The sequence below is a fragment of the Arthrobacter sp. 2RAF6 genome, from assembly GCF_052115205.1.
Classification (GTDB): domain Bacteria; phylum Actinomycetota; class Actinomycetes; order Actinomycetales; family Micrococcaceae; genus Arthrobacter.
This window is the reverse complement of sequence record NZ_JBFRGF010000007.1, coordinates 55,954-149,904: the sequence shown is the minus strand read 5'-3', so window position 1 is coordinate 149,904 and position 93,951 is coordinate 55,954. Positions and strand designations below refer to the sequence as shown.

The window sequence follows — 93,951 nt, the reverse complement described above, 5'->3', positions numbered from 1 at the left end:
GCCTCATAGATCACGGACCGGTGGTACGGGATCCGCGGGAGGTGGTCACCGTCCCAGTCGAAGAACGGGTTGATGACCACACCCATCATCATGTGGGGCGCGGAATCCTTGTCGTTGCGGGAGTCCGGATCCCCCATGTTGTACGAGAACAGCGCCGGGTCCCAATCGATCTGCCGGTGGATGGCCTTCGCGTAAGGGTCCAGGAGGAGCTTGTTCGGATTGAAGCGCTGGCCCGCGGCAGGGTCATACGGACCGTGCACCCGGTAACCATACTTCTGGCCCGGCTGCACATGCGGCAGGTAGCAATGCCAAACATAACCATCGACTTCCACGACATCGACTTTGGTTTCGGAGCCGTCCTCCTGAAACAGGCAAAGCTCGACTTTTTCAGCCCTCTCGCTGAACAATGCGAAGTTGGTTCCGGTTCCGTCGAAGGTGGCGCCAAGGGGATACGCCGATCCGGGCCAGATTTCCATTCGTGCTCCTATTATGATGTCCAAGCAAATCCCGGCAAGTACTAAGCTTGCTGACTATATACCGGATCGCTCCACTACGAGATCCATTTCACCGGACGGGCTTTGTTCATCCCAGGGTGGAGAGAGCCGCCGGGGCGCACTCGATCCTGACTGGCATGTTCGCGTCGACGGATTTCACTTCACCGTCGACCTGGTAGCTCAGGGGCTTGATGGTGGTGAACGAGTAGCTGCTCACGCTGGGCTGATCCCCCAGACCCTTCGTAGCTGCCCGCAACGCCGTCAAGAGGACCCGCCACTTTGGCATGTGGGCAAAGACGATCACTTCGAACTTTCCGTCAGAGAGCTTGTCGTCCGCGTCGCTAAGCGTGGCGTACTTCGCCATCTCTGGAATGTTGGCGAGCACGAGGCTGTCCAGGCTGCGGCGCGCGCCGTCGGCCTGGCGTATTTCGAAGGGCTCAAACTTCGAGAAGCTCCGGAGCACCGAGGCCATTTCCTTCAGGGCTCCCTTGCCGCCCTTTTCCAGGTCCATCGCCACCACCGGGGTCAGCCCGAAGCCGACATAGGAGTGCGCGTACTCCCCGCGCGAGTCCGCTCCCTTGCCCGTGTGGACGCGCAGCAAGTCGATGCTCCGCACCCTGCCCCCGGCGATTGCTTCCCCCAGCGGCTGGGTGCCGGTACTCCGCCGGTGATCATTGGCATTGCCCGCCCCCAGAACCGCGCACACGGCCCTGGGATTGCCGCCTTGCATCACACCGTTGACAACTTCGTTGTAGCCCCCGTCACCACTGACGGAAATCACCAACACTTCTCCGCCACCGCGGACTGCGTCGCGGGCCAGCTCGACGGCATGTCCGGCGTGGCTCGTCGGCTGGAGCCTGATGTCCACTGGGTAGCTGAGGAGATCTGCCAGCTCGCCGTGGAGACTCTCAGCCAGTCTGCGTGCGTCCCCGGTGCTGTTGGGATTGAAAATGATGACGATCGATTCAAAGGTCCGTGCAGAAGTCATTGCCGCTCCGATATTTGCTCGTGATGACTTCAGTAAGTGTACTTACAATCTGCCGCCGCACCCTGAGGGATGGGGACCTGGACTACTTGGCTGAACGGAACAACCAGCAAGGCCCGGTAGACTCTCGTGCCATCCTCTACCCCTTCCAGGGGTAACCGCGCGGCACGAGAAGCGAAGGCAGACCGATGGACATTCCAACACCACCGACCTCGCCGCGGCGTCCGCAACCAGGGAGCCCTCCTTCAGGGGCCCGCCCCGATCTGGCCCGGGCCAAAGTCATCAGCTACCCGGAGCCAGACCCTTTGGAGCCACAGGGGCCTGTACAAGACCGGGTGAAACGGTCCGCGACGAAGCCGGATCGGGCCCCGGTGCCGGCTCCCAAAGGCGGCAAGAAGGCTAAGCGATCCAAACGGAAGTGGCGCCGCAAGGTCCTCCTGGCGCTGATCGCCCCACTCGTTCTTGTCCAGATCATCGCCTTCATGTTCAGCGTGGGCGTGACCCCGCCACGCACCGCCTACATGCTGGAGGCGGGTGAGCCCAACGTCTACCAGTTCGTCTCGCTCAACCATATGAGCCGGCACTTGCTGGCCGCGACCATCGCCCATGAAGACGAACAGCTCGGCACACGCAGCGGGGCCTTCGACGTCGGAGACCTCCAGTCGAGGGCACAAGCGTATTTCCAGGGAAAGCCCGACCCCAGCGGCTCCACCATCCCCCAGCAGTTGGTCAAGAACATTTTCCTCTGGGACGACCAAAATGCCGTCCGCAAGGGGATTGAAGCCGTCCTGGCAACCCAGTTCAGCTACACGTTGAGCCCCCAACGCACCTTGGAGCTCTACCTGAACTATGCCCAGTTCGGCCCCCATCTGTACGGGGTCTGCGCGGCCAGCTGGTACTACTTCGGAACGCCGCCGTGGAACATGACCGACTATCAGTCCGCGCAGCTGATGGGCGTCCTTCCACTGCCGGATCTGGTCAAACGGGACCCCACCGGAGGCATCTACCTGGGCGCAGGCGTCAACCCCGCTGTGTGGAACCTTGTGAACGGAGCGGCAAACGTCTGGGTCCCCCGGCAGCTCGTTGGGCTAGGCGGATGGCAAGCGGCGGTCGCGACGGTCGGCATCACGGACACCGCCGACAGCCATGCCGACCAGCGCTCCGACAACGACGCATGCTCGACCATGCCCCAAAGCGTCAAGGACCGCATCCAAAGCGAAGCCGGCTAGGACCATCGGGAACGAGTCCGGCAACGTGGCAGCGGACGCCGGACTCCGGGCTCAGCTGCGCGGCGCCGGCAAGTCCAGGTTCCAGTGGCGCGAGACCATCAACAGCCAGTCGGCGTCGTCGTCGTGGCCGGCGTCCGCGGGTCCCGGGCTGATGAAGAAGCGGGAGACAACGCGCTGCGAGCCTTCGGCGTCTCCGTAGAGCACGTCGACGGTGAAGCCGTCGCCGGCCGCTCCCGCGGCTGCGTTGCGGAAGTCGGCCGACTCCGGGTCCCGGATTGCGACCTGGCAGAATCCGGCGTCGTTGGCCGGCACGTAGATGTCCCTGGTCAGCCGGTGGAACTCCTCCACTGGCGAAAGCGGAGCCCTGGCGTCAGGTGGCAGGTGCCAGCCGTGCAGGACCGCGACTCCTGCACCCGCGTTGCGCACAGACATCAACAGGTACACAGCATTGTCGCTGATCTCCAGGGTGGCATGGCCGCCGCGCACCACCATCCACTTGCCTTCCATGAACCGCACCTTCTGCGGGGCGTCGGACCAGTTGGAGGGCAGCAAGATGGGGCGCAATCCATTCAGCAGGGCGCGCTCGGCCAGGCGCGCCGATCGGTTGGCCGATCTCGTCGAAATGAACGTCGCGACGGCCAGAACAGTCGTACCGAGCGCGGTGCCGAGGTTGGAGAGTAGAACCCAGTCGACCATAAGCCACATTCAACGCCTGTCCTGCCTCGCGGGCAATGGACCCCTATCTGCCGCCCTCGATCTTCCGGCTGCGTTGGTTCTGGGCCATCGGGCCGTACGGATAGACGCCGACGCGCGGTTGGCTGGCCTGGGTGAGCCGGCCGGTTTCCCCGGGGCTGAGTTCCAGGTCTGCAGCAGCCAGGTTGTCCGCCAGCTGTTCCGTTGTGCGGGCGCCGAGGATCACGGAGGTCACCGCAGGCCGGTCCGCCAACCAGGCCAGTGCCACCTGGGAGGCACTCACGCCATGATCCGCTGCGATCTTTTCCACTGTTCCGATGACGTCCCACGTGCGGGGATCCTCGTTGCGGGCCCCCCACGCCTCCATGCCGCGTTCCGGGTTTTCACCCAGGCGCGTGGCGCCGGTGGGCGGCACGTCGCGCCTGTACTTACCCGAGAGCCAACCCCCGCCCAAGGGAGACCACGGCAGCAGCCCGATTCCAGCATCCAGCGAGGCCGGAACGATCTCCGATTCGATCTCACGGACCAGCAGGCTGTACTGCGGCTGCAAGGTCACCGGTGCGCTCCAGCCAAAGGCCTTAGCCACGTGGACGGCCTTGGTCAATTGCCACCCTAGGAAGTTGGAAAAACCGTAGTAGGCGATCTTGCCGCTGCTGACGGAGTCGTGCAGGAAGCGCAGCGTCTCCTCCAAAGGAGTAATGGGGTCCCAGGCGTGCATTTGGTACAGGTCGATTTGCTCCACGCCCAACCGGCGAAGCGAGTCGTCCAACGCCCGCGTGAGGTGGCGTCGGGAGGTGCCGACGTCGTTCGGCGCCGTCCCCATGGGGAAGCGGCCCTTGGTGGCCAACACCACCTGGTCCCGCGCATCGGGCCGTTCGGCCAGCCAGCGGCCGATGATTTCCTCCGACACCCCGGCGCTGTAAACATCGGCGGTGTCAATGAAGTTGCCACCGGCCGCGACGTAGCTGTCCAGGATCTCGCGGGACGTTTCCTCGGTGGCCTCGGCCCCGAAGGTCATGGTTCCCAGCGCGTAGTTCGAAACCACGGCGCCACTGTTGCCCAAAGTGCGGTATTGCATCATGATCCTCAATCCTCGACGGGAGTAGTGCGGTTCGAATGGTAGGTGCGCCAAGTGTGTTCGGGCTCGAAACCCAGCAGTCGCCTGGCCTTATCGATAGAGAGCATGGTCTCGTGCTCGCCCAATTTCTTGATCACCTTGACGTCGGGGAACACCTCCGCAGCCAGGCTGGCACTGGACCGGCTCATGACCGTATCCGCGTTCGCGATGATGAATGCTTCGAACCCGGGCTTGCCGTTTTCGAGGGCCCGCGCCACAGCCTGCGCACCGTCCCGGCCATCGATGTAACCCCAAAGGTTCCACTTCCGCAGCCTGGCATCGGAGTCGAAGGATGGAAACCGTTCGTAATCTTCCACGTCCATGACATTGGAGAACCGCAGCCCCACGATGCTCAGCTCGGGGTCCCAGCGCGTCAACTCGATCGCCATCTGCTCTTCCAGATGCTTCACCAGCGAATAGGTGCTCTCCGGCCGTGCCGGGTATTCCTCATCCACCGGGATATAGGGAGGGTCGACGTCGAACGGCAGGCCCAGCACCGTCTCACTTGAGGCGTAGACAACCTTCTTGATGCCGGCCCGGCGGGCCGCCTGGAACACGTTGTACGTCGAAAGCATGTTGTTCTCGAACGTCGCAACATCCGGGACGATGCCAGGTGCCGGAATAGCCCCCAGATGCACGACGGCATCGAAGCCGCTGTGCCGGTCGTCCAGCCCCAGAAACACATCCAGCACCTGGCCGAAGTCACGCAAGTCGACAATCGCCAAACCGGGGCTCCGCTCGCCCGCCCGGTCCAGGTTCAAGACCTGGTGCCCGTCCCCGCTGAGCCGGCGCACTACGTGCCGGCCCAGTTTTCCGCTTCCACCCGTCACTGCAATTCTCATCGGTGCTCCCTCGATATAGCTCGGCGGTCTCAAACCGACACTAGGGCACAAACCCGCTCCGGCGCGTGGCCCTCCCGGTCCTAGGACAGCCAGACACCCGCTCCCGCGTAATAGCATCCCGGATGCTAGGACCGCTGTATTTCTCCGACACAGTCAACTTTTTCGGCATTTCAACTTGCGCCCGAGCCCCCGATCGTCCACACTGGCTACAGATCCGCAGGAAAATGTTCCGCCGATCAAGCCCGCCGGACTCTACGGCCAGCAACCGCCCCATCACAGAATGCCGGGCAACCCCTCTCGAACCACCGCTTTCCGCCTCCCCGGGTTCGCCCGGCCCCGGAAGCCCGTGACCCCTGAGAGCCCCGGCGCTTCCCGCCGAGAAAGAGACCACGATGATCAAACGCCATTCGGACGTCGTCCTGGAAATCACCGCCCACGACTCCGACACTATCGAAAACGACCTGAACACAGCCGTCGAAATCGCCCGCGAACACGCCGTCAAGGAGCGCCGTCACGGCATCCTCGTTACCCAGCACGGATACACCAGGTACACCGTCGCCATCAGCCGCGACGTCCCCTATGGGCAGACACTCGAACGGCGCGAATTGCCGGCGAACTCACAGACGGAGACCGAACCAGGCTGCTGAGTTGGCCACCATGACGCGAATCAAAGCAAGTGGGAGGATGGGCGCATGGAACTGCACATTACTGGCGACCCCGCCGCCGACCAGCTGCTCAGCGATGACGCGTTCGCACTTCTCATCGGCATGCTGCTAGACCAACAGGTGACCATGGAGTCCGCGTTTGCGGGACCCGAAAAGATCCGGACTCGCATCGGATCCATGTCCCCTGCCGCAATCGCCGAATATGACCCGGCAGGCTTCGTCGAGGTCTTCAAGGAGCGTCCGTCCGTCCATCGTTTCCCCGGCTCGATGGCCGGCCGCGTCCAGGATCTCGCCGCGACCGTTCAGCGCGATTGGAATGGAGACGCAACCGCCATCTGGACCCAGGACAACCCAGACGGCCAGGAGGTGCTCCGCAGGTTGAAGGAATTGCCCGGCTTCGGAGAGCAAAAGGCAAAAATCTTCCTGGCACTGCTCGGCAAGCAACGCGGACTCCAGGCACCGGGTTGGCGTGAGGCTGCCGGCGCCTATGGCCAGGAGAGCGCATTTCTTTCTGTCGCCGACATCGTGGATCCGGAGTCGCTGAGAAAAGTTCGCGCCAACAAGCAGGCTGCCAAGGCCGCCATCAAAGCGGCGAAGGCCTCCGGAAGCTGAGAAGCACGCGACGGGCTTTGTTCCCGCCGATATCGTGAAACGCTTGCAGCATGGATCTCGAAGTGTCGCCTGCGCTCACGATTCCGACGTCGGAACTCGGCTGGCGGTTCTCCCGCTCGTCAGGGCCGGGCGGTCAACACGTCAACACCTCGGACAGCCGCGTTGAACTGTCATGGAATGTCGCCGACTCCGCAGCGCTTTCCGATGACCAACGGCTTCTGCTGGTCACGCGTCTCGGACCACGTCTCATCGCCGGGGTGATCACCGTGACCGCGTCCGAGCAGCGGTCCCAGTTGCGTAACCGGGAGATCGCCTTGGCCAAGCTCTCCCGCCTCGTGGCGGAGGGTCTTGCTCCCGAAGCCGCTGCCCGCCGGGCGAGCAAACCCACCCGGAGCTCCAAGCGCCGGCACCGGGCCGCAAAGGAACACCGGGCGGCGACGAAACAACAACGAAAACGACCGTCCGCCGAGTAGCTCGCTTATCGAATCCCGCTGTCAACAACCAACGTGATGTGAACGGGGGTCTCCGAGATGACCGCCGGCTCGGTCGCCGTCGAGACGTAACCTCCAACATTGCTTGCTTTAATTACGTAACGACCGTCAGGCAGCGTGAGACGGAAGGCCCCGATTCCATCGGTCAGTGTTGAGCCCCGGACAGCTTCACCGTCCAAGGCGACAACCGCGGCACCTGGGACGGGTCGCGGCGGACACTCCTGACCGACACGTTCGACGGGACATGTCGGGGCGGTCAGGACAACGCCGGTGACAACCCCGGTATGCCCCGGGTCCGGACCTCCTGGACCGGCGCATCCGCCCAACCACAGGACCGCGGCCAGCAGGGCCAAGAGGAATCGCTTCACTTCACTCACCAACGTGTGTCGATTCAGGGCGCCGGATGAATGGGATCGATCAGCGCCCCTGGGACAATGATAGATGCGTCAGGCAATGACCGCCGTTGGACGGCCCGTCCACCCTTGGCGCCTTTCGCTCAAGCCTCAGGAGCAGGTTCTCAGGAAGCCCGTGACTGCCGGTTCTGATGCGGCCTTTCAGAGGTAGCTGCAGATCCGCTCGGCGTCACACGCCTCCGGGTCCGCGGCAGCCGCGACGGCGTGGTAGCCGGCGACGGTGGCGCGGAGCGCGACGAGTTCGGCGATCTGCGCGTCGAGGCCGGCCAACTGACTGGCCAGAAGGTCGCGCACATGGGTGCACGGCGCGCGGCCCGCGTCACGCAGAAGCAGGATTTCGCGGATCTGCGCCAGCGCCAGTCCCGCAGCCCGCCCGCGGCGAATGAAGTCGAGCCGGTGAACGGTTTCGCCTGTGTAATCGCGATATCCGTTCGCGGTGCGCTTCGCGGCTGGCAGCAGCCCGTGCTCTTCATAGAACCTCAAGGCCTTGCTCGTCATACCCGCCGCTTGGGCCGCTTCACCGATTCGCACCGTGCACCTCGTCTTCCCCCATTGAACTCCCACTGTAGGGGAAGGGGCTCATGGGGTGAAGCAGTGCTAGCCCAAGTAGTCAGCGAATTCCATTTCGAAGTACCGCTTCGCCCCGACGCCGATCACGGAGATTCTTCGTTCGCCGTCCTTGAACAAGAACACCGACGGGACCGAGCTAATCCGTAAGGCACTCGCGGTTTCGGGATTCTCATCGACATTGACTTTTACGACGTCGATTTTGTCGGCGTATTCGACCGCGAGCTGTTCCAGGACCGGGTTAAGCCTGGCGCAAGGTCCGGACCAATCCGCCCAGAATTCCACGACGACGGGTTTAGCTGACTTCAGCACTTCGGCGTCGAAGGACGCGTCGGTGACCTCTCTGGTTCTTGGCATGCTTTTTCCTCTTCTTGAATGCACTCCACTTTTGCACCCTCCCCTAAGGGAAAAGTCAAGGGGGAGAATCTGGTGATGGAGCACGGCGTACGGACTGGCGACTTCCGCGAAAAGCCATCAAGCTAGGTAAGGGGAAAGAGGGAACGAACACTCCCTCCGCACAGGAAGGCCCCGCAATTCCCAGCCCAAAACGACCACTCACTCCATGGATCCGCACATACCTCAAGGGCAGCGACGCAGGCCGCGCAGATGCCAAAAGCCTCGGCGCCCTCAGACCTGTCGAGCCGGCCGCTCGACGGGAGGGTAAGCCCCTCCTCGGCGAAGATCAGGTCTACGTGATGAAGAACGGAAAGGAGTACCATCCGGCGTGGTGCCGCATTGTTGCCGACAGATGGAGCAGCGCCCCTAGAGGGCTGCTTGTGACCCTTCTGGCCGACGTCGGGACGCGGGCCAGGTGCCGGGAATGCGATCGATCGTTGAGATCAGTCACGGAATCCTTAACCAGGGAACACGAAAGGCACCCCAGGCCCACCCCGCGGCCTGACACGGTAGTCCCTTTGCGAGTCGTCGGGTTCTCCCATGGTGTCCTGTTCTTGGCGGCGGGGCCGAAATATCAGGAACTACTCAAACAAACCGCAGTCGAGCCAGCGACCCCGCTGCTCGTCGACGGTCGTCGGCACGGAATGCTGCTGCGGGTGGACGCGTCCCGCCAAGAGCCACTCCTGGTTATCCAGATGGATCCCCGCGCCAAGTTCCGGAACGGCGCTTATCAGGCGCGCTTGCGTCTTCCGCTGCGGCGCTCGGCTACCAAACCCTATGCTGTGGACTCCGTTGAGCCGGCGGCGCGGGCCAGGCACGCTGCTCAGCACCCACCGGTCGTTGACGATTTGGGCTGAGCCGGAACCGGCGGCGTCACCTCCGGCCGTCACCGGGCACCCGCTCGGTGAGGAACTCCTCCCAGGTCTTACGCCCGACGGCCCTGTCCTCGGACAGGTTGGCGCCTTCCCGGATTGCCTTGGCGGCCTTCCCCGGCATGTGAACGGGGACGAGAAGTCGTCGCTGACCGGATGCGGCGAGATAGGAGCGGATAAGGTCACCCATCGGGTAGCAGGCCGGGCCGGCGAGATCGGGTACGAGGCCGGCAGGCTGTCCGAGAGCGAGCTCGACGAGCCGGTCCGCGACTTCGCCAGCGTCCACCGGCTGGAACCGGAAGCCTCTCGGCACTGGAACGACCGGAAGCTTGGCCATGGCCCGCGAGGTGAGCAGCGTCAACTCGAAGAACTGGGTCGCGCGGAGGGTACTGAACGGGATCCCTGAACCGGCCACAACCTGCTCAGCGTCCCGCTTGGACGCAAAGTAGCCGAAAGCCGCACGGTCGAAGCCGCCCATGACCGGGATCGTGTCCGCCCCCACGACTGAGATGAACACAAGGTGCGTCACACCCGCGCGGGAAGCTGCCGCGACAAGGCGGCGAGCCTTGTCGCCGTCGCCTTTCTGTGCGCCGGCGCAATGCACCACGGTCCTGACACCGCGCAACGCGGCTTCTACTCCGTCGCCAGTGTCCAGGTCACACTGCGCGAATTCGATGCCTAGCTCAGGTGGAGGGGCATGACGGCCTGCCACGCGCACCAAGTGGCCCCCGTCCCGCAGGCGCGAGGCCACTAGCCGCCCGAGCGTGCCGGTTCCGCCCGTCACCAAAATCGGCGAGTTCATGACCATTTCCCTTCGGATTGGCTCAAGCCGGACCGCTGCCCGGCGGACCACTGAGCACGGTAGGGACATACTCCAGCAGCTGGATCCGACCGTCGAAGGTCCTGCTCTCCACCATCTCGAGCGAGACGTCGGGATAGCCGTCGTAAATCCGCTCCCGTCCGGTGCTGCCCGTGATCACCGGGAAAACGACCACCCGGAACCTGTCCACGAGTCCAGCGGTCAGCAACGACCGGCACAGGCTCAGGCTCCCGAGAGTGCTCAAGGGCCCGGTCCCGGTCCGTTTCATCTCCGCCACGACCTGGACGGCGTCTCCGGTGACCAGCTCCGAGTTCGGCCATGTCAGGGGAGCCTGCAGCGTCGAGGAGAAGACGACCTTCGGCACCGCAGCAAGGCCGGTCAAGGAGGCCCCCTCATCCTCGGAGAATCCCGAGCCTTCGGCTGCCGCCTCCTCTGACATCCCGGACATCAGCCGGTAGGTGTTCGCGCCAAGGAGGAAGGTGTACCCCTTCTCACCCTCCTGAGCAAGCCAAGCCAGGTATTCCGGCCCCTCCAGGCCCCACCAGCCAGGCCATCCCACGGCCGAAGCATACCCGTCCAAGGATATGATCAGGTCGACCATCAGCTCCGCTGATGACGCCTCCGCCGCTGTCTCGCCCATGACCGTCTCCTCGAATTTGATCGACATCGGTGACCGCCGGGCCCTCGGCCAAGGACAGCCGGGTCCCGTGGCGGCAATGCTAGCCCTGGAGCGATCAGACGTTCAAGGGGCCGCGGGCGCGAACAAACCGGATGGACGCTGCCAGGCAGCTGGCCGCATGCGGGAATCATGCCGGGTTCCCGTCCGTTCTCTCCGTTGACGACCTGCTTTCGTAAGCGGGAACGGACACGACAGGAAGTTTGGGGACAGATCATGACGTTGAACGAAACAATTGCCCGTCTCCGGGCCGGACACCTCATGGTCCGCGACGCCCGGGAGTGGGACGAACTATCGACAGGCCTCGGGCGCGCTTACGACAGCAACGACGATGAACTCATTGAACAGCTGCAGCCACAGTTCCTCCAGTCCTGGAGGACGGTCACAAGATACGTCCTCCGCGACACCTTCGACGCAGCGGGCATCGCAGTCACCGACCCCAGCCATCCCTGGGGAATCGCAACGCTCACCGCGAAGGGAACCAGTTGCGAGCCACTCCTCTGCCACGCCGGGGAAGCCAGCACCGAAAGGGTAGGTACCGCCATCGGCGGCGGTCTCCAACTGCTCAATTTCGCGGACACCATGACCAACTACACCGACTGCCTGACTCGCCTGTTCGATGGGCTGGACTGAGCAACGATTTCCAACTCGAAGCGCCAAGCACGAGCTAATCCACTGAATTCATAGCTTTCGTGCAAGCTCTTGCCTTCCCGCAGCGAGCGCCGAAAAATGGGGCATGTGGGAATCATCGTAGTCGACTTGTTCAGTACCCTTGACGGGGTCTACCAGGCGCCCGGCGGGCCCGATGAAGATCGGGAGGGCGGCTTCGAATTCGGCGGCTGGCAGGCACCGTACTTCGACAAGGAGTCCGGCGAGGCAATAGGGGCTGGCATCGATCGCCTCGACGCGCTTCTCCTGGGGCGGAAGACGTACGACATCTTCGCTGGTTTCTGGCCCACCGCATCGGCGGACGACCCGATCGCGGCCCGGTTCAACTCCGTGCCGAAATATGTCGCGTCACACACACTGGCCGACCCCGCTTGGTCCGGGACGACAGTGCTTACCGACGTCGCATCCGAGGCCCGCGAGATCCGCGAGCGCCACGACGAGACCCACGTCATCGGCAGCGGCGACCTCCTTCAGACCCTCCTCACCGAGGGCCTCGTCGACCGGCTGAATCTTTGGCTGTACCCGGTGACTTTCGGCACAGGCAAGCGGATCTTCCGGGACGGGACAGTTCCAGCCGCCTTCGCGGTCGCCCAGCCACCTCGGGCCTTCCCGAAGGGCGCGATCTGGCTCGTCTACGAGCGCGCGGGCGATGTGGTCACGGGCGTCGACATCGAGGCGGAACGCGCGGAGACATGACAGCTGGTGGCGTGAGCGGAATCCCGTGGGTGCTCCACGTTGATCTCGACCAGTTCATCGCGGCGGTCGAAGTGCTCCGACGGCCGGAGCTTGCCGGCAAGCCGATCATTGTCGGGGGCCGGGGGGACCCCACGGAAAGGGCCGTGGTGTCGACCGCGTCCTACGAAGCCAGGGTTTTCGGTGTGGGTTCCGGAATGCCCTTACGTATTGCGGCCCGGAAAGTGCCTGACGCCGTGATCCTGCCCGTCGATCAGGAGGCTTACCTCGCGGCGTCCGAAACGGTGATGGCTGCCCTGCGCGCGCAGCCCGGCGCCACAGTGCAGGTGCTGGGTTGGGATGAAGCCTTCGTAGGCGTCGAGACGGAGGATCCGGAAGCCTACGCCCGCCAGGTGCAGGCCGCCGTCCTCGCGCGAACGCGGCTGCATTGCAGCGTGGGCATCGGCGACACCCTGGTCCGGGCCAAGGTCGCCACCGGGTTCGGCAAACCGGCCGGCGTCTTCCGCCTCACCGCCGGGAACTGGCTCGACATCATGGGCAGCCGGCCCACCAAGGACCTGTGGGGTGTCGGAAGCAGGGTGTCGGCCCGCCTGGCCAAACTCGGCATCAACACAGTGGCCGAACTCGCCGCGTCCGACCCCCAGGAGCTGGTCCCGGAGTTCGGCCCCAGGATGGGTCCTTGGTACGCGCAGCTCGGACGAGGCGACGGCACCAGCGTTGTGGACGACACCCCATGGGTTGCCCGCGGGCACAGCCGGGAGACCACATTCCAGCAGGACCTGACAGATCCGGCCCAGGTGGAGGACGCCGTGAGGGAGCTGGCGGCACATGTCCTTGAGGATGTTGTGGCCGAGGGAAGGCCCGTCGTCGGGCTGACCCTGAAGGTCCGCTACGCGCCGTTCTTGACCACGACCCAGGGGAGCAAGATTCCGGAGACCTTCGACCGGAACGAAATCCTCGCGCGGGCGTTGGACCTCGCGGCCGGAATCGAGGCAGGCCGCCCGATCCGGCTCCTGGGCCTGCGTGCCGAAATGGCAATGCCCGAAGATGCCCGAAAGGGACATACGCCCACGCACGGCGGTTGGTAACGCCGTCGTTCCCTTCCTTACCAGCGTGGAGTGGTGTTCATTTGGCCCCCAATCCCTAGTGTCTGGACCGCGCCCGGCCGTTGCCTTATCGTTGGGGAACCGAGCACAGTCGGCTTGGCTCTCCGCATCGGAGGTACATGGTGGGCATCATCTCGTCTGGATTTCATGGGAGACGGCAGAGCGGCAATCCAGCGTTGCCACCGGGACAATACGAGACCGGCAGCTTCCCGGTCCTTACCGCCGGCCCCGCTCCCCGGATCCCCACTGGCGACTGGGAATTCTTCATCGCCACTGAGGCCGGACAGCGTCATGCGTGGTCCTGGGACGCATTCATGGCATTGCCCCAAATGGACATCCCTACGGATATCCATTGTGTGACCAGCTGGTCCAAGTTGGGTACCACGTGGCGCGGAGTGTCCCTGGATACTCTTTTTGAGAACGTGGAAACAGACTGCAGGTTCACCATGGCCCACTCTTACGGCGGATACACGACCAACGTGCCGCTCCCGGACCTTCTTGGCGACCGGGCGTGGGTGGCCTGGGAATTCGACGGCGAGCCGCTTGAACGCGCCCACGGCGGACCTGCCCGGCTCCTCGTGCCGCATTTGTACTTTTGGAAGAGCGCAAAGTGGATCAACGGCATCGAGTTGACGCAGGATGACGTTCCTGGTTTCTGGGAATCCAACGGCTACCACCTCCACGGCGACCCCTGGCGGGAGGAGCGCTACTCATGAGGTGCGCCGGATGAGCACGCTATGGCGCGTGGCCGACGTCGTCAGCAGCATGACCGAAACGGAAACCGCCAGAACCATAGGGCTGCGGGTAAACGGCCTGAACGGCAACCTCGCCGGACAGCACATCGACATCCGCCTCACTGCCGACGACGGTTACATGGCCGTGCGCTCATACTCCGTGGCGAGGGCAGGCATGGACGAAACCTTGGAGATCACCGTTGACGAATTGGCCAACGGAGAGGTCTCCCCGTATCTGGTCCGGGAACTGGCGGTCGGGGACCAGTTGGAGATCCGCGGGCCTGTGGGTGGCTGGTTCGTCTGGAAACCGACAGACACGAACCCCGTTCAGCTGATTGCCGGAGGATCCGGCATCGTGCCGCTCATGTCCATGATCCGCGCACACCACGCCTCGGAAAATCCGGCGCACTTCCGGCTGCTCTATTCGCTCAAGTCACCCGAAGCAGGGTTCTATCGGGAAGAACTCCAAACCTTAGGCCAGGAGTCCCGCAAGCTGGTCATCGACTACGTCTACACACGCAAGGCGCCAGAGGGTTGGCGGATTGCTCCGCAACGGCTCACGGCGGAAACCCTGCTGGCCAACATCTTGCCGAAGGACCCCCTCCCGGACACCTTCATCTGTGGCCAGACTGTCTTTGTGGAAACGGTCGCGGAATGGCTCGTGCGGGCCGGATATCCCGCCGCTTCGATCAAGACCGAGCGCTTCGGCGGAACAGGAGGAACGCGGTGAGTGGCAACAACGGCTCCGATTCTCCGGGCGCTGAGGATCCGGGCCTTGAGGATCAGGACATCGCTGGAATCGCAGGCAATGCGATATCCCATCTGGACGGAAACGCGGTGGCCGGACCCCTGTGGGAACTGTTCCGCTTCGATATCGTCGCCGCGATCGGACGGTGCAAGCACTGCGGCGCGGTCCGCGTCTTCGGGGAGACGATGGTGTACGTTGACGCCCCGGGAATCGTTGTGCGCTGCGCTTCCTGCGAGGGCGTGCTGCTGCGCCTCGTGGAGACGCCCACACGGTACTGGCTCGATGTGAGCGGACTCAGCTATTTGCAAATCGAGCGGGAGGGCTAAGGAAATGCGATCCGCCTGTCCCGGCGCCCGCGTTCGGGACACGTAAGGATTCACCCGCGACGGCGAGGTCCGGCGTTGGGATGATGAGGTCATGTCATTGCTCCCCGACCCCCTCCCCGAACCCCTCGCACGGATTGGAATCATCGGCGGCACCGGCCTGTACAAGCTGCCGGGGGCCGTCGTGCTCGACACGCTGGACATCCCGACCCCGTTCGGGCCTCCCTCCAGTCCCGTCACGGTCGCCCAGCTGGCCGCACCGAACAGCGGCGACGGCGACGGCGGCCCGGTCGTCGCATTCCTGAGCCGGCACGGCCGCGGCCACGGCGTTGCCCCGCAGCAGATCAACTACCGCGCCAACCTGTGGGCCCTCAAGAGCCTGGGCGTCGAAGCCGTTATCTCCTCCGCGGCCGTAGGCGGACTGGTTTCCAGCCACGGAACCGGTACTTTTGCCGTACCCGATCAGGTCCTGGACAAGACCTGGGACCGCGCGGACACCTTCTACGACGGCTCGTTACCCACCGGCGTGCAGCACCTGCCCGCCGCCGAGCCCTACAGCGCCCCATTGCGCGCGGCCCTCGTCGCCGCCCTTGAGCGCCAAAGTGAAGACTTCGCCGGGTCGGGCACCGTGGCCGTCATCAACGGTCCGCGCTTCTCCACCAAGGCCGAGTCCGCGGCCCTGGTTCAGTCCGGCGCGCATCTGATCAGCATGACCCAGTACCCGGAGCCGGCGCTCGCGGCGGAGTTGAACATGCATTTCGCAGCGCTGGCATTCATTACGGATGCCGATACGGGGCACGACGGCTCCGAACCCGTGACGGCGGAACTGGTGCTGGGCCGCCTGGCGGCCGCGCAGCCGCGGATCCTCGCGGTGTTGTCCGACGCTGTGCGGACTGTGTCCGCCGGGCTGGCGGGCGCTGACTCAGCGGACGGCGGCGGGACATGGCTGATGGCGCTCATGCCGGCCAATGCGGTGTCCACCGTGATGGGCACCGCGGGCCCCGCCCGCCCCGGCACGGGACGAACAGGGCCGTGAGGACTCTGGTCACCGGCGGGGCCGGTTTCATCGGCAGCCACGTCGTCGATGCTGCCGTGGCACGCGGCTGGGAGGTCCGGATCCTGGATTCATTGGATCCGGCAGTTCACCCGGATCGACCGCCGGGAATTCCGGGCGTGCCCCTGCGGGTGGGCGACGTCGGAGATCCAGCTGCCGTGGCAGAGGCGCTCGCGGGAGTCGACGCCGTCGTCCACCAGAGCGCCAAGGTGGGCCTCGGCGTGGACTTCTTCGACGCGCCGGACTACATCCGTAACAATGACCTCGCCACAGCTGTGCTCCTGGCAGGCATGGCCGCCTCAGGCATCGACAAGCTTGTCCTGGCCTCCTCCATGGTGGTCTATGGTGAGGGGGCCTACACCGATTCAGCCGGCAGACCGGTACGCCCGGGTCCGCGCCGGGAGGAGGATCTGGAGCACGGAATCTTCGACCCCCGCGACCCTGCCACCGGCGAGCTGTTGCTGCCGGCGCTGGTCAGGGAAGACGCGGCCATGGATCCGCGGAACGTCTATGCTGCCTCCAAATTGGCCCAGGAAAACCTGGCTTCCGCGTGGGCGCGCTCAACAGGAGGCACCGCCGTCGCCCTCCGGTACCACAACGTCTACGGCCCGAGGATGCCCAAAAACACGCCCTACGCGGGCGTGGCCAGCCTGTTCCGCTCTGCACTGGCACGTGGAGAGGCCGTGCGGGTGTTCGAGGACGGCGGCCAGCGGCGCAGTTTCGTCCATGTCGGGGACGTTGCGGAGGCGAATCTGTTGTCCATTGATGCGTTGGTGGCCGGCCGGATTACGTCGGGCAGCCTGAGGGCATACAACATCGGCGCCTCGGAGGTCCACACCGTTGGACAGATGGCGGCCATCTTGAGTTCTTTTGCCGGGGCGCCCGCCCCTCTCGTCACAGGCGAATTCCGGCTAGGCGACGTCCGGCACATCACCGCCAGCTCGGCCCGGGCCAACGCCGAGCTGGGTTGGATCCCCAAGCACGGTTTCGAGGACGGCATGCACGAGTTCGCCACTTCACCGTTGCGCGGGGATCAAAGCTAGAAGGCCGGTCCCGGATTCAGAGCCGACATTGGTTCGGGCCCGCGGCAGTCGCCTGTTCGGGACCGTCGGAGGGCAAACGTCCCGGTTCCGTAAGGATTTCCGCCTGTCGCGCCGGGCCTGCGGATTCTACGGTCAAAGGGTGGAGAAAGAGCAAAGCGGTTCACCCGGTTCACACGATGGAATCGGCATGGCCGGCATCCAGAGCGGACCAGTTGGCGACGACGGCGGTCTGCCCGCCGCGCTGGTAGACGTGGTGTTGCCGTGCCTCAACGAGCGTTCGGCTCTTCCCAAGGTGCTCGGGGCCATGCCACCCGGATACCGCGCGATCGTCGTAGACAACGGGTCAACCGACGGCTCCGGTGCCCTGGCCGCCCGCCTGGGGGCCACCGTCGTCGACGAACCGAGGCGCGGCTTTGGCGCGGCGGCCCATGCCGGACTGCTGGCGGCAACGGCGGAGTTTGTGGCTTTTTGCGATTGCGATGGTTCATTGGACCCCTCCCAACTGGCCCCGATGCTGGAGCTCGTCCGCGCCGGTCGTGCTGATCTGGTGTTGGGCGCCCGGCGTCCTGCCCGCGGTGCCTGGCCGATCCACGCCCGCTTGGCCAACATGGCCGTGAGCCGGCGGTTGCGCCGGCTCACGGGGGTTCCTCTCACGGATCTTGGCCCCCTTCGCCTAGCCCGGCGCAGTGCTCTCCTGGGACTGGACCTCAGGGACCGACGCAGCGGCTACCCGCTTGAGATGTTTCTCAAGGCCCACCGCGACGGCTGGCGAGTAGTCGAGATCCCGGTTGACTATGCGCCCCGCTTGGGGAAGTCCAAGGTCACGGGGACACTCCGCGGAACCGTCACGGCCCTCAAAGACATGGCGGCGCAACTGGCCGCCGCTTCGCTGCGGCCTCCGGGGACGAAGAGCGGAAGACGAGCCGATGCACCACCCGCCGATGCACAAGGAGCGAGCCCGTGAATCTCACCATCGCCGTCATTGCCAAAGAATGCATCCCCGGCAAGGTCAAGACGCGCCTCACTCCCCCACTCACCCCGGAGCAGGCCGCAACCTTGGCCCAGACCAGCCTGAGCCAGACACTGGAAACAGTGCGATCCCTTCCCGCAGCCAGGCGATTGCTGGTGTTTGACGGCACGCCGCAGCATGAGGACGCTGCCGGATTTGAAGTATTCGCCCAGGTCACCGGCGGCCTGGACGAACGGCTGGCAGCCATCTGTTCACTCACGGACGGACCCCTGCTGATCCTGGGCATGGACACGCCCCAGCTATGCCGGGACCAGTTGGCGCCGCTGCTGGCGGACTGGGCAACCCCCGCTCCGGTAGCGCTTCGCCGCGCATGGCTCGGCCCGGCGTCGGACGGCGGCTTCTGGGCGTTGGGCCTGCACCGGCCCGATGGCGGTCTGCTCCGCGGCGTGGAAATGTCCACCCCGCAGACCGGGGCGCAGCAATTGGACCGGCTGGCCGGCGCCGGACACGACGTGGGACTGTTGCCCGTCTTGACGGATGTGGACCACTTTGCCGACGCCCTGGCTGCCGCGCAACAATGCAGCGGAACCCCCTTTGCGCGCACAGTGGACCGCCTGGGCTGGGGACTGCAGGCGGCCGGGACGCCCGTTACCGTGCCGTCCGACGCCACACCCACCCTATGGGCTGCCCCGCGATGAGCATACAGGCAGCCCCCAGAGGGACCGACGCCCGCGACATCGACGCTTTTGCAGCGGACACAGGCCCGCTTGCCCTGTTTGGACAAGCTCGGTTTGGACAGGCTCTATTTGGACAGGGCGGCCACGAACCGTATGCCCGTAGCCTGCCCCTCGGTCTGGGGCGCCTGACGTTGCGTCCGGAGTCTGCCTGGCGCGAAGCCATCGGCCCGGTCCACTTCAACATGCTCGGGTGGTCCGCCCCGGCCACGGCAGGCGAACGCGAACTGCTGCGTACCCTCCGCGGGCCAGTCCTCGATGTCGGCTGCGGCCCGGGCCGGATGCTGGAGGCCGCCCGGGAACAGGGGCTGGCTTCCCTGGGTGTCGATTCGAGCCCAACCGCGGTGCGGCTCGCCACAGACCGCGGCGGCGCTGCCATCCTTGGCTCCATCTTTGACCCCGTCCCGCACGAGCGAGGTTGGGGTTCGGCCCTGTTGTTGGATGGCAACATCGGCATCGGCGGAAACATCCGAGTGCTGCTGGAGCGCGTTGGCTCACTACTGGCGCCGGGCGGGCAGGTGCTGGCAGAGGCCGAAGCCCCGGATTTCCTGGATGTGGCCTATCTGGCGGTGCTGGAGGATTCAGACGGACGCGCCAGCGCCGCCTTTCCCTGGGCCCGCGCCGGCGCGAAGGCGCTCGCTCTCCACGCGGCCCGGGCGGGGCTGGACACCGCTGTCACCCGGACGGTTCAGGACCGGGTCTTTCTGACCTTGGAACGGCGGCCGTAGAGTCCGACGGCGGCCACAACGGCAGCCGCGGCCACCACCAGGACCACCCAGAAAACTCCCAAGCCGAGCGCATAGTCCCCCTGCAGGACAGTCCCGTTGGCGCCGCTGCCCGGACCCCTTGGCTGGAGCACCTGCTGGGCACGGATCAGCGGGGCTGCGAGCAAGGTCACCACCGCCCCCACAAACAGAGCGCCGCGCACGATCCCCTGTTGGACAGGACTCAGCCCATACGACAGCCGCTTCAATCCGCCGCCGGCCAACGTTGTCAACGGGACAAGCACGCCGTCGTGCAGCAACAACGCCACGGCAAGCCACGCCGCAACGCCGGTCAATTGGGCAGGTGGTACATTCGCCAGGAATCCGAAGAGCGCATAACCGAGGGCCGCCACGCCCAGGGCGCCCAGTGCCGCCCGCACCCACCAGACGGTCCTGTGTCCTGCAGGCGTCGACGGACGCATCAAGGGTAGCCGCATCAGATCACCTCCACTTTATGTACCCATTTGGTCTGGAGGACCCCCGGACGGCCGGGTGCGATGATCCGTGCCGGATAGCCGTGGTCGAGGTCCAGGGGTTCACCGTTGAGCTCGAGCGCGAGCAATGTCTGCTCATCCTGGCTGTATGCGGCGGGCATGAACGAGCGCCCGTAGACGCCGCCCTTCTCCATGCTGGAAATCTGCAACTCGGCATCCGCCGGCGCCCACCGTTGCCATAAGGTCCCGGATCCGGACACCTCGCCATTGGGCCCCTTGGCTCCAGCCTTCCACGCAGGCGATGGGCAATCCGTAGCTGTACTGCGGCAAGGCCGCCAGTTGTGCCAGCGTGAACGTCTTCCGCACCGATCCCGAGGACACGGTCAGCACCCAGTCGGGGGCCAGCGCAGCGTCCGCCACACCGGCCTGGGCTGCGGTCCTGTTGATGGGTACTGCCTGCGGGCCCGTATCCATTCGGCGCGGCGCGAAGAGGTTCAGGCCCGACAGCCATGCGAAGGACTGGCCCGCCGTCGTCAAGACGACGACGCCGGTGCCTGCGGTGATTGCCGCTGCGTCAGATCGACGGCTCCAGTGGGCCAGGATGAGCGGCATCTTGACAGCGATATGAAGCGCTAAAGATCCGATGATGACCCATCCCAGCCAATAGTGGACATCCCTGAAGGGAAACGGCCAGGGGTACCACTGGAAAGTGTTGAGCAATCCGATGGTGACTTCTACCAGTGAAGAAGCCACAAAGAGCGCAATCGATGCCCGTTCGAGTGCGTGGACCACGGATTTCAACGGTGGCCAGCGCAACAGTTCGGGAAACACGGACCATAGCTTGGCCGCAAGCAGCGGGATGGAAGCTATCCCGGTGGTGACGTGGATGCCCTGCGTAGCCACGTACAGCCATGCGGGACGGGTAAGGAAAAACATCCACGCTGGCGGATCCTGCAGAAGGTGGCTGAACAGCCCGGTCAAGAAGCACACAGTGAAGGCAAGGCCGAGCCAACGGCCCAGCACCACCGTCAGCCGCCTGCTTCGCAAGGGCGAGGAAAACCGTCCGTTCACCGCTTCCATCCGCTGTTGGAGGAAAGTGGTCAATCTGTCCATACCTTGATCAGACCACCACGACCTGCCCGTCGTCCCGGGCCAGACCTTACGAAAGGCAAACGGTCCCTTGGATTCATGGCCGACCTGCCTGTAAGTGATGCAGGATCGAAGGGTGAGCGAATCAACGCCCCGGCGCGCATCTGGCATTTCGGCTGCGGTGGTGGCGCTGGCCCTGGTGGCTTTGCTCGCCGTCGTCGTCTGGTGGACGGTCACGAGCGATCCGTCCGCGGAGTGGGTGTCCCCCCTTGGCACGCTGGCGGCCTGGACCGTCTTCGTCCCGGCGGCACTGATGGCGCGCCGGATCCCGGTGCGCCACGCGGCCGCCGTCGTGCTCACGGGCTCCCTATTGGTGGGAGCTGCGGCCATCGCCGCACCGCCGGCCGCGAGCAACGACTCCGCGCGCTATGCGTGGGACGGCATCGTCCAGAAGGCCGGAATCTCCCCCTACGCCCACGTTCCGGCAGACGAGGCGCTGCGGCCGCTGCGGCCGGCCTGGCTGTTCCAGGACGCAGGACCGGACGGAAGCTGCCATAGCAATCCCTTCCCCACGGGTACCGAGACCACCACCAACATTCCCGGCGGCAGCACCCTGTGCACGGCCATCAACAGGCCTGCCGTGCCCACCGTCTATCCCGCGGCGGCAGAGTTGTATTTTCTGGCCGTGCGGTTAGTCCCCGGTTCCGAGGTGGGATTCATCGCCTTCCAGCTGGCCGGGCTGCTGCTCAGCCTCGCCATCACGGTGGCGCTTCTGGCGTTCCTGCGCCGCACCGGAAGACCCCCACACCAAGCTGTGTGGTGGGCATGGTCTCCCCTGGTGGCCTTTGAAGCCATCAACGGTGCACACGTGGATGCCTTGGGTGCCGCTCTGGCCTTGGCGGCAGCGCTGCTGCTGGTGGGCGGGCGCACACTGGGTTCCGGAGTGGCCTTTGGCGCGGCCGTAGCCACCAAGCTCATTCCAGCTATCAGCGCCCCGTCGCTGCTCTACCGTCGGCCGATCCGCTTCGTCGCCGCGGCCGTTGCCACATTTGCCGTGGCGTACGTACCGTATGTCCTCGCCAACGGCTGGGCAGTACTGGGCTATCTGCCCGAATATCTTCGATCGGAGGGATACGACGGGCAGGACGGCGCGCGCTTCACCCTGTTGAAGCTGGTGCTGCCGGCCAGCTGGGCTGGGCCGACCGCACTGGTGCTGCTGCTCGGCCTGGCCTTTTACGTGTGGCGGACCACCGACATCGCCCGGCCTTGGAACGGGCAGGTCTTGATGGTCGGAGGAACGCTGCTGATCGTCTCGCCCAGCTACCCCTGGTACGCGCTGCTGCTCCTGCCGTTCGTCGTGTTGAGCCGTCGCTACGAGTTCACCGCCATCGCTCCCGTGCTGGCCCTAATGTATTTCACCGGGGCCGAACCCTACGGCCAGTTGGCGGCGCGATGGGGACTGGGCGCCGTCGTCATGATCCTGGTGGTTGCCACGGTAGTGAGGCGACGGCGGCATCAGGCAATCGGGTAGTCGCAAGCTCGTCATTCCAGGCATGCTCGACCAATCGCGCTGCAGTTGAGAGCAACCGTGGTGTCGTCCAGTCGTTTAAGTCCGGCATACTCCCACCATAGTAAGCCTGCTTCCTATGTGCGGGTTGCCTGTGGGGATGGGTGGACCCAGGGGCATGGTTGGTGTGGTCGATTGCACGGTCTTCGGATCAAGATCCGCCGCTGGAATTCAGGGAAACCACCTGGCACATTATGCTCGGCATATGTCGCCGGATCGCTACCTTACTGAACTGGCCAGCAGCCTTGACCGCTTGAGCGTCCTGGCACGCCAGCCCGAGGACATTCTGACTCGTCCCGTGCCGGCCTGTCCTGGCTGGACGCTCAAGGATCTCTTCGGGCATCTTGGGTCAATCGAACGTTGGGCAGCCGAAATAGTCCTTTCGGGAAAGTTCATCGAGGAACCGGCTCCTCCGGCCAACGGCGCCGTGGCCTGGTTCCTCGAAGGCGCGGACGCCTTTCTCGGGACAATGTCGGCGCTCGATCCCGAAAAGCCGTGCTGGAACTTTGGCCCACCCCCGCGCAAGGCCGGGTTCTGGCGGCGGCGCCAGGCACATGAACACGCCGTCCACCTCATCGACGCCTGCCAAGCATCAGGGTTGGCGGTCCCCTTTTTCGCAGCAGATTTCATGCTTGACGGAATCGACGAAATCCTGAAAATGTTCACCCCGCGACAACTTCGGCTGGGACGGATGCCACAACCGGAAGGGGTAGTGACCTTCCAGGTACCCGGGGCCCGCAGCTGGAAGGTCGGACGAGGGGCCGTCGAGGCCTCGCTTACCGCCCCGCCGCAAGGGATGTACCTGGGTCTCTGGGGCCGGTCCAGTCTCTTGGAAACAGCGATCATCGAAGGCGACAAAGATCTCGCGGTCCGCGTTCTGCATGGCCCCCTCACCCCCTGACGGCCCCGTTCTCCTGTGGCTGTCCTGAGCCGCCAAGTTGGTCCGATTCCTGAAGGGACCGCTGATGATGCGTTGTCAGGTGCCACCCATGCTCAGGTACCAGTAGACGGTGGCACGGCTGGCCTCGATGATCTTTCCGATGTCGGCAGGCTTGAGGCCCTGGGCCTTCAGCTCGTGGGCGCGTTTGACCTTGCCGTGGTCGGCGGTTACCTCACGTCGTCCTGCCTTGCGGCCGTTGGCGGCGGCTATGGCCATCCCTGCCCTGGTCCGTTCGGAGAGCTGGTCACGTTCCAGTTGGGCGAAGGCGGAGATGATGGTGACCGTGGCCTGGGCGACGGCCCCGCCGAGTTCGGTGTCCGGGTCCGTGGCGATGCCGTCGCGCAGCGAGCGGAACTTGATGCCGCCGGCCTTGAATCCATCGAGCAGCTCCAGCAGGTGGCGCGTGCTGCGCTCGAGCCTGTCCAGCTTCCACACAACGACCTCGTCCCCCCGACTGAGGCGATCGAGCATCTTGTCCAGTTCGGGGCGGCTGCTTCGGGTGCCACTGATTCCGTGGTCTCGGTAGATGCGTTCGCATCTTGCGGCCTCCAGGTCCTGGATCTGCAGGGCAGTGTCCTCTAAGCGATGGCAGGATCGAGGCGATCTGGTTGGCGACGTCCTGTCAAAGGATCCTTTTTGAGATCGAGCCGTGAAGCTGCAGCACTAGAAAAGATGACGGATTTGTTGACAGGGTGTGGGGCAGGCCAGAGCAACCGTATCGCCGGCTCGCGCAAGATCAACGGGGCGATAAGCCTGATGACTCGCTACTCTGGCTTCGGTATTGGCACCCAACTTTCGACACGTACCATTGGCCCTCCGAGCCCTTGCGATCACACATCCAAGGACTGTTGTCATCTCTTCGTCGAACCACATATAGACCATAGTTCCGCCAACCGAGATCGCGGCAGCAACGCCGTGCACCAGCTCAAAGCCGCCGCCGGCGCGCCCGCCCCGCAGACCGCGGACCCGGAACAGGAACCGAAAAGCTCCATCGAAATAAAGCCAGCAGCCCGGAACGACGCTCCCGCAACGGAAGCCACCTCAGAGCCCTTGGAAGCCAACCCGTCAACCGTGCACTCCCACGCACAACAAACAACCTAGCAAGCCAGCCAGCTACTCCAGCAGATCCATGAGCTCACGAACATCCAGGAACAGGAAAACCCCGTACCCGAGCCATTGCCCTCCTCGCCGCTGCCCGTGCAACGCCCGACCTTCGGGCCCGCCCGACGAACCGGGAACAACACCGGCAGACACAACCGGTCCAGGGCCGATCACGCGGCGCTCCCCATCAGGTGCTCGACGTGCCCTTTAGCGCATCCAAAGCGAGCAGCGCGGTGCGGTGCGCCAGTTGGTCATCAAGCGCTCCGGAGATAGGCAGCAAGGCTCGCGTAAGAATGGGGCTGAGCAGCAGATCGCAAACCCATCCGAAATCGAATCCGGATCCAGAGATCTCACCACGCTTGATAGCAGCCTCTACAACTCGCAGTACTGCTCCTCTTCGTGGTTTTACGAACTGCTCGAGGTAGAGATCCCTAATATCGGAGTCGGTTCGTACCGATTCAAGGAGCCCTGGAAGGTTATTCCGCAGCAAGGGCTCAGAGAACATCGCGACTTCATCGCGCTGTAGTTGCAGAAGGTCCTCAGCCAAGGACCCCGTGTCTACGTCTGTACCGGTTCCGAAGCGGTGGACTATGACGTCAAAGGCCAGATGCGCCACATTCCGGTATCGACGATAAAAGGTCGGGCGAGTTGTGCCAGCTTCGCTGACAAGACCATCGACGGTGAGACCCGAGAAGCCTTCTTCGATCATGACGTGTTCGGCTGCCAGACGTAACGCATGTCCGATTTCCTGATCATAGGGACGCCCACGCTTCACTAACATCCCTCGAGCCTATCAATGCCAACCGCGGCGGGAGCTCAGAACAGGAAGGGATAAACTATAGGAATCAGATTGTAAAGTAATTGACCGCTGTCGATAATCTTGGGGAGGAAGCAGCGTGGGAGTTACAAGAGATTGGATTACCTTGGAGGCGGCCCTGGGGCCGGCCGAGGGGCGGTACTTCGGGGCCGGCTACAAGAAGGTTCGGCACTTCCTGGAGCCTCTGCCAGAAGCGGTACCAGAACCAGGAGCCCGGTACCATGGACTCGTCCAATACCCACAAGGCTGGTCACTGAACCCTGATGGCAGCAACCGTAAACCACACCTGAGCTCAGTAGATGCCATAGTTCTACCTTTGCTTGTGTGCGAGCATCTGGATCCCGCTCCCGACGCTTCAGACCTGACGTCGTGGCGCGTCCATAGCCTTGGACTAAGAGCCGGAAACACCCCCTGGACTGACTTGGACCATGTGCCAATCGATTTGACGCAGCCCCCGGACCTGGGCGGACATAGTAGTGCTGAAATCAGTGCAACAGTCGGCAATATCCGTGTTCGCATAGCGCTGGAACCGGCGAATGGCATTGATCTCCGACACTCCACGACCACGCGTCTGTCTTCCAAGACCATAGAAGGGGCTCAAACAGTGGCTGCAGCCGGGCCTTGTCGTGTTCGATATGTCAAAGCCGGAGTTCCCGTATTGGAGTCAGAGCATGAAGGGTGCTCACAGGATGCCGGCTGCACTAAGGAAGATAACGGTGCAGGATCACAAGCGAATTCGACGCCGATTGAGTACTTGGTACTGATGGGTCAACTCACCCAAGCTTTGATTTACGAGGCGCATGCAACTAACAGGGCAGGCATCGGAAACCTCTGGATGCGTGCGATCCACATGTCCATTCCGGCTTCCTCCTCGACCGGTTCCCGATTTCAGGCGCAAACCACAATCATTCAGGACCACTCGCTTGAGATTGACCACCGGACCATTCGCAGCCTCAAAATCCGCTCGCAAACCTCACACGGAGTGTGGGCGGAAGCCCTGGTCGCCTTCCACTTCGACCTTGTCGTAGCCAAATGAGCCAGTCAAATGAGCCTCGGAGCGATGGCTCTGGCGGACTACCGAAAACAAAACAACATCCTGGCTCTGCCTTTGTCCAGGCGGTAGAGGTGCACGAAGAGCCGCTGGAACATCGGCTCATCCTTGAAGCGGCCTCGCAGATTCTGGCCGCCAGACCATACACGGAAGTGACGCTTGAACGCATCGCCGACCTGGCCGGCGTGACCACTGGCATCGTAGAAACAACCTTCGGAGACGTACAGGGGATTGCAACTGCCGTTCTTGACGCCGAAAGCGCCAGTATGCGGCACGCTCAGCAAGCTGCGCTGGAGGAAACCGGACATCCGATTGACGTTCTGCGCCGAACGTTTCGGTACGTTGGCCTAAATATTGCTACCAAGCCGATTGTTAGGGCCGGGATACGGATCGCTGCAGAATCTCGAGAATATTTCCCGGAGCGCGCCATCGATCCTTTCCAAACTTGGCAAAAATTCATTCACTCTCAACTTTCTCTGGCCAAGAGGCGAGATCTACTCAGGCCCGAAATCGATATTGACGCGGTTACATGGCTCCTGGTTTCCGCTGGGTTGGGCACGAAAGAGCTCGCTCGTCTCCACAACGATTGGGACCAGTTCGGGCATCGTTTGGAGGCGGTTCTGGGTGTGGTCCTGGACCTCATCGTCCAGCAGGATCTGCCCATGACCATCAAGCCACGTCCGATCAACTAGAAGCAGGCCGGTACAAGTCCAACCAGCCTGAAAAACTCGATGCAAGATCATCGCCTATGAAGCGGCTCTCCCATGCTGCTGTCTTCCGAGTCCGGGCCGTGCTGGGCTTCGTCTCCGGGGTCACTGACGAGAGAGGGCGCTCTCTCCCCGGCGAGGTTCCTGCTGCAACACCCTGGCTCTGAGCGTCCCACTCGGGTGTGATGGTTGCGGCTCCAATTAATTTACACACCAGCTTGTAAAGCATGAATACTGAGAATACTCTGTGAGTGTTCATCGAGTCTTCCGCGCCTCACCGCCGTGAACCCGTGGTCCTCGCACATCGAAGGTGGAGCAGATGCAGACAATGATCAAGAAAATAGCTCTTGGGGGCGCTATGGCTATCGGTATCGGGCTGGCAGGACTTGGCGCCGCCGCCCCCGCCCAAGCTGGAACCCAATACCCGGGCGGAGGTACTTGGAACTACGGCAATTCCTGGGGCTGGAACTATTCAGACTTCCTCATCGGATACAACCATTCGTCGACGGTTATCTGCGGTTCGAACTCGGACAGGAAGACCGCCGGACCGGGAGCCTGGTCCAACGCGGGCCTCTGGGCCGCCAGCGGTTGTAGTTACTACTACAACTTCTGATTCCAATATCCATCGGCCCTAGCTTCCTGCAACTGCCGGTCCGTCCAATAGACAGGCAGCAATCGGCTGAGGGGCATGCGCGACCGGGCAGCCGATTGCAGTGATTGATCAGGCTCCAGCCCTTCCGAACGGGAATCATGTGTTCATCAAAATTGCCCATCCAGTACTGAGAATCAGCACTCTCTGTGCAGTGTTCTTCGTCCTCATAGTTACCTTCCTGTCCTATCAGACGAAAGATGCCACCATCCCGCCCGGTACTCAGGGGCAATTCGTCGTCACTAGAACTGCGCTGACCCAGGATGACGGCCTGAAACTGATCGAGGCGCAGGCAAAAGACCTGCACGTCAATATCTACAAGCGCGGCTATAACCCCGACGACGAGACTGCACCGGGGTGGTACTTCTCCTTCATCGGCAACAAGGAAGACCATGCCGTCAACATGGGCGAGGGACGCTATCCTGCGTTTGACCCAAAGCGCACTCCCGCTATTTACTCCGGCGGCGAGGTGGGAAAACAAGGTCTCATAGGTACATACAGCACGACAGCTACCCCCGAGGAAACACGCATACTGTTGTCCAAGTTGCTGCAGGGGGGAATCCAGACGGAAGCCATTACCGAATCAGAGCTCCAGATGTTCCTCGGCGGAGTCCTGACTACTTCCAGCGGTCCCATACTTATCGCACTAGTGCTGGCGCTGACTCTGAGCGTCTTCTACACCGCAACGTACAATCTCAAAGCCAACGGCATCAAGTACCTCCACGGTTACAGCGCGACACGCACTGCAGCATCGGAACTCTTTCAATTTGCGCGTTTCTACGCTGTCAGCTCACTGATTTCCCTAACTGCCGCGATAGCAACACTCTTCATCTATAACGGTCTGAATCAGTTCGTACCGTTCATGCGGTGGGTGGTTCCGGCACTCGTCATCCTTTTTGTATTCATGCTGCTGACTTATATAACGGCACTGGCAGTGTTGCCCCGCCCGGACCCGATTCGGCTGCTGAAAGGCAAGAAACCGCTCCTGCCATTAGCCTTCGCGGCAGGATTTACACAGGTGGTGGGACTCATGCTGATCTACGCTGTCGCAACGACATCGTGGACCACCAACGCGGCACTTCTTGCCGACGAGCAAAGCTACGGTAAATGGGCTCCCGAAGCGCATTCTGTCACTCTGCAGATCAATATGCGCACGCTCGACGACCGCGACTCACAGAACATCGCCCCAGAGGCGCGGCAGGTATTTAGGGACTTTCTGCCTACATACGAGAACCTCAATGCACAGGGAACGGCCGTCCTAAGCATCCACCCTCGACAAAATCCAAGCCAAACAGAAACGCGGGGTTTAAGTCGGTACAACCCCGACAGCGGTAACAGCCTCATTGTCAACAACCAGTTCCTGAAAAGAAACCCCATTCTCGATGAATCCGGCGAACGCATCCTCGCCTTCCCCGAGCGCCAGAACCACATACACCTGCTGATACCCTCAAGTGCAAAAGAAGAGACTTCCCGGATCGTCGACGAATACAAAAATCTGAACTGGCGCCGATGGGAACTGGGTACGTCCATGCCTCAGCTTCAACCGCTGGACGTTTCCGTTACCTATACCCAGGTTAACCAGGAAGTATTCAACTACGGCGATTCCGGCGAGATGAAGGTCTGGACGCAGAAAGATCCGGTCATTGCGGTGGTCACCCGAGCCGCTGATGTATTCAGCGGATGGTATCTGCTGACCGTGGCCGCCAACAGCGGGCACGTAACCTTCACGGACTCGAACGCGATTGACGCCTCGGCAAAAGCTTCGGGCTTGGACAAACACTTGGTAGCTTTGAGCTCCTCCAGTGTGAAAGCGCTCGAACAGCTTGAGAGCCGCAAGGCCGAGGCAACAATGCATGCCACGAACATTGTGGTGTCGTCCCTTGTCCTGATGCTTTCGGTCGCAATCATGGCGGCAATCTACATCGACAGAAACAAGCTCGCAGTCTTCCTTAAACACGTACATGGCTGGAGCTTCATCAAGACCCACGGCTATTACATCCTGATAAGTACGATGGCCGGAGCACTCGCACTCCTCCTTATTACCAATCTCATTAGCGAAGTAGCACGCACCGAAAAAGCCACCGCACTGGCTATCGGCACCTTCGTACTCGCGGCATCCGCAACGGGGATCATTGCAGCCGTTCGGGCCGATGAAAAACGAACCCGCGGCGACTTCGTCAAACGCTCCTGAACACAGAAACCAGAAGGGAGAACAACAACTTGGAACAAGCAACCCCGCTGCTCACCGAGGCATCGATCACCGCCAACGGAATAGGAAAGAGGTTCGGCACCAGGAGACTGTGGACCGGTCTCTCCTTCGTCGCCCACCCTGGCGAAATGGTCGCACTGTCCGGACCCAGCGGCTCCGGGAAGACAACCCTGCTGAACTGCATAGGTCTTCTTGACACACTCACGGAAGGAACCCTTCACCTCGGCAGACAAGATATCTCACGTCTCAATCAAAGACAGAAACGGCGGATATTCCGGCATCAAACGGGGTTCCTCTTCCAAAACTACGGCTTGGTCGATTCTTGGACGGTCGATCAAAATTTGGACATTGCCCTTGCTTACTCGCAATTGCGGGGGCGGGAGAAGACAAACAAGAAACTGGCCGCTCTCGACCGTGTTGGCTTGGGCAGTCGTCGGAACGAGAGAGTTTTCACCCTTAGCGGCGGAGAACAGCAACGAACGGCCCTGGCCAGGCTTCTGCTGAAACAGCCAAAACTGATTTTGGCGGATGAGCCCACCGGATCACTGGACAGAGATAATGCAGACACCGTAATAGGGATCCTCAGCGAGTGCGCGGAGGCAGGTGCCCTCGTGCTTATTTCGACTCACGACCCTCGAGTGGTAGAACAATGCGATCGCACAATATTCCTCGGCTGATGTGGGGGTTGGACTGCTCAACCGTGACCCGATGCGACCGCTGCCGGCGACAAACACCACCAGAAGGCCAAGATCCTCACCCCGTTCGCGGGCACCAGCCTCTACCGACGGCGGGTCGATCTCCGGGTGGAGGCGCGCCCTGAAGAGGAATAGCACCTTATTTACGGCAGTCCCACCCACCCCGCGCGGGTTTTGTTCAGTACGCCGTGCAACTATATGGCAACCGGGCTCCAGTATCTGACTGGGTCTGTCATCGACGCCGGCAGTGTGTACGTTCGGTCATGGGAAGGAACCTCATTTGTCGTTGTGGGAGCAGTGGGAGAGCATTTCGGGCCCGATGGCGGGCTTGTTGGCCGTTTTCGGCCTCCTATGTCTGGCGGATTTGGTCAGCAAACGATTTGCATCCCGGAGGGCTAGAAAGGACGACGTTCCGGAAGTCCTCATCTCCAATCAGCTCGATGACCGATTCTCCCGCAGGGCCCTAGCCGTAATCGTGGCGTTGCTGGTGGGCCTTTTGTTGCTCGGTGGGGCCGGGCAAGGATTCCACTGGTGGCCTAGCGCCATATTCCTTTCCTGGCAGCGGGGGCCCTCCGATTGGATCGTCACCGTCCAGCTTTTGGCCATTGTCGTGGTGGCTCTGGCCGCTCTGGCCTTCTTCCCGGACATTCGAATCGGGGAGAGGTTCCGGCAATGGCGACTGGAACGCCGGGAAGAGAAGGCAAAGGCTCGACTTCGCTTGGCCGCATTGCTCGACGAAACCGAGCTGGAAAAGCATCCCGCTGCGCGTCTCTTGCGTCGTAGGGGAGCTATGAACCTCATGTCGTCCATGGAGCTGTACCGAATGATGGTTGATCAAGGTCCGCCGGTTGAGAGTTTGCCGTGGAAAGGAACCAAAGCGATGCTGACACGCGCCCGGAAACTCTCCGCCGGCGCGGCAGTCCCGCCTGTGTTCCAGCGAGACTCATGGGAGAACACGGTCCGTCACGAAGCCGGTCATGCTGTTGCCCGCGCCGCGTTCGGCAGTGATTCGTACTATTTGGAGATCGATCGGAGGAACCAAAATCGGGGACACGAAGGCCGGGTCCTGGGCCGCGACTTCGAGGCCGATGGCTATTCCCCGGATCTGTGGGCACAGCAACGATGGGTCGACACGGTTTGTCTGCTGGCAGGGGAGCTTGCCGAACGGAACGCCGACCCCCATCGCAGCCCTACAGGATCCACGAGTGACTGGTTCAAGAGCGTCCAAGGCCCGCTCGTCCTATCGACGAGGAGCGCACGTTTGGATGGCAAGCCGTTAGCCAATGTTCTTGAATGGCTTCAGGCCGCGCACCACGAAGCCAGCCAAATCATCGAAGAGAACTCTCCGTCCATCACCCGGATCATCAGCCGGGCAAAGGAAGTAAGGTCCGATGGGGGCCAAGTGTTCCTTAGCATGGTGGAGCTGCGGCGGCTGCTGGACACAGTGCCGAAGCGGGACGCCGGACGGGTCACCGGTTTCTACGGCCACGCCGCTTACCGATTCGAAGAGGAGCCTGGGGACATTGTCAGGTAGGAACGTGTAAAGACTTTGGTTTCCATGCCGTATCGATTCATCAGCGCCCTGGGAGCGGGGCGTGTGTCTGGAGCTGAAACAAGAGAGGTGGTCGATCCGCGCCTCATCGTTGATGCGGGGATGGGCAACGGCCTGTGGGGAACCATCGACAATAGACCCGCCGTCTTCGCCTTCATACTCGAACGACGTTCTCCAGCTGAAGCGTGCCAAGGTCCTCAACCGTGGGATCGTTGTAAATGGCGAGTTCATGCGCCGGAGTTCGTACGGTGACGTTCCCGACTGAATTATCGCGGGTCAGCCGCAGGCCCTTGGCTCCAGAGACGAGCTCGCCGCCGCGCAGTGCCACCCCGGGCGGCGGGGTCACCGAGGGCATCCCCTTCAATGTTCCGGATACCTCGATTTCTTTGGCCCCTCCGCCAGCACCTCGTTGAGCTGCGCCACATTTGATACCTGTGTCCAGAACACGACATCACCACCGTTCGTCGGATCGGAAAGTTTCAGCTCCCGGAGCTTCGACGGGGAAGAGAGCCATCGGAACCGCGAATTCCTTCACTTTTGACCCGAATTGAATCCGTTGTGCAGGACTAGCCGGCTTTCGACTTCAGAAGGTGCACGACCGTCGTTTCAGTGTCGGCCGGATCTGGCGTCGGATCTCCATAGATCTCCCAGGAGTGCCCGGCGGACTCCCTATCATTCGCCGCCATCCACTCCTCGATCGCGTTGTATGCCTCGTGCATGCGGTGGTACGGCCCATGGTGGACCGCTACGGCAGCCTCGCCCCCGGGGGTTTCGGTCGCATATACCTCGCCCGCCGTTTCAAAGGTGCGTGTGACTTCGACGCCGAAGTCGCACAGAAGGGGCGCGTCAGGCTGGTTCGGGTGGTGGTAGACGAAGATGTTGTGGCCGTCCGTCCACAGACCCGGCTGACTGCGAATGAAGCCCCACACCTTGCCCACCGCAGGCCCCCATGCCGAGCCGACTTCGTCCGGCGCGATCTCGCGCCGGACGGCGGCCAGCATGCGCGGACGAACAGTCTGTACGTTGACAGGAACCGACATACCCGGATCGGCTCGGATCTTCAGCTAGTACTTGTCCGCAGAGTCGACGGATTCCCCCACCGTGATTTCAGGGGCCACATTGGGATCGCCGCCGACCGAGCCGATGAACGCCTGGATCTCGGGATCACCGAAGAATTTCTGGAAAGCCTCTGTCGATTCCCATTCATCGACCACGAGGACAAACCCGTCCCCGACCGCGAACTGATGGTGGATAGCGCCGGCCGCCCGGCCGCGCTCCGCCCACTGGCGGTACTCGTCCGCGCGCTCCTCGAGCGACTTGGCGAAAACGCTCGTGTCACCGGAAATCTTGCTTGTAGTTATGACGGACATGATTTGACCTCCTATGGCCTGAACTCAGCTCGTGGCAGCCAGCCCCACGACGATGCGCTTGAGCGGTCTGACACGTGGAAGAGCGTACTCACTCCGCGTCGTAACCGCCCGAGTGGCCACTACTTGTCATTCGACGCGAGCTGTCCAGAGGTTCGCTAATTACTGGACCCGGATAGGATCTCCGGGTACCCAGATTCCCGAAGAGTCCTGAAAGATTCGCACCGCATGCCGCAAATTGACCCCGCCCTCCCGCTCCACACCTTGCCGCAGATGCTCCTGGACGTTGCCGCCGTCGAGCGCAATATCGGCATCAAAGAAGCCTGGACACGGGAGCACGGCATGGTGCTGGCCCCGCACATCAAGACCACCATGACGGGCCAGATCGTCCGCCGGCAGTTGCCCGGCTCCTGGGGCGTGACCGTGGCAACCACCGCCCAGGCCGCCCATGCCATCGAGTGGGGCGCCACCCGGATCCTCATCGCGAACGAGATGCTGTTCCGCGCCCACCTCGAGCAACTGCGTACCTGGCTGGCGGCCTCGCCCGAACTGGAGATCTACTGCCTGGCCGATTCCTCGTCCGGCGTCCGAGCCATGGCCGAGGTGTTCGAAGACTCGCCCCGGCCGTTGAACGTCCTGATCGATGTCGGAACCCCCGGCGGCCGCACCGGGATCCGCAGCGGCGCCGAAGCCGGGCCCCTGGCCGAGCAGATCCGTACCGCCACCGGCCTGCTGTTGGCCGGCGTCAGCGCCTACGAGGGTGTGGCACCGAACACCCGCACGGATGAAAACCTGGCCGGGATCGATTCACACTGCCGCCTGGCCCGCGACATTTTCGATGAACTGCACCCCACTTTCGAGATGGAGCTGCCGGTCTTCAGCAACGGCGGCTCAGCATTCCAGGACCGCGCGGCCGCTTTCCTGCCCCACAATGCCTCCGTCAATGTGCTCCGTTCAGGCTGCTACGTCGTGCACGACCACGGCACCTACCAGAACGTCTCCCCGGTCCCCGGCCTCACCGCCGCGGCCGTGGTGAGGGCGCTGGTCATCTCCGCCCCGGAAGCCGGACGCGTGGTCCTGAACGCGGGCAAGCGCGAGTTGGCGTACGACGCCGGCCTGCCGGTCATCGTCTCCCGGTACCGCAACGGGGCCCTCCTGCCCGACGGCGCAAGCGCCACCCTGACCCGCCTCTTCGACCACCACGCCATCGTCGACGACGCCGAAGGCCTTCAGGTCGGCGACATCGTGGACCTGGGCATCTCCCACCCCTGCTCGCTGTTCGACCGCTGGCGCGAGATCGTCGCGGTCAGCGATGACGCCGTCGAAACCTGGCGGCCCGTGTTCTAGACGGTCTTACTCTTTGGTTTCCCAAGGAAAGGATGCAACGCGCTTCAGCGCCTGCTGAATTTCATTGGCGTGCGATTCAAGCCCGAGATCCACAAGATGTTCCAAGCCGTAGCTGAGCCACTTCCGCCCGAATTCTCTCTGCTTCGGGGACAGGACGGGCTCCCTTGAAAGATCCAGGGCCCTTAAGACACGCTGGCGAGGCGTCGGCCGCCAATCGAACCATCCCTGGACCAACTCTGCCACCACCTGGGCAATGATGTCCGCAACCACTTCATCGTCTCCTGGGTCCGGCCCCGGCAAGGTTTGCTCAGCACCATTATCTGCCCTGCCCTTGCCTCGCGGGAAAGCTCTTCCGCCCACGGCCAATCGTGTTGTAACCGAAAGACCTAAGCCGGAAATTATAGTCATGACGGCCGGCATCGAGCCTGCTGTCTGCGAAATCTATTTGGGGGTCTTCAATGCTTTCAAGCCGTTCCACACCTCTCACCCTCAGCGCGGTGGCCTTGCTGACGCTGTCGCTGGCCCTATCGTCCTGCTCTCCCGGCACGGGGACAACAGCGCCGACGTCTTCGACCTCGGCCGCGACTGCATCACCCTCGGGATCGGCGACGCCGACCGCGACCAAAACTGGATCCCCCGCGGTACCAGCTCCAAGCGAGTCCACGGATGCGCCGGCTACTGCACCAACTGCGGCTGCTCAAGTCCCGGCGGCGCCGACGCCCTCCGGCCCAAAGACCTTCACGTTTCCCGACGGGCAGATCTCCTTCACCTACCCGGGAGGGTGGAGTGTCAGGACAAAGCAGGGACCCTACCTGGATGAGGCGCACAAAGCTGGTTCCGTGGAGGCAATCGTCTCAGACGCCTCCGGTTCGGAGGTGGCCAGCATCAGCAGTGGCATGTACGGCGACGGCGCCGCAGGCCCAGTGACACGAACCGTCCTTGATAGCGCCCCCATTCCTGCGCTGCCCATTCTGGCGGGCAGGTACCGGGAGTTCGGTTTCGCCGTCGATCAGGCCATCGACGGCACCTATATCTACCTTATGGACGTCCGCAACGCCCCCGAGTTCGATCCGTCCGTGCACAGTTCCGGCACGAACCAGACCATCATGCCGAACGGAATGATGGTCGCCCGCGTTCTCTTCGGCACCCCGGCGTTCACATCCCCAGCCGCAGCCAGGGCCTGGATGGCTACCGATCAATACAAGCAGCTCAAGGCACTACTGCTGAGCCTGAAGTACGCGTAGCGGGGATTCGCGGGCCGGCGATCAAGGGGGAAACTGCGAGATTCGGCGCGGAGACTTTTTGACGAGCGCGTACCTTTTCCGTGGACACAAACGATTAAAAGAGTGTGGACAAAACCGAGCTAACCCTCGCGAAGGACGCATGACAACGGCGCGCCGCACAACCCGGAAAAGAAACCACGAATGACATTCACTGCCGAAGCCCCGCACAGGCTAGAAGACATCGCTGTCCGCTTCAGCCCCGACGGCGCCCCCTTGGCCGTCCGATATGGCGGAAATATCTGGGCCGTTGATCCCGACGCCGCCACCGCGCACTGGTTCGGGCGCAGGAGCTGGTGGGATGGCAGCGGCTCGGCCGCCATCGACGGCGGAGACCTCCCATCCGTTGAAAACTGGCGGCTACACGCTCGCCTCAGCTCAAACTCCGCATTGCTCACATTCCATCTGCAGCGGAGTCCGGGATCCCCGGACTGGTTCCTGGCCGATATCACCGACGCGTCCTAGAACAGCTCCGCGATCGCCGAAGAGGTGCGGCTGCTCGATCACCTGCACGCGGTGGCTTCGACCGCACGAGCTCGGGACTACAGAGGCATCTTCGTACCCCATCACCGCTGGGGCCCGGAGACTACGTCTCCTTCCACAACCCAACGCCCTACCAGCTCGGATCGGCCAAGGCCCAGGTCTTCGCAAAAGACTGCTGGGGCGGAACATTCCACGACGACTTCAGGCGCCTGCCGGGCGAAATCGTCATCCACGAGCACTGGGGATCGAACGGCTTCGCCAACACGGACCTCGACCTGCAGCTCAAACAACACATCGTCCTGATCGGTCTGGTCGCGAACACCTGCCTCGAAGCGACCGGTCGCTTCGGCATGGAACTCGGTTACCACGTCACCTTGGTCGCAGACGCCACCTCTGCGTTCAGCCCGGAAGCGATGCACTCCGCACACGCGATCAACGGGCCCACCTTTGCCCACGCTATCGTCACGACCGAGGAACTGGTCGAGCAGCTTTCGGCCTGAGCCCACAGGGCCCCGTTTGGCACGCTGGGATGCCGACGGCTGATCGCCAGCGTGCGCGGCGGCCTTGCGCACCTGTCAGTGCAGTCGCTGCTGCCAGTCAGCCGGGACACGTGAGGCTGGGCCCGGAACAGTTTGGTCGAGCGGGTGATGCGCCGGGGGTTCGAGTTCCGGACCGGCGAAAAATGCTGAGTCGGGATAGTTGAAGAACCAGTCCTCGCCGGGTTCGTAGCTGCGGATGACCGGGTGGCCGCTGGACTGCGCGTGGGCTGTGGCGTGTTGCCCCGGCGAGTTGTCGCAACAGCCGATGTGCCCGCACTCGGCGCACCGCCGCAGATGCAGCCACCAGCCTCCGTTGGCCTCGCATTCAACGCAGCCCGGTCCGCTGGGTGGAATCGAAACGTCGATTCCTTGATTTGCATTCATTGTGGCTTTCCCTCGTATTGGAGTGCCTTTAGAGCACCCACTACTTTACGCCCCGGCTATTTCACGCCGAAGGAATGTTGGCCTCATCGTCCGCGCCGCCAACGGGCTGGATCCGCCTCCAGCGCTGCGCGGTCCCATTGTCCCGTCTCCGCGGCCGCCACATAGGTGGATTGCAGGAACCGCAGGAGCATCTTGTCGGGGTCCGACGCCGTGCGGACGTTTTCATACGGGAGGACGTAGAGCCTGCCGTCTTTGTTGTAGGCGGCCCCGTCTACGTCGTTCACATATTCGGCGTAGCCGGCGGGCTCGGGATAGGAGTAGGCATAGAAGGCTCCTTCGTCCCCTCCCCCGGGCCAAAACCCGCAGCTGCTGAGCTCGTGGGAGTAACCCTCCACCATCACCCAGTCGGCGCAGTTCGGGACTCCTCCCGGGTGGGTGGGCGCGTCCCGTCCGGAGAAGCGGGAGTACGCCAGGTCCATGCTGCCCCAGAAGAAGTGCACGGGACTCGCCTTTCCCCTGAAACGGGACCTGAATTCGTTCAGGACCCGGTCCGACTGGACCAATTGCCGCCAAAACAGCCCGATAGGCTCCGGGTCGTAGGAGGCGTGCTGATGGTCCTCGACAAAGGGTATGGCCGGGTCCACCTCGTTCGGAACGCCGCGGATCGACGCCTCGATACCGAGCCTGCCCAAGGCTTCGAATACCTCGGAATGGAATTCGGCCACCGACTTGGCTCCGAGAACGACGAACGCTGAAGTTCCGTTGCTGGAGCGTATGTGCAGCCGGTGTGCAAGGAAATCGAATTCGATGTCGTAGGCACCGCGGGCATACGGGATCATTGATGTCGTCAGCCCGCGCGGCGTGACGTACAGCGTCACCTGCCACCAGTGGTTCAGCATCGGGGTGTGCGCCATGCGGATTTTTCCGATGATCTGGGTCCACATGTGCACGGTCTCCCGGGTCGGGGTCCAATCATCAACCCGAAGCCGGGGCCATCCAGGGTGAGCCATCTGGCCTCCAAACTGGTCCATCGCGGGTCCTTCCGGCGTCGCGGCCAGTCGGCAACGGCGCCTCGTCCATAGTCTCCGTGGCGACAATTCTGCCACCTTTACCGCCGGAACCGCCTGGGTCCCGTCCCGGTGAGGAGGCGCGTAGGCTCGGCGCTATGCGAATCAATGCTTCATCCGACCGTGTCCGACGACTGGGTGGCTGGCTGCCCGAGCGACAAGACGACCTTGAGGAATGGATTGCCGGTTACCGGGAACGGGTGGAGGCGCGGGGCGGGGATGCTCCTCTGCATCCCGTGATCGTGGAGTTCAAGGAACTGATCGCCAGCGATCCTGTTGTCCGCCTCTATATGACCGAGATGATCGAGCAGGTTCCGAAGTCGAAGCCTTACCGCAAACGGCACCTCACGAGCGTTGACCAGATGCTCCGGCTGATCAACGAGGTCCTGACGACTGCCCCGGAGTTCAGCGAAGGCGGCATGGTCACCACGCCGTTGACAGCGATCCTAGATTGGACCATGGGAACCGAAGCCGGGTTCGCGGCCCACCGCGATCCCCGGGTCGTTGCCATGTTCGCAAGATACTGAACGCTTGGTGCGTGTTCCTGAGCAGCGAGGACTCCCTGTATGTGCTCAACGGCTCGCCGTCGGGGTGGATGTCGCAGAAGGCGCGGCAGGTCGTCGGGATGGACGACTATCAACACGATGCCCTCGCCGAGCACTGGGGCTTCACCTCGTGGAACGATTTCTTCACCCGCCGGCTCACATCCACCTCCAGACCCGTCGCCGCACCCGAGGACGACAAAGTCATCGTCAGTGCCTGCGAGTCGACCCCATACAAGATAAGCTCCGACGTTCAACGCCAGAGCCGGTTCTGGGTCAAGAACCAGCCCCACTGCCTCGAGGACCCGCTCGCCCGGGACGAGGCGGTGGAACACTTTGTCGGCGGAACTGTGTACCAGGCGTTCCTGAGCGCGCTCAACTATCACCGATGGCACGCTCCCGTCGCCGGAACGATCGTGCGGGCGTACCTCAAGGACGGCACGTACTTCTCCGAGGCAGACTCCTAGGTGGCTAACGCCGTCGAGCCGACCCTCTCGCAGTCATATCTGACCCATGTCGCGGCCCGCGCGATCATCCTGATCCAGGCCGACGACCCCGTCATCGGCCTCATGGCGGTGATCCCCGTGGGCATGGTCGAGGTCTCGTCCTGCGTCATCGATCCCGAGATAGTCCCGGGCCACCATGTGAACAAGGGCGACGAGCTGGGGTACTTCCAGTTCGGCGGCTCGACCGAGTGCCTGTCTTCCGCCCCGGTGTTATCGACCAGTTCGCTCTCATCGCTATCCCCCAACCGCAGGATCCGAACGCACCCCTCGTGCGGGTCCGGTCGAAGCTTGCGACCGCCAAGTCCTGAGGACGACGGTTGGTGGGGAATTGCTATGGGGTGCCCGGATCGGCTTTGGGTCGACCTCCCGGAGTCCTCCGATGGAGCAGAGTCAACGCCCGCGTAGGCGATATGTCCACCCGGGCGACGAGGAGCGCTGTCAGCAAGGCTGCGGCAACGTGGGTGTCCAGCATCAAATCCGGTGAGTGCCCGGACGCAAGCGATGGAATCGCGGTCAGCTGCCCAGGCTGCAATCCCGTCGCTGCATGCTGATGTTGGGCAGGCGCGACAACCGAAAAGGTCCCGGAAAGCCGTTCAAAGGCCAGATGCAGAACCTGCTGGGCCACGCCGCAGAGAACGAGCAATAACCAATTCGGTAGGTTTATCCGGGCGAGCAGCGAAGCGCACATACTCACCAGAGCCGTCAGCGCCATCAGCACCGGAACACCGGGAGACGCGCCGCCCGAGACCAGGTGGGCGACCAGGCCCAGCCCGACCGCCACCGGCCCGACTTCCCACCCCGGAAACCTCGGACGTCGACCGGATCTCTGCTCATCCACGCTGCTCACTCCCTTCCATCGTTGGACGGGTTCTGCTCTCCTTCATCGTGCCGCCGTTTCGCACCTGAAGGAAGACGGTCCAGGGATCTTTCAACCCGGTTTCCGGCTGCGCTACCGATGCAGCCACGACTGAGATAGCCAGGGACCTGATTCCGCCAACGAACGCTAATGGCTCGCTTGAGGAAACGGGCCGGCGCCTGCTTGATGGCAACGAGCGCTTCATCGTGTGAGATTCGCTGCATCCGAACCAGAACGCCTCCCGGCGCAATGAGCTGGTGACCACCCAAAATCCGTTCGCAGTCGTCTTTGGTGCGCGGACTCCCGACTCGCCGCAGAGATCATCTTCGACGTCGGCCTCGGCGACGTCTTCGTGGTGCGCACAGCCGGGCACGTGATCGACGACGCGGTTCTCGGCTCGCTCGAGTACGCAATCCCGGTACTCCGTGTCCCGCTGATCGTCGTCCTCGGACACGACTCGGCTTCACCGTCCTGGCATTTCCTTGCAACCAGTTCAACGGGCAAGAGCCCGGTACCGCCGAGGAGGTAAGTTGGCCTGTCCCGTCCTTAACCCCGTGCGGTGCTTGCCACCCGGCAAAATGTGACACTATTTGCTCCATGGTTCGTAAAGTTGCATACCAAGGAGAGCCCGGCGCTAACTCCAACATCGCCTGCCTGCAGATGTTCCCCGACATGGAGCCAGTGCCGTGCCCCAGCTTCGAAGATGCTTTCGAACTAGTGAAATCCGGCGATGCGGATCTCGCCATGATTCCGATTGAAAACTCCATCGCAGGGCGGGTTGCGGATATCCATGTCCTCCTGCCTGAATCCGGATTGCAGATTGTGGGCGAGCATTTTCTCAGGATCCGATTCCACTTGCTGGGCATACCCGGAAGCACCCTCGAGCAGGCGCAAGAAGTGCACAGCCACGTTCATGCCCTCGGCCAGTGCAGGAAGCTGATCCGGACACTCGGGCTGAAACCAGTTGTCGCGGGCGACACGGCTGGTTCCGCACGGGAGGTCCGCGACTGGAATGACGCTTCCAAGGTCTCGCTGGCGCCTCCGCTGGCCGCCGAGATGTACGGGCTGGATGTCTTGGCAGAAGACGTCGAGGACGACGCCACCAACACGACCCGGTTTGTCGCCCTGTCCAGGGAGCGGCAGCAGCACACCCGGGACGAGTTGCCCGGGCCTGTGATTACCAGCTTCGTATTCCGGGTTCGGAACGTCCCCTCGGCCCTATACAAAGCTCTGGGTGGTTTTGCAACGAACGGTGTGAATATGACGCGCCTGGAAAGCTACATGGTGGGTAACGAGTTTGCTGCGACCACGTTCATGGCGGATGTTGAAGGGCACCCATCCGACACCCCTGTGCGCCTTGCGCTCGAGGAGCTGGAATTCTTCACCGATGAGGTCAGGGTTCTCGGCGTATATGCTGCTGCTCCTTACCGAAGCCTGGGCTTCACCGATTCCGTCAATCCAGGCACAACGCCTGCTGGCACCCCAAAGCCCACTTTGTCGCTTTGAGTTGCTGCAGTTCGCCATTCTGGCATTCGCCGCGTGGGTCATCGCGCTCGGGGCGAAGCACGGCGAGATGCAGCGGCCCAAAAAGCGTTTTCAAGGGCCAGCGCTGACGTCTGGCTGCGTGTAGATTCAAACGCGGGAGAGTGCGAGTATTCCAGCCGCGATCCGCACGGGCGCGCCCTGCTGGACGACCTGCGGTTTGCCTCGTATCTCAAGGAAGCGTCCCTCCGGAGCGGGCGTAATCGGTGAACATGATGGCATTGCCCGAGGGGCTTTCCAGCAGGGAATCAAGTCCCAATGCGAGGGACTGCCGGAACAGGGTCCGGCGCTCCGAATCCACCACCGGACCGATGAGCACAACATGGGAGACGAGCTCAGGGCGCCGGACGGCCGGTTCTGTGGCGAATTGCTTCCCCATCGAATGCCGACCACGACGACGGGACCGGCGCCTATCGCTTGGCGTCCCGGCTATGATTTCGACGTACTCGGCCACGGAAATCTGCCGGTCGGGTTTGGGGGTCCCTCCGAAGCCGGGTAGATCGATGGAGTGAGTGTCTCCCTGTCCGGCCAGGACCGTCTGAAGCCTGCGGTGGTAGCAGCGGGACATTCCGATGCCGTGCAGCAGTACGAAAACCGGCTTCACGGATCTGGACGGAGTGCCGGCCAGGGAATATGCATGCGACATCAGCGAGACCAAGGAGACGGTCCGGACCGTCATTTTCGGCCTGGCACCCGCCCGGCGGCTGTTATGGTTACGGGCTTTGCGCTCGGGTGTCATTGCCCGGATACTTTCAGGCACCATCGGTTCTGCTTGCGACTATGGGTTTCCCGGGTGGCGCTGTCTCTATCCCACGGTGGCGAGGGCGTCGCCGACCGAAGGGCCCCCGCTCGTAGAGCCTGCTATTGATGCCGCCGGACGTAAGATTCCGGATCCAGGTCGTGGCCAGTGATCCCTCCCGCATGGCCCGCTTCGAAGCCTCTTCCTTTCAGCACCGTTCAGATAATCCTGACTGCACGCCAGGAAAGGTCAGGAATTCCTTGGATGGGCCAGACGGAACGACGTCACGCACCCATTTCAGTAAGTATGCTTATTATATTCTATTGCGCCCGAAACTCCCGGCCTAACCTGCGGGGAAATCGGCGCAGCCAAGCAGCACAACCGGGACGCGGGCTACCCGGACCGGGCACCGACTCCCCAGGACCGGGCACGGATTCAATCGCATGCAAGGTCTCTTGGATCCGGCCAGGCGATGCTTGATAAGCAGGACCCGAGCAACAAATCGACAAAGGGATGACCATCATGACCTCGAACCAGGCGACACCCGAAATACCCGATCCGCAGCCCGACGGTTCCCCGCCCTCTGCAACCACCTCCCTGCCAACCGGCGCACCGCTGGGCGCTTACGCTGCCCCAAAGCCTAGAACCACCCGTGCCGGAGTTGTTTGGGCCGCAGTCGTCGTTGCCTTGCTCGCGCTGATATTGCTGATCATCTTCATCCTGCAGAACCAGCAGCCGGTCAACGTCTTTTTCCTCGGGCTAGCGGGCACGGTCTCCTTGGGCATGGCGTTGTTCATTGCCGCAGTCGCCGGAGGCGTTCTGGTAGCCGCAGCTGGTGCAGCAAGGATCATTCAGCTCCGGTCAGACGCCCGCAAAATACGAAGAACACAGCACAAGTCGAATTCAGCCTGAGTCCCGGCGCACGATCAGGTGAGTCCTCATCCGCGTTGCTTCAAGCACGCGGGCGGGCCAATCGCTTGACGCCGCGCCTCTCCCGTCGGGACCGCTCCCAGCTCAGGCCCGAGAGTACCTTTGTTTCCACTGCTCGCCACCATCAGGCCCGGACGCAGAGGTAAAGTGGATTCCGGATGAATTGAGGATAAGGGTGGCAGAAGACCAGCCGTTGGATCAGGCCCATGATCCCTCCCACGAGCTTGCCGGTGCCCGGGTTCAGCGGGTGTTCTACATCATCAATGCCGGGCCGTTCGTTTCATCTCCGGAATTCAGCACCAGAGACCTGGCCGTGGCGTATGCACGTGAACGAAGTGCGTCCGGTGAGTTCGGGGACGTGGTTCCCGCGGCGGTTGAGGTCGAAGTCCGTGCCGAATACCGGCTCAGCTCCGGCCGGACCACCCAACGCTCAGTGGAAACATTTACTGTCACCGCCTGACGTCCCATGGCTGCGGTGCCCGGAAGACCCTGGCGATCCAATTGCTTTGGCGATGACCGGCTGAAATGTTCCCGCCCGCTATCCCTTCCTCTGGACGGGTGGGGCCAATCGCGCCTAGGCCGGTGGTGTTGCCCCGGACCCCGGCAGCGCGCTATCAGCGCATCCGAGGGGGCAACCATTTGCCCTTGACCAACCAGCCTTCACCGTCCGTGCCCGCGTTCACGATGCCGCCCCGACCTGCTCCGCCCGGGAGCCGGATCAACAAGGTCACGAGCAGCTATGCGGGCCTCCTGAAAACCGTTCGGGACGCCGGGATGCTCCGGCGGTGCCAACGCTACTACCTCGTCCTGTTGACGATCCTGGTCGTGATGGGGACCGGGATCTGGGTGGTTTTCTTCCTCTTAGGAGACTCCTGGCTTCAGCTGGCGGTGGCAGGCGCCTCCGGCGTCGTCTTCACGCACCAAGGCTACCTGCTCTTCCCTCTGCTCTTGTTCCTCGGATGGACGCTGCATATTGACTCGTTGAAGTATTTGCTCCGGCGTGCGCCGGTGAAGTACCGGTGGCTTGAAATGGCCATGCTGGTTCTGCGCTCCGGTGCCTACGTCGGCCTGCTTTTCCTCGTCCTCTCCCCCGCCATCGCCGTCGCATTCATCGCCGTGCAGATCGCCCGGCCTTAACCACCAGATAGAACACCACTTGCTCCCGGATATGCCCCGTCCGCACCTGAGAGAAGTCCGCCAACGGGTCAAGGCCCACTGTGACGCCGAGGGGATCGCCCACACCGAAACGGGGCTGCTGCGCTCGTACGCAATAGTGATCCGCTACCTCAACAAGGTTGGACTCACGGCAGCGGACCCGTTCACCTGTCCCCTCGCGGACCAAAACCGGCGATAACCGCCGCACACGCGGACCGGATGAACCCCTGACGCCGAGCCCCCAGGAAGACCACGACGCTTGCCGTCGTTTCCGGTCCCAGACGGTCCAGGCGATGAGGGCGGCGAAAACGATCAGAAAGCCTGGTCAACGGGCACCGCAAACGGCGCAGCGGCCAGGGGTCGCAGCCAAAGGGGATTGCCTCTCGCCGCGGAAGGCGGCGAGACCTACTGTGGAGCTATGGACGCCACAGCAGCTCATGCCTTTGCGATTCCGCCGGTATCAGCTCACCGCCCTACGACTGCCGTTGAAGACATCGTCACCCTCGCGGCCGGCGTTTGGCTCCTCACCGGAACCTATGTTGACGGCTGGGCTCACAACAACCTCCGTGACCTCGAGACGTTCTTCACTCCGTGGCACGCGATCCTCTACTCGGGCTTCGCTGCCTGCGCCGCCTGGATCGCCGCCCTGACCTGGCGCCGGCACGCCCCCGGCGCGCGGTGGACGGAAGCGATCCCCGCCGGCTACGGGACCGCGGCGGCCGGGGTCCTCCTCTTCCTCGTCTCCGGGGCGGCCGACTTCGCCTGGCATTCGGTATTCGGCATTGAACAGGGCCTCAAAGCGCTATTCAGCCCGTCCCATCTGGGGCTCGCGACCGGCGGCTTCCTCATCCTCAGCGCGCCCTTCTCCTCAGCATGGCACTCACCCCAGCGGTCATGGCCGCAGCTGATGCCCGCCATCGTGAGCGCCATGCTCTCCGGTATGGTTGCGGCGTTCATCCTGCAGGAGTTCGCGGTTTTCGCGCGCCATGGACTCATCCAGACATACACCGGCGGTGGCGGGGCGCAGCCCGCGGTGACGATTCCGACGTCGTCAAGCATCATGGTCTCTTTGGCGTCGTTCTTCGTCTCGACGGCGGTGCTCTTCGTGCCCGTCCTCTTGCTGTCGCTGCGCTGGCGCCTGCACGCCGCGGTGCCCGCGGCCATGGCACTGCTCCCCTCCGTATCCCTGCAGATCATGGTCGCGTTGCGGGACGCCTGGCTCTTGTCGGTGGCCCTTTTCGGTGCCGTCCTCGTCGGAGTGCTTTGGGCGGTGGTGCGACCCAAGCCGGACCGTCACGCAAGGCTCATGACCGCGATAGGCCTCTCCCCCGTCGTTTTCTGGGCCCCGTACTTCGCCGGTGTGGCGCTCCACGACGGGGCACTTAGCTTCTCACCTGAAATTTGGGGCGGGACGCTCGCATGGACCGGACTCGAAATGCTCGCCCTCGGCGCGCTCACGCTCAAGTTGCGAGCCACAGCAGGCACCAGCCCAGTTTCACCAGCCAGCTGACTTGTCAGCAGCGCCGATCATGTCGCAGGGCTTATGTCCCCTCACTGACGGAGTTCGAGAGCGTCGAGCAATCGTTTCACCGAGCCGCCGAGGTTCCAGTCGGTAGCGAGACGCTCGAGCTCAAGGCGCGGGTCCCCGACGACGGGGCGCAACCGCGCTCCGGCCTCTTCGAGAGTGGGCAGTGCGAGGCCGCGCGCGACGTTCACAACAACGGGAGCAACCGCCAGGTAGTCGGCGGAGGCGGCGAGTTTCGACCTTACGGGCACGGACAGCCCGCTGCCTGGATCGATCGCGGCCGCGAGCAACGCGTCGAGGGTGCCGTACGTCGCGAGCAACGACGCCGCGGTCTTTTCGCCTATCCCTGCGACGCCCGGCAGCCCGTCGGACGCGTCGCCGCGAAGCGTCGCGTAGTCGGCGTACTGTTCGGGCAGCACACGATACTTGCCGACGACGACGGCATCGGTCACGATCTCGAGGTTCTTCATGCCTTTCGCCGTGTAGATGACCCGGACATGGCGGGCGTCGTCGACCACCTGGAACAAATCGCGGTCGCCCGTCACGACGTCGACAGGAAGCTTCGCCTGGCTGGCGTAGCTGCCGATGACGTCGTCGGCTTCATGCGAGGCAGCCCCGACGACGGCGATGCCCGCGAGGCGGAGCACCTGCCGGATCATGGGAACCTGCGCCTGCAGCGCGTCCGGCACCACTTCGACGTCGGGAGCACCCACTAGCGCCTCGGCGACCCGATGCGACTTGTACGTCGGGATGAGGTCCACCCGCCACTGCGGACGCCAGTCGTCATCCCAGCACGCCACCAAGTGCGTCGCCCCATAGTCGGAGGTGAGCCGCGCGATCATGTCCAGCAGGCCGCGAACGGCGTTCACCGGAGTGCCGTCGGCGCGGCGGATCGAATCGGGCACGCCGAAGAAGGCGCGAAAGTACAGCGAGGCCGTATCTAAGAGCATCAGGCGCTGGGGCATAACCGATCCTTACATCCACGAACCCGCAAAGGGCAAGTGCTTTCCGGTGTACGGAGAAGCACCCGCCCCCTGCGACGACGTATTGCCTGGAGCCTAAGCCTTGGCTGCTGCTTTCTTGACGCGGCGAATCACCGCTGTGGATGCTGCGCTGGCGGCCAAAGCGCCTGCGCCGACCAGCGACCACATGACCAGGTTGGACTCGGCAACGGTGCTGGCCTCGCCGGTTCCGGTGCCAGCGGCGGTAACGCTGGAAACAGCCGCGAGACCGGAATTGCCCTTGCCGTTGCCTCCGCCGTGGTTGCCACCGCCGTCGTTGTTGCCTCCGCCATTGCCGGAATTCACAACCACGGCTGCCCAGCGCTTGTTGCCGGACGTGGCGCCGACAGCGCCGATCATGTAGTTGCCACCGTCTGTGAAGGTAATGGTGGTGGAGAAAGCGCCGGTACCGTCAGCGATGACACTGAAGTTGGACGGAGCGGGCCGCCCGCCGTCCGAAGCCTTCTTGCCGCCGGTCCGCTGGAACGTGATGTTGACGGTTTCGCCGGCTATATAGCCGCTGCCGGAGAATGTGGTGGATTCGCCGCGAGCTATGGTGCCGTCGGAAACGGTTCCGTACTCATTGCCCGGCGCCGGGTAGGTGGTGGCTGCCACGGCCGGAGCGGTGCCAGTCAGTGCGATTGTTCCTGCAAGTGCAAGCGCTGCAATAGACTTCTTCATTTGTCCCCCCTGAGACGAATTACGGAATGCACGTGGTGGGGATATGGATCCCCATGCGATGGCGTGCTGAAATCCCAAATGTCTAGCCAGCGACGACGGTATCATTCACAGCTGCTTAGGTCGATAACGTGGTCGGACAGTCGTCATTTTTTCTCTTTGACCGCTGCGTGTGTGGTTTCGGGTTGGGTGGCGGCCCAGCTGGCGAGGACTTTCAGGGCATCCTCGGACGGGGTCCCGGGGTCCGCCGTGTAGACGTTGATGCGCAGCCCCGGGTCGGCGGGGAGCTCCAGCGCTTCGAAGCTCAGGTCCAGGTCGCCGACGATCGGGTGGTGGAGGCGCTTGCGGCCGGCCCGGTGGTACTTCACGTCGTGACGGGCCCACCGGGTGCGGAACTCCTCGCTGCGGGTGGAGAGTTCACCGATCAGGTCCGTGAGGTCCTTGTCATACGGGTTTTTTCCGGCTGTGGAGCGCAGGACGGCGACGATGTCATCCGCTGCGCGTTCCCAGTCGGCAAAGAACTCCCGCGCTTTCGGGTTGAGGAAGGTGAAACGCGCGCTGTTCGGCGGGGTGGCCACCTCTGCCATCATGTCCAGATAGAGTGCACGGCCCAGTTCGTTGGCGGCGAGGACATCCCCGCGGTCGTTGCGGACCCAGGCCGGCGCGGCTGTGATCGCATCGATGACGCGTTGCACGCTCGGCCGCACGGTCTGCGGGCTGTGCCTGCGCCGCACCAGGGGCGAAGCGGAGGCTGCGCGGGCCAAGTCGAAAAGGTGGGCCGTTTCGGCGTCGTCGAGCTTCAATGCACGGCCGAGGGCTTCGAGGACACTATCCGAGGCGCCGGAGAGGTTTCCGCGCTCAAGGCGTATGTAGTAGTCGATGCTCATCCCCGCGAGCATCGCGACTTCCTCGCGGCGCAGCCCGGAAACCCGCCGGTTGCCGCCGTAGACCGGCAGCCCGGCCTCATCGGGGGTGATCCTTGCGCGGCGGGAGGTCAGGAACTTCCGCACGTCGTCGCTGTGTGTCATGGCATCCACGCTACGCGCGGTCGACGGGACGAGGGAGGCACTGGCGTTACCCGGAACGGCCGTGACTCCCGGCCCGCACAGAATCACGGTTGCATGGAAAGCATGAAACCTGCACCGGCAACAGCCTCCCACCCCGGAGCGATCCTGACGATCATCCTCCTCAGCTACTTCATGATCCTGCTGGACAACTCGGTCATCTTCACTGCCTTGCCGAGCCTGCAGGCGGATCTGCGGCTGAGTACCGGCGAGCTCTCCTGGGTCCAGGATGCGTACACGCTGGTCTTCGGCGGCCTGCTGCTCCTCGGAGCCCGGGCAGGAGACCTCCTCGGCCGCCGGCGGGTTTTCGTGTTCGGGCTTGTGGTGTTCTCGATCGCCTCGCTGCTGATCGGCGTCGCACCGGAGGGCTGGTGGGCGATCGCCGGCCGCGCCGTGCAGGGTATCGGGGCTGCGATCGTCGCGCCCGCCTCGCTCTCCCTGCTCACCGCGAGCTTCCCGGAGGGCCGAGAGCGCACCCGGGCCGTGGCTCTCTACGGCGCCACCGCAGGGATCGGCGCCAGCCTGGGGCTGGTCGTCGGCGGCGCCCTGGCCCACTGGATCTCCTGGCGGGCAGGGTTCTTCGTCAACGTGCCCATCGGCGCCGCGATGATCGCACTCGCTCCTCGGTTCATCCCGGAATCAGGCCGGACCCGCGGCCGCTTCGACGCATTCGGCGCGCTCAGCGCCACCTTCGGTGTCGGAGCTCTCGTGTTCGGCATCATCAATACCGCCGACGCCGGCTGGAACTCGCCGGTCACGGTCACAGCCGTCAGCGCCGGCGTCGTGCTCCTGCTCGTGTTCGTGCTGATCGAACGCACGGCGGCCCAGCCGATCATGCCGCTGCGCCTGTTCCGGAGCCGCCGCCGCACCGGCGCCTACCTCGCCCGCTTCCTCTACCTGGGGGCGATGATCGCGTTCTTCTTCTTTACCACCCAATTCATGCAGGAAGTACTCGGCTTCGACCCGTTGCAGGCCGGTCTCGGGTTCCTGCCCATGACGGCCGTGAACTTCGCCGTCGCGATGAGCATCCCCAGGCTCGTTGGCAAGATGCCGGGCTCGCTCCCGCTCCTCGCCGGGATACTGCTCACCCTCGCCGGGATGTTCTGGCTCAGCCGCGCCGGTATCGACTCCAGCTATCTCACCGGGGTGGCCCTGCCGATGATCCTCATCGGAGCCGGCCAGGGCCTCGCGTTTGCGCCCCTGACCTCCTTCGGCATCACAGGAGCCCCCGCGTCCGACGCCGGCGCGGCATCGGGCCTGGTGAACACCTTCCACCAGGTCGGCACCTGCCTCGGGCTCGGCATCGCGGTCGCCGCCGCAGCCACCGTCCCGATCACGGGTTCCGCCGTCGCGCACCTGGCGGCCCAGGTCAGCGCCGCCCTCACGACGGGCAGCATCCTCCTGCTCCTGGCCCTGACCGCCACAGCAGCCTTCATCCTGCCCGCCGACCTCGCGGCCCGCCGCACCAGGACCCCCCGGGAGCCCGGCCCTGCCCCGCAGCTCGAAGCCGCCCGCTGAACCTCCCGACCCCCGCTTCAAAGGGGGTACTGACATGCACTCCCACAACCCAGCACATCTGCATACCGTGAAAGGCATGGACATGGAACTAACACTCAACAACGGCGTCACAATGCCCGCCATCGGGCTCGGCGTCTTCCAAAGCGCCCCCGAGCAGACGACGGCGGCCGTTGAGGCCGCGCTTGCCGCCGGCTACCGGCACATCGACACCGCCGCCGCGTACGGCAACGAGCGGGAAGTCGGCGACGGCATCCGCCGCTCGAGCCTGGACCGCTCCGAAGTGTTCATCGAGACCAAGGTCTGGGTCAGCGACTATGGCTACGACCAGACGCTGCACGCCTGGGACAAAGCGACAGGCAAGCTCGGCGTCGACTACCTTGACCTGCTCATCCTGCACCAGCCCGCCCCCGACCGCTTCGAAAAAACGATTGCCGCATACAAAGCGCTGGAGACCCTGCTCGCCGACGGGCGGGTGCGGGCGATCGGCGTCAGCAACTTCATGCCGCACCACCTGGAGCAACTGCTCGACTCGACCGACATCGTCCCGGCCGTGAACCAGATCGAACTGCACCCCTACTTCACCCAGCCCGGCGTCCAGGCCGCCGACGCCGAACACGGGATCCTCACCCAGGCCTGGTCGCCCATCGGCGGGATCACCTTCTACCCCGGCTGGGGCCAGGAGCGGCGGAACGTCATGGAAGACCCGGCAATCGCCGCCATCGCACGGGCCTACGGCAAGAGTCCGGCCCAGGTCATGCTCCGGTGGCACCTGCACCAAGGCCGTTCAGCCATCCCGAAATCGACCAACCCGGCACGCATCGCCGAAAACTTCGACGTCTTCGACTTCGAACTCAGTGCCGCCGAGCTCGCCGCCATCGACGCTCTCGACACCGGCAACCGCAACGGTCCTGACCCGGACGAAGCCCGGCCGGAGCGCTTCGCCATGGTCATTCCCGAAGCCTAAGACCCCAAGACCTAAGACAGAGAGAAGACCCACCATGGAATACCGTCCCGTCGACGTCCTGGACCGCACCGACCAGCTCGTCGCACCAGGCGTTACCGTCAACCCCGATGACAACAGTTACGGAGCCCACGAACTGACACCGCTGGCACGACGACGGTGACCGACATGACCCAGCAGGTTTGTAGAAACGGCTGATTCCGAGGCGGCCGAGAAGGGGCCGAACTGTCCTTCAACGGCCCACCGGGGATCCAAGAATTCACCTGCGGCCCATCACGCATGGCGGCATGACGGCTGTTCCTGTCACGCGGCGGCCGGGTGGTTTGCAGGCCTTCAAGATGGTGCTCACCGGTGATGCCCGTGGACCCGAGCCCGATCCTCGAGTTCACGAAGGCTACGAATGGCTCTACATCCTCAACGGACGGCTGCGCCTGGTGCCGGGCGACAAGGACTTTGAACTCCGCCCCGGCGAAGCCGCGGAATTCGACACCCACACACCGCACTGGTTCGCCAGCACCGACGGAAAACCCGTCGAATTCATCAGCCTGTTTGGACAGCCGGGCGAGCGGATGCACGTACGCGCCCGCCCCAAGCCCTCATAACCTTCATTGCCCTCAGGCGGTGCGTACTTGCCCGGTGGTGATGGGCGACGGCCGGAAACCCTTGACCGCCATCCACACGCCCAGCGACAACTCCCAAACGAAGATCGGCAAGGTTGCGAGCCCCGACCAAACCGAGATCCCCTGGTTGAGACCGAACATCGTTGAGATCGTCGACGAAAGCAGCAGCGGGCCGCCGATCAGTCCAAGAAGAGGAATCACACGCGGCACGAGCCCCGAACGGTACATCAGGTACCCCAGCAGCAGCCCGCTCACCCCCGGAACCAAGCTCGGCCCGAGAATGAACGTCCAGTCGCGGACCGCCACGAGCGCCTGGCCCACGGGAACCAAGGCCGGATCCGCTCCGCCCTTCTGGCGCAAAGTGACCACAGCCAGGAGACTGACGACGCCGATCACGATGACCGCGGCTTCAAACATCCGCGCAGTGACGAAGCCGAGCGCGATGCCCTCGTTCTGCCGTTTGACGACAGGAAACAGTGCCACGGCGGTGCCCACGGCGGAAACCGCGTTGACGAGATCGAGGAGGCAGCCGAAGATGACGGTCGAGTCGGCGCCGGGGCCCGTGATGTAGTGCGGATCGCTCAGGACGGGGGAAATCAGGAACAGCGCCGGGATCGAGCTGACGAAGGTGACCAGGTACAGGATGCCTGCGACCATCGCGGTCTTCCGCAGCGGGTCCACCCGGACACGCTCAGTTGTTGGGGTATGGGTTGTGGTTTTCATGGTGTGGTCCTTCTTGGGGATGAAGATGCGAGTGTTCGACGCCGGCTGGCTGGGTTGCGTGGTTCCGGTTTGGGTGATTGCCAAGAGCGGTAGTGCCAAGTCCCGAAGCTTTTGCAGCAGACCGTGAAGCGCGGCTTGGTCGACGTTCCGGGTGCGGATGACGGTGGTTCCGTCGTATTCGTTGGTGAGGCTCAGTCCTTCGAACCAAGCGACCCAACGGGAATCAAGATGGCCTTTGACGCGCACTTCGTACTCGACCGAAATGTCTTCCCGGCCTACCGATCTCGCGTTCATTGCCCCTCCTTCTGCCTTCTGCCTTGGTGGAATTCAGCCGCCTTCGCGGATGACTTCCTTTAGCTCTGAAGGTAGAAGGAGATGTGGTGAGCGGGGATCACCACATCTGGTGATTGATGTGGTGATTTCTTCGGAAGAAATGCCGGGCGAACCGCTGGCCTGGATCAGCGCTCGTCGCGGCTTCGCGACAAGAGATCCAGCTCTTCGGCCCGGCGGACGGCCGAGCGGCGGTTGTTCGCGCCGAGCTTGGCGTAGATGTTCTTTGTGTGTGTCCGGAGGGTGTTGAGGGAGACGAACAACTCGCGCGCGATGTCCGGGCCGTCCAGCTCCGAGGAAAGAAGCCGAAGCACCTGCAGCTCGCGTTCGCTCAGGGGCTCGACTAGGCGTTGCTGTGCGGGGGTGTTGTGATTGCGGGTACTGCGGGCCCGAGTGCCTTGGGCCTCGGTCTCGTGCGTTTCCGTCCCGAACGACTCCAAGAGCCGGTCTACGTAGTCCGAGGCGCTCCCCTGCTTCGCGAGCGCTTCCAGCAAGTTGGCCATAGCCTGCCCCTCATCGACGAACACTGGAACGTAGCCCTCTGGTTCGGCGAGCGCTACCGCGCGTTGCAGCGCTGCCAGTGCCCCGCCGTCGTCCGCTACTTTTTGGTGGGCAAGTGCCATAAGAACCAGAAGTTCGACGACGGTCCCCGTCCTGCCGCCTTCTTCCGCGGCCCGAAGGAGACGGTCAAGCAGCGCGATCGCCCGTCCGACAGAGTCCTCCGACGGCTCCGCCCCGTGCTGGGCGAGGAGTGCCCGGGCCAAGGTGATGTGCTCGAACTCGTTCAGGTAGGAGAGCTCATCTTCCGCGGAAATGCCTCGCTCACGCGCCCAGCGAAGAGCGTCGGGCATTCTGCCGTGCGAGATCCACATCCGCGCCCGCACGGCCGCGACCGGATGTACCTCGGGAAAGAAGTCGCCGACGTAGAGGCGCTCCGCCTCGTCGAGTTGTTCAAGCGCGCCTCCCACGTCCCCTTCCGATCGGAGGACCCGGGCCATCGCGAGCCTTGAGCGATACGGGTTTTGGGGCAGCGCGGCATCCTCGCCGAGCTTCTGGCTGGTCAGCAGGTGGTGCCTTGCGACTTCAAGTTCGCCACGCTCAAGAAGGAGCATGCTTATTCCTATGTGCATGTCGGCCGTCCCGCGGAGCAATTGCCCCGGGTGCCTGCCCGCGACCTCAAGACCCCGCTCGTAGATCGCCATTGCGTCGCGGAGCCGGCCCTGGGTAATCCGGATGTCGGCCAAGGCGATGGAGCAACCGAGCATGTCCGAGTGGTGCCCTGCCCGTTCAAGGTTGGAATAGGAATCAGACCACAAGGCGTGCGCTACGCCCAGTTCGCCGTTCGTCCAATGGCCGAGCGCCAACAGCCCGGATGCCGCTCCGCGCTCAAGATGATCGTCCTTCCCGACAAGGCCGAGCGCGGTAGTCGCGTGCGTCATTGCCCCGGCGGTGTCCCCGACTGCGAGCGCCTGCGCGGCGCGGTAGATCGCGATCGAACTGGTGAGTTGCCCGCCGTCGCCGCCTTCCGCCGTCGTACCCACCCACTGTTCTGCCTCCTCGAGGCGGGCGTCGACGCCGGTGAGCTCGCCGCTTGCGAGGAGCGCCCCGGCGTAGGCAACGCCCAGCCCGGGCCGCGCGTGTATCAGCTCGCCGGGGAGTGCTTGGAGCCAGCGGCTCAGCGTGGCTTCCTGGCGGTCCTTGCGCATGGCAGGGATCGCGAGCTCGATCAGGTCCGCGGCCCGCTCGAAGTCCTTGCCGGCCATTGTGTGGCGGATAGCTTCCGGGATGTCGCCGTTTTGTTCGTGCCAGAGGCTTGCGCGCTCGTGCAGTTCGCTAATGCGGCTCGGCTGCTCGTCCATGAGTCGTGCCCGTAGCACGTCGGCGAAGAGGTGGTGATAGCGGTACCACCAGCGGCGGTCGTCGAGCGGAACCACGAACAGGTTCCCTCGATCGAGCGACTCGAGCATTGCTTTTCCGGTGTTTTCGCCGGTCACGGCGTTGCAGAGCGGACCGTTGAGCCGGTTCAGGATGGAGGTCTGCAGCAGGAAGTTCCGGACGTCGTCGGGCTGGCGCTGAAGTACCTCTTCCGCGAGGTAATCGACGATGTAGCGGTCATCACCTGCGAAGCCTGCGATGAAGCCGGCGACGTCCTCCCTTCCCTGCATCGAGAGCGCCGCCAATTGGAGCGCGGCGATCCAGCCCTCGGCCCGACCTTCGAGGGCGGCGATATCCTGCGCGGTGAGACTCAGTCCCATCACGCCGTTGAAGTAGGCGGCAGCTTCCTCCGGGGTGAAGCGGAGATCGGCGGCACGGATCTCGAGGAGCCTGCCACGTGCCCTGAGCCGCGGGAGTGACAACGCTGGATCGGCACGGCTCGCGATGACCAGTTGTAGCTGCGCGGGGAGGTTTTCGACGAGAAAGGCCAGCCCGTCCTGCACGTCATGATTCTCAATGACGTGATAATCGTCGAGCACCAAGACAAATCTGTTCGGGACGGCCTGCAACTCGTTGATCAGGGTGGTCAGGAAGTCTTCAGTGCTCGATTGCGGGGATCGGAGTGTTGCGAGTGCTTTGGCGCCGAGACTGTTCGATGCCTTGTCCAGCGCAGCTACAAGGTAGGTCCAGAAAAGCGTGGGATCGTTGTCCCGCTGGTCGAGCGAGAGCCAGGCGAGCGAGCGGCCATTGGCGGGTGCTTCTGCCAGCCACTCGGTCAGCACCGTCGTTTTCCCGAAGCCGGCCGGGGCTGAGACGAGGATCAGCGTTTGCTCGTCGGCCTGGCTCAAACGGTCGCTCAGCCTGCGGCGCGTCACGAGCGCGCGTCGTAGCCCGGGGACGTGCAGTTTGGTCTCGAGCAATGGACCTGCCATCACGGACCTCCCTCGACAGCCGGTCACTTTACCTCGGCCCGGGTGATCCCAGTCTAGTGCCGGAGTGGTTGGGCCGGGCGGGTCCTGCCCATGCAGGCCGCCGTTAGACGCGTTCCGGGAAGGATTCGACTTTGGCGGGATCCCGCTCCACGACGTCGCCCAGCGCGCCGTCCATCCGGTCGAGAGTCTCCCGGTCCAGGACCAGGTCGGCGGCTTTGACGGTGTCGTCGAGCTGCTCGGGCCGGCTGGCGCCCACGATTGCGGCGGAAACGTTGGGATTGGCCAGGACCCAGGCAACGGCCAGGGTGGCCAGCGGCACGCCGAGGTCTTCGGCTATCGGCTTGAGTTTCTCCACCCGTTCCAGCACCTGAGGCTGCATGAACTTGTGCTCTGTCTTCAGCGCGCCGTCCTCGGAAGTGAAGCGGGACGCGGACGGAACGGAACGGCCGCCGTCGTACTTTCCCGTCAGCACGCCTTGGGCCAAAGGGGACCAGCACACCTGCGTTATCCCTAGTTCATCGCAGGCCGGCACCACTTCGGCCTCGATGACCCGCCACAGCATGTTGTACTGAGGCTGGCTGGACACCAGCTGGATGCCCAGCTCGGACGCCAGCGCCGCCCCGGCCCGGATTTCTTCCACGGTCCACTCGGAGACGCCGATGTAGTGGGCCTTTCCGGCGTGGACGATGTCCGCGAAGGCACCCATGGTTTCGGCCAACGGGGTCTCGTAGTCGTAACGGTGCGCCTGGTAGACGTCCACGTAGTCGGTCTGGAGCCGGCGGAGCGATCCGTTGATGGACTCCATGACGTGTTTGCGGGACAGGCCTCGGTCGTTCTTTCCCGTGCCGGTGGGGAAGAACGCCTTGGTCATGATCTCGATACCCTCGCGGCGCACGCCCTTCAGGGCCTCGCCGAGCATGGTTTCGGCCTTGGTGTTGGCATAGGCGTCAGCCGTGTCGAAAGTGGTGATGCCCAGATCCAGGGCCTTGAGCACGCAGGCCGTGGCGACGTCCTGGTCCACGGTTTCGCCATGGGTTGCCCAGTTGCCCAGCGCAATGGAGCTGACGTACATGCCGCTGTTGCCGAGTTTGCGGTATTGCATGGAAGTTGTTCCTTTCAGAAGGTTGCCGGAAGTTCCGGCGGAGCGGTGGAATTCTTGCGCAGGGCCCGCGGAGGTGCAGTGCTCTCACGGATCACAAGCCGCGCAGGCCGGCTGAGGGCCTTGGGGTATGCGCCGTTCATGGTGTCCAGGAGGAGCCGTGCAGCCTCTTGGCCTTGTCCGGCCACGTCGTGGTCCATGGTTGTCAGGCCAACGACTTCGCAGAGTTCGTGATTGTCGAAACCAAGCACAGAGAAATCCCGGGGGACGTCCAGCCCCGCCTTGCGGAGGACCATAACTGCACCGAAGGCCATCTCATCGGAGGCGACGAAAGCCGCGGTCGGTGTGCGGGCCGCAACCAGCAGCCGGGACATGGCCGCTGCTCCCCCGGCGACACTGTTCTCATCAAACTGTTCCAGGATGTCCTCCCGGGCCAGCCCCGCCTCTACCAATGCCTCGCGGTAGCCGATAAGCCGTTGCCGGGGCGGCACCCCGCCCAGATTGCTGTTTTCCTCATCGCGGATGCCGATGAACGCTACCCGCTCATGGCCTAGGTTCAGCAGATGCCTCACGGCGTCCCGCCCGGCCCCGACGTTGTCCACGGACACGGATCCAATGCCGGACCCCTCAGCACCTAGCAAGGCCACCGTTTGTCCTTGGGAGGCGAGCGATTCCAGTTCTTTCCTGCCGGGCTGCAGAGCCATGATGATGACCCCGTCCGAGCGGCCGTGCAGGCGCGGGGATCCGAAGAACCTCTCACGCTGCCCAGGAGTGGCGAGCTCGTAGAGGAGAACGTCATACCCGGCGTCCCGGAGCTCCTGCGTGGCCGCGCCAATGGTCTTGCCGAAGAACCACTTGGCCAGCACAGGCACAACGATGGCCACGGTCATGGTCCGGCCGGTCGCAAGGCGCGACGCGGCCGGGGACGCCGTATAACCCAACTCGGCCGCCACCTCCTGCACGCGCTTGCGCGTTTTCGACGAAACGCCCGGCACGGACCGCAACGCTCTCGAGACAGTCGAAACTGACACTCCGGCGCGTTCCGCAACTGACTCAACACTAATAACCATGGGGTCAACCATAAACGCCCAATCAGCAGATTCGCAAGCGCTTGCAAAACTGCGCTAGCTTGGCCGCGGGCCGGTGCCGCCGAGGAACCGTCTTAGTTCCTCGAGCCGCACAGCCGGGGTGCACCCACGTTGATGTACTTGTCATCATGGAGAACGTCACGGCCATAATGGCGGAAGGAAAGCCTCTGGTTCTCCCGAGGCACTCTCTTCCCCGATAAGGTCCAAAGAACAGGAGTAACAGTGAAAGCCATCGTGTACGAAAGGACAGGTCCGTCGTCGGTGCTGGTTCTGCAAGACAGGCCACTAACATCACCGGGACCGGCCCAGGTCAGAGTCCGGGTGGTGGTGTCGGGAGTCAATCCCACCGACTGGAAGTCCCGGGCCGGCAGCGGGACCGGAAGCAAGCTGGAGGCACCAAAGGTGCCCAACCAAGATGGCGCCGGCGTCATCGACGAGCTCGGACCCGGCGTGGCGGGACTGTCCATCGGAGATCGCGTTTGGCTTTGGGACGTTGCCTGGGGCAGCACCGAGGGCACAGCCCAGGAGTATGTGGTCCTGCCGGCCGCGCAGGCCGTTGCACTTCCGGACACGGAATCCTTCGACACGGGCGCATCCCTGGGGATTCCGGCCTTGACCGCGCATCGTGCGCTGACCTCCAAGCAAGACGGGCCGGCCAGGCTCTCCCCCGGATCTTTGGAAGGGCAGGTGGTGCTTGTCACCGGAGGCGCGGGGGCGGTCGGGCATGCTGCCATTCAGCTAGCCCGCTGGGCAGGGGCAACTGTCATCACGACCGTGAGCGAAGAGCGAAAAGGTGAACTCGCCCGCCAGGCCGGGGCACACTACGTGATCAACTACCGCACTGACAATGTTCCGCAGGCAGTATCACGGGTGGCTCCGAATGGCGTCGATACGATCGTCGATGTCAACGCTCCGGCGAACATCGGCACTGACCTCGAGGTGCTGAAGCCTGGGGGAACCATTTCCATTTATGCTGCTGCACCCGGTGAATCCTTGGCCATTCCCGTTCGCGAGAGTATGGCAAAAAACGTTCAATACCAGTTTGTCCTCACGTACACCGTTACGGACCAACAGAAGACGGCGGCCGTTGGCGCCGTCACCGATGCACTAAAAGCAGGGGCGCTGCGTGTCGGCAATGAACACGGGCTGCCCCTGACCCGCTTTCGGCTCGATGAAACCGCGGCAGCACACGACGCCGTGGAGCAAGGCTCCGTCGGAAAGATCCTGATAGACGTGGCCGCGCCCTGAGCTCGCGTTCGAATTCTTGCTGTTGATGCGAGCGCTGGCGGACCGGAGCAGGTCGGGTTCGAAGATCTTGGCGATCTTGTGGTGGTAGCGGAGGCAATAGAAAGCGACCTGCCGGGGCAAACCAGGCGGGCCATCCGGGCTGCGCATAGGCTCAGTCGGCGCCGCAATCTCAGTCACCGTCTAAGAACGCGCCACACTCATCCGGCCCCGACGTTTTCCCGCACATCACAAACAACCAGCCCCGAGCCGTACCCTTATCCCAAGGGCGACTCCCTCGGGCTTGCATTCGAACGGATACGGCATGTCAGATCTCAACGTCCGGGAGCGGCACTCCACTCAGCTGCCGATCATTGATGCCGCGTGCCTCCAGCCGGACGAAGTGCTGGATCACCTGGGTTCCAGCCCGGCAGGCCTGACCAACCAAGAAGCGGCGGCGCGTCTGGCGGAACTCGGCCCGAACGCCGTGCGGACGCACCGGGCCAATGGATGGGCGGTGTTGGGCCGGCAGTTTGCCAGCCCCATCCTGATCTTGCTGATCATCACGGCAGGGCTGTCCCTCTTCCTGGGCGATGCCACGAATTCGATCGTGATCGGCGTGATCCTGCTCGTCAGTGTGGGCTTGGGCTTCACCAACGAATTCCGCGCCGAACGTGCCTCGGAAGCCTTGCATTCCCGGGTGACCCACCGCGCCGTCGTGCTGCGCGACGGGACCACGCAGGACGTGGACGTGACCGCCCTGGTGCCGGGCGACGTCGTACATTTAAGTCTTGGCGCCATCATCCCCGCCGACATCCGCCTCCTGAGCACTAAGAACCTCCTCTGCGACGAAAGCATCCTGACCGGGGAGTCCCTGCCAGCCGGCAAGGAGCCTGCCCCGGTCGCGCCCGGGTCGGCGCTGGGCGACCTCTCATCCTGCGTCTTCATGGGAACCGTCATCCAGTCCGGAGGCTGCACCGGCGTGGTGGTGGCCACCGGCGGCCGCGCCGAATTCGGCCGTATCGCGCTGGGCCTGGGAGAACGCCAACCCCAGACCGAGTTCCAGCTCGGGCTGAAGCGATTCTCGTTCCTGCTTTTGCAGGTGGCTATCGGGCTCACCACGCTGATCTTCATCGCGAACCTGCTGCTGCACCGCCCGCTCATCGAGTCGCTGCTGTTCTCCCTGGCAATCGCCGTGGGCATCACGCCGCAGCTGCTGCCCGCCGTCGTGAGCACCAGCCTCGCTACGGGCACCCGCCAGCTGGCCCGGCGGAAAGTCCTGGTCAAACGGCTGGTCTGCATCGAGGACCTGGGCGACATGGACATCCTGGTCACCGATAAGACCGGCACCCTCACCGAGGGCCGGATCAGTTTCACCGGCGCGCTGCCCGCCTCCCCGGAAGTGTCCGACGTCGAACTCCTCACCTTGGGTCTGCTGGCCACCGAAACCGACTACGCCGAGGCCAAACAATCCACGGCCGGGCAGAACCCGCTCGATGCCGCATTGTGGGAAAGTGCGGGTGCGGCAGTCTTTGATCCGGCCCGCTTCGAGCGCCTCGACCTGATCGACTTCGACCACCAGCGCCGCCGCACCAGCGTGCTGGTGCGGGATGCCGGCGGCCCGGGGCGCCTGGTCACCAAGGGCGCCCCCGAAGATGTGCTCGCCCTGTGCGGGCCGACCCCGGAGAGCGTGCAGGCCATGCTGGATGAACAGTTCGACGCCGGATCGCGGGTCGTGGCGGTGGCCACCCGCCCAGCGTCCGGGCTGAGTCGCATCACTCCCGATGATGAAAAGGACCTCCTCCTGGCCGGCTTCCTCGTTTTCCTCGACCGGCCCAAGGCAAACGCGAAAGCGTCCCTGGACCAACTGGCCACGCTCGGCATCTCCGTGAAGATCGCCACCGGGGACAACGCCAAAGTCGCCGAAAAGGTGTGCTCCGAGCTCGGTGTAGTCTCCGGCGGAACCCTTAGCGGCGCGGACGTGGACGCTCTGTCCGATACCGAGCTGGCCGCCACCGCCCGGGAAGCCACCATCTTCGCCCGCGTCTCCCCCGAGCAGAAGGCGCGGATCATCACGCTGCTGCGCCGAAGCGGCGGGGCAGTGGGATTCATGGGCGACGGAGTCAACGATGCCCTGGCCCTCCACAAGGCGGACATCGGGATCTCCGTGGACAGCGCCACCGACGTCGCCAAAGACGCAGCCGATGTGGTGCTGATGGATAAGGACCTGGGCGTCCTGGCCGAAGGCGTGATGGAGGGCCGGAGGATCTTCGCGAACACCATCAAGTACGTGCTGATGGGAACGTCCAGCAACTTCGGCAATATGTTCAGCGCAGCCACGGCGTCGGTGGTGCTGAGCTTCCTGCCCATGCTGCCGGGGCAGATCCTGCTCAACAACCTGCTCTACGACAGCGGCCAGCTGGCCATCCCGGGCGACCGCGTGGACAAGGAACAGCTGCTGGCACCGTCGCACTGGAACATCGCGTTCATCCGGCGCTTCATGTTCCTCTTCGGGCCGATCAGCTCAATCTTCGACTTTGCGACCTTCGCGCTCATGCTGTTCGTCTTCAACGCCGTCCCGGGAGAGTTCCGGGCGGGCTGGTTCATCGAATCCATCGCCACGCAGACGCTCATTATTTTCGCCATCAGGACCAGGCGCGTGCCGTTCCTGCGAAGCCGTCCATCGCTTGGCCTGTTGAGTGCATCCTTGGGCGTGGTGGCCGCGGGGATCTTCCTGCCGTTGTCTCCAATGGCGGGCCTGCTGGGCTTCGATCCATTGCCTGTGCCGTTCTTCCTGTCACTACTGGGAATGATCGTGGTCTACATGGTCCTGGTGGAATTCGCCAAGCAGTGGTTCTTCGCCCGGGCCGCGCAGCAGTTGCCGGAACGTCCGACGCCCGTCCGTCGTCGTCCGGATACCCACCATATCTCCCGCCGCGCCGCCCGCTTCAGCGCGCCGGTTGTCGCGGTTGTGCCCGGGCGCCTTGCCCGTCCAGCCCGCAGGCGACGCAAGGTGGCGGCCTAGCTTTCACCCTCTTCTTGATGTCACCCGTGGTTCCTCTACTACCGCCTGCCCCGGCTCGGTAGGCTCAGCTTCATGAAGAATTCAGAGTCGAGGCCGGACACCGAAGAGCTCAGTGTCCATGAGTGCTGGAAGTACCTTCGTTCTTCCTCCGTCGGCAGGGTTGCTGTCGTCAGCGGCGACAGCCCGGAGATCTTCCCTATCAACTACATGCCCGATGAGGGGACAGTAATCTTTCGGACAGGACCCGGTACCAAACTGGATGCAGTCCTGGCCGGCCAAACGATCGCGCTAGAAGCCGATGGTTTCAACACGTACGGCACAATTGCATGGAGTGTAATCGTCAAGGGACATGCAGAAATCGTCTCGGTCGACGAAGAACTGCGGGCATTTGCCGCAATGGAACTCTCACCCTGGGAGCCCGGCGCCAAAGACCACCTAATCCGGGTAACGCCGGCGGAAATGAGCGGCCGCAGGTTCGTGATCAGCCCACCATCCCGATGGTGGCCCCCACGGGATTCCTGACCGCTGCTCCGGCCGCCCCGGCTCCTGACAGGCCGCAAGACAAATCCGGAAGAGGACGCAGAGGACCAAAGCCTCTGGGATCTATTCTCCGTGATTCGCATTCTGGGAGGGTCAGGCCGGTTCAGGCCTGACCCTATCAAGACAAGGAGGCAGCTATGACCGACTTAATCAGGTGGTTCGATAACCGTCGCTCACCCATCGAGATGATCGAACGGCTCTTCGAAGGTGATGTAGCGGCATCCGGGATTCGGGTCGAACAATTGGTTGAAGGCACTACCCTGGTCGTTCGCGCCGAACTGCCGGGGATCGATCCGGAGAAAGATGTTGATATCACGCTTGGGAACGGGTTCCTTGAAATACGGGCTGAACGGCAGGAGAGCAAGGAACATAAGGATAAGGGCAGCTACCGATCGGAATTCCGTTACGGCTCCTTTGTGCGCAGGCTGCCGCTGCCCGACACCGTCCAACGGGAGGACGTTTCCGCTTCATACAAGGACGGCGTCCTCGAGGTGCGAGTTCCGATTCCGGAGAAGGTCCAGCCCTCATCCGCTCAGAGGATCCCGATAACACGAGAGTAGGACACACGGTCCGGCCGATCGGCCGGACCGTGCCTCGTCCGGGCGCAGGACAGTGACTTTCGGCCCTACAGCGCGGGACTGCGACCGTACACGCTAGCGGAGTACTGAATCACGCTTATCGGAGGAGGAAAATCATGGCCGAGGAAGCTACAGCCAGGATCGTTGTTGGTGTTGATGGATCGGAAGCCTCCATCGAAGCACTGAGGCAAGCCCAGAGCCTGGCGGTGCCAATGGGAGCGCAAGTCATAGCCAGTGCTTATTGGGAGTTCCCTCAGGTCTATGGGGGCTACGTGGCCATGGGCATCGATGACTTCGAGGAAAGCGCCGAACAGGTCCTCAAGGATTCCTTGGAAAAGGCGTTCGGTCCGGAGCTTCCCGACAATGTGGTTTCGCGTGTCGTCCGCGGTCATGCCCGGGAATCCCTCATTGAGGCTAGCCGGGAAGCGGACATGATCGTCCTTGGTAGACGTGGCCACGGAGGATTTGGCGGCCTGCTACTCGGATCAGTGAGTTCAGCCTGCGTTGCGCACGCCCACTGCCCGGTCCTTGTTGTCCATGCTCCGGAAAAGGGTTGAACGCCAAGGACGGCAGGAGAGATCCCATCCATACGCTCAATATCCCGACCCACGGAATCTGCCCGAGGAGAAACAAATGCCCCTTTCCAACATGGAACCCGGCCGCATTGACGGTGCCCGTCATGTCACCGAGGAGCTCAGCGAGGAACGGTGCTGGGAGCTGCTGTGCTCACGGGACACGGGGCGCTTCGGCTTCAACTACAGGAACAGGGTGATGATCCTCCCCGTCAGCTACGTCGTCCACAACCGGGCGATTTATTTCCGCACCTCTGCTGCCGGGACCATCGGCGACGCAGTACCTCGCCTCAATTCATCGTTTGAGATCGATGAGGCACGGTTCGACCGAAGCGAAGGGTGGTCGGTCCTGGTCAGCGGTCCTTCTTCGCACGTGGAGGAACCGGAGCTATTGACCTACCTTTGGGGACAGGTCATGAAAGAGCCCTGGGCCGGCGGGGCAAGGAATGACTTCATCCGGATCCACGCAGCTGTGGTGACAGGCCGCCACCTGCACCTAGCCTGATTTCGGGTCCTGGCGCCAGGCGTCGACGGCGCCCTCCAGCGTCGGATAGTGCCGGGCCCGCCCGAGACGGGTCGCCGGCCCGAATCTCGCAAGTTTGTCTTTGATAGGCCTTGGAGTTCTTTTTGCCATCGGGGTGACGGGTCACCCCCTGAAACCCGGGGACGCCTTCGACTGCAACGAGTTCGGTCCGATACGGAGTAATCGCTTTCAAAACGAACACGACCAGCGAAAGACCGACTGCGATAACAACGCCTGCAAGGACGCCCACAAATACGACGCCGACGAAAGTCACCATCATCAGTGCTGCCTCCGTGCGGCTGCTTCGGAACAGCGCCAACATGCCCTTGGTGTCAATCATGGATGAAGAGAATCGGGGTCCACCGGCGTCATCAGGCATTGTGCGTCTGCCCTATCCCCAGGACAGAACTCCTACTTGGTGTTCTTGGCCCCGCGCACCCGGGTAATGATGGTTGGACACGACAACTGCGAAAGAACTGCGTGGGCAGTTGAGCCCAATAGGAGGCGTTTGAAACTTCCGCGTCCTCGACTGCCGAGCACCAGCAACTGTGAATTCGACGCAGCTTCAACCAGGGCAGCCGCCGGATCCTTGTCAATCTCCAGGAGTTGATGAACCACAAGGTCAGGATAATCTTCTGCCAAACCGGCCACCGCTTCCGAAAGTGTGACCCGTTCTTCTTCCAGCATTTTCTCGGCCGGGTTGCCCTCCGACCGCGCCAATAGCACCCAGGGGCGAAACGCGCGGAAGGCGTGCAGCACCGTCAACTCCTGCCCTTCACGGTCTGCTTCCGCGGCCGCGAATGCCACCGCTTGCGTCGACTCCTCCGAACCATCCACCCCGACGAGAACCCCTTGGCGGTTGCTCACAGCGTCCTCTCCGACGACGGCCACCGGGCACAGCGCTACCGCAGCGATCTGCAGCGCCCGGTCGGTTAGCCGACCTCCGGGCCTGACACGCGTGCCAGAACCGATGACCACGAGCGCCGCCTTCTTGGACCGCTTGCGGAGGGCATACCCGGCGCTACCCGGGATCAATAGTGTTCGGACATCAACGCTGGGTTCCACTCCGGCCGCGTGGGCTTTTGCCTTGCCCAAAAGCTCTTTCGCCGCCCTCTTGGCCATCTCGTTGTAAGCAAAGGATTCCGACATCCACCGGTCATCCACCGCGTGCACGAGATCTACGGGCAACTTCATTGCCGCGGCCCGGTGCATGGCCCAGGCCACAGCGGCCTCGTTCGCACCGGAATCGTTGACACCTACAACTATCGGTACTTTCATGGCATGTCCGATCTTCCCTGAGATTATCTCCAGCCAGTTACCGGCCGTTGCACGTTTAGTTTCCGTCCGCTCGCCCTCGGCTGTTAGGGCCGGAAGTCCTGCGGGCTACTTCGAGGCCGTAGCTGGCTTGTCTGGCATCCGCGTTCCCTGCAATTCACGGCAACAGGCCGGCTGTGCCACCTACCCCATCTCTGCGGGTCCCATGGACGGGGAAGAGCTCGGGCGCCGTCGGATCCGCAAGGAAGCGACGCGCATCGTTGCCAGGTATGCCCCGGCGCCCATGATGGTAAACCCGATGATTCCCAAAGCCGGGGCTCGGGCCGCGACCCCGGTCAGCAGCACAAGGCATCCGACGACGGCGGCGAAGATCCCGAAAGCCAGGTGCCTCCGCGTGATCGGCCTGCGGCTCGCTCTCATCTTGGATGCGAATTTCGGGTCATCACGCTCCAGCTCCTGGGCGATCCGTTCCAATGTTGTCTTTTCGTGTTCTGAGAGAGCCATCATCGGCCTCCTGTGCTTGGGGTGGTTGAAAACTGCTGTTTTAGTGCGGGTTCTCGAGCGGGACTGATTCGAGGTATTCCGGGACGCGGGCGTTCCAGCCGAGTTCGCGTTTGATGCGGCGGCGCAGGGCATCGGAGGCGTCAGGTTCGCCGTGGGTGATGTAGGTCATTTGCGGTGCCTGGTTTGTTGTGTGCATCCAACGGAGGATTTCGTCGGCGTCGGCGTGCGCGGAAAATCCTTCAAGGTGTATGACCTCGGCCTGGATGGGGACGTCCTGACCGTAGATTCTGAGTTCCTTCGCTCCGGCTGCGAGGTCGGCGCCGCGTGTTCCTCCGGCTTGGTAGCCGCTGAGGATGATGGCGTTTTTCGGATCAGGACCATAGGCCTCGAGGTGGTGAAGGATTCTTCCTCCGGTGAGCATGCCGCTGGCGGAGATGATGATCATGGGCCCTCCCCTCAGGTTGAGTAGCTTTGAATCGTCGGCGGTACGTGTCATGGTGGCCAGCTTGTACATGTCTTCGAACTCGTCAACGAGGAGGCGGTGTTCGTCCGGGTGCTGCCGGTACATGTAGGACGCGTCGATCGCCATGGGGCTGTTGAGGTAGATCGGAATGTCCGGAATGAGGCGCTTGCGGCGGAGCCGGGAGAGATGGAGCATCAGGGTTTCTGCGCGGCCGACGGCGAACGCGGCGATCATGACGACTCCCCCACGTTTGGCAACGCGGGACACGACCGCGCCAAGCTCAGCCTCCGGGTCCTGGTCCGGGTGGCTGCGGTTGCCGTACGTGGACTCCGTGACAAGAATGTCGGCGGCCTCCAGTTCCCGGGGCGGGAACATGAGGGGATCGTCGGCACGGCCCAGGTCTCCGGTGAAATGCACGGAATGCCCATCGACGTTTAGGTGGATCTGGGCTGCACCAAGGATGTGTCCGGCCGGAAGGAAGGTCGCCTCGACGCCATCTCCAAGATCAAGCGGGGCATCAAAGTCCCGCGGTTCGAATGAGTTCAAGGACCTGACTGCATCGGCCGCGGTGTAGACCGGAAGCGCGGGAACATGCGCCGAGGAACCCCGATGAATGGCGTAGCGGGCTTCCTCTTCCTGGAGGTGGCCGCTGTCCGGTAGCAGTAGCTTGGACAGTTCGCTGGTCCCGTGGGTTGCGTAGATCGGCCCGGCGAAGCCGTCACGGACAAGCGCCGGAACGTATCCGGTGTGGTCCAGATGCGCGTGGGTGAGCAGCACAGCATCGATCGAACCGGGCGGAACGGGAAACGGAGTCCTATTGCGGTCGCGGATACGTTTGTAGCCTTGGAAAAGGCCGCAGTCGACCAGGATCCGCGTGTCCCGGGATTCGAGGAGATAGCGGGACCCCGTGACAGTGTCGGTCGCGCCAAAAAACCGCAGGCGGGCCGGGTGATCGCTGTTCATGCTGGTCTCCTCCAAGTTGGACGGATACCGGGCATCCGGCGTAGCCGGAAGCCCGGTTCGGAGTTGCGCGGTTACGCCGCAGGCATCGTGTGATGGTGCCGGTATCCCTCCGTGCTGGGCTTGATGGCCAATGCCGTGACCACGAGGGCGACCGCGCCCGGGATCCACGCGCTCCAGGCCGCGCCGGTCATGGAGGCAAAGCCTCCAAGCCAGGGCGCGAGGAGGAGGATGACGGCGAATAGGGCTTGCGCCCATTCGGCAGCCGGCATCCCGGGCATGGCCAGGTTGGTGACTCCGGCGGCGACAAGCAAGACGCCGAGGACCACCATGAAGGCCGTGGACGACCCGCCCTGGGATGTCCACAGCACCGATAGTGCGGCATAGGCGCCGGCGGCGATGACCGTCCAGTCCTGCCAACGTGTCCACTTTTTCATCTAGATCGTGCTCCTTTGATGGGTTGCTGCTTTCTGGAGGCCGCCCCGGTGGTGCCGGAACGGGGCTCGGCATGCTCGTTTGTTTCAGGCGCATGGACAACAAGGACGGGACAATGGGCGTGGGCGACGCAGGCTGCGCTGACGGAACCCAGCAGCAGGCCGTTGAAGCCGCCGTGTCCGCGGCGCCCGACGACCAGCAAAGAGGCGAACCTACTGGCGTCGATGAGCCGGGTGCGCGTGGCCATGGGCTTCCTTTCCGTTCCCTCGGTTTCTCTAAGAATGGACAGAAAGTGGCGCCGTCAAACAGGGCCGAAAGTCATGGCATCGGCCCGGGTCCTTCGGCCCTTGTTTGCCGTTGGCGGGCAGTGAACAATGACATAGCCGGGAAAGCATGACCTGCCGGTGCTACAGCGGCCACGGGCTGCCGGACAGGAGGATCATGGAACGCCCAGTACCACCCCAAAACAACCCCGGAGTCGCTGGGTTGCCGCCTATCCGGGTCTACGTCCTTGACGATCATGAGCTTGTCCGCCGGGGACTGCAGGAACTGCTGGAAAGCGAAGGCTTTGTGGTGGTGGGCATGTCCGGTTCGGCCGAGGAGGCCGCCCGACGCATTCCGGCGTTACGCCCGGACGTGTCGGTGCTGGACGCCAGGTTGCCCGACGGCACAGGAATCGAAGTGTGCCGGGAGGTGCGCTCCGTTGACCCCACCCTGAACTGCTTGATTCTGACCAGTTATGACGACGAACAGGCCCTTCGTGGAGCCGTACTTGCGGGTGCAGCAGGGTACGTCTTAAAGGAAATTGGGGGCACTGACCTGCTCGGCGCTCTCCGCCGGGCTGCGCGGGGCGAGTCCTTGTTTGACGCGGCCGTGAAGGCGAAGATCATTCAGGGGTTCACGGAACCTCAGCGCTTGGATCCGAGGGTCGCCTCATTGACTCCCCAGGAGCGACGGGTCCTGGATTTGGTGGGCCAGGGTCTGACGAACCGGCAGATCGGGGAGCAGATGATACTGGCCGAGAAAACCGTGAAGAACTACGTGTCCTCGATGTTGGCGAAACTGGGATTCGAGCGGCGCACCCAGGCGGCCGTCTACATTGCCCACGGACGAGAAACGGAAACCTGAATCGTCCGTCGACGGTTCAGTGGATGGAGACCTTCCACACCAGCGTGGTCCCTTTCCCTGGTGTTCCGGTGACCTCGAATGAACCGCCCAATTCCAAGGCCCGTTGTTCCATGTTCACCAGGCCATTCCCGTGGACGGGATCCCTGAAGCCCTTACCGTCATCTTCAATGATCAGAGTCAACATCCCGTCTTCCGCCGAGACTGAAACACTGATTGCGTGCGCTTCGGAGTGGCGGACCGCGTTGCTGAGGCCCTCAGAGATGACCGCCAGCGCGTTGGTGACGGTTCCGTCGTCGAGCACCGAATCGACCGCCCCGTTAAGCGTCAGGTGCGGGGCGAACGGCAGGGACCTGGTGGCGTTGCGGATTGTCTGCAGTATCCGGCTGCTCAGCAGCTCCCCCTGTTCACCGGGACTGGCCCGTAGGGAATAGATCGTGTTTCGAAGGTCCCTGATGGTCTCATCCAGTTCCGCCGTCACCGCATCGATCCTGCTCAACGCCGGTTCGCCCGACGTGAACCGCCGCAGGCTCTGAATGCTGAGCCCCGCGGCGAAGAGCCGCTGGATAACCACGTCGTGCAGGTCACGGGCGATGCGATCCCGATCGGTGAAGACGACCAGTTGTTCGCGGAGCCGGTGGATTCGGTCAAGTTCCAGGGCCAAGGCCACGTGAGAGCCAAAGACCGCACCCATCTCCACATCCGTCTTCGCGAACGGTCCCGTTCCGGGAGCTCGAACCAGAAACAGGAGTCCATGGTGGGCACCCTGGGCGCTGAGATCGATCGCCAAGAGCTTTCCCACGGACAGGCCGTCAATCGGTCCGAGGATGTCTCCGGCTTGGTCTATGCAGGCGGGCGTCCCGGTCGCAGCGACTGCCCTGATGTCGGCTGAATCCATGGACAGGTTGCTTCCCGCGAATTTGGCGCCGTCCGTGCCTGCAGCGCCCGCGACGGTGTACGAAGCCACTCCTCCATCAGGAACCAGAATCAAGGAGAGCTGCGACCCGGACTCCCGTAGCGCCTTGTCAGCGATCAGGTCCAGAGCCACCTTGTCAGGCTCCGCCATCCGATCATCGCCGAACATCCGGCCAGTAACCTCCATGCATGCCTCAAGCCAGGACGCACGGCGGCGGGCGTCCTCATACAAGCGGGCATTCTCAATCGCCACTCCTGCGGCTGCAGCCAGCGCCACAGCGAGATCCTCATCTTCCGGAGTGAAGTCACCGCCGCCCTCTTTTTCGGTGAGGTACAGATTCCCAAAGACGACGTCCCGAACCCGAACCGGGACACCGAGGAAGGACTTCATGGGTGGATGGTTCTCGGGGAATCCGTAGGACTTCGGATGCTCGCGCAAATCATGGAGGCGAAGGGGCGCAGGTTCGTTGATCAGCAAGCCGAGGACGCCGTGTCCGGTAGGCAGCGGGCCAATGCGGGCGGCAAGCTCTTCGTCGATGCCGACCGTGACGAAGTGACTCAAGGACTGGTTCTCGCCGATGACCCCCAAGGCCCCGTAGCGGGCGTGCAATAGTCGACAGGCGGAATTGACGACCCTGTCGAGTACGGCTTCAAGGCTCAGGTCTTCGGCGACCGCGACAACCGCTTCCAGCAATCCGCGCATGTGCTCCTGGGCGTGGAGGAGTTCTCCAGCCCGGGCCAGAAAGTCCGTCAGCAGGTCTTCGATCCTGATCCCGGTGGCGTGAAGGCGCTCAGCCCTCACGGGTTCTGGACTAGAGCCGTTCATCTACTGCCTTTCGAGGTGCGGTGCCCACACGGGGCAGGTAGCCCGTGTCGTGGCAGGTGGCCTATCCGATGAAAGACTACTCCAGCGTTCTGCCGTCATCCAGACAAACGGGCCACCCAAGCCTCGCTTGAGGGCCTTTGTGCCCTGTTTCCCGCTCATACCCGGGCGTAGCCTCGGCGACATGACGAACAAACCATCAACACCAGAGCCAGAGGTCCTGCAACCCCAACAGTGCTGGGAACTGTTGCGCGGCGTCTCGGTGGGGCGCCTCGCCGTCTGGGTGGAGGACCACCCCGACATCTTCCCGATCAACTACAAGGTAGACCACGGCACCCTCGTCTTCAGGACCGGGGAAGGAACCAAACTCCACTCGGCCCTCAGTGAAACACCCGTGGCCTTGGAAGCAGATGGCGTCAATCCAGACAATGGGGTGGCGTGGAGCGTGGTCGTGAAAGGGCAGGCTGTCGCCATTAAGCTCACCCAGGAGGTGCTCGACACGGTCGGGCTGCTCCTTTTCCCCTGGCAGGCGGGCCGCAAAGATCACTTCGTCCGCGTCGTCCCGACGTCGATCACCGGGCGCCGGTTCACCGTCACCCCTCCCCTGACGTGGTGGAGCCCTCTGGACGACGCCACCCGCGCCGGACTCGAATAATGGGCCACCGGCGGGCCTAAAGCCCCTAACGACGGCGGACGGCCGCCGGTAGCGTCAGGGTCATGAACCCTCAATCAGCGGATGCGATCGAAAGACTAAGCCCTGACGAATGCTTTGAGCTGCTTGGCCAATCGACAGTGGGCAGGCTGGCCGTGATCGTCGAGGACCACCCGGACATCTTCCCCGTGAATTACGTCGTGGACCACGGCTCCATCGTCTTCCGGACAGGCATCGGCACGAAGTTCCGGAGCTCGATGCGGAATCCTTGCGCGTTGGAAATCGATGGCTTCAATGCCGGATCCGGGAAGGCCTGGAGCGTCGTCGTCCGAGGCCAGGCGAACCTCATCGTTGACCCGCAGGAAAAGGCCACCGCCGATGCCCTCCACCTGGAACCCTGGCAGCCGGGCAGCAAGAGCCACTATGTTCGCCTCACCTTGGAGGCCATCACCGGGCGACTTTTCAAGACCACCCGGCCCGATGTCTGGAATACCCCTATGTGGGATGCCCGCTCCGAACTTTTCCACTGACTTTGCCGTTGCCGGCCGGTGCCAGCAACGGTACCGCTTGCCTTTCTTGGATGGAGCATCATGAAAGCACTCGTCTATGGCGGACCCGGACAGAAGTCGTGGACCGACGTTCCGGATCCCCGCATCATCAACCCCACCGACGCCATCGTCCGCATCGATACCACCACGATCTGCGGAACGGATCTTCACATCCTCAAAGGCGACGTACCGGCCGTCCAGGAAGGACGGATTCTAGGGCACGAAGGCGTAGGAACAGTGACCGACGTGGGTTCCTCAGTCACCGGACTCAGGACCGGCGACCGCGTCCTCATCTCCTGCATCAAATCCTGCGGCCACTGCAGCAACTGCAAGAAAGGCCTCTACTCGCACTGCTCCGGAGAGGAAGGCCAATCCGGAACCGGCTGGATATTCGGCCACCTCATCGACGGCACCCAGGCCGAGTACGTCCGCGTCCCTTACGCGGATAACTCGCTCTACAAATTGCCCCACGGGGTCACCGACGACCAAGCCGTCATGCTCTCCGACATTCTGCCCACGGCGTTCGAAATCGGAGTCCAGGCCGGTCACATCAAGCCAGGTGACGTCGTCGCCGTCGTCGGAGCCGGCCCCATCGGCCTGGCAGCAATGCTCACGTCAGGACTTCACGGGGCTGCCGCGGTCATTGCGATCGACCCGGACGAGGGGCGCCTTGCGAGAGCCCGGGAGTTCGGCGCAACCGAGGTGGTGAACCCGGACGATCCCGGGTGGATCAACGACGTCATGTCTTACACCGACGGTGCAGGAGTGGATGTCGCCATAGAAGCAGTCGGAATCCCGGACACCTTCGACATGGCCTTGCGGCTCGTGCGCCCCGGCGGGAATGTGGCCAACATCGGCGTGCACGGAAAATCCGTTGAACTGCGCCTCCAGGACCTCTGGATCCGCAACATCAACATCAGCATGGGCCTCGTCAATACCAACACGACCCCGATGCTGCTCCGGTTGGTGGCCCAGCACAAAATCCCGGCCGAAAAATTCGCGACCCATCACTTCACCCTGGCGCAGATCATCGATGCTTACGACACCTTCTCCAGGGCAGCCGAAACACATGCCCTGAAGGTCATCCTCAGCCGGGAATCCCACCACTAAGCAATCAGAAGACTGAAGATCCTCCCCCGAGGAGGCAACCAAGAGCGGCGGCTCCTATGGCCATGATCCTTCGTTTTCCATTAGTGGCAGCCACCCTCCTTATGGGGGGCTGCGTTTGGGTACTGCTGGGTGCCGGGCAGGGGCCAGCGGCACAGTCAACCGCGACTATCTATGCCCTGGCTGTGGCGGCGTACCGGGCCGTTTCCATGCTCAGGGACCTGTTTCGGGGACGGTGGGGGATCGACTTGTTGGCAGTGACGGCCATCGTCAGCACCCTCACGGTCGGGGAATATGTTGCCTCCCTCATCATCGTCCTCATGCTCACGGGAGGAGACGCCCTCGAGGAATTTGCCCACGGCCGGGCTACGCACGAGCTGAGAGCCCTCCTTGAGCGGGCTCCCCGGACCGCGCACCGTGAGACCCCGGGCAACCCTGTGGAAGAGGTACCCGTGGGGAGCGTCCGTTCCGGAGACACACTGTTGGTCAAACCCTCCGAAATCGTCCCCGTAGACGGTCTCTTGCTCTCCCCCGCCGGGACCTTTGACGAATCCTCCCTGACTGGCGAAAGCCTGCCGGTCGAGCACGGGAAGGGCGACACCCTCATGAGTGGATCGGTCAACGGCGAAGAAGCCGTTCGCATGGTTGCGAGCGCGACTGCCGCCGACTCGCAGTACGGCCGAATCGTAGCCCTGGTCCAAGAGGCTGCGGCGAGCCGCGCACCCACCGTCAGGCTTGCGGACCGTTACGCCGTGCCCTTCACGATTTTCGCCTTCCTGCTGGCCGGAGCCGCGTGGTATCTCAGCCGGGATGCTGAACGATTCGCTCAGGTACTAGTCGTTGCGACACCGTGTCCCCTGTTGATCGCGGCGCCTGTTGCATTCCTTGGCGGCACCAGCCGGGCAGCCCATTCGGGAATTATCATCAAGAATGCCGGCACCCTCGAACAACTTGCCCGGGTCAAGACAGCGGTGTTCGACAAAACGGGGACACTCACGCGCGGCCGCCCCGCACTGCACGCGCTACAGGTTTCTCCGACCGCCGCGCAAGGTATGTCCGCCGATCGGATACTGCAACTCGCAGCGTCCGCTGAACAGTCTTCCTCGCACGTGCTGGCAACCTCCGTGATTGATGCCGCGCGATCCCGTGGCCTGCCTCTGCTTCCGGTCAGCAGCGCCAGCGAGCACGCGACCCAAGGTGTCAAGGCTGTCTGCGGGAGCCAGACTGTGGTGGTGGGCAAAGCCGCCTTTGTGGACTCGGCCACGACCGGATTCGAAAAGGCAGACGTGGCCAGCGGACAACTTGGGATCCACGTCGGCGTGGACGGGCGTTTCGCCGGGACGCTGATCATGAGCGACCCTTTACGGGAAAACGCGGTGGCCACCTTGGCCTGGTTGCGACGCCTCGGCGTGCGGGAAACCATGCTCCTAACCGGTGACACCCGTTCCACCGCGTCACATATTGCGGCTGAAGCCGGGATAACGCGGGTCCTGGCCGATTGTCTGCCTGCCGACAAGGTGGCTGCCGTCGCTCAGTTGAGCGATCGCCCGGTCATGATGGTCGGTGACGGAGTCAACGACGCACCCGTCCTCGCCGCGTCCGACGTAGGCATAGCAATGGGTGCCAAGGGAGCCACCGCGGCCAGCGAATCCGCCGACGTCGTCATCGTGCTCGATGACCTATCCAAGGTGGCCGCTGCCGTGGACATCGGCCGGCACACCATCCACATCGCCCGCACCAGCATCTGGACAGGCATTCTCCTCAGCGTGGGGTTGATGGCCGCTGCGGCAGACGGCTTCGTCCCGGCCGTGGCCGGGGCTCTCCTGCAGGAGCTGGTGGATCTCGCGACGATCCTGAATGCGCTCCGGGCCTTGGGCCCTAGCCGGTCTGAAGGCGCCGTTCTCTTCCAGGCTCCGGCGTATCCGGAGCCTCCCCTGGCAAGGCGGGGCGGGTTATGAGCGTCGGACACTGGACATTGAGCAGCACGCGCTGAGCCACGGAGCCGACAAGCACGCGGGCACCGCCCCTTCCTTTGCAGCCTATGACCAGCAGCCGTGCACGGGTACTGGCGTGGAGGAGCGCTTCGGCCGGCACGCGGTCGAGGTCCAGGATCCCGCGTACGACCAAACCCGGGTGCCGCCCCTCCAGCCCCTGGACCGACTCGGCCAACAGCGCGTGTCCATCGAGCCCAGGCCCAGCTCCGCGCACCGGGCTCCCGGACGGAGCAGGATCACCGCCGCTACCGGCATGGACGATCACGAGTTCCTGTCCCATTCGCTGTGCCTCGTCAGCTGCGCACTCGACGGCGAGTTCGGAGTCCCGGGAGCCATCGACACCAACCACTACGCCGGATGACTCACGCCTTGAAGGTGCAGGAACAATCGCGACGGCGCAGTGGCTGATGATGGCGATCTGAAAACTGACCGACCCAAATCCTTCACCGTGGTTGTCTGGCCGTCGATCGGTTCCCACTACGACCATTTCCGCGTCCGCAGAGAGCCTGCGCATGCTCTCGGAGGGTTCGCCCGCGCTCAGGGTCGTGACGACGTCCAGGGCGGGAATCTGCGCGCTGATCCGAGCCGACTCGCTGTTCAGCAGGTCCTTGGCCTGCGCGATTGCGTCCTCGTGGAGGGCTTTCTCCGGGAACGCCCACGGTTCGGGAACGGCGTGCACCAAATTGAGCTGAAGACCAAGATCGCGGGAGCGCTCCGCCGCCCAGTCCGCAGCAGTACTGCCCACCGATGCCCCATCGACACCAACAAGAATCTGTTTCTTCACGAGCCCACGTGCCTTCCAGGAAGCTGCAGCCATCTCTCCTCAGTGTCATCGGCCACTTGAGCGAGCCGCTAGGGCCGGAAGGCCCTCCCTGATGACAGGGATGCAGGGTTATGGTCCTCAAAGGGTGACACGTCTTGTGGCACTGCGCGGTGTGATCGTCGCGAAAGGGCTTCGGCATGCTGATCCTGGTACTGAATCCGGGTTCCTCTTCCTTGAAGTACCAGCTGCGGCACATCGGAGCACCCGGAACGAAGCCGGGCATCCTGCTGGATCGAGTCGTTGATGGATCACCGGAGGGCCGTCTGGGTCCCGACTCCCTTAGCGCTCTATTCGATGTGATCGACGCGGCAGTCCGGCACTCTTCCGGTGGTACCAGCCTCGATGCCATCGGACATCGGGTGGTGCATGGCGGGGAACAGTTCAACTCTCCCGTCCGCGTGACGTTGGACGTGATGGCGGCTATCGAGGAACTGGGCGAGTTGGCCCCGCTCCATAACGCGGCAAGTGTGGCATGCATGCATGCAGCCGCCGCCCGTTGGCCTGACACACCACAGGTAGCCGTCTTCGACACAGCTTTCCACCACACCATGCCCGGATACGCCTCGCGCTACGCCATTCCGGAGGACCTGTACACGAGATACGGGATTCGGCGCTACGGCTTTCACGGGATCTCCGTCGGGATCGCGTGCCGCGAGGCCGCGGCGTTCATCGGAGTCCCGGTGTCTTCACTGAATACTGTCGTGGCGCATCTTGGCAATGGCGCTTCTGTGACCGCCGTCAAGAACGGCCGCAGCGCCGACACATCAATGGGCATGACCCCCCTGGAAGGGCTGGTCATGGGCACCCGCTCGGGCGATCTTGATCCGTCTATTGTCACGCTGTTGCAGCGCCGCGGCCTCGGCCTGGATGAGGTGGACCGGCTCCTCAACCATGAGTCCGGCCTGCTGGGCGTGGCCGGATCAGCCGACATGCGCACAGTGCAAGACTCAGCGCAACACGGGGATCCCAGGGCTGTCCTCGCCTCTGACATGGCCGCATACCGCCTGGCCAAATACATCGCCGCCTACAACATGGTTGTCGGCGGAGCCGAGGCCCTGGTCTTCACCGGCGGTATCGGTGAGCATTCCGGTCAGTTCAGGTCACGGGTGATGTCGATGCTCGGTCCGCTTGGCATTTACCTCGACGAGGACAGGAACCATGCCGAAGGCTCGGGCATCCGCACCATCAGCACGGACGGATCAAAGTTTCCCGTCCTGGTTGTCCCCAGTGACGAGGAACGCGCAATCGCGGAGGCGACAGCCGCCGTCGTACTTTCGAATGATCCAGCGACTCGGAACCACTAGGGCCCTATGGCCCTAACCGCACCGCCGGGTCTCTGGCACCGTGAAGACCAGCACCGTGAAGACCAGCACCGTGAAGACCAGCACCGTGAAGACCAACCAGCCCAGGCACCAGTAACGCGTGCCTTCAGTGCGCCGTCGAACCCGGAAGAGGCTACCCCATGGAAACAGCAAGCTATGAAGCTGCCGGCGAGGACTTTGAGCCGCTGAACCGGTATTGGTTCGCGGCCAACTACCTCACAGTTGCCCAGATCTACCTCCAGGAAAACCCGCTGCTGCGAGGACCCTTGCTGCCAAGCCACATCAAACCAAGGCTTCTAGGACACTGGGGAACCAGCCCTGGACTGTCGCTGATCTACGCTCACTTGAACCGCCTGATCAGGCGAACCTCCGCCGATGTGCTCTTCGTAGCGGGTCCCGGCCACGGTGGGCCCGCCGTCGTCGCCAATATCTATCTTGAAGGCACATACTCAGAGATCTATCCCAAAGTAGGGATGGACCTCCCGGGGCTCCGGAGACTTGTCCGGCAATTTTCAACTCCGGGCGGGGTATCGAGCCACGTCGGCCCAGCCACTCCTGGTTCCATCCACGAAGGAGGCGAGCTTGGCTATTCCTTGATGCACGCCACAGGCGCCGCCATGGACAACCCCGGGCTAATTGTCGCTTGCGTTATCGGCGACGGCGAAGCCGAGACCGGCCCATTGGAAGCATCATGGAAAGCACCATCCTTCCTCAACCCCGCCCGGGACGGTGCCGTGCTGCCGATACTGCATCTGAACGGGCACAAGATCTCCGGCCCGACCGTCCTGGGCCGGAGAACCAACGAGGACGTGGAAGCGCTGCTCAAGGCGCACGGCTGGGACCCGGTGACCGTCTCCGGCGACGATCCTTTGCTAGTCCACCGCGCCATGGCCACCGCGATGGACGAGTCTTATGGGCGGATCCGCGAACTGCAATCCGAGGCGCGCAGCCAGGGCGTCCACGGCCCGGCACAGTGGCCCGCCATCATCTTGCGAACGCCCAAAGGGTGGACCGGGCCGGCCATGGTGGACGGGCTTCCCGTCGAAGGAACCTTTCGTTCCCACCAAGTACCTCTGGCAAGCGTTCGCGAGAATCCCGAACACCTGGCGCAGCTTGAGGCCTGGATGCGCTCGTACAGGCCGGAAACCCTCTTCGACAGCACCGGCCGGCTCGTCCCCGAATTGGCCGCACTTGCCCCGGCAGGCAGCCTCCGCATGGGCGCGGCCAGTGCGGGCCGGGGCGGGACCGGGACTGCCCTTGAGATCCCCGACCTGGAACAGTACGCGGTACCGGCGGCCCCGCGCGGGTCGATCGTCCACGAAACCACCAGGCCGCTGGGGGAACTGCTCCGGGACATCTACATCGCCACGGCCACCGATCCCCGGTTCCGGCTCTTCTGCCCGGACGAAACCAACAGCAATCGGCTCGGGGCTGTCTTCCAGGCCACCGACCGCTGCCTTCTGGAACCTGCCAGGGACGGTGAGCATGCCCTGGCTGAAGACCACGTCTCGGCGCAGGGCAGGGTCATGGAAGTCCTCTCCGAGCATTTGTGCCAGGGCTGGTTGGAGGGTTACCTGCTCACAGGCCGCCATGGACTTTTTGCCAGCTATGAGGCCTTCGCGATGGTCAGTGCGTCGATGACCATCCAACACGCCAAATGGCTCCAGCACGCGAGGGAACTTGAATGGCGCGCACCCGTACCGAGCCTGAACATCCTCCTGACCTCGACTTGCTGGCGCAACGACCACAACGGCTTCAGCCACCAGGGACCCGGACTGATTGATACTGTGCTGTCCCTGTCTGGAACCGTCACCCGCGTCTACCTGCCTCCCGACGCCAACACCCTCCTGGTCACCGCCGAACACATACTGCGGAGCAAGGACTACGTGAACCTGGTGGTCGTAGACAAGCAGCCCCACCCGCAGTACTTGACGCTCGAGGAGGCCAGGGAGCATGCCGCGGCAGGAGCATCCGTCTGGTCCTGGGCGGGCAACGAGGAGCCTGACGGCTCCCAGGCCGTACCCGACGTCGTCATGGCCTGTGCCGGGGACATCCCCACCGAAGAGACACTTGCCGCAGCCTGGTTACTGCAAAAACATCTCCCTGAACTCACGGTCCGCGTTGTCAACATCATGGATGCCATGGTCCTTCCGCCCCGCGACACCCACCCACACGGGCTGTCCGCTGAAAAGTTCGAAGAACTGTTCACAGCCGACGGAGAAGTCATCGTGGCCTGGCACGGCTACGCCCGGGCCTTGCACCAACTCCTGCATGGGAGGCCCCGCCCGGAACGGTTCCACGTCCGCGGCTACAACGAACAGGGAACTACCACCACTCCCTTTGACATGGTGGTCCTGAACAAGATGAGCCGGTACCACCTGGTCGTCGAAGCGCTGCGACGCGTTCACCGCCAGGTCACAGGCGCGGCTGAACTCGTCGACCTCTGCCGCAGGCAGCTGGATGCCCATGCGCGATACATCCGCGAGCATTTCGAAGACCTCCCGGAAATCCGGGACTGGGCCTGGACACCGTCCCGTCCCTAACGTCTGTGCGAAAGGCATTAAGCCTCAAGGAAAGAGTCATGTGACCCAGCATCCAGCCCTGAACCACCCCGGCGTTTACGGGGCTCGCTCACCTATCGAACTCGGGTTGTCCAGCGCTGAGGTCATGGCCCGAACGGAAGCAGGACTGGCAAACACCGTTTCCGACACTCCAAGCAGAACGCTGTGGCAGATCTTCCGGGCGAACGTTCTGACGCTGTTCAACGCGATCGTGGGCTGCAGCTTCGGCCTGCTGCTTGTTCTGGGCCAGTGGAAGGATGCGCTCTTCGGGCTGGCTGCCGCAGGAAACATCCTCATCGGTATCGTTCAGGAATACCGGGCCAAAATGTCCTTGGATCGGCTCGCGATTCTCAACGCCTCCATGGCCCGGGTGGTTCGCGACGGCACCGCGCAGGATGTTGAGATTCAAGATGTCGTCCGCGACGACGTCCTCCTGCTGGGCGTCGGCGACCAAGTGCCAGCAGACGCATCCATCATCGATAGCGATGGCCTGGAAATTGACGAATCGCTACTCACGGGCGAATCAAATCCTGTGGGCAAGGGGCCGGGATCTGAAGTACTCTCAGGTTCCAGCGTTGTCGCCGGCCACGGCACGGCCCAGGTGGTCCGTGTCGGCGCCGATTCCTTCGCGCGCAAGCTGACCGCCGAGGCCAAGCGCTTCTCCATGGTCAACTCCGAGATCCGCAATAGTCTCAACAGGACCCTGCGTTGGATCACCTGGCTGCTATTGCCTGTCATGGTCCTCGTCATCAACGGGCAAATGCAGGCCAACGGCGGTTGGGAGCAAGCCATCGCCACGGGACGTTGGAGTGCGGGAGCCGTGGGTGCAGTCGCCAGCGTCATTGCGATGATCCCTCTGGGCCTGGTGCTCCTGACAAGCGTCGCCTTCGCCGTCGGCGGCATACGGCTGGCCCGTGCGAAAGTCCTGATCCAGGAACTGGCAGCCGTCGAAGGCCTCGCCCGTGTGGACATGCTCTGCCTGGACAAGACGGGCACGCTCACCGAAGGTCGCATTGTCTTCGACGCCATCCACGAAACGAGCGCATCGCCGGACCCCGGGTGGCGGCAGGTTCTGGGCTGGTTCGGAGCCGACCCCCAGGCCAATGCCACCGCTCGCTGTCTCACCGGCGCCTTCCCGTCGGACGCCAACCTTCGCCCGAGCTCGACGGCGCGATTCTCTTCTGCACGGAAATGGAGTGCCGTCAGCTTCGGCTCAGGCCAACTCGTCTCGGGCACCTGGGTGCTGGGCGCTCCGGAGATAGTCCTCCGCCAAGATACCTCAGACAAAGCTCGCGTCCTTGAGGCAGCAGCCCGTCTGGCTTCGTCCGGGCTGCGGACCTTGGTCCTGGCCTATTTGCCCGGCCAGCTCGCCGTCCAGGACGCCGCGGAAGAGCAACCACCGGCCGACTGCACCCCAACTTGCCTACTCACCTTCCGGGAGAAGGTGCGCCCGGACGCTGCACAGGTCCTTGCCTACTTCCGGGAGCAGAACGTGGATTTGAGGATCATCTCCGGCGACGATCCCCGCACCGTCGCCGCCGTCGCCCGCGAGGTCGGACTGGACGCGGAAGACGGGTACGACGCACGGGAACTGCCGAAGGATCCGGACCTGATGCTGGAAGCCCTTGAGAACAATCTGGTATTCGGACGGGTTACCCCAGCGCAGAAAAGAGACATGGTCCTTGCCCTGCAGCGGGGCGGCCATACTGTTGCGATGACCGGGGACGGGGTCAACGACGCACTTGCACTTAAGGAAGCGGACATCGGTATTGCCATGGACTCAGCCGCGGCTGCCACCAAGGCAGTGTCCCGCCTTATCCTCCTGGACGGGCGCTTTGACAGGCTTCCCGGCGTGGTCGCCGAGGGCAGGCGCGTCATCGCGAATATTGAACGGGTTTCGGTCCTGTTCCTTAGCAAGACCGCCTACGCCATCGTCCTCTCGGTCATCTTCGGATCACTCCTAATGGAGTTCCCGTTCCTGCCACGCCAGCTCTCCGCCACCGACGGCCTCACCATCGGAATCCCTGCGTTCTTCCTTGCCCTCATGCCCAATACCCGGCGCTACACCCCCGGATTCCTTAAACGCTCCCTCTCATTCGCCGTACCCGCAGGGCTCATCGTCGCTGCCGCCGTCTTTGCCGTCAACGTCTACGCCATGGCTGTCGGCGGCCACACAAGCAACGCCGCCCGAACCGCCTCCGTCCTCACGCTCTCACTCACGGGTCTGTGGTTACTGGCAGCCATCGCCCGCCCGCTCAACCTGGGACGCGCGGCCATCATCGGTGCGATGCACCTTGGCTTGGTCTTTGTCCTGACACTGCCCCTCCTCCAAGACTTCTTAGGCTTGGAATGGCCCCGGAACGATCTTCTGCTGATGGCGTTTGGAAGCGCGCTCGGAGGAATCCTCGCTATCGAAGCCCTTCACCGGTTTGAGAGCCGGCGAAACGGGCGGAAATAGCCTTGGACCCTGAGGGAGCCCTGCTCACTGCCGGCGCCTTAGGGCAGCCCGGCGCGCAGCGAGCTCCGTTTCGTCGATCTCGCCCCGGGCGAAGCGCTCATTGAGGATGCGCTCGGAATGATCATCGGGTGGCCCGTGGAAACCTCGTCCGCCCGCCTGGTTCCCCCGCAGCAGAAGGATCACCAAGGTGACAATGCCACCCCAGAACAGCAACATCATCAGGCCCATCGCGATCCAGCCGCCGATGCCGATGCCTCCACCCCATCCATACATCATGGCCAATTTCCTTTGATTTGGATTGCGTACCTGCGTCCAGTGTCGCTCGTTTCCGGCCCCTCCCACAGGGCATTTAGTCACACCGCCGGGCCTTTCGGCCCTACAGCAGGAGAAGGGCGCTCAATAGGCTGCAGGGAGTTGCAGGTCTCCATACCCGCGATCGTGTGCCGAACAAGGAATAGCTAGACGACATAGGAGCAGACATGTCACTCCCCAGCATGGACCCAGGCCGCGTTGACGGCGGACTGCACGTCGCGGAAGAACTCAGCCAGGAACAGTGCTGGGATCTCCTGCGCTCAAACACCACCGGCCGTTTCGGCTTTGTTCAGCAAGGGATGGTGGTGATCCTGCCCGTGAACTATCTGGTCGACGGCGAGTCCATATACTTCCGCACGGCCGGGGATGGATCGATCGCGGAGGCAGTCCCCTCGCTCGGGTCGTCCTTTCAGATCGACGATTCACGTGCCGATCGCAGCGAAGGTTGGTCTGTGCTCGTCAGCGGGGCTTCGTCCCGTGTTGAGGACAAGGATCTGCTGACCAGGCTATGGGGAAAGGTCATGACGGAGCCGTGGGCTGGCGGAACGCGGAATCTCTTCATCCGGATCCAGGCCCACAGGGTCACCGGACGCCACGTGCATCTGGAGTGAGACCGGAGCCATTCCACGTTCACGCACCCTCACGGGCAAGGAGACCATGGAGACCGCGCAAGAAATCATCGTTGGCTACGACGGGTCCGCCGCAGCCGTCCCGGCAGTCCGTTGGGCTGCCCGGCAGGCGGGTCAGCGGAACTGCGGACTACGCGTGGTCCACAGCACGCTGTGGCCGGCAATCACCCGCGATCTGGGTCCCGTACCGGGCGTCGAAGGCAGCGGTTTGCGACGTGCGGCCGAGGACATCCTGGCCGAGGGCGTGGAACGGGTCCACGATGCGGTTCCTGGATTGGCTGTCAAGACGACGCTGTTCTATGGGTGGCCTGCCGAACACCTCAGGACACTCTCTTCCGGCGCCGCATTGCTGGTCGTCGGAACCAGGGGCGCGGGGGGTTTCATGGGACTGCTGATCGGCTCCGTCAGCCTGGAACTCGCGGCAACGGCCGATTGCCCCGTCGTTGTCATCCGTGGCGGAGAAGACCCGGGCGGTCCAGTTGTAGTCGGCGTCGACTTCGACGATTGGGAACTACCGCTTCGGCATGCCTGCAACCTGGCCGCGTTGGCCGGTGCAGCCCTTCGAATGGTGCACGTCCAGAAGAAACACTGGATTCCGCGCCCCATCCCTGAAGCGGGCACCTCGGCTCAAGGGCCAACGGAACCCCGGGTCCAGGCGCTTCTCGACTCTGCGGCGCGGAGCGCCCACGAAACGATTCCGAACCGTGATCTCCAAATAAGATCGCCGATCGGCACGTCCATCCCAGGCTCAATTTTGACGGAGGCTCAAGATGCCTCCATCATCGTCGTCGGGACCCAGGGACACGGACTCGTCCGGGGCACCATCGGTTCGACCGCACACGCTGTGCTTCATCACGCCACCTGCCCGGTCATGCTGGTGCGTCGGCCCAAGCCAGGCCCCTTGTGAGACAAGATGTTCAGTACAAGTCGCCAGGGGCCAGCTCGTCGTTTTCCGGCCCCCGGTGAATGCGCCTTCCGGTGATGGACGTCGGGACGATCTCAACGAAAACCCGTTTCCTTGTAGAGGTCAATTGTTGGCGGGGAATCCTTTCGGCGGCTTCAATCTCGGCACCGGACTCCAGTTGCCGCGCCTTGCCTTTAACCACGATGCTCCAGACAGATTGGCTACCGACCCCGTCGGTCTCCAACGCAACTTTGTCATTGATCCTGAGCGCGAACAGCTTCTCCCCGGGATTCGTGCGGAGGAGGATTTTACCGTCGTGGGCGACGAAGTTGATCGGATAGATCTCTGGTTCGTTGGCGATGCTCAATGCCAACCGCCCCAACGTCGCACCCAAAAGGATACTCCAGCATTCTTCCTCGCTCAGGACTTCCACGGGGTTTGCGGTATCCGGTGACATGGTCGGTCCTTTCGATGGTCGGCATTCCAGGCCATTCCAGCATGCACGGGGCCGGCATCATCCAATAGGGCCGTTGGACCCGTGTGTGTCGGCCAGCGAACTTGTAGCGTCATTCATATGAAGGCTTCCCACCCGAGGTTCGCCTTTCATCGAAAGAGGCCGTGATGCTCGGAATACAACAGACGGATGCCGGAATGCCGGATACCGGAATCTATTTCCAGTGGGGTGACTTCCTGATCCAATTCGGCAATTTGGTGGTCATTGCCACGATGGTCGTGCTATTCATTCTCGCCTTGGTCATTCCGTTTCCACACGGAATGAAACGGAAATGACCGGCGAGCACGACCCGGTTTCGCGCGGAGACGGCGAACCACGATTCTCCACCTGGACAGGTAAGGCTCGGGGCTGGGCCCTGCGCCGGCTCCCACCGGACAAGTTGCTTCCGGAAGGCCAGCCGAGCTACGTGTCGTCGTGGATTTACGTCTTCGGCATGGGTGCTGTTGCCGCCCTCGTCTACATCATTGGCTCCGGAGTCGTACTGGCCCTGAACGGTCCCACGTGGTTCCATGTCTCCGGTCTTGGCCGTTTCATCAACAGCACCCATCTGTGGAGCGTTGAACTGTTCTTCATGTTCATTGTGATCCACCTGTGGGGCAAGTTCTGGATGGCCGCCTGGCGGGGCGGGCGCGTGCTGACCTGGATCACCGGGATGCTCGCGTTTGTCGTCTCGATCGTCACGGCGTTCACCGGATACCTGCTTCAAACAAATTTCGATTCGCAGTGGATTGCTTTCCAGGCCAAAGACGCCCTCAACGCGGTCGGTATAGGTGCGTGGTTCAACGTCGCCGATCTAGGTCAGATACTCATGTGGCACATCACGCTCCTTCCCCTTGCTGTCGCCGTCGTCGTTGCCCTTCATGTCGTGCTCGTACGGATGCATGGCGTGGTGCCGCCGTTGGAAGCTGCGGCATCTGACGCCCAGCTGAGCTCAACGGCACCAAACCCGGCCACCGAGAGCGAGAGCCTGAAATGACCAAGTCCCCCGTGTCAACCTCGTGGCGCACGCGTAACGACATCGCCAGCAGGCCATGGTCCGGCACATTGCGTGAATACGATCTGTTCAAGGAACTCGTTGTTGGAGTGGTGGTTGTCGGGCTGCTGGTTCTCGGCCTCTCCGCGGTCTTCAGCTCGCCGGACGACCCGAGTGTGACGCTCAAGTCATGGGCCCAGGCCCAGCCCGCAGACTTCGTGGCAACAGCCACGGCCGAACTTGGCGGTACCAGCGACACCGCCGGGTACGGACCTCCCTACAATTCGACGCCCGATGCCTCGCAGAAACTCGGCCCGATCGATCTGCAAAGCCTTTCCGGTGTGCGGCTTCCAATCGACACCGCCAACGACTTCGTCATCGGTCCGCTCCAAACCCTTCCAACACCCCCGGCCGCGATCGACGAATGGACGAAGGCAAGCGACGCGCAACACGCCGCCTGGACCACCGCGTACGGGGACGCACTCAGCAAAGCCCCGGACAACGATCCGGCGAAGGTTCCGCCCGGCGACTACGGCCCGGTACCGGCCCTCACCGGAGCCCTTCTGGCCATGGCGCAGCAAGGGACCCTTGATCCGGTCCTGAGCGCAAAGGGTTCGTTCTACAACACCGATTACAAAGCCAGCATCCTGTTCCTCGGCGACGGCAGCTACTTTCCCGGCCTCGCCGACGCCCAGCATCTGACAGGCGACCAGTGGGGAATGATGAATGAAACGGGGAACTACCCCGGCCAGTCATGGCTGTGGCTCTTCTCGGCCCTCTACCAAGTGGAACCGTTCAAATCGTCGCCCAACGCCGACGTCCTGGTTGTGTTTTCCATGGTGATCCTGACGCTGCTCCTGACTTTGGTGCCCTTCATCCCCGGACTCAGGTCGTTGCCACGCCGCATACCCGTGCACCGGCTGATCTGGAGGGACTACTACAAGCACCGCTAGTTCCGCCTGCGATCACTTGAAGTTCGCCGCGTCGAGCGCGGCCTGCAACGAGTTGAGGTATCCCTGGCTCGTGTAGGTTGCCCCTCCCACCGTGTCCACGTTGGCTGATTGGCTCGATAGCACCTCGGATTTGAGCATCGGCACGGCCTGCTGGTCGATTTCGCCGGACAGGGACCCGACGTCGGTCAGCTGCAGCGGCACGACGTCGGTGATCTTGCCGCCGGATATCACGGCCTGGACCTGCACCGTGCCATACCGCGTCTGGATCTGGCTGCCGTCGAAGGTTCCGTCTTTCGCACCGCCAGCGGCCGGGCCCACCGGACCGGCGCTGGTGCCAGCCGCCGTCGGGCTGTCCGGCCCGGAAGTCGTTCCGGTGCCCGACGGCGGATTGGCCGCCTTCCCCGTGGTGCCGCCCGGGGTGGAATCTGCCTGGTTTCCGGCCTGCCATCCAATCAGGAGGACGGCGGCGGAAGCGAGGCCGGCAAGTACAGCGCTGCGGGCTCTCACCAGCTGAACCTTTCGTAGTGGATCCGGAACCGGGGTACGCCTGCCCGTTTTGCGTCCTCGACCACCAGGTCGGTCCAGTCGCGCGGCCCGCACACGAACACGTCGGCGTCCCGGACCTGCGGAACGATCGTGGACAGGCTCATGCGGTGGCTGGCCTCACGGGCCGGCAGCCAGCTGTCGTGGCCCCTCTTCGGACGGCGCCCCAGCAGGACGTAGAGGGTTGCCGATTTCCTGGTGCACAGTTTCTGGAGCTCGCGGTAAAGGTAGAGACCCTTCTCATCCGGCGCCCGGACGATCACGGTCATCTCGCCGGGAGCGAAGTCGCCCTGCTCGAGCAGAGAGATGATGGGGGTAATTCCGATCCCGGCTGCGACGGCGACTGCCCGGCGGGTGGTGCGGGCCCGGTCCGTAAAGAGCCCGTAGGGCCCCTCGATACTTACCCTGGTACCAATCCTGAGGGAACCCAGCTCGGCGGTGCCGCCTCCCAGCTCACGAACAGTCACTTTCAGGCGAAGGATCCCCGGGGCCGCCGAGAGCGAGAAGGGGTGGGCGTGCCACCATAGCCCGCGCGACCAGAAGCGCCAAATGAAGAATTGGCCGCCGCGGACCTTCAGATCCGCCAGGGAACGTCCGGTCATCTCGATTGAGTACACACCAGGCGCCTCAATGACGACGTTGCTGACCCGAAGGTCGTGGCGCAGCGTCCGCACTACGGGAATGATGAACCGATAGATGAGCAGTGCGGCGGCGACCCCGAAATAGAGCGCCAACCAGTAGTAGCGCGCCCACGTTCCATCAGCGAACAATTGCCCGGTGCTGAACTGGTGCGGCAGGGCGGCGAGCACGGCGGCGTAGGCAAGGAAGTGGACCACATGCCACGCTTCGTAGGAGAGTTTCCGCCGGACAAGAACGAGTGAGGTGATCACGACGACGGCCAGCAGCACATACCCCAGATAGGCTACTTTCATGTCCGGTAGAGAGGTAAACATGTCCCATATCTCCGCAAAGATATTCAATCGCGCCGTCAGGGCGTAGCCGATCCAAAGCAGCAGCACATGTGAGGAAATGAGGTAGAAAACGGGTTTGCCCAGCCGCTGGTGCACGAGCAAGGCACGGTCGTGTCCGAAAGCCCGGTCAATGACCGGAAGCCTCGCAGCCAAAAGGAGCTGGATCAGCATCAGGTCGGCCCCCACGAGTCCGGCGATGATGCCGACAGCGGTCAGAGCGCCCGGGACGGTCTTGAATTCCACCAGTCCGCTATCCGCCAGAAACAGCGCCAGTACAAGGGCCACCGACAACCAGACAATCGTCTCCAGCAAGTCGGCCAACCGAGCCCGGCGCAGATAGCGCGCCCGTTGTGGCACCCGCCGCTGACCGGCCGTCCGGCCCGTTGCCCCGGCCCGGGCCGTCATCTGGTCTCTCCCGCGGTGGCCCATGGTCTGTTCATGCTCGCAATGCTAGGTTCGCGTTCTTAGAACATTCTTCGAAGCCTGGAAACCAAGGCGCGAAACAACGAACCGGCCACAAGAGGGTTCCCGCGCTTTCCTCGGACCATCGGCAGGTGCACAATGATGACTGCCCCCGCGGCTTGAGTCCCGATTTCCACCCGGCCTCCGTGCTGGGCGGCCACTTCCGCCACAAGCGCGAGCCCAAGACCGTAGTGGCGCGGCCCGGTACCGTCCTCCGGTGCGACCCCGGCAGGCGCTGCAGTTGCGAACCTTTCGAAGGCCCGAGGCTTGACGTCGTCGGAAAATCCGGGGCCGTCGTCGCTGACCGTGATGACAAGGGTCCTCGAGTCTTTGGATACACCCACCTCCACACGTGACCGGGCGAAACGGACTGCGTTGTCCAGCAACGCCACGAAAAGCCGGCGCAGCGCCGTCGGCGCGGCAGTGATCCCCATCGGGCCGTCTATTCCGCCTCGTTCAACCGTGATGCCGCGGCGCGCGGCAGAGACCGAAAACGATTCGACGACGTCGTCCGCCAGTGCCACGACGTCGACGTCGGTGAGCTCGATCTGCCGCGAATCCGCCGAAATGAGCAGGTCTTCGAGCAATCGAGTCAGCGAGCGCGAATCTTCGATCATGGCGTCCACGTCCGCGTCAATGTTTCCCGGCGGCTCGTGCACTGGAGAAGATGCCACGCGGCGCCGCAGCATTTGCGCACGCATACTCAGCAGGGTCAGCGGAGTGCGCAGTTCATGGCTTGCATCCGCGACAAATCGCCGCTGCCGGTCGAGGGCCTCGGCCATGGGCCGCATGGTGCGCCGCGCCAACCACACCGCCAGAAGGCTCGCCAACACCACTGCTCCCCCGCAGGTCAGCAGCAGGGCAAGGCCCAGCCGGTTCAGTTCCTCCAGATTCTCGTGACGGTCGAACACCGCTTGGACTACCCGGCCCCCCGAATCAGCGGTACGAACGGTGTACGAGCGGTCCCCGATCGAAACGCCCTCCTGGGCGGCGACTCCGCTGGCGGCGACAGCCTCGATGGCCTTCACATCCGGCAGCCCGGACGGCATCCCCTGGGACACCGTCAAGGTGCCTTGGTTGGAGATCGCCAGCCAGGTTCCAGCGGGGGCGTCCACGATCGAATCTACGTGCTCGGTGGCGGTGGTCAGGAGGCGCTGGGCTGCGGTGGCCTGGCTCGTATTGACAATCAACAGCACCGATCCGGCAATCGCCACCAAAAGCAAAACCAGCAAAGCGCCGGTCTGCAGCGCCAGTCGCCAGGAGGACCGCTGCAGCTCGTCCTCTGCTTGACCCTTCATGCGAGCGTGCCGATCCTGTAGCCGACGCCATGAATCGTCCGCACGCTGCCCCGTCCCAGCTTCCGCCGGAGGTAATGGACATAGGTATCTACCACCCCGGCTTCTTCGGCGTTCGGAAACACGTACTCGAGAATCTCGTCACGGCCGAACACCCGGTTCGGCCAACGTGCCAGTTCCTCCAGAAGGGCGCTCTCCCTTTCGGACAGCACCACGACGGAACCATCGGGGCGGATTACACTGCGGGATTCGAGGTCAAAGCGACCACCGGTGATCCGCAGGGTTGTCGCGGCGGCGATATGCCGGCGTCGTAAGGCACGCAAACGTGCCAGAAGTTCATCGACGTCGAAAGGTTTGGCGAGATAGTCCTCTGCGCCGGCGTCTAATCCCTCCACCCTGTCTGCAGGATTGCCCAATGCCGAGAGAATGAGGGCTGCAGTCTCGACGCCTTCCCTGCGCAATCTTGTCAACAGGTTCAATCCGTCCATTACCGGAAGGCCCCGATCCAGAACCAGCACGTCGAATTCCTCGGTCAGGGCAAGGTGGAGGCCCTTTTGTCCGTCCGGCGCGCTGGAAACTTCGTAGCCTTCGCCGGCAAACAACTCTTCCAGCATCACGCGAAGCTGCACGTCGTCCTCGACCAAAAGAACGCGCGGCTTCATCTCATTCATAGTCGGAGTATAGGCGTCGGAACTGGGGCCAACGGCGTCATTCGCGCAGGCTGAGCGCCTGCGTAGGGCAAAGCGCTACCGCGTCCTGTGCCGCGTATTCGAGGTTTTGAGGGATCGCGATCTCGGACCCGCCACCGCCCACCGGGTAGCCCCAGTCATCGCGGGTGAGCAGCTCAGGAAGCAGTTCGACACAAAGGCCCCGGCCGTCGCAACGGGTCCAGTCGATGTGCATTCTGGTGCGGGGCACCTTTCGGTCTGTCATCGCAGCGCCTCGCATCGCCCTCGCAGGTGTGCGTCGACGTCGGAGTCAAAAGCCATCAGGGCGCTGACGGCAAGCCGGGCTGTCCCGTCCGGATGGGCGCAACTACCCCGGCCCGTCACCAACGCGGCGAGCCGGCGGATCTCCTGCGGAAGTTTCCGGTTGGTGTCCCCGTATGCCAGGCGCGCAAAGAGGCTCGAGATGGCGGGCAGGCCATTGGTGCAGGGACCGCACTGGCGTGCAGACTGGCCCGCCAGGTAGGCCAGAATGTCGGCAGTGGCTGCGAGGCCACAGGACCCGGACCCAAGCATCATGATGATTCCGGCACCGGTCCGGGCGCCCAGCGGGGCCAACCCTTCCTTTGAGAACCGTGCATCGAGCTGGTCCGCCGCGAGCCACGTGCCGTGGTATCCGCCCACGAGGGCTGCCCGGACAGAATACAGATCGACGCCGGTACTCACCAGGATCTCCGTCAGGCGCACACCGGTCGGGATCTCGTAGACCCTTGATCCGGCCGTGTTGCCGGACAGGGTGATGAGCCGGGTCCCTGGCGCGGCACCGGTTCCAACGCTGCGGAACCAGGCCGAACCGAAGCGGGAGATCAGTGCGAGGTGGGCCAGTGTCTCCACGTTGTGGACCAGTGTCGGCCGGCCATTCAGGCCGCTGCTGGTCAGCCGCTTTGTTCGGTCCCCCGGAACAGCCAGGCCACCGGAAATTGCGCTGACCACGGCCGTTGCTTCTCCGGAGATAAACGTATCGGGCGCATGGCACAGGCGTATGCGCCCCTCCCCGCGCTCTTTCAAGGCGCGGGCCACGGGAGCTAGCTGCTCCGCGCCGGCATACAAGTGCAGTTCCTTGGCACCAAGGCTCCGGCCGGCGATCAGGATGCCGTCGATCACCAAATGGGGGGCGTTGTGCAGCAGGGCTGCATCCTTCTGGCTCAGCGGTTCGCCTTCTGCACCATTGGCAACGACGACCGGCCGCCGTCCGTCCGCGGGAACCAACGCCAACTTTTGCCAGGCCGCAAATCCAGCCCCTCCGCGACCATCCAGCCCGGACTGCAACAGTTCCTCAATCAACCGCGCCCGGTCCATTCCGGGGAGCGGACCAAAGGCTGCCTGGTGGCTGCCGAAATCAGCTGAACCGGCGGCGAACAATCGCGTGGTACCGGCTGGACCGGCAACATGGTCCCGGAGGCTGACGGTGCTCTGATCCGACGTCATCGGGTATCCTGGCTGCGCACATTCCGATATTCGACAAAGTCCTCGTGCAGCCTCCACGCGATGGCCCCGCCAACTGCCATCAGGCAGAACACCGCGAGGACGAGGAACCAGGGCTCACGACCGTTCGTGCCGTTTCCTATGGCATGAAGCACCGACACGGGCCACATTGCGTAGACCACCCAGTGCACGGCTTTGAACATCTTGGGACCGATCCTGTTGCGCAGCAAAGCTGTGATCGTCACGACAATAAGGAGATCGAAGGCTACCGTCCCGAGTCCGAGCCAGAAGGGCATATATGCCCCCAGGAAGGGAACGAAGAAATCGACCAGCCTCAATTGGGCAAATGGATCAAGGAGCAAGGACACAATATGGACCACGACAAACAGCACCGAGAAGAGCGAGATATTGCGGTGCACCAACGTGACGGCAAATCGCGGGATCCCGACGACAGCCCGCCCCGAGCGGGCGCCAATTCCCAGCAGGACGGAAAGTGTCAGGAGCACGAGGGCCACCACGCCGGAGCCTCGGCCCACCGCCCAAAGAGCCTGATCGAAAACCGTGTTCATGATGGACCCGCCATCCCATCCGGAGGCCAGCTACCGAAAGTGGATACGTTGCCTGCGCTGTCGACCAAGCGGGCAGGCATGCCTAGTTCCCTCAACCATGACGGCGCACCACGCCCACGCACCACGCATGCCGTAGAGACTATATTGGCTTCCGCGCAGCTTTCCGCAGCCACCGTGACCGTCCGCCAGACGGCTTCCGCCGGCAATCCGGTGTGCGGATCGATGATGTGGTGGACTTGCCGGCCGGAATGGTTCCACCGGCGTTTTTGCGTGCTCGACGTGGCCAACGCATAGCCGGAGCTCAGACGGACGCACCCGGAAGGATCGCCCGGTAAATCCTGGACCAGCACCACCCACCCCTCCGGGGGCGCCTCCCCCGCAGTGGCAATGTCGCCCCCAAGACTCACCATCGAACCGCATCCAAGTGTTGACGAAATCCGGTGCGCGGCCCAGTCGGCCGCCAAAGCTTTGCCGATTGCACCAAAGTCGAGCAAGAGGCCTTTGGGCACTTTAAGCG

101 protein-coding genes and 4 pseudogenes (1 of these 105 only partly in view) are annotated in these 93,951 nt (G+C 63.4%); 58 read left to right on the top strand and 47 right to left on the bottom strand.

Annotation, left to right across the window (positions count from 1 at the left end; genetic code table 11):
- Both AB4Z38_RS08065 and AB4Z38_RS08060 read right to left on the bottom strand, forming a co-directional pair.
- Positions 1-476, bottom strand: a pseudogene (locus AB4Z38_RS08065) (glycogen debranching enzyme); the annotation flags it as partial.
- 106 nt (positions 477-582) lie between these two features.
- Positions 583-1,482, bottom strand: a complete 900-nt coding sequence (locus tag AB4Z38_RS08060; RefSeq protein ID WP_441429250.1) for a diacylglycerol/lipid kinase family protein — start codon at positions 1,480-1,482, stop codon at positions 583-585.
- A 368-nt stretch (positions 1,483-1,850) separates the two neighbouring features.
- On the opposite strand from AB4Z38_RS08060, the gene AB4Z38_RS08055 reads away from it, so the two are divergent.
- The gene (locus AB4Z38_RS08055) at positions 1,851-2,708 is read left to right on the top strand and encodes a transglycosylase domain-containing protein (protein WP_441429249.1); all 858 of its coding nucleotides are present in this window, start codon (positions 1,851-1,853) and stop codon (positions 2,706-2,708) included.
- 51 nt (positions 2,709-2,759) lie between these two features.
- Here AB4Z38_RS08055 and AB4Z38_RS08050 read toward each other — a convergent pair whose 3' ends face one another.
- From AB4Z38_RS08050 to AB4Z38_RS08040, 3 genes are read right to left on the bottom strand one after another with little or no spacing between them, the layout of a single operon-like run.
- Complete coding sequence (locus AB4Z38_RS08050) at positions 2,760-3,413, bottom strand: hypothetical protein (RefSeq protein WP_441429248.1); 654 nt, start codon at positions 3,411-3,413, stop codon at positions 2,760-2,762.
- A 34-nt stretch (positions 3,414-3,447) separates the two neighbouring features.
- The gene (locus AB4Z38_RS08045; protein WP_441429255.1) at positions 3,448-4,479 is read right to left on the bottom strand and encodes an aldo/keto reductase; all 1,032 of its coding nucleotides are present in this window, start codon (positions 4,477-4,479) and stop codon (positions 3,448-3,450) included.
- Between the two features lie 8 nt (positions 4,480-4,487).
- Complete coding sequence (locus tag AB4Z38_RS08040; RefSeq protein ID WP_441429247.1) at positions 4,488-5,360, bottom strand: NAD-dependent epimerase/dehydratase family protein; 873 nt, start codon at positions 5,358-5,360, stop codon at positions 4,488-4,490.
- Positions 5,361-5,752: 392 nt separating this feature from the next.
- Here AB4Z38_RS08040 and AB4Z38_RS08035 point away from each other — a divergent pair, with 392 nt between their 5' ends.
- From AB4Z38_RS08035 to arfB, 3 genes are read left to right on the top strand one after another with little or no spacing between them, the layout of a single operon-like run.
- Positions 5,753-6,007, top strand: coding sequence for a hypothetical protein (locus tag AB4Z38_RS08035; protein ID WP_441429246.1), 255 nt, complete (start codon positions 5,753-5,755; stop codon positions 6,005-6,007).
- 45 nt (positions 6,008-6,052) lie between these two features.
- Positions 6,053-6,637: an HhH-GPD-type base excision DNA repair protein gene (locus AB4Z38_RS08030; RefSeq protein ID WP_441429245.1), complete on the top strand. Its 585-nt coding sequence runs from the start codon at positions 6,053-6,055 to the stop codon at positions 6,635-6,637.
- A 50-nt stretch (positions 6,638-6,687) separates the two neighbouring features.
- Positions 6,688-7,110 (top strand): alternative ribosome rescue aminoacyl-tRNA hydrolase ArfB, encoded by a 423-nt coding sequence (gene arfB, locus AB4Z38_RS08025; protein WP_441429244.1) that lies wholly within the window; start codon positions 6,688-6,690, stop codon positions 7,108-7,110.
- A gap of 5 nt (positions 7,111-7,115) precedes the next feature.
- Here the strand turns inward: arfB and AB4Z38_RS08020 are convergent, their stop codons facing one another.
- The 5 genes from AB4Z38_RS08020 to AB4Z38_RS08000 form a co-directional block, all read right to left on the bottom strand.
- Entirely contained in the window at positions 7,116-7,496 is a 381-nt protein-coding gene (locus AB4Z38_RS08020; protein WP_441429243.1) for a carboxypeptidase-like regulatory domain-containing protein, read from the bottom strand.
- Positions 7,497-7,682: 186 nt separating this feature from the next.
- Positions 7,683-8,072 carry a heavy metal-responsive transcriptional regulator gene (locus AB4Z38_RS08015; RefSeq protein WP_441429242.1) on the bottom strand — a complete coding sequence of 130 codons (390 nt, stop codon included), beginning with the start codon at positions 8,070-8,072 and terminating at the stop codon, positions 7,683-7,685.
- A 66-nt stretch (positions 8,073-8,138) separates the two neighbouring features.
- Entirely contained in the window at positions 8,139-8,465 is a 327-nt protein-coding gene (trxA, locus tag AB4Z38_RS08010) for a thioredoxin (protein WP_441429241.1), read from the bottom strand.
- 912 nt (positions 8,466-9,377) lie between these two features.
- A complete protein-coding gene (locus AB4Z38_RS08005; protein WP_441429240.1) occupies positions 9,378-10,178 on the bottom strand; it encodes an SDR family oxidoreductase in 801 nt (266 codons plus the stop codon).
- 22 nt (positions 10,179-10,200) lie between these two features.
- Positions 10,201-10,836 carry a dihydrofolate reductase family protein gene (locus tag AB4Z38_RS08000; protein WP_441429239.1) on the bottom strand — a complete coding sequence of 212 codons (636 nt, stop codon included), beginning with the start codon at positions 10,834-10,836 and terminating at the stop codon, positions 10,201-10,203.
- Positions 10,837-11,088: 252 nt separating this feature from the next.
- On the opposite strand from AB4Z38_RS08000, the gene AB4Z38_RS07995 reads away from it, so the two are divergent.
- The 11 genes from AB4Z38_RS07995 to AB4Z38_RS07945 all read left to right on the top strand — a co-directional run bounded on the left by AB4Z38_RS07995 (position 11,089) and on the right by AB4Z38_RS07945 (position 19,674).
- Positions 11,089-11,505, top strand: coding sequence for a hypothetical protein (locus tag AB4Z38_RS07995; protein ID WP_441429238.1), 417 nt, complete (start codon positions 11,089-11,091; stop codon positions 11,503-11,505).
- Between the two features lie 105 nt (positions 11,506-11,610).
- Positions 11,611-12,237 carry a dihydrofolate reductase family protein gene (locus tag AB4Z38_RS07990; protein ID WP_441429237.1) on the top strand — a complete coding sequence of 209 codons (627 nt, stop codon included), beginning with the start codon at positions 11,611-11,613 and terminating at the stop codon, positions 12,235-12,237.
- The gene (locus tag AB4Z38_RS07985) at positions 12,234-13,322 is read left to right on the top strand and encodes a DNA polymerase IV (protein WP_441429236.1); all 1,089 of its coding nucleotides are present in this window, start codon (positions 12,234-12,236) and stop codon (positions 13,320-13,322) included. Before AB4Z38_RS07990 ends, AB4Z38_RS07985 begins: the two co-directional genes overlap by 4 nt.
- A 137-nt stretch (positions 13,323-13,459) precedes the next feature.
- Positions 13,460-14,056 (top strand): sulfite oxidase-like oxidoreductase, encoded by a 597-nt coding sequence (locus tag AB4Z38_RS07980; RefSeq protein ID WP_441429235.1) that lies wholly within the window; start codon positions 13,460-13,462, stop codon positions 14,054-14,056.
- Positions 14,057-14,066: 10 nt separating this feature from the next.
- Positions 14,067-14,804, top strand: coding sequence for an FAD-binding oxidoreductase (locus AB4Z38_RS07975; RefSeq protein ID WP_441429234.1), 738 nt, complete (start codon positions 14,067-14,069; stop codon positions 14,802-14,804).
- The gene (locus AB4Z38_RS07970) at positions 14,801-15,148 is read left to right on the top strand and encodes a DUF6510 family protein (protein WP_441429233.1); all 348 of its coding nucleotides are present in this window, start codon (positions 14,801-14,803) and stop codon (positions 15,146-15,148) included. Before AB4Z38_RS07975 ends, AB4Z38_RS07970 begins: the two co-directional genes overlap by 4 nt.
- 91 nt (positions 15,149-15,239) lie before the next feature.
- Positions 15,240-16,181 carry an MTAP family purine nucleoside phosphorylase gene (locus AB4Z38_RS07965; protein ID WP_441429232.1) on the top strand — a complete coding sequence of 314 codons (942 nt, stop codon included), beginning with the start codon at positions 15,240-15,242 and terminating at the stop codon, positions 16,179-16,181.
- On the top strand, positions 16,178-17,242 hold the full coding sequence (locus tag AB4Z38_RS07960) for an NAD-dependent epimerase/dehydratase family protein (protein WP_441429231.1): 1,065 nt from the start codon (positions 16,178-16,180) through the stop codon (positions 17,240-17,242). The genes AB4Z38_RS07965 and AB4Z38_RS07960 overlap by 4 nt, the downstream gene beginning before the upstream one ends.
- 187 nt (positions 17,243-17,429) lie before the next feature.
- Positions 17,430-18,206: a glycosyltransferase family 2 protein gene (locus AB4Z38_RS07955; RefSeq protein WP_441429230.1), complete on the top strand. Its 777-nt coding sequence runs from the start codon at positions 17,430-17,432 to the stop codon at positions 18,204-18,206.
- Positions 18,203-18,910: a TIGR04282 family arsenosugar biosynthesis glycosyltransferase gene (locus AB4Z38_RS07950; protein ID WP_441429229.1), complete on the top strand. Its 708-nt coding sequence runs from the start codon at positions 18,203-18,205 to the stop codon at positions 18,908-18,910. Before AB4Z38_RS07955 ends, AB4Z38_RS07950 begins: the two co-directional genes overlap by 4 nt.
- The gene (locus tag AB4Z38_RS07945) at positions 18,907-19,674 is read left to right on the top strand and encodes a methyltransferase domain-containing protein (protein WP_441429228.1); all 768 of its coding nucleotides are present in this window, start codon (positions 18,907-18,909) and stop codon (positions 19,672-19,674) included. Before AB4Z38_RS07950 ends, AB4Z38_RS07945 begins: the two co-directional genes overlap by 4 nt.
- On the opposite strand, the gene AB4Z38_RS07940 is transcribed toward AB4Z38_RS07945, so the two are convergent.
- From AB4Z38_RS07940 to AB4Z38_RS07930, 3 genes are read right to left on the bottom strand one after another with little or no spacing between them, the layout of a single operon-like run.
- Positions 19,635-20,147 (bottom strand): hypothetical protein, encoded by a 513-nt coding sequence (locus tag AB4Z38_RS07940; RefSeq protein ID WP_441429227.1) that lies wholly within the window; start codon positions 20,145-20,147, stop codon positions 19,635-19,637. The genes AB4Z38_RS07945 and AB4Z38_RS07940 overlap by 40 nt on opposite strands.
- Positions 20,147-20,305 carry a molybdopterin-dependent oxidoreductase gene (locus tag AB4Z38_RS07935; RefSeq protein ID WP_441429226.1) on the bottom strand — a complete coding sequence of 53 codons (159 nt, stop codon included), beginning with the start codon at positions 20,303-20,305 and terminating at the stop codon, positions 20,147-20,149. The genes AB4Z38_RS07940 and AB4Z38_RS07935 overlap by 1 nt, the downstream gene beginning before the upstream one ends.
- A complete protein-coding gene (locus AB4Z38_RS07930) occupies positions 20,280-21,248 on the bottom strand; it encodes a molybdopterin-dependent oxidoreductase (RefSeq protein WP_441429225.1) in 969 nt (322 codons plus the stop codon). Before AB4Z38_RS07930 ends, AB4Z38_RS07935 begins: the two co-directional genes overlap by 26 nt.
- 121 nt (positions 21,249-21,369) lie before the next feature.
- Here AB4Z38_RS07930 and AB4Z38_RS07925 point away from each other — a divergent pair, with 121 nt between their 5' ends.
- Entirely contained in the window at positions 21,370-22,764 is a 1,395-nt protein-coding gene (locus tag AB4Z38_RS07925; protein ID WP_441429224.1) for a glycosyltransferase 87 family protein, read from the top strand.
- A 241-nt stretch (positions 22,765-23,005) separates the two neighbouring features.
- Positions 23,006-23,701, top strand: a complete 696-nt coding sequence (locus AB4Z38_RS07920) for a maleylpyruvate isomerase family mycothiol-dependent enzyme (protein WP_441429223.1) — start codon at positions 23,006-23,008, stop codon at positions 23,699-23,701.
- Positions 23,702-23,776: 75 nt separating this feature from the next.
- Here AB4Z38_RS07920 and AB4Z38_RS07915 read toward each other — a convergent pair whose 3' ends face one another.
- Together AB4Z38_RS07915 and AB4Z38_RS07910 are read right to left on the bottom strand one after the other, a co-directional pair.
- Complete coding sequence (locus tag AB4Z38_RS07915; RefSeq protein WP_441429254.1) at positions 23,777-24,307, bottom strand: recombinase family protein; 531 nt, start codon at positions 24,305-24,307, stop codon at positions 23,777-23,779.
- A 721-nt stretch (positions 24,308-25,028) separates the two neighbouring features.
- Complete coding sequence (locus AB4Z38_RS07910) at positions 25,029-25,622, bottom strand: TetR/AcrR family transcriptional regulator (protein WP_441429222.1); 594 nt, start codon at positions 25,620-25,622, stop codon at positions 25,029-25,031.
- A gap of 115 nt (positions 25,623-25,737) precedes the next feature.
- Here AB4Z38_RS07910 and AB4Z38_RS07905 point away from each other — a divergent pair, with 115 nt between their 5' ends.
- From AB4Z38_RS07905 to AB4Z38_RS07880, 6 genes are all read left to right on the top strand, one after another.
- Positions 25,738-26,694, top strand: coding sequence for an AvrD family protein (locus AB4Z38_RS07905; protein ID WP_441429221.1), 957 nt, complete (start codon positions 25,738-25,740; stop codon positions 26,692-26,694).
- An 89-nt stretch (positions 26,695-26,783) separates the two neighbouring features.
- Positions 26,784-27,401 carry a TetR family transcriptional regulator gene (locus AB4Z38_RS07900; protein WP_441429220.1) on the top strand — a complete coding sequence of 206 codons (618 nt, stop codon included), beginning with the start codon at positions 26,784-26,786 and terminating at the stop codon, positions 27,399-27,401.
- Positions 27,402-27,735: 334 nt separating this feature from the next.
- Positions 27,736-28,029: a lactococcin 972 family bacteriocin gene (locus AB4Z38_RS07895; RefSeq protein WP_441429219.1), complete on the top strand. Its 294-nt coding sequence runs from the start codon at positions 27,736-27,738 to the stop codon at positions 28,027-28,029.
- A gap of 139 nt (positions 28,030-28,168) precedes the next feature.
- Complete coding sequence (locus tag AB4Z38_RS07890) at positions 28,169-30,256, top strand: hypothetical protein (protein ID WP_441429218.1); 2,088 nt, start codon at positions 28,169-28,171, stop codon at positions 30,254-30,256.
- 29 nt (positions 30,257-30,285) lie between these two features.
- The gene (locus AB4Z38_RS07885) at positions 30,286-30,951 is read left to right on the top strand and encodes an ATP-binding cassette domain-containing protein (protein WP_441429217.1); all 666 of its coding nucleotides are present in this window, start codon (positions 30,286-30,288) and stop codon (positions 30,949-30,951) included.
- A gap of 298 nt (positions 30,952-31,249) precedes the next feature.
- Entirely contained in the window at positions 31,250-32,503 is a 1,254-nt protein-coding gene (locus AB4Z38_RS07880) for a hypothetical protein (RefSeq protein WP_441429216.1), read from the top strand.
- A 172-nt stretch (positions 32,504-32,675) separates the two neighbouring features.
- On the opposite strand, the gene AB4Z38_RS07875 is transcribed toward AB4Z38_RS07880, so the two are convergent.
- The 3 genes from AB4Z38_RS07875 to AB4Z38_RS07865 all read right to left on the bottom strand — a co-directional run bounded on the left by AB4Z38_RS07875 (position 32,676) and on the right by AB4Z38_RS07865 (position 33,891).
- A complete protein-coding gene (locus AB4Z38_RS07875) occupies positions 32,676-32,867 on the bottom strand; it encodes a hypothetical protein (RefSeq protein ID WP_441429215.1) in 192 nt (63 codons plus the stop codon).
- 220 nt (positions 32,868-33,087) lie between these two features.
- Entirely contained in the window at positions 33,088-33,561 is a 474-nt protein-coding gene (locus AB4Z38_RS07870) for a GyrI-like domain-containing protein (protein ID WP_441429214.1), read from the bottom strand.
- Positions 33,562-33,585: 24 nt separating this feature from the next.
- Positions 33,586-33,891, bottom strand: coding sequence for a hypothetical protein (locus AB4Z38_RS07865; RefSeq protein ID WP_441429213.1), 306 nt, complete (start codon positions 33,889-33,891; stop codon positions 33,586-33,588).
- Positions 33,892-34,116: 225 nt separating this feature from the next.
- Here AB4Z38_RS07865 and AB4Z38_RS07860 point away from each other — a divergent pair, with 225 nt between their 5' ends.
- Positions 34,117-35,235, top strand: coding sequence for an alanine racemase (locus AB4Z38_RS07860; RefSeq protein ID WP_441429212.1), 1,119 nt, complete (start codon positions 34,117-34,119; stop codon positions 35,233-35,235).
- Between the two features lie 6 nt (positions 35,236-35,241).
- On the opposite strand, the gene AB4Z38_RS07855 is transcribed toward AB4Z38_RS07860, so the two are convergent.
- Positions 35,242-35,505, bottom strand: coding sequence for a hypothetical protein (locus AB4Z38_RS07855; protein ID WP_441429211.1), 264 nt, complete (start codon positions 35,503-35,505; stop codon positions 35,242-35,244).
- A gap of 136 nt (positions 35,506-35,641) precedes the next feature.
- Between AB4Z38_RS07855 and AB4Z38_RS07850 the strand changes: the two genes are divergently transcribed.
- The 4 genes from AB4Z38_RS07850 to AB4Z38_RS07835 all read left to right on the top strand — a co-directional run bounded on the left by AB4Z38_RS07850 (position 35,642) and on the right by AB4Z38_RS07835 (position 37,498).
- Positions 35,642-36,055: a hypothetical protein gene (locus tag AB4Z38_RS07850; RefSeq protein ID WP_441429210.1), complete on the top strand. Its 414-nt coding sequence runs from the start codon at positions 35,642-35,644 to the stop codon at positions 36,053-36,055.
- Between the two features lie 19 nt (positions 36,056-36,074).
- A complete protein-coding gene (locus tag AB4Z38_RS07845) occupies positions 36,075-36,479 on the top strand; it encodes a hypothetical protein (protein WP_441429209.1) in 405 nt (134 codons plus the stop codon).
- A 180-nt stretch (positions 36,480-36,659) separates the two neighbouring features.
- Positions 36,660-36,980 carry a hypothetical protein gene (locus tag AB4Z38_RS07840; RefSeq protein ID WP_441429208.1) on the top strand — a complete coding sequence of 107 codons (321 nt, stop codon included), beginning with the start codon at positions 36,660-36,662 and terminating at the stop codon, positions 36,978-36,980.
- Positions 36,869-37,498, top strand: a complete 630-nt coding sequence (locus tag AB4Z38_RS07835) for an isochorismatase family protein (protein WP_441429253.1) — start codon at positions 36,869-36,871, stop codon at positions 37,496-37,498. The genes AB4Z38_RS07840 and AB4Z38_RS07835 overlap by 112 nt, the downstream gene beginning before the upstream one ends.
- A gap of 75 nt (positions 37,499-37,573) precedes the next feature.
- On the opposite strand, the gene AB4Z38_RS07830 is transcribed toward AB4Z38_RS07835, so the two are convergent.
- Both AB4Z38_RS07830 and AB4Z38_RS07825 read right to left on the bottom strand, forming a co-directional pair.
- Positions 37,574-37,921 (bottom strand): UBP-type zinc finger domain-containing protein, encoded by a 348-nt coding sequence (locus tag AB4Z38_RS07830; RefSeq protein ID WP_441429207.1) that lies wholly within the window; start codon positions 37,919-37,921, stop codon positions 37,574-37,576.
- A gap of 83 nt (positions 37,922-38,004) precedes the next feature.
- The gene (locus AB4Z38_RS07825) at positions 38,005-38,952 is read right to left on the bottom strand and encodes a DUF5996 family protein (protein WP_441429206.1); all 948 of its coding nucleotides are present in this window, start codon (positions 38,950-38,952) and stop codon (positions 38,005-38,007) included.
- A gap of 134 nt (positions 38,953-39,086) precedes the next feature.
- Between AB4Z38_RS07825 and AB4Z38_RS07820 the strand changes: the two are divergent.
- From AB4Z38_RS07820 to AB4Z38_RS07810, 3 genes and pseudogenes are all read left to right on the top strand, one after another.
- Positions 39,087-40,441, top strand: a pseudogene (locus AB4Z38_RS07820) (phosphatidylserine decarboxylase family protein).
- 582 nt (positions 40,442-41,023) lie between these two features.
- Positions 41,024-41,403: pseudogene (locus AB4Z38_RS07815) on the top strand (carbonic anhydrase); the annotation flags it as partial.
- A gap of 86 nt (positions 41,404-41,489) precedes the next feature.
- Positions 41,490-42,398 (top strand): prephenate dehydratase, encoded by a 909-nt coding sequence (locus AB4Z38_RS07810; protein WP_441429205.1) that lies wholly within the window; start codon positions 41,490-41,492, stop codon positions 42,396-42,398.
- 208 nt (positions 42,399-42,606) lie between these two features.
- Here the strand turns inward: AB4Z38_RS07810 and AB4Z38_RS07805 are convergent, their stop codons facing one another.
- Complete coding sequence (locus AB4Z38_RS07805; protein ID WP_441429204.1) at positions 42,607-43,173, bottom strand: alpha/beta fold hydrolase; 567 nt, start codon at positions 43,171-43,173, stop codon at positions 42,607-42,609.
- 522 nt (positions 43,174-43,695) lie between these two features.
- Between AB4Z38_RS07805 and AB4Z38_RS07800 the strand changes: the two genes are divergently transcribed.
- The 4 genes from AB4Z38_RS07800 (at position 43,696) to AB4Z38_RS07785 (ending at position 46,768) form a co-directional block, all read left to right on the top strand.
- Entirely contained in the window at positions 43,696-44,085 is a 390-nt protein-coding gene (locus tag AB4Z38_RS07800) for a lipopolysaccharide assembly protein LapA domain-containing protein (protein WP_441429203.1), read from the top strand.
- 193 nt (positions 44,086-44,278) lie between these two features.
- Positions 44,279-44,563 (top strand): hypothetical protein, encoded by a 285-nt coding sequence (locus AB4Z38_RS07795; protein ID WP_441429202.1) that lies wholly within the window; start codon positions 44,279-44,281, stop codon positions 44,561-44,563.
- A gap of 185 nt (positions 44,564-44,748) precedes the next feature.
- Positions 44,749-45,240 (top strand): hypothetical protein, encoded by a 492-nt coding sequence (locus AB4Z38_RS07790; protein ID WP_441429201.1) that lies wholly within the window; start codon positions 44,749-44,751, stop codon positions 45,238-45,240.
- Between the two features lie 436 nt (positions 45,241-45,676).
- Positions 45,677-46,768: a hypothetical protein gene (locus AB4Z38_RS07785; RefSeq protein WP_441429200.1), complete on the top strand. Its 1,092-nt coding sequence runs from the start codon at positions 45,677-45,679 to the stop codon at positions 46,766-46,768.
- 41 nt (positions 46,769-46,809) lie between these two features.
- Here the strand turns inward: AB4Z38_RS07785 and AB4Z38_RS07780 are convergent, their stop codons facing one another.
- From AB4Z38_RS07780 to AB4Z38_RS07770, 3 genes are all read right to left on the bottom strand, one after another.
- Positions 46,810-47,748 (bottom strand): 5'-3' exonuclease, encoded by a 939-nt coding sequence (locus tag AB4Z38_RS07780; RefSeq protein WP_441429199.1) that lies wholly within the window; start codon positions 47,746-47,748, stop codon positions 46,810-46,812.
- 93 nt (positions 47,749-47,841) lie between these two features.
- Positions 47,842-48,465 carry a hypothetical protein gene (locus AB4Z38_RS07775; RefSeq protein ID WP_441429198.1) on the bottom strand — a complete coding sequence of 208 codons (624 nt, stop codon included), beginning with the start codon at positions 48,463-48,465 and terminating at the stop codon, positions 47,842-47,844.
- Positions 48,466-48,608: 143 nt separating this feature from the next.
- Positions 48,609-49,490: a helix-turn-helix transcriptional regulator gene (locus AB4Z38_RS07770; protein WP_441429197.1), complete on the bottom strand. Its 882-nt coding sequence runs from the start codon at positions 49,488-49,490 to the stop codon at positions 48,609-48,611.
- 93 nt (positions 49,491-49,583) lie between these two features.
- On the opposite strand from AB4Z38_RS07770, the gene AB4Z38_RS07765 reads away from it, so the two are divergent.
- From AB4Z38_RS07765 to AB4Z38_RS07750, 4 genes are all read left to right on the top strand, one after another.
- On the top strand, positions 49,584-51,044 hold the full coding sequence (locus AB4Z38_RS07765) for an MFS transporter (protein ID WP_441429196.1): 1,461 nt from the start codon (positions 49,584-49,586) through the stop codon (positions 51,042-51,044).
- 82 nt (positions 51,045-51,126) lie between these two features.
- Positions 51,127-52,008: an aldo/keto reductase gene (locus AB4Z38_RS07760; protein WP_441429195.1), complete on the top strand. Its 882-nt coding sequence runs from the start codon at positions 51,127-51,129 to the stop codon at positions 52,006-52,008.
- Between the two features lie 34 nt (positions 52,009-52,042).
- Positions 52,043-52,168, top strand: a complete 126-nt coding sequence (locus AB4Z38_RS07755; RefSeq protein ID WP_441429194.1) for a hypothetical protein — start codon at positions 52,043-52,045, stop codon at positions 52,166-52,168.
- 124 nt (positions 52,169-52,292) lie between these two features.
- Entirely contained in the window at positions 52,293-52,607 is a 315-nt protein-coding gene (locus tag AB4Z38_RS07750) for a cupin domain-containing protein (RefSeq protein WP_441429193.1), read from the top strand.
- Between the two features lie 12 nt (positions 52,608-52,619).
- On the opposite strand, the gene AB4Z38_RS07745 is transcribed toward AB4Z38_RS07750, so the two are convergent.
- From AB4Z38_RS07745 to AB4Z38_RS07730, 4 genes are all read right to left on the bottom strand, one after another.
- A complete protein-coding gene (locus AB4Z38_RS07745) occupies positions 52,620-53,642 on the bottom strand; it encodes a DUF4386 domain-containing protein (protein WP_441429192.1) in 1,023 nt (340 codons plus the stop codon).
- Positions 53,643-53,806: 164 nt separating this feature from the next.
- Positions 53,807-56,545, bottom strand: a complete 2,739-nt coding sequence (locus AB4Z38_RS07740) for a LuxR C-terminal-related transcriptional regulator (protein WP_441429191.1) — start codon at positions 56,543-56,545, stop codon at positions 53,807-53,809.
- Between the two features lie 103 nt (positions 56,546-56,648).
- Entirely contained in the window at positions 56,649-57,647 is a 999-nt protein-coding gene (locus AB4Z38_RS07735; protein WP_441429190.1) for an aldo/keto reductase family protein, read from the bottom strand.
- A gap of 14 nt (positions 57,648-57,661) precedes the next feature.
- Entirely contained in the window at positions 57,662-58,714 is a 1,053-nt protein-coding gene (locus AB4Z38_RS07730) for a LacI family DNA-binding transcriptional regulator (RefSeq protein ID WP_441429189.1), read from the bottom strand.
- 240 nt (positions 58,715-58,954) lie between these two features.
- On the opposite strand from AB4Z38_RS07730, the gene AB4Z38_RS07725 reads away from it, so the two are divergent.
- The 6 genes from AB4Z38_RS07725 (at position 58,955) to AB4Z38_RS07700 (ending at position 65,176) form a co-directional block, all read left to right on the top strand.
- Positions 58,955-59,980 carry an NADPH:quinone reductase gene (locus tag AB4Z38_RS07725; protein ID WP_441429188.1) on the top strand — a complete coding sequence of 342 codons (1,026 nt, stop codon included), beginning with the start codon at positions 58,955-58,957 and terminating at the stop codon, positions 59,978-59,980.
- Positions 59,981-60,281: 301 nt separating this feature from the next.
- Positions 60,282-62,981 (top strand): magnesium-translocating P-type ATPase, encoded by a 2,700-nt coding sequence (mgtA, locus tag AB4Z38_RS07720; protein WP_441429187.1) that lies wholly within the window; start codon positions 60,282-60,284, stop codon positions 62,979-62,981.
- Between the two features lie 72 nt (positions 62,982-63,053).
- The gene (locus AB4Z38_RS07715; protein WP_441429186.1) at positions 63,054-63,503 is read left to right on the top strand and encodes a pyridoxamine 5'-phosphate oxidase family protein; all 450 of its coding nucleotides are present in this window, start codon (positions 63,054-63,056) and stop codon (positions 63,501-63,503) included.
- A 155-nt stretch (positions 63,504-63,658) separates the two neighbouring features.
- The gene (locus tag AB4Z38_RS07710) at positions 63,659-64,081 is read left to right on the top strand and encodes an Hsp20/alpha crystallin family protein (protein ID WP_441429185.1); all 423 of its coding nucleotides are present in this window, start codon (positions 63,659-63,661) and stop codon (positions 64,079-64,081) included.
- 134 nt (positions 64,082-64,215) lie between these two features.
- Positions 64,216-64,656 carry a universal stress protein gene (locus AB4Z38_RS07705; RefSeq protein ID WP_441429184.1) on the top strand — a complete coding sequence of 147 codons (441 nt, stop codon included), beginning with the start codon at positions 64,216-64,218 and terminating at the stop codon, positions 64,654-64,656.
- 76 nt (positions 64,657-64,732) lie between these two features.
- Entirely contained in the window at positions 64,733-65,176 is a 444-nt protein-coding gene (locus AB4Z38_RS07700; RefSeq protein WP_441429183.1) for a pyridoxamine 5'-phosphate oxidase family protein, read from the top strand.
- A 429-nt stretch (positions 65,177-65,605) separates the two neighbouring features.
- Here the strand turns inward: AB4Z38_RS07700 and AB4Z38_RS07695 are convergent, their stop codons facing one another.
- The 5 genes and pseudogenes from AB4Z38_RS07695 to AB4Z38_RS07675 all read right to left on the bottom strand — a co-directional run.
- Complete coding sequence (locus AB4Z38_RS07695) at positions 65,606-66,472, bottom strand: universal stress protein (protein ID WP_441429182.1); 867 nt, start codon at positions 66,470-66,472, stop codon at positions 65,606-65,608.
- A gap of 180 nt (positions 66,473-66,652) precedes the next feature.
- Positions 66,653-66,973: a DUF3040 domain-containing protein gene (locus AB4Z38_RS07690; RefSeq protein ID WP_441429181.1), complete on the bottom strand. Its 321-nt coding sequence runs from the start codon at positions 66,971-66,973 to the stop codon at positions 66,653-66,655.
- A gap of 40 nt (positions 66,974-67,013) precedes the next feature.
- The gene (locus tag AB4Z38_RS07685) at positions 67,014-68,399 is read right to left on the bottom strand and encodes an MBL fold metallo-hydrolase RNA specificity domain-containing protein (RefSeq protein WP_441429180.1); all 1,386 of its coding nucleotides are present in this window, start codon (positions 68,397-68,399) and stop codon (positions 67,014-67,016) included.
- 71 nt (positions 68,400-68,470) lie between these two features.
- Positions 68,471-68,833, bottom strand: coding sequence for an SPW repeat domain-containing protein (locus tag AB4Z38_RS07680; RefSeq protein WP_441429179.1), 363 nt, complete (start codon positions 68,831-68,833; stop codon positions 68,471-68,473).
- 83 nt (positions 68,834-68,916) lie between these two features.
- Positions 68,917-69,120, bottom strand: a pseudogene (locus tag AB4Z38_RS07675) (universal stress protein); the annotation flags it as partial.
- Positions 69,121-69,272: 152 nt separating this feature from the next.
- Here AB4Z38_RS07675 and AB4Z38_RS07670 point away from each other — a divergent pair.
- A complete protein-coding gene (locus AB4Z38_RS07670) occupies positions 69,273-69,959 on the top strand; it encodes a response regulator (protein ID WP_441429178.1) in 687 nt (228 codons plus the stop codon).
- A 16-nt stretch (positions 69,960-69,975) separates the two neighbouring features.
- On the opposite strand, the gene AB4Z38_RS07665 is transcribed toward AB4Z38_RS07670, so the two are convergent.
- Entirely contained in the window at positions 69,976-71,697 is a 1,722-nt protein-coding gene (locus tag AB4Z38_RS07665) for a GAF domain-containing protein (protein ID WP_441429177.1), read from the bottom strand.
- Positions 71,698-71,878: 181 nt separating this feature from the next.
- Between AB4Z38_RS07665 and AB4Z38_RS07660 the strand changes: the two genes are divergently transcribed.
- The 4 genes from AB4Z38_RS07660 (at position 71,879) to AB4Z38_RS07645 (ending at position 75,959) form a co-directional block, all read left to right on the top strand.
- Positions 71,879-72,349 (top strand): pyridoxamine 5'-phosphate oxidase family protein, encoded by a 471-nt coding sequence (locus AB4Z38_RS07660; protein WP_441429176.1) that lies wholly within the window; start codon positions 71,879-71,881, stop codon positions 72,347-72,349.
- 62 nt (positions 72,350-72,411) lie between these two features.
- Positions 72,412-72,876 carry a pyridoxamine 5'-phosphate oxidase family protein gene (locus tag AB4Z38_RS07655; protein WP_441429175.1) on the top strand — a complete coding sequence of 155 codons (465 nt, stop codon included), beginning with the start codon at positions 72,412-72,414 and terminating at the stop codon, positions 72,874-72,876.
- 60 nt (positions 72,877-72,936) lie between these two features.
- The gene (locus AB4Z38_RS07650) at positions 72,937-74,004 is read left to right on the top strand and encodes a zinc-dependent alcohol dehydrogenase family protein (RefSeq protein ID WP_441429174.1); all 1,068 of its coding nucleotides are present in this window, start codon (positions 72,937-72,939) and stop codon (positions 74,002-74,004) included.
- Between the two features lie 56 nt (positions 74,005-74,060).
- On the top strand, positions 74,061-75,959 hold the full coding sequence (locus AB4Z38_RS07645) for a heavy metal translocating P-type ATPase (RefSeq protein WP_441429173.1): 1,899 nt from the start codon (positions 74,061-74,063) through the stop codon (positions 75,957-75,959).
- On the opposite strand, the gene AB4Z38_RS07640 is transcribed toward AB4Z38_RS07645, so the two are convergent.
- Positions 75,880-76,812, bottom strand: coding sequence for a universal stress protein (locus AB4Z38_RS07640; RefSeq protein ID WP_441429172.1), 933 nt, complete (start codon positions 76,810-76,812; stop codon positions 75,880-75,882). The genes AB4Z38_RS07645 and AB4Z38_RS07640 overlap by 80 nt on opposite strands.
- 143 nt (positions 76,813-76,955) lie before the next feature.
- On the opposite strand from AB4Z38_RS07640, the gene AB4Z38_RS07635 reads away from it, so the two are divergent.
- Positions 76,956-78,122: an acetate/propionate family kinase gene (locus AB4Z38_RS07635; protein ID WP_441429171.1), complete on the top strand. Its 1,167-nt coding sequence runs from the start codon at positions 76,956-76,958 to the stop codon at positions 78,120-78,122.
- A 12-nt stretch (positions 78,123-78,134) separates the two neighbouring features.
- On the opposite strand, the gene AB4Z38_RS07630 is transcribed toward AB4Z38_RS07635, so the two are convergent.
- A complete protein-coding gene (locus tag AB4Z38_RS07630) occupies positions 78,135-78,293 on the bottom strand; it encodes a hypothetical protein (protein ID WP_441429170.1) in 159 nt (52 codons plus the stop codon).
- Here AB4Z38_RS07630 and AB4Z38_RS07625 point away from each other — a divergent pair.
- Positions 78,281-80,683: a phosphoketolase family protein gene (locus AB4Z38_RS07625; protein WP_441429169.1), complete on the top strand. Its 2,403-nt coding sequence runs from the start codon at positions 78,281-78,283 to the stop codon at positions 80,681-80,683. The genes AB4Z38_RS07630 and AB4Z38_RS07625 overlap by 13 nt on opposite strands.
- A 124-nt stretch (positions 80,684-80,807) precedes the next feature.
- The gene (locus AB4Z38_RS07620) at positions 80,808-83,159 is read left to right on the top strand and encodes an HAD-IC family P-type ATPase (protein ID WP_441429252.1); all 2,352 of its coding nucleotides are present in this window, start codon (positions 80,808-80,810) and stop codon (positions 83,157-83,159) included.
- Between the two features lie 24 nt (positions 83,160-83,183).
- On the opposite strand, the gene AB4Z38_RS07615 is transcribed toward AB4Z38_RS07620, so the two are convergent.
- The gene (locus AB4Z38_RS07615) at positions 83,184-83,435 is read right to left on the bottom strand and encodes an SHOCT domain-containing protein (protein ID WP_441429168.1); all 252 of its coding nucleotides are present in this window, start codon (positions 83,433-83,435) and stop codon (positions 83,184-83,186) included.
- 203 nt (positions 83,436-83,638) lie between these two features.
- Between AB4Z38_RS07615 and AB4Z38_RS07610 the strand changes: the two genes are divergently transcribed.
- A complete protein-coding gene (locus AB4Z38_RS07610; RefSeq protein WP_441429167.1) occupies positions 83,639-84,082 on the top strand; it encodes a pyridoxamine 5'-phosphate oxidase family protein in 444 nt (147 codons plus the stop codon).
- A 46-nt stretch (positions 84,083-84,128) separates the two neighbouring features.
- Positions 84,129-85,007 (top strand): universal stress protein, encoded by an 879-nt coding sequence (locus tag AB4Z38_RS07605; RefSeq protein ID WP_441429166.1) that lies wholly within the window; start codon positions 84,129-84,131, stop codon positions 85,005-85,007.
- Positions 85,008-85,017: 10 nt separating this feature from the next.
- On the opposite strand, the gene AB4Z38_RS07600 is transcribed toward AB4Z38_RS07605, so the two are convergent.
- Positions 85,018-85,461, bottom strand: a complete 444-nt coding sequence (locus AB4Z38_RS07600; RefSeq protein ID WP_441429165.1) for a pyridoxamine 5'-phosphate oxidase family protein — start codon at positions 85,459-85,461, stop codon at positions 85,018-85,020.
- Positions 85,462-85,625: 164 nt separating this feature from the next.
- Between AB4Z38_RS07600 and AB4Z38_RS07595 the strand changes: the two genes are divergently transcribed.
- From AB4Z38_RS07595 to AB4Z38_RS07585, 3 genes are read left to right on the top strand one after another with little or no spacing between them, the layout of a single operon-like run.
- Positions 85,626-85,793 carry a hypothetical protein gene (locus AB4Z38_RS07595; RefSeq protein WP_441429164.1) on the top strand — a complete coding sequence of 56 codons (168 nt, stop codon included), beginning with the start codon at positions 85,626-85,628 and terminating at the stop codon, positions 85,791-85,793.
- A complete protein-coding gene (locus tag AB4Z38_RS07590) occupies positions 85,790-86,494 on the top strand; it encodes a cytochrome b N-terminal domain-containing protein (protein ID WP_441429163.1) in 705 nt (234 codons plus the stop codon). The genes AB4Z38_RS07595 and AB4Z38_RS07590 overlap by 4 nt, the downstream gene beginning before the upstream one ends.
- Positions 86,491-87,444, top strand: a complete 954-nt coding sequence (locus AB4Z38_RS07585) for a hypothetical protein (RefSeq protein WP_441429162.1) — start codon at positions 86,491-86,493, stop codon at positions 87,442-87,444. Before AB4Z38_RS07590 ends, AB4Z38_RS07585 begins: the two co-directional genes overlap by 4 nt.
- 12 nt (positions 87,445-87,456) lie before the next feature.
- Here the strand turns inward: AB4Z38_RS07585 and AB4Z38_RS07580 are convergent, their stop codons facing one another.
- The 8 genes in view from AB4Z38_RS07580 to AB4Z38_RS07545 are tightly spaced (at most 37 nt apart) and all read right to left on the bottom strand, a layout consistent with a single transcriptional unit that may run on beyond the window.
- Entirely contained in the window at positions 87,457-87,951 is a 495-nt protein-coding gene (locus AB4Z38_RS07580) for an FMN-binding protein (RefSeq protein ID WP_441429161.1), read from the bottom strand.
- Positions 87,948-89,387, bottom strand: a complete 1,440-nt coding sequence (locus AB4Z38_RS07575; RefSeq protein ID WP_441429160.1) for a ferredoxin reductase family protein — start codon at positions 89,385-89,387, stop codon at positions 87,948-87,950. Before AB4Z38_RS07575 ends, AB4Z38_RS07580 begins: the two co-directional genes overlap by 4 nt.
- A 35-nt stretch (positions 89,388-89,422) precedes the next feature.
- The gene (locus AB4Z38_RS07570) at positions 89,423-90,718 is read right to left on the bottom strand and encodes a sensor histidine kinase (RefSeq protein ID WP_441429159.1); all 1,296 of its coding nucleotides are present in this window, start codon (positions 90,716-90,718) and stop codon (positions 89,423-89,425) included.
- Entirely contained in the window at positions 90,715-91,386 is a 672-nt protein-coding gene (locus AB4Z38_RS07565; RefSeq protein ID WP_441429158.1) for a response regulator transcription factor, read from the bottom strand. Before AB4Z38_RS07565 ends, AB4Z38_RS07570 begins: the two co-directional genes overlap by 4 nt.
- Positions 91,387-91,423: 37 nt before the next feature.
- Positions 91,424-91,648 carry a ferredoxin gene (locus tag AB4Z38_RS07560; protein WP_441429157.1) on the bottom strand — a complete coding sequence of 75 codons (225 nt, stop codon included), beginning with the start codon at positions 91,646-91,648 and terminating at the stop codon, positions 91,424-91,426.
- On the bottom strand, positions 91,645-92,868 hold the full coding sequence (locus AB4Z38_RS07555) for an NADH-ubiquinone oxidoreductase-F iron-sulfur binding region domain-containing protein (protein WP_441429156.1): 1,224 nt from the start codon (positions 92,866-92,868) through the stop codon (positions 91,645-91,647). The genes AB4Z38_RS07560 and AB4Z38_RS07555 overlap by 4 nt, the downstream gene beginning before the upstream one ends.
- Entirely contained in the window at positions 92,865-93,434 is a 570-nt protein-coding gene (locus tag AB4Z38_RS07550; protein WP_441429155.1) for a ferric reductase-like transmembrane domain-containing protein, read from the bottom strand. The genes AB4Z38_RS07555 and AB4Z38_RS07550 overlap by 4 nt, the downstream gene beginning before the upstream one ends.
- A protein-coding gene (locus tag AB4Z38_RS07545; protein ID WP_441429154.1) for an FAD:protein FMN transferase crosses the window boundary here: on the bottom strand, positions 93,431-93,951 show its 3' portion. The gene runs 415 nt beyond the window's last position; 521 of the gene's 936 nt are visible here — the last part of the coding sequence; the start codon falls outside the window, past its right edge; it ends in the stop codon at positions 93,431-93,433. The genes AB4Z38_RS07550 and AB4Z38_RS07545 overlap by 4 nt, the downstream gene beginning before the upstream one ends.

Coding starts and splice junctions, on each gene's coding strand:
- AB4Z38_RS08060 (WP_441429250.1), bottom strand. CDS start 1,482: ATGACTTCTGCACGGACCTTTGAATCGATCGTCATCATTTTCAATCCC.
- AB4Z38_RS08050 (WP_441429248.1), bottom strand. CDS start 3,413: ATGTGGCTTATGGTCGACTGGGTTCTACTCTCCAACCTCGGCACCGCG.
- AB4Z38_RS08045 (WP_441429255.1), bottom strand. CDS start 4,479: ATGCAATACCGCACTTTGGGCAACAGTGGCGCCGTGGTTTCGAACTAC.
- AB4Z38_RS08040 (WP_441429247.1), bottom strand. CDS start 5,360: ATGAGAATTGCAGTGACGGGTGGAAGCGGAAAACTGGGCCGGCACGTA.
- AB4Z38_RS08035 (WP_441429246.1), top strand. CDS start 5,753: ATGATCAAACGCCATTCGGACGTCGTCCTGGAAATCACCGCCCACGAC.
- AB4Z38_RS08030 (WP_441429245.1), top strand. CDS start 6,053: ATGGAACTGCACATTACTGGCGACCCCGCCGCCGACCAGCTGCTCAGC.
- arfB (WP_441429244.1), top strand. CDS start 6,688: ATGGATCTCGAAGTGTCGCCTGCGCTCACGATTCCGACGTCGGAACTC.
- trxA (WP_441429241.1), bottom strand. CDS start 8,465: ATGCCAAGAACCAGAGAGGTCACCGACGCGTCCTTCGACGCCGAAGTG.
- AB4Z38_RS08005 (WP_441429240.1), bottom strand. CDS start 10,178: ATGAACTCGCCGATTTTGGTGACGGGCGGAACCGGCACGCTCGGGCGG.
- AB4Z38_RS08000 (WP_441429239.1), bottom strand. CDS start 10,836: ATGGGCGAGACAGCGGCGGAGGCGTCATCAGCGGAGCTGATGGTCGAC.
- AB4Z38_RS07995 (WP_441429238.1), top strand. CDS start 11,089: ATGACGTTGAACGAAACAATTGCCCGTCTCCGGGCCGGACACCTCATG.
- AB4Z38_RS07985 (WP_441429236.1), top strand. CDS start 12,234: ATGACAGCTGGTGGCGTGAGCGGAATCCCGTGGGTGCTCCACGTTGAT.
- AB4Z38_RS07980 (WP_441429235.1), top strand. CDS start 13,460: ATGGTGGGCATCATCTCGTCTGGATTTCATGGGAGACGGCAGAGCGGC.
- AB4Z38_RS07975 (WP_441429234.1), top strand. CDS start 14,067: ATGAGCACGCTATGGCGCGTGGCCGACGTCGTCAGCAGCATGACCGAA.
- AB4Z38_RS07965 (WP_441429232.1), top strand. CDS start 15,240: ATGTCATTGCTCCCCGACCCCCTCCCCGAACCCCTCGCACGGATTGGA.
- AB4Z38_RS07955 (WP_441429230.1), top strand. CDS start 17,430: ATGGCCGGCATCCAGAGCGGACCAGTTGGCGACGACGGCGGTCTGCCC.
- AB4Z38_RS07945 (WP_441429228.1), top strand. CDS start 18,907: ATGAGCATACAGGCAGCCCCCAGAGGGACCGACGCCCGCGACATCGAC.
- AB4Z38_RS07940 (WP_441429227.1), bottom strand. CDS start 20,147: ATGCGGCTACCCTTGATGCGTCCGTCGACGCCTGCAGGACACAGGACC.
- AB4Z38_RS07935 (WP_441429226.1), bottom strand. CDS start 20,305: ATGCCCGCCGCATACAGCCAGGATGAGCAGACATTGCTCGCGCTCGAG.
- AB4Z38_RS07920 (WP_441429223.1), top strand. CDS start 23,006: ATGTCGCCGGATCGCTACCTTACTGAACTGGCCAGCAGCCTTGACCGC.
- AB4Z38_RS07910 (WP_441429222.1), bottom strand. CDS start 25,622: ATGTTAGTGAAGCGTGGGCGTCCCTATGATCAGGAAATCGGACATGCG.
- AB4Z38_RS07895 (WP_441429219.1), top strand. CDS start 27,736: ATGCAGACAATGATCAAGAAAATAGCTCTTGGGGGCGCTATGGCTATC.
- AB4Z38_RS07870 (WP_441429214.1), bottom strand. CDS start 33,561: ATGTCGGTTCCTGTCAACGTACAGACTGTTCGTCCGCGCATGCTGGCC.
- AB4Z38_RS07865 (WP_441429213.1), bottom strand. CDS start 33,891: ATGTCCGTCATAACTACAAGCAAGATTTCCGGTGACACGAGCGTTTTC.
- AB4Z38_RS07860 (WP_441429212.1), top strand. CDS start 34,117: ATGCCGCAAATTGACCCCGCCCTCCCGCTCCACACCTTGCCGCAGATG.
- AB4Z38_RS07850 (WP_441429210.1), top strand. CDS start 35,642: ATGACGGCCGGCATCGAGCCTGCTGTCTGCGAAATCTATTTGGGGGTC.
- AB4Z38_RS07840 (WP_441429208.1), top strand. CDS start 36,660: ATGACATTCACTGCCGAAGCCCCGCACAGGCTAGAAGACATCGCTGTC.
- AB4Z38_RS07830 (WP_441429207.1), bottom strand. CDS start 37,921: ATGAATGCAAATCAAGGAATCGACGTTTCGATTCCACCCAGCGGACCG.
- AB4Z38_RS07825 (WP_441429206.1), bottom strand. CDS start 38,952: ATGGACCAGTTTGGAGGCCAGATGGCTCACCCTGGATGGCCCCGGCTT.
- AB4Z38_RS07810 (WP_441429205.1), top strand. CDS start 41,490: ATGGTTCGTAAAGTTGCATACCAAGGAGAGCCCGGCGCTAACTCCAAC.
- AB4Z38_RS07805 (WP_441429204.1), bottom strand. CDS start 43,173: ATGACACCCGAGCGCAAAGCCCGTAACCATAACAGCCGCCGGGCGGGT.
- AB4Z38_RS07800 (WP_441429203.1), top strand. CDS start 43,696: ATGACCTCGAACCAGGCGACACCCGAAATACCCGATCCGCAGCCCGAC.
- AB4Z38_RS07785 (WP_441429200.1), top strand. CDS start 45,677: ATGGACGCCACAGCAGCTCATGCCTTTGCGATTCCGCCGGTATCAGCT.
- AB4Z38_RS07780 (WP_441429199.1), bottom strand. CDS start 47,748: ATGCCCCAGCGCCTGATGCTCTTAGATACGGCCTCGCTGTACTTTCGC.
- AB4Z38_RS07775 (WP_441429198.1), bottom strand. CDS start 48,465: ATGAAGAAGTCTATTGCAGCGCTTGCACTTGCAGGAACAATCGCACTG.
- AB4Z38_RS07770 (WP_441429197.1), bottom strand. CDS start 49,490: ATGACACACAGCGACGACGTGCGGAAGTTCCTGACCTCCCGCCGCGCA.
- AB4Z38_RS07765 (WP_441429196.1), top strand. CDS start 49,584: ATGGAAAGCATGAAACCTGCACCGGCAACAGCCTCCCACCCCGGAGCG.
- AB4Z38_RS07760 (WP_441429195.1), top strand. CDS start 51,127: ATGGAACTAACACTCAACAACGGCGTCACAATGCCCGCCATCGGGCTC.
- AB4Z38_RS07755 (WP_441429194.1), top strand. CDS start 52,043: ATGGAATACCGTCCCGTCGACGTCCTGGACCGCACCGACCAGCTCGTC.
- AB4Z38_RS07750 (WP_441429193.1), top strand. CDS start 52,293: ATGACGGCTGTTCCTGTCACGCGGCGGCCGGGTGGTTTGCAGGCCTTC.
- AB4Z38_RS07745 (WP_441429192.1), bottom strand. CDS start 53,642: ATGAACGCGAGATCGGTAGGCCGGGAAGACATTTCGGTCGAGTACGAA.
- AB4Z38_RS07740 (WP_441429191.1), bottom strand. CDS start 56,545: ATGGCAGGTCCATTGCTCGAGACCAAACTGCACGTCCCCGGGCTACGA.
- AB4Z38_RS07735 (WP_441429190.1), bottom strand. CDS start 57,647: ATGCAATACCGCAAACTCGGCAACAGCGGCATGTACGTCAGCTCCATT.
- AB4Z38_RS07730 (WP_441429189.1), bottom strand. CDS start 58,714: ATGGTTATTAGTGTTGAGTCAGTTGCGGAACGCGCCGGAGTGTCAGTT.
- mgtA (WP_441429187.1), top strand. CDS start 60,282: ATGTCAGATCTCAACGTCCGGGAGCGGCACTCCACTCAGCTGCCGATC.
- AB4Z38_RS07715 (WP_441429186.1), top strand. CDS start 63,054: ATGAAGAATTCAGAGTCGAGGCCGGACACCGAAGAGCTCAGTGTCCAT.
- AB4Z38_RS07710 (WP_441429185.1), top strand. CDS start 63,659: ATGACCGACTTAATCAGGTGGTTCGATAACCGTCGCTCACCCATCGAG.
- AB4Z38_RS07705 (WP_441429184.1), top strand. CDS start 64,216: ATGGCCGAGGAAGCTACAGCCAGGATCGTTGTTGGTGTTGATGGATCG.
- AB4Z38_RS07700 (WP_441429183.1), top strand. CDS start 64,733: ATGCCCCTTTCCAACATGGAACCCGGCCGCATTGACGGTGCCCGTCAT.
- AB4Z38_RS07695 (WP_441429182.1), bottom strand. CDS start 66,472: ATGAAAGTACCGATAGTTGTAGGTGTCAACGATTCCGGTGCGAACGAG.
- AB4Z38_RS07690 (WP_441429181.1), bottom strand. CDS start 66,973: ATGGCTCTCTCAGAACACGAAAAGACAACATTGGAACGGATCGCCCAG.
- AB4Z38_RS07685 (WP_441429180.1), bottom strand. CDS start 68,399: ATGAACAGCGATCACCCGGCCCGCCTGCGGTTTTTTGGCGCGACCGAC.
- AB4Z38_RS07680 (WP_441429179.1), bottom strand. CDS start 68,833: ATGAAAAAGTGGACACGTTGGCAGGACTGGACGGTCATCGCCGCCGGC.
- AB4Z38_RS07670 (WP_441429178.1), top strand. CDS start 69,273: ATGGAACGCCCAGTACCACCCCAAAACAACCCCGGAGTCGCTGGGTTG.
- AB4Z38_RS07665 (WP_441429177.1), bottom strand. CDS start 71,697: ATGAACGGCTCTAGTCCAGAACCCGTGAGGGCTGAGCGCCTTCACGCC.
- AB4Z38_RS07660 (WP_441429176.1), top strand. CDS start 71,879: ATGACGAACAAACCATCAACACCAGAGCCAGAGGTCCTGCAACCCCAA.
- AB4Z38_RS07655 (WP_441429175.1), top strand. CDS start 72,412: ATGAACCCTCAATCAGCGGATGCGATCGAAAGACTAAGCCCTGACGAA.
- AB4Z38_RS07650 (WP_441429174.1), top strand. CDS start 72,937: ATGAAAGCACTCGTCTATGGCGGACCCGGACAGAAGTCGTGGACCGAC.
- AB4Z38_RS07645 (WP_441429173.1), top strand. CDS start 74,061: ATGGCCATGATCCTTCGTTTTCCATTAGTGGCAGCCACCCTCCTTATG.
- AB4Z38_RS07640 (WP_441429172.1), bottom strand. CDS start 76,812: ATGGCTGCAGCTTCCTGGAAGGCACGTGGGCTCGTGAAGAAACAGATT.
- AB4Z38_RS07635 (WP_441429171.1), top strand. CDS start 76,956: ATGCTGATCCTGGTACTGAATCCGGGTTCCTCTTCCTTGAAGTACCAG.
- AB4Z38_RS07625 (WP_441429169.1), top strand. CDS start 78,281: ATGGAAACAGCAAGCTATGAAGCTGCCGGCGAGGACTTTGAGCCGCTG.
- AB4Z38_RS07620 (WP_441429252.1), top strand. CDS start 80,808: ATGGCCCGAACGGAAGCAGGACTGGCAAACACCGTTTCCGACACTCCA.
- AB4Z38_RS07615 (WP_441429168.1), bottom strand. CDS start 83,435: ATGATGTATGGATGGGGTGGAGGCATCGGCATCGGCGGCTGGATCGCG.
- AB4Z38_RS07610 (WP_441429167.1), top strand. CDS start 83,639: ATGTCACTCCCCAGCATGGACCCAGGCCGCGTTGACGGCGGACTGCAC.
- AB4Z38_RS07605 (WP_441429166.1), top strand. CDS start 84,129: ATGGAGACCGCGCAAGAAATCATCGTTGGCTACGACGGGTCCGCCGCA.
- AB4Z38_RS07600 (WP_441429165.1), bottom strand. CDS start 85,461: ATGTCACCGGATACCGCAAACCCCGTGGAAGTCCTGAGCGAGGAAGAA.
- AB4Z38_RS07595 (WP_441429164.1), top strand. CDS start 85,626: ATGCTCGGAATACAACAGACGGATGCCGGAATGCCGGATACCGGAATC.
- AB4Z38_RS07590 (WP_441429163.1), top strand. CDS start 85,790: ATGACCGGCGAGCACGACCCGGTTTCGCGCGGAGACGGCGAACCACGA.
- AB4Z38_RS07585 (WP_441429162.1), top strand. CDS start 86,491: ATGACCAAGTCCCCCGTGTCAACCTCGTGGCGCACGCGTAACGACATC.
- AB4Z38_RS07575 (WP_441429160.1), bottom strand. CDS start 89,387: ATGGGCCACCGCGGGAGAGACCAGATGACGGCCCGGGCCGGGGCAACG.
- AB4Z38_RS07570 (WP_441429159.1), bottom strand. CDS start 90,718: ATGAAGGGTCAAGCAGAGGACGAGCTGCAGCGGTCCTCCTGGCGACTG.
- AB4Z38_RS07565 (WP_441429158.1), bottom strand. CDS start 91,386: ATGAATGAGATGAAGCCGCGCGTTCTTTTGGTCGAGGACGACGTGCAG.
- AB4Z38_RS07560 (WP_441429157.1), bottom strand. CDS start 91,648: ATGACAGACCGAAAGGTGCCCCGCACCAGAATGCACATCGACTGGACC.
- AB4Z38_RS07555 (WP_441429156.1), bottom strand. CDS start 92,868: ATGACGTCGGATCAGAGCACCGTCAGCCTCCGGGACCATGTTGCCGGT.
- AB4Z38_RS07550 (WP_441429155.1), bottom strand. CDS start 93,434: ATGAACACGGTTTTCGATCAGGCTCTTTGGGCGGTGGGCCGAGGCTCC.